This window comes from Nocardia acidivorans NBRC 108247 (genome assembly GCF_001625085.1).
GTDB classification, from domain to species: Bacteria; Actinomycetota; Actinomycetes; order Mycobacteriales; family Mycobacteriaceae; genus Nocardia; species Nocardia acidivorans.
In genome coordinates, this window is the sequence record NZ_BDAW01000036.1 from 1 (window position 1) to 89,829 (window position 89,829).

An 89,829-nucleotide genomic window follows, 5' to 3' on the forward strand; every position below is an offset into this window, starting at 1 on the left:
GAAATTTGATCGGGGTCGACACCCCCGCGCGGGCAGCCAGGCAACGGGTCCCGGACTCGGTGGTGAAGCGATGTTTGACCGCTTCCAATGTGCGGGCGGCCGTTTCGACCATGCGCAGCACTTCGATGAATTCCTCATCGGTGTACGAGATCAGGGATGCGTCCAGGAGACCATCCACCGCCGTGAGCAGCGCTGTCGCGCTGCTCACGAGCGTGGTGGTTTCCCCTGAATTCATAGCTTTATTCTACCGTGATAGAACAGTCCACGGAAGACGAATTCTATTGTGATATAAAGCTATTCAGAAGGAATAGCCTTTCATTAAAGCGCGGAAAGTCTATCCAGTCGTTGCGAATCTCGAACGGCTCCGCGGTCTGCCGAAGTGGCGAGCAGGGCGTAGCTTCGCAGGGCTACGGAGACTGCCCGCTCCCGCGCGATCGGTCGATAGCCGCCCGCGGCCTCCAGCTGACGGCGGCGTTCAGCCAATTCATCATCCTCAACGTGCAATGTCATTGTCCGGGAGGGGATGTCGATCGTGATCCGGTCGCCGTCCTGGACGAGGGCGATTGCGCCGCCTGCTGCGGCCTCGGGGGAGACGTGGCCGATGGAGAGGCCGGATGAACCGCCGGAGAAGCGGCCGTCGGTGACCACGGCGCATTTCCCGGCTAGGCCCCGGCCCTTGAGATATGAAGTCGGGTAGAGCATTTCCTGCATTCCCGGGCCGCCTCGCGGGCCTTCGTAGCGGATGACGAGCACATCGCCGGGTTGCAGGCGGCCGGAGAGGATGGCGTCGACCGCGTCTTCCTGGGACTCCGCCACGACGGCGGGGCCGGTGAAGGTGTGCATGTGCTCCGCAACCCCGGCCGACTTCACCACCGCGCCATCGGGTGTGAGGTTTCCGCGCAGCACCGCCAGTCCGCCGTCGCGCGAATACGCGTGGGCGCGGTCGCGGATGCAGCCCTCGGCGGCATCAACGTCCAGGGAGTTCCAGCGCTCGGATTGGGAGAATGCGGTGGCGGAACGCTTTCCGCCGGGGGCGGCGTGGAACATCTCCATCGCTTCGGCGGAGGCGCGACCGCCGCGCACATCCCATGCGCCCAGCCACTCGTCCAGCGAATCCGAATGCACGGCAAGCACATCGCGATGCAGTAGTCCGGCGCGGTCGAGCTCGCCGAGGATGGCGGGGATGCCGCCCGCGCGATGCACGTCCTCCATGAGGTAGTCGCCGTTCGGGGCGACCTTGCACAGACAGGGCACCTGCAGGGACATCTTCTCGATATCGGTGAGGCCGTAGTCCAGCCCGGCCTCCTGGGCGGCGGCCAGCAGGTGCAGCACGGTGTTGGTGGAGCCGCCCATGGCCAGATCCAGTGCCACCGCATTGTCGAATGCCTTGTGCGAGGCCAGGTTACGCGGAAGCACCCGGTCGTCGTCCTGGTCGTAGTAGCGCCGGGTCACCTCCATGACCGTGCGTCCGGCGGCTTCGTACAGTGCGCGCCGCGCGGTATGCGTCGCCAGCACGGTCCCATTGCCGGGCAATGCCAGCCCGAGCGCCTCGGTGAGGCAGTTCATCGAATTGGCGGTGAACATGCCCGCGCACGAACCGCAAGTGGGGCAGGCGTTTTCCTCGATGAGTGCCATATCCTCATCGGACACCAGCGGTGACACCGCCTCGGACATGGTGACGATCAGGTCCAGTCGTGAGCGCACGGTGCCGTCGACCAGCACCGCCTTGCCGCTCTCCATCGGTCCGCCGGAGACGAAGACCGTCGGAATGTTCAGCCGCATCGCCGCCATGAGCATGCCGGGAGTTATCTTGTCGCAGTTCGAGATACACACCAGCGCGTCCGCGCAGTGCGCGTTCACCATGTATTCGATCGAGTCCGCGATCAGGTCACGAGAGGGCAGTGAATAGAGCATTCCGCCGTGGCCCATGGCGATTCCGTCGTCGACGGCGATGGTGTTGAACTCGCGGGCGATGCCACCGGCGGCCCGCACCGCCTCGGAGACGATGCGGCCTACCGGCTGGAGGTGGGTGTGCCCGGGCACGAACTCGGTGAAGCTGTTGGCGATCGCGATGACCGGCTTGCGGCCGATATCCGCGGACGGGACGCCGCTGGCTCGCATGAGCGCGCGGGCTCCCGCCATATTCCGGCCGTGCGTGACCGTACGTGAACGCAAGTGCGGCACGTTGCCACCTCCTTCAGAAACTGCAACCGTGTGGTTGGAGTCTGGCACACGACGCGGGGCAACTGCAACCGTGCGGTTGGAAATGGTTGGATGGAACACATGGCGTGGGATACCGAGGGAACCAAGCAGCGGCTGCTCGACGCCGCGGTGCACGAATTCGCCGAGCGCGGGCCGGACGGCGCTCGCGTCGCGGCCATCGCCGCCCGCGCCTGCGTCAACAAGGAACGCATCTACCAGTACTTCGGCGATAAGCAGGGCCTGTTCGAAGCCGTCCTCACCGATCAGCTGGCCCAGCTCGCGGCCTCCAGCCCGCTCGATGCCGACAAGGCGGGGGACCTGGCCGAATACGCGGGCCGCGTCTTCGACTACCACCGCACCCACCCGCAATTCCTGCGCCTGCTGCACTGGGAGGGCTTGCAGACCAGCGGCGGTGAACTACCCGCCGAATCCGCCCGCGCGTCGCACTACGCCGACAAGGTCGCGGCCCTCGCCGAGGCCCAGCGCGCGGGCAAACTCACCGATGACGTCGGCCCCGGATACCTCATGTACGCCGTGGCCTCCCTCGCCGCCTGGTGGTTCGCCGTCCCCCAGGTCGTGCGCATGCTGCTGGTCGACGACATCGACAACCCGGAAGCCATGCGGGCGGGGCTCATCGGCCTGGTGCGCCGACTGGAGATTCGCGAGTAGGGCCCGGTGCGGCGCGGAACTTTCGTCGCAACCTCACGTGGGGATCCGCGCCCTGGCTGGCATTCATCGAAACCCGTTGAGCCGTAACCTGTGTGGATCCCGGCCGAATGCGCGCCGGGAGGACGGGGGCGGCATCACGGATCGGAGCTCGGTAGCCGGTTCGCCAATTCGGTGAGCACTGTGGAACAGCTCGCATTGATCGTGAGTGTGGCCAGGTCGTCGCCGCGCGTCTCGCCGCGGTTCACGATCACCACGTCGCGGCCGGTTTTGGCGGCTCGGCGCGCGAAGCGCAGGCCGGACATGACCCTCAGTGAGGATCCGGCCACCAGCAGTACTTCCGCGGCCTCGACCATCGAAAACGCTTCGGCCACACGCTGTTCGGGAACGCTCTCGCCGAAGTAGACGATATCGGGTTTGAGCATGCCGCCGCATCGAGCACAGTCGACCATGTGAAAACTGCTGGAGTCGGCGACGACGGCGTCCGCGTCGGGGGCGACCTCCAGGCCGGTGATGCGCATGGTCTCGGCGAAGCCGGGATTGGCGGCCTCGAGCTGTTCGGCCAGCGTCATGCGGGACAGGAGTGCCTGGCAGCCCAGGCAGCGCACCCGGGCGTACACCCCGTGCAGGTCGATGACCGCGCGGTGGCGGGCTTTGGTGTGCAGCAGGTCCACGTTCTGGGTGATCACTCCGGTCACCACCCCGGCCCGCTCCAGCCGAGCCAGCGCGCGATGGCCGGCATTGGGGCGCGCCGCGTCCATGTATCGCCAGCCGATGTGGTTGCGCGCCCAATACCGTTGCCGGAAAACGGGATCGCCGACGAACTGCTGATAGGTCATGGGATTGCGCGGGGGTGAATCCGGGCCGCGGTAATCGGGGATGCCGCTGTCGGTGGAGATGCCCGCGCCGGTCAGCACCGCAACGCGGCGGCCGGTGAGCAGGTCGATCAGCTGCTCCAGCGAGGAATCGGACATGCTCGACAGCTTACGAGCCGCGTCCTGCTGTGTGCCCGGTCACAGGCTGTCACACCTGTGCTCGCGGCTCCGTCGTATTGGCAGGAGCGTCACCGACGGGGACGCCGAGCACACTACGGAGGAGTTGTCATGGCGAAGACGGTTCTGGTCACCGGCGGCACCGGCACCCTGGGCAAGCTGGTCACGCCGCTGCTGGTGCGGGCGGGTGTGCGGGTGCGGGTGTTGAGCCGCACGGCCCGCGAAGGCGCGGACGGTTTCGAGTACGTGACGGGGGATCTCCAGACCGGGGAAGGGGTCGACGCGGCGGTGGCCGGGGTGGACACCATCCTGCACCTGGCGGGCACCCAGAAGGGTGACGGCGACAAGGCCCGGAATTTGGTCGCGGCCGCGCAGGCGGCGGCGGTGACTCCGCATCTGGTGTACATCTCGGTGGTCGGAGCCGATCGTGTGGTCGTCGAAAGTGGTTTGGACAAAGCCATGTTCAGCTATATGGCCGCCAAGCGCGAGGCCGAGATCGTGGTGGAGGAGTCGGGTCTGCCGTGGACCACCCTGCGCGCCACCCAGTTCCACGAATTGCTGTTCACCATGGTGCGGGCATTGGGCAAACTGCCCATCGCGCCGGCCTTCGACTTCAAGTTCCAGCCCATCGCCGCCGCCGAGGTGGCCGCGGAGCTGGTGCGCCTGACCCTGGGCGAGCCCGCCGGACTGGTGCCGGAGCTGGCCGGGCCCAAGATCCACACGATGAAGGAGGTGGTGCGCGCCTACCAGGACGCGATCGGCAAGCACCGCCCCATCCTGAGCCTGAAGGCTCCGGGAAAGGCCGCCAAGATCTACAAGGCGGGCGGCAATCTGAATCCGGAGCGCGCGGTGGGCAAGCAGACCTGGGAAGAGTTCCTGGCCGTCAACCTCGCCGCGCCGGTCTCGGCCTGAACCGCCAAAGCGCTTGTCAGCGTGGACCGTTGGTATTGAGGAAGATAACGGGGCCGCGGCCGAAGCGGCCCTGTCCATTCATATCCAGCAGTGCGGCCATGGCCTTGGCGGTGTAGACCGGCTCCAGGGTCAAATGCTCCAGCGCCGCCGAAAGGGTCTGTGCGGTGCCGGCTTCCGGGGTGGGATAGCCGTAGCCGGAGCCGAGATAATCGGTGACGATATCGAGATTGCCGGCGGGCGTGATGTTTTCCGGCAGCCGCGCCCCGCGATCCCGCAGTAGCTGGGCCGAGCGCGCCGCCAACTTGGCCAGGGTGGGTTCGTCCAATCGCAGCGTGTCATTGACCACGACGCCGACCACCCGGGTGGACAGTCCGGCCAGCCGCATGCCGAGCGACAGTCCGGCCACCGTGCCACCGGAGCCGACCGGGGTGACGATATGCGTCGGCTCGGGCAGCTCACCCGCTCGGACCTGGGCCGCGATCTCCAGCGCGGCTTCCACATAACCCAGTGCGCCCACCGCCGAGGAACCGCCCGCGGGCAGGAAGTACGGCGGCCGCCGACCGGAGAAACTCCGGGCCAGAATGTACGGGGCGGAGAGAACCGTCCGCCCCTTGGTCTTGGTGAAGTACAGCTTCGCACCCGAGGCGCGTAGTCGTTCCAGCTGTGCGCGCACATGGTCGTCGACCGGCTGATCGATAAGCGCCAGAACGGTTTTCAACCCGTTCTCGCGTCCGTACAACGCGGTCGCCAGCCCCCAATTGGTGCCCAGCCCGCCCACGGTGACGATGGTGTGCCTGCGTTGCCGCAGCGCATCGGGCAGTAGCCACTCCAGTTTGCGGACCTTGTTACCGCCCCAGCCGCCGTCGCCGAATTCGCTGTCGTCCTTGACCCACAGATCGGCCGCGACCGAATCGAGGGAGGTCAGTCGTCGCACCGATGTCGGACTTTTGCCCAGTGACAGGTGCGGCAGGGTGTGCTCGAGCTCGGGGTACAGCTGATGCAGATGCGGCGTCACCTGACCAACGTATCGACTGCCTAATCCTTATACGAGCGTGGCGAGGCGCACATGAGGCATGCTGGAGCATGACCACCAATTCAGAGCCGCCCCGGGGCCGCTCCCGCTTGCCGCTCGCGCTGGTGGTGGTCGGGTTGGCCCTCGTGCTCGCCATTGCCGCCACCGTGTATTTCGCCATGAATAGCAGCGACGACGGCGGAGGTTCGCCGACCCACAAATCCGCGACACTGCTACCCAGCACCGGTATGACCACGGTCGCGAACACGACCTCGACCTCGGCCACCGCGCCGCCGGTCACCGGTCCGACCGCGGCCACGCGGATGGCGCTGTGGCCGTTCGCCGATGAGGCGGCCGCGGCGACCTGGCAGCAGTCCTATCGGGACGGCGGTCATCAGCCCTGGCACCTCGATCCCGGCATGGTCGCGATGAATTTCACCCGCGGGTATCTGGGCTACACCGATCTCGACAAGGTCGTGCTGACCACCACCGTCGGTGAAGAGTCCTGGGTGACAGTACGTTACGACAATCCGAACGGTGTCGCGGTGCCCGCCGCGGTGTTGCACCTGGTGCGGTTGGGCACGGGTACCGATGCGCCCTGGGAGGTGGCGGGCACCGATGATCGCACCCTCACCCTCAGCGCGCCGGAGTACGGTGCGAAGGTGAATTCGCCGGTGCCGGTGGGTGGTCACGTCACCGGTGTCGACGAGAGCCTCCAGGTCCAGATCCGGCAATTGGATAAAGAGCAACCGGTCGGTCAGATTCCCGGGATTCCCGCGGGCGGGCAGAACGCGCCGTGGTCCGGCAGCGTCCCGTTCACGGCCACCTGCCCGGGCACCCTCACCATCGCGGTCGCCACCGGCGGACACACCGAGGCGGTGGAGCGTTTCGCAATTACCGGAGTGCACTGCTGATCCGGGTAGACTGATAACGGCGGGCAGCGGGGACCGCGAAGGGGGCGAACACGATTCGGGTGGGTCGCCTATCGCTCACCTAGGGAGCATCATGCCTGGTGTCATCGACCGAGTTCTCATTGTCACCGGCGCGGGCGGTGGTCTGGGGCGTGAATACGCGCGATTGCTCGCGCGCGAGGGCGCACTGGTGGTGGTCAACGATCTGGGCGCCAGCCGCGACGGCACAGGCTCGGGTACCGAGATGGCCGATGCCGTGGTCGCCGAGATTCGCGCGAATGGCGGTACGGCCGTTGCCAATTACGACAGCGTGAGCACCCAGGACGGCGCGCGCTCGCTGATCGACACCGCTGTGCGCGAGTTCGGCGCGGTGCACGGCATCGTCAACAACGCGGGCATCCTGCGCGATACCAGCTTCGCGAATATGGGCCCGGACGACTGGGAAGCGGTACTGCGCGTACACCTGTTCGGCGCTTACCACGTCACCCATGCCGCCTGGGGGCACTTCCGCGAGCAGGGTTTCGGGCGCGTCGTCATGGCCACCTCCACCTCCGGGCTCTTCGGCAATTTCGGCCAAGCCAATTACGGCGCAGCCAAACTCGGAATCGTCGGTCTGCTCAATACCCTGGCCATCGAGGGCAGCAAGTACGACATCACCGTGAACGCGGTCGCACCCATGGCCGCCACCCGCATGACCACCGATATCGCTCCCGCCGATCTGCTGCAACGACTTCCGCCCGCGCACGTCGCCCCGGTGGTCGGCCATCTGCTCAGTGACGAGTGCGAGGACACCGGCATGGTGCTCATCGTCGGCGGCGGTTCGGTGCAGCGCGTACAGCTTTTCAGCAATAAGCCCGTGTTGTTCCCGGACGTCCCGAGCATTGACGAGGTGCGCGACAATTGGGGTCGTATCACCGATATGGCCGACGCTCAACCCGGGACCAATCCCGTGGGCTGAGCCCTCCCAGAAGGAGCCTCGCCATGAGCGGGAACCATTGGGACGCATTGGTTGTCGGAGCCGGGGCGGGTGGGCTCTGTGCCGCCGCCCGGCTGTCGCACCGAGGCTACCGAACGCTGGTGGTGGAGTGTCTGGACCGGGTCGGCGGGCGTGCCTCGACCACCGATATCGATGGCTTCAAGGTGAATACCGGGGCCATCGGCGTCGAACTGGGCGGTATCACCGAACAGACCTTCACCGAGGTGGGCGCGAAATTCGAAGTGCGCCCGGCCAATCCGCCGATCCTGTACCGAATCGGCGGGCGCACGGTGGATATCACCGTCGGCGGCTGGGAACTGTTGATCTCCCAGCTGATCCGGCAGGGCGCGCCGCTGCTGAAGGATGCCGCCGTGCGGGTCAACGGGGCCATGCCCGAACGTGAGCTCTGCACCGCGGATTGGGTGCGGCAGCACACCTCGAACGCGGCGGTGCACGGCATCTTCCGCGCCATGTGCGGCACCGCCTTCGAGGTCGGCCCGGAGGAGCTGCCCGCGCGCGTCTTCCTGACGCACTTCTCCAATGCCGCGGCCTTCGAGAATTTCGGCTTCTGCCCGGAGGGCACCATCGGGCTGTGGAAGGCGCTCGCGGAAGTGGTCGAGCGCAATGGGGGACAGGTGCTGCTCAATACCGAGGCGCAGCGGCTGCACGTCCAGGACGGCCGCATCACCGGCGCACGGTTGCGACAGGACGGCGAAATCCTGGACATCACTTGTGATTTCGCGGTCAGTGATATCGGACCTTCGGCGACCCTGGACCTGGTGGGCCCCGAGCATTTTCCGGCGGAGTACATCGGCACCGTGTTGCAGGGCGATCTGCCCAGCGGCATGATCTCTGTGCACTTCGCCAGTCGCGAGCGCCTGCTGGACGCACCCGGACTGCTCAGCTTCGTCAATACCCGAAGGCTCTGCTACGCAGCGGAATTCACCGCCACGTGCCCGGAGGTCGCGCCCGAGGGCTGGCATCTGTACGTCGGCATCGGCGTGCCGAAACCGTCCGTGGGGGACTTCGACGCCGATGCCGAGGTCGCGCTGGTCCTGCACGATCTGCGCTGTGAGATAGCCGGTTTCGAGCATGCCCGGTTGCTGTCGATCGATGTCACCCGTGACGACTGGCCGCCGCAGCGCACCGTCGCGGGCTACGATCTGCCGCACGATACGCCGATCCCCAATCTCTGGAATGTCGGTGACGCGGTGAAGGAGTACGCGCACGGCGGCACCACCGCCTGCGCCGAGACCGCCAAGATCGTGGTGGACAAGATCGTGCTCAGCGGAGTTTCTCGGCGGTCCCCGGTAGTCGATCCACCATAGCCACCACATAGTCGGCCACGATCTCGATCAGCATGGGCCGCTCCACCCGCAGGCCGCCGTTCAGCCAGACCAGAATGAGTTCGGCGGCCCCGCCGGTGATGAATTGCGCCAGCGCGGTCAGCGCGGTGTCGTCGCCCTCCGGAATGTCGAGCAGTATGCGGGCCTGCTCGATGATCGTCTCGGCGACCCGGCGCATGCCCTCGAAGCGCATGCGCATGAGCGCCTCGCTGCCGTACGCCTGCGCGAAGGCGATCTGCGCGCGCCGCGGATCATCGGTGACGGCGATGATGAGTGCCGCGACACCGGCGCGAATCTTGACCTCGGGTGCGCCCGGCGTCTCGATCATGGTGGCACGGGCCGTGTCCAGTGCCGCGGTCTGCACCTCGTCCAGCAGCGCCGCTGCCAAAGCGTCCAGATCACTGAAGGATTCGTAGAAGAAGCGCGGCCCCACCCGCGCCTGTTCGCAGACCCCGCGCACGGTCAGCGCGGCCAGGCCCTGGGTGCCGACGATATCCAGCGCGGCGTCCAGCAGGCGCCGCCGCCGCTGATCCCTGCGCTCATCGGTGGAGGTTCCGCGATAGGTCCCGCTGAAAGTTCGCGTCACCTTCACAGCTTGGCACAGATATCGGGAAACGACCGTTTACGGAAACAGGCGTTTCCGCTACCGTGGATACATGGTGCCTCGTAGAGCCGTTCTGAACCATCGAATTCAGTGCCGGGCGGCCGGGGTGCTGGAGCGCTACCCCTCCGCGCCGCGCGCCCTGGCCACCCCGCCGCCGGGCAGCGGGCTCAAACCGGTGATGGGTGATTTCGGCCCGCCCGGCATCGGCCATATCGTGGGTCAGCTCGCCGATCCGATCGGGTTCTCGCGCAAGCGCATGCGACAGTTCGGCCCGGTGCAGTGGAGCGGCGGTTTCGGCCGGCGGATCGTGGGGCTGCTGAGTCCGGAGGCGGTCGAGGAACTGGTGCTGGATCGGCAGCACGTGTGGTCGGCCGAACAGGGCTACGACTTCCTCATCGGACCGTTCTTCCGGGGCGGAATCCTGTTGCGGGACTTCGACGAACACGCCTTCCATCGCCGTATTCTGCAGCAGGCGTTCACGCGCTCGCGGCTGATCGGATATCTCGATCTGACCACCCCGCGCATTGCCCGGGGCGTTGACGGCTGGCGGCCCGGCCCGCGCTTCCCGCTCTATGATCACGTCAAGGCCATGCTGCTCGAGCAGGCCACCGTGGTCTTCGCCGGGGCTGAACTCGGGCCGGAGGCAACGCGTTTGGGGCACGCCTTCGAAGACGCGGTGCGCGGCGGACAGGCCATGATGCGCTTCAATGTGCCCGGCGGGACCTGGAGCCGGGGGCTGCGCGGGCGGCAACTGCTGCTGGAGTACTTCCGCCGGGAACTGCCCGCCAGGCGCACGGGCGACGGTGACGATCTGTTCAGCGTGCTCTGCCATGCCGAGACCGAGGACGGGGAATCCTTCTCCGATACCGACATCGTCGATCATATGATCTTCGTGATGATGGCCGCGCACGACACCAGCACCAACGCCATCTCCATGATGAGCTATGAGCTGGCCCGGAATCCGTGGTGGCAGGAGCGATTACGCGCCGAGTCGCAGGCGCTGGGCAAGCCGACCCTGGACTACGCCGATCTCGACCGGCTCACCGGGCTGGAGCTGGCGTTCAAGGAGACGCTGCGCATGTACGCGCCGGTCGGGCAGCTGGTGCGCGAATCCATTGCCGATACCGAGATCTCGGGCTACTACATCCCCAAGGGCACGCTGACCATCAGCGGTCCGTACGCCATGATGCGCGCAGCGGAGTACTGGAAGAATCCGGACGTCTTCGATCCCGAACGCTTCGGACCCGAACGCGCGGAAGACAAATCCCATCGCTTCGCCTGGCCGCCGTTCGGCGGCGGCGCGCACAAATGCATCGGCCGGTACTTCGGCGGAATGACGGTCAAGGCGACCATGCATCGCATGCTGTTGAACTACCGCTGGAGTGTGCCGCGGGACTATCGGGTGCCGCTGGTGGCGGGCACCGGCCCGCAACCGGCGGACGGGCTGCCCATCACCCTCGAGAAGCTCTAGCGCACATCCCGCGGCACGCCGAGTTCCATATCGAGATAACGCAATTCGGGATCGCGGCGCTTTCCGTTGCGGAACGCCCGGAACACCAGATCCTGCGGATGCCGCACCGCGAACACCTCGCGGAAGGTGGTCACCGTGCGCCGGGGCGTATCGAACAGTCGCGGGTTGTATCCGGTCTGGGCGACCGGCCCCTCCCAGATGAGCGCCGCCCCGCCGGGCACGCTGTGCGGGGCGAAGCTCCAGCCCAATTCCCGCATGCGCCGGTCGAATTCGCTCGCGCCGAGCCCGGCCACATCCCAGCCGCTGGCCTCGTTGAACAGTTGCCGCCCGTGCAGGAATTGCACGAAGCAGGGATCCGGGCCGGGATGCGGGGTGCTGAGATTGATCACGCCGTCCCAGGGCAGTGTGGTGAGCGCCCAGGCCAGCCGGGTCTCGAAATCCTCCCAGTCGGCGCACAGGACGGGCGCGTCACGCTCACTGGGTCGCTCGGGGGCCAGGCCGTAGTCGCCGACGGTATCGGGCGCGTCCAGGCTCCAGGCGGTGAAGCGCAGCCTTTCCGGGCGCATGCCCAGGCCGCGGCGCAATACCGTCACAATCGATTCCGCGATGCGCTTGCGCTGTTCGATACTCGCCCCGTGTCGCCAGCCGGTGCTCCACTCGCGGGCGGTGCGCGGTTGTTCACGGACCCGCTGTACCGCGCGCCACTGCGCATCCGGTGTGGCGGAGTCGGTTTCGAGCGGCAGCGGGCACGGATCCCAGATGCCCTCGGGCTGGATGCGCAGCACCGAGACGAGCCGGTCGGCGTCTGCGGGCTCGGGCGGCACCGCGACGACGGCCTCGATATCGCTGCCCTGTTTGGCGAAATGTATGTGCCGCCCGGTGCTTTCATCGCGTACTTGGATGAATCGCGGATTCCACTCCAGTCCGAACTGATCGGCCTCCTCGTCCTCCTCCTCCAGGAAGAACGGCAGCCACTTCAGTAGTACATCCCAACCCTCTGTACCCATATTCGCCTCCCTCCAGGCCGTCCGCCAACCTACCGGGCGGTACAGCGCGACGCCCGGCCATGGGTACCGGACAGTATGCCCGGCGTGGTAGAACCTGTTCTAGTTTTTCGACGAAGGACCCTGAATGAACTGGTACACCGGTAACACCGTTTATGACACCGTCTTGACGATTGCGTTCGGATTCTCCGCGTTCGTGCTGGTGGGAGGTTTGTTCGGGCAGAGCCCGTACGGCCGCTTCGCCACCGCCAAACTCGGGCTCAACCTCAATCCGAAGCTGGGCTGGTGGCTGATGGAGATTCCGGCCACCGTGGTCTTCGCGGTCGCCTACCTCAGCGGTCCGAACCGATTCGAGCCGACTTCCCTGGTGCTGGCGGCCATCTGGATTCTGCACTACGCCAATCGCGGCTGGTTCTTCCCCCTCTCGATTCGCCAGGTGCCCGGTAAGACGAGCAGTTTCAATGTCTCGGTGCTCGGTATGGGCATGTTCGTCACCGCCCTGCACGGCTACCTCAATGGTGCGCTTTTCAGCCACGACTATCTGGGGCGGTACGGCACCGACTGGCTGACCGATCCGCGTTTCCTGATCGGGCTCGTCATCTATCTGAGCGGATTCGCGCTGCTGACCAGCTCGGAGTGGATCGTTCGCAATCTTCGCGACAAAAATGATCCGGGCGCGACGGAGTACAAGATCCCATTCGGCCTGGGCTTCCGATTCGTCACCAGCCCGACCTATCTGGGCGAGCTGCTGGCCTGGGCGGGCTTCGCGATCCTGACGTGGGCGCTGCCCGGCGTGGTCATCTTCCTGATCACCTTCGGCAATCTGGTGCCGCGCGCCTTCGCCACGCATACCTGGTACCGGGAGAAGTTCGCCGACTATCCGGCGGAGCGAAAAGCGCTGGTGCCCTTCGTGATCTGAGCGCGACACGCTAGCGCCCCTGGCGCGCCGCCTTATCGCGATACATGGCGGAGTCCACGGCGTGCATGAGCTCATCGATGGCGGTGGAATGCGTATCCACCAGTGCGGTACCGATACTCGCGCCCACCGTCACCGAAAGCCCTGCCACGTCGAAGGGTTCGCGCAGCGCCGCCAGGATCTTGTTCGATACCGCGGTCAATTCCGCTCTGCCCGTGCACTCCTCGACCAGCACGATGAACTCGTCCCCGCCCAGGCGGGCCGCCACCGCGTTCTCCGGCAGGGCCGCGCGCAGGCGCTGCGCCACATCGCAGAGCACCCGGTCACCGGCGGTGTGGCCGCGCCGGTCGTTGATCTCCTTGAACCCGTCCAGATCCAGATAGATCACGCCCACCTGGCCGTCGGCCGCGGCGAGCCGATCGAAGAAGAGCAGTCGATTCGGCAGACCGGTCAGCGAATCGTGGTGCGCGTCGTACCAGAGTTGATCGGCGAGCTGTTTGCGCTCGGTGACATCGACGGTCACGCCGATCAGGAAGCGCGGCTTGCCCGCACTGTCGCGGATCACCGACATGGACAGGTCGACAATGGTCACCGAACCATCGGGCCGGGTGTGCACGGTCTCGGTGCGGAAACTCTCCACCTGCCCGGTGAGCAACTGCTGGAAACGCTCGAAGGCGCTGCCGATATTGATCGGGCCGAGGATATCGGCGACCGACCGGCCCGGCATCAAATGTGCTGGGACGCCCAGGGTTTCGGCCATGGCGCTGTTCACGTCCACCACCAGGCCGGTAGTGATGTCGATGGTGCCGATACCGACGGACGCGCCGTCGAAGATGGCCTGGAAGCGGGCCTCGGACAACTGCCGTTTGGCCTCGGCCTCGCGGGCCGCGTCCAGGACCGCCGCCATGGTGCTTTCCTGTTCGGTCAGTGCGGCATTGCGCAATCCGGCCGTGAACGCGGCGGCGAATTCGGCGGCCACATCGACGGCGCGATCGCGCACCACATCACCGTCGGGCGCGTCCGGACCGGCGCAGACCGCCCGCACCAGATCCTTGCAGAGCACCAGCACCGAACGGTGCACGGCGAGCGGGTCCCGGTAATTCGCCGCGACCAGCGCCTCGGCGGCCTCGCGGGCCACCTTGGTATCGACCGTACCGCGCACCGCGTCGATCAGACCGGCGGCATAGGGGTCCAGGAGCCGCTCGACCTGGGCGCGGGTGAGCGTCGGCGCGACCGCGCCGTCGAGCATGGCCGCCCACCGTACCGCCAGATCGTGTGCTGCTCCCACCTGAGACCCCCTGCCTCGAAACCCCTACTCCCGCTCAGGATTTGCGGCCGACACCAGCCAAACCCAGAGAGCGCCCGGGTGTTTCGTGTTGATCGAGATCGGACTCCGGTCGCCACAGCGGTAATTCGACCACGCCGGGCTCCACCAGTTCCCAGCCCTCGAAGAAGGCGGTGATCTCCTCGCGGGACCGGAAGTGGATACCGACCTTGCTCTGGTCGGCGGCGTTCGCACCCAGCTTGGCCGCGTCCTCGGGGCGGGTCGCGGTGGTGAGGTGCGAGATGGCCACATAGCTGCCCGCGGGCACCGCGGCATGCAGAGCGGCGACCGTTTCACCCGGACGATCGTCGGCGCCGAGCAGGTGCAGGACCGCGAAGAGCAGGACGCCGACCGGACGCTCGAAATCGATAATGCCGGTCTCCTGGGCGGCGGCCAGCAGTTCGGCCGGTTTACGCAGGTCCGCCTCGATGGCGGTGGCACCCGGATTTCCCCGCAGGATCGCGCGCGCGTGCGCGACGGCCACCGGATCGATGTCGACGTACAACACGCGGGAGTTCGGATCGATCTCCTGCGCCACCTCGTGCACATTGCCCGCGGTCGGAATGCCGGAGCCGATATCGAAGAATTGGGTCACGCCCTGATCCATCAGGAAGCGGACCGCGCGGCGCAGGAACGCGCGATTGCTCAGTGCCACCCGAGGCAGGTCCGGAACGAGAGCTTTGCCCATTTCCGCGGCGCGCCGGTCGATCTCGAAGTTGTGCGAGCCACCCAGCAGTGCGTCATACATGCGAGCAGGGCTCGCCTGCGCCATGTCCACACCCTCCGGGGCCCATGCCGGTCTTTCCATCCTGCACCCTCCCGCAATCGATCGAACCCGGCCGGAAGAACCCGTTTTCGGATCACCCGGACAGTCACCGCGATGTTAGCCCGGGTTCTCCAGAAATCCTGTAGCGGCATCGATCTCAGGGCAGGGGCACTCCGGCCAACAGCAACCGCGCGCCCAGCACCAGCGAGCCCAATGCCACCAATGCGAACACCACCACCCACACTAGTCCGGGGATGTGCGTGAGGTGTGCCAGCTGATCGGCGTCGGAGTTCGGCTCATGGCGGCGATTGCGCTGCAACTCGATCACCGGGCGCACCGCGGCCAGCAGCAGGAACCAGGCGGCGAAGTAGGCGAGTCCGGCCTGGGTCTGATCGGTGCCGAACCAGGACACCGCGAAGAGGATGCCGCCGACCACGAAGATGGAGAGCAGACCATACCAATTGCGCACCTTCACCAGCAGGACCAGCAGTAATGCGATGGTCAGCCAGAGCATCAGCGTGATGCGGTGCGCGCCCAGGAGTCCGGCATAGGCCAGGCCCAGCAGGGCGGGGGCGGGATATCCGGCGGCGCTGGTCAGGATCATGCCCAGGCCGTACGGTTTTCCGCTGGAGACGGTGAGTCCGGAAGTGTCCGAGTGCAAACGGATGCTGTTGAGTCGCCGGCCGGTCAGCAGCGCGGTGAAGGCGTGCCCGCCCTCGTGCGCGATGGTCACCACATTGCGCACCAGCCGCCAGGTCGGCCGGAACGCCACCAGTAGCAGGGCGATCACTCCGGTCACGATCACCAATTGCCACGGCGGTGCGGACTGGGTGGTGGTCAGTCGATCCACGATCGAGCTGCCGTGTTCGACGAACTCTGCGCTGTGCATCGCCGAACCATAGCGAGTGCGGCTGATCGGGGCCACAGAGCCGGACAGGCGGTCATTCGCGGGGGTTTACGAGCCGCTGCGAATGCGCGAGCGCGGCAACGGTATTCGGCATGTTGCCGGGGCCGATGGCGGTATTCGCCGGACGCGGGCGGGCGTCGACGCGATAATCGGTGCGGGCCCGGTGCCGGGTTCGGCCGCCGAGAGGAGACCAACGTGTCGGACTCGCAGCATCGCAAGACATTCGCGGTGGGCACGCTCACCGGGGTCAATCCGCTCCTGGCCGCGGCGCGGTCGGTGGTGCGGATGGCGCGGCTCGGGCGATTGGATTCGATCCTCGCGCCGGATCATCTGATCAGCGTGTTCCCCCGGTCGATCTGGGATCCTGATTTCACGGTGCAGGCCAAGACGGTCGAGAGTCCGGACGCGCAGGTCGACTTCGCGCCGCTGCTCGCGCACCTGGCGGCGGGGGCCGGGCGGGTGCAATTGGGGGTCGGGGTCACCGATCCGCATCGGCGGCATCCGGTGCTGTTGGCGCAGACCTTCCTCACGCTCGCGCATATGACCAAGGTGCCGCCCATTCTGGGGATCGGTTCGGGGGAGCGGGAGAATCTCGATCCGTACGGATTCACCTGGAATCGTCCGGTCGATCGGTTGGAGGAGGCGCTACAGGTGCTGCGCGCCGCGCTGTCCTCGACCGAGCCGATCGAATTCTCCGGGCGTTACTATCAAATCGACAAAGCGCCAATGGATTTGACCTGTCCGCCGCATCGCATGCCGCAGGTGTGGATCGGCGCGCACGGCCCGCGCATGCTCGAACTCACCGGGCGGTACGCCGACGGCTGGTATCCCTGGGAATCGCTGTCGCCGGACGAATACGAGCGGCGGCTGAGAGTGGTTCGCAAATCCGCGGTCACCGCGGGCCGCGATCCGGACGCCATCGTGCCCGCCGCCATGCTCCAGTTCCTCACCGCGCGCACCGAATCCGGCATCAGCCGACTGCTGCGCACCCCGTCGATGCGCTACGTGGGCCTGTTCGCCTCGGCTGAGGTGTGGGCGCGCTCGGGCGCGAAACATCCTCTGGGCGAAGACTTCCGCGGCCTCATCGACCTGATGCCGCACCGCCTGAGCAAAACCGAGGTCCGCGAAGCCATTGCCGAAGTCCCCGAAGAGGTCCTGCGCAACTGGCTCATCGTCGGCACCCCGAACCAGGTCCTGTCCCGCATCCGCGCCCTCGCCGACGCGGGCCTGCGCCACGCCGTAATCCTGCCCTCCGCGGCCCTGGTCTCCCACGCCGACGCGGCCTTCGGCTACGCCGTCCTGCTCTGGCTGGCAGCCAAACTCCGCCGCCCCGCACCTCAGCCGGAATCCGATCCGAAGTAAAGACCTTTTGAATTCTTCATGACCCGAGTTCAATGGGACTTCATGGACGACAAGGGGATTCAGCGCATCGCGATACGCCTGTATCGGGGGTGGCTGTGGGACGACGGGCATCCACTGCTGGAGCATGTTCGTCGGGTCGCCGACCATGCCGGTGCCCTGAGCGGAGTCGGTGGAAGCACGATCAGGTGGGCGGCTCTGCTGTCGGCCGCGCCCACGACCGGAATTCGGGACACCGAGTTGCTGCGCCTGGGCGTCCCACCCCGCGTCGTCTCGATTGTGGATTGGCTGCGACCGCGGTCCGATGAGACTCCGATGGCGCATGTCGAGCGGGTTTCCACGCGCCGCCAGGCGGCGGTAATCCTTTACGTGCAGTTATCGGAGATCGCCGATGCCGAACTCCATCGATACCACCTCTGGCGGGACGCTCATCGGCGACTCGGCGACAGTCTGGGGCTGCCGACCCCTGCGGATCCGGGATGCGCGCCGGACCGGTCCGCGCGCGAACCGGCGTTCGCGCCCATCGAATCGACCGAGCACTGGGATGATTTCGCCAACGCGGTAGTGACCGACGGAGATCCGAAAGGATTGGACCGGTTGCTCCTCGGCTACGCGAACGAATCCCGAGAGTGCTGCCGTCGCGCGATTCAGCGTGCCATCTACGCGGTCAGCGGCACCTCGGATGCCGCGAGACTGGTAGAGAAATGGTGGGATTCGACCGACTCATGGGAGGCGATGATCGCCACGCGGGCGACTCGCGATACCGACCGCCTCCGCAGCCGTCTCGATGACGAGCGACCCCAGGTAACGGGAGCGGCTGTCGCCGCATTGCCCGAAGGCACGGCGGATCCCGCCGTTGTCGCCGCTCTAGGCCGGATACTACGGCGTGCGGACCCGTACTGGCGCTGGTGCCGGACCGCGGCGGCGCGCAGGCTGCTGAGAATAGGTGGGCCCGCCGCCGAGGAGGCATTGCGGCACCGAGTCCTCGCACCGCTCGACCCGCCGTGGCGTGATGATCCGCGGTGGTTGGCTGCCCACGGCGCGGAGCATATTCCCGAACTCATCGCCAATCTCGAGGACGACGCCTGGTGGTACGAAGCGCCTTACGCGCTGGGGAGACTCGGCGCTGCCGAGGCTGTGCCGGCGATCTGCCGACGACTCCGTGCGCACCCGAATTGGTCCGAGGGCGTCGACGCGCTGGGCAGGATCGGTTCGGCTGATGCGGTCGAGACATTGCTGGAGACGGCCGTTACCGGTTCGGCCAAGGTCCGTGAGCACAGTCTGTGCGCGTTGACTCGAATCAGTACCGATGCGGCTGTGTCGGCCGCGATACGCGCCATGGATGATTTCGACCCGACGGTACGTGAACGGGCTGCCCGCATTATCGCGCGGTACGGTGACCGGCGGGCCTTGATCACGCTGATCAAGTTGTGCGACAGCGCTTTTGCGGGAGACGCCGCGCGCACCCTCGGCCGTATCGCGGACCCGCGCGCCGAGCCGACGCTATGGAAGCTCTTCGTCACCGGTACGCCGCGGGTACGGAGCGCGGCCGGGCGCGCCCTCGCCGAAATGCCCGGCCCGCAAAGGTATCTGGAGTATTCGGTCAGGGTCGATCCCGGCCTGCGCCGCGCCTTCGTCCGACTCCTGGGCCATCGGCGCGACTGGCCCAACTCCCTCGAATATTGGACGGCGGACCCCGACCCGAGAGTGCGGTCGGTCACGGCATATGCGATAGCCACGCGCGGGCTTCACGAGCAACGCGAAGTACTGGACCGGATGCTCGCGGATCCGGATGAGCGGGTGCGCAAGGCGGCCGGTAATGCCCTTGGGCGACTCGACAATTCGGTGCCGGGTGACTGAGGTCGGTTCTTCCATGAGCCGGACTCAGCTCGTGGGCGGAACAGGCTCCGAACCCGTGAATGTCCGCACATTGCGCGAGACCACCAGCGGGAGCAATTCACCTGCGCCAACCTTTCGGAAATGTTCCGAATCCCGATGCGCCGCGAACGCGCCCGCATCGACGTAGGTTTCGATGCTCACGAATCGTTCCGCCTGCTCAACCGATCGGAAGACGTCGTAGCTCAGGCAGCCCGGCTCGGTCCGGCAGATTTCCGCGAACTTCCGCAATATCGAACCCAGTTGGTCGGCATTCTCCGGATCGGCGGTCACGTCGGCGATCACGCAAATATTCGAATCCATCAACCGAGCCTATCGACGGCGTCACGGAAGTGCGGGGCCAGATCGAGGGCGGCGGCTTCGGCCGGTGTCGCCCAGGTGTGGTCGTCGTGTTCTGCGGGTTGAGGGTCGGGGGTGCCCGGGCGGGTTCGACCGTGTTGTAGATGTGCGCGTGAATTCGCAGGGGCCGGCCCGTGATATCCATCCAGGAGTGGCTGGAGTGCGGGTCTGGCCTGGCTCGACGCCTCGACGACCCCCGAGGTGCGGCGCATCGCCCTGCTGGACGCGCCCGCGGTGCTCGGTTGGCGTCGGTGGCGGGAGATCGGACTGCGGCACACCATCGGGTTGGTGGAGAACGCCCTGGCCGGAGCCATTGCCGCCGGGCGCATTCGGGCACAGCCGGTGCGACCGCTGGCATTGATCATCGTGGGCGCGCTGGACGAGGCGGCTCAGCTGCTGGCCGAGGCCGACGACCAGAATGCCGCCGCGATTCGCTCGGCCATCGAGTAGCTCATTGCCGGTTTGACGATCGAATAGCGTAATCAGCCGGGGGACAGGCGGGTTCGGGCCTTCTCCGCACGCCGCTCCAATGCTTGCAGGTGCTGATCCGCGCGGCGCAATGCCTCCCGGGCCGATCGCTCGGTGGCGGCGGTGAAGCGCCGTTGTTCCTCTGCGTGGGTCAATTCGGCCCGCAGGTCGGTGATGCGGGATTCGAGTCGAGACAGGTCGGCGGCGGCGCGATCATGGTCGGCCTGTGCGGAAGCCGTTGCGGCGCGCGCTGATTCGAGTTCGGCGAGGATCTCGTCGAGCTCGCGGCGTGCCTCGGCGTGTGGATCGGGGTGGGTGGTGCGGGCGGGTTTGCGCGGGGCGGCCGCCTGTTCGGCGGGTTTCTCGGCCGGAGCCGCCGGAACCGAAACCAGGGCGGCGGGACCGAATCCCGCATAGGTCGCGGCCGCCGCCAGGGTGCCGGATCGCACCTGATCGCCTACCTCGGGATCGGCCAGTGCCGCCTGCAACGTATTTCCCACATCCCGCAGCACCGATTCACTCAATCGCTGCCCATGCTCGGCCGCCAACCCCGCCGCCTTGCGGGTCAGCCCGTTGACCACCTGCTGCCGTTGCGTCGACAACGTCCGCAACTGCTCACCCGAGAGCCGCCGCTGCGCCTCCCGCAACGCATCCCCGACCTCCAGCAGCGCCAGCACATCCGCCCGCGCCTCCCGGGCCAGCAGATTCACCGCCCACGCCGCCACGGTAGGTCGCCGCAGCTTGCCGATCGCCGTGGCCAGCGCCTTGTCCCCGCCATCCCGCGCCACCCGCGCCCGCTCGTCCCGTGCGGTCACGAACTCCCCGGGCGGCAACCCATACAGCTCACCCGCGACCTCGTCGAGTGTCATGGCGCAAGCCTACGAGTCGCCGGGACGTATGCGGTGTTCACACTCTCGTGGCGGCGTTCGCGATCACGCGGTGGGGTCGAGCACGATCTTCACCGCGCCATCGGATTTGTGCTGGAACATGCGGTACGCGTCCGGGGCGGAATCCAGCGGAAGGTGATGGGTGGCAAAGCTTTCCACTCCGAGCGGATCGTCGTCACCGAGCAGCGGCAGCAGATCGCCCACCCAGCGTTTGACATTGGCCTGTCCCATGCGCAGCTGAATCTGCTTGTCGAACAGCACCCGCATCGGAATGGGGTCGACCATGCCGCCGTACACCCCGGCCAGGGAGATGGTGCCGCCGCGCCGGACGATATCGATCGCACTGTGCAGGGCGGCGAGCCGATCGATTCCGGCGGTGTCGATCACCTTCTGCGCCACCATATCCGGGAGGAAGGCCGCCGATCGCTGGGCGACCGCGGCTACCGGCACATGTTCGACGGCCACCTTGCGATGGCCCTGCCACGTTACGGCTTTCATCGCTCCTCCTCCCGGCCGATCGGATACCGGCCGCATCTCGCGCTTACCCGGCGGTCGCGCTCCGAATCCCGAAGAGCGCCAGACTGCCGATACCCGCCACCAGGCAGTAGACCGCGAAGGGGGTCAGCGTTTTGGTCTCGAAATAGGCGACCAGGAATTTGATGGAGAGGTAGGAGAGCACGCCCGCGACAATCGAACCCGCCAGCGCCGGGCCGAGAATGTCGTGGTGCTCGGGCTTGAACAGCTCCGGCACCTTGAGCACGCCCGCGGCGAAGATGACCGGCGTGGCCAGCAGGAAGGCGAATCGCGCCGCGTCCTCGTGGTTCAAGCCCTTGAACAAGCCCGCCACAATGGTGCTGCCCGAGCGGCTGATACCCGGGAAAAGCGCGGCGATCTGGGCGGATCCGATGAGCAGCGCATCCTTGATGCCGAGCTGGGACAGGCGCAGATCCGAATGCAGTTCGGGGTTCACGACCGGCAGTACGACCGTGTCGTCGAACCGCAGGTCGGTGCGGTGCCCGGTCGGCGTCGCAATCCGTTCGGGCACAGCGCGTTTGCGCATCAACTCGGCCGAGAGCAGCACGAATCCATTGAGGATCAGGAAGATCGACGTCGGGACGGGGGTGCCGAGGTAGTTCCGCACCGCCTTCTCCAGCAGCAGCCCGGCCAACCCGACCGGAATGGTCGCGACAATCAGCAGGACACCCAATCTGGCTTCGGCCGTGCGGATCTCGCGTATCCGCACCGCCTCCCACAGCCCGCCGACAATGCGAATCCAGTCCCGCCGGAAGAAGATCACCAGTGCCAGCGCGGTCGCCACGTGCATGGCCACCAGCAGTGCCAGGTACGGCGAATTCGGTGCGGACATATCCAGATCCCGCGACCACTGCCCGCCGATCCAGGCGGGCAGCAGAATGCTGTGGCCGAGGCTGGAGACCGGGAAGAGCTCACTCACCCCCTGCAACGCGCCGACGACTATCGATTCCGGATAAGAGATGGCCATGGGCGGTGAAGATACGCGTCACTGCCTGTGACGGTGCTGAGAAGCGTTCCCGGGCGGGGTTTCGAGGCGCGGGTCGCGGGCATCGCCGGGGCGACGGAACCGCACACCACGAAGGGAGTTCGATCATGGGTTTTCCGGAACAACGACAGGACATTCCCGGTACTCAGGCACAGATGATCCCGCCGCCGGACTGCGGGGAGCACAGCTATCGGGGCAGCGGAAAGCTCGCGGGCAAGGCCGCGGTGATCACCGGCGGGGACAGCGGCATCGGGCGGGCGGTGGCGATCGCCTTCGCGCGGGAGGGAGCCGACGTGCTCATCTCGTATCTGGATGAGCACAAGGACGCCGAGGAGGTCGCGGATCTGGTGCGCGAGGCGGGGCGCAAGGCCGTCCTGGTGCCGGGGGATCTCTCCGATCCGGCGCACTGCCGCAAGGTGATCGATGCCGCGGTGGCCGCCTTCGAGCGGATCGATGTGCTGGTCAGCAATGCGGCGTATCAGATGACCCATGAGACGCTGGAGGAGATCAGCGATGAGGAGTTCGACTACACCTTCCGATTGAATGTCGGGGCGTACTTCCATCTGGTGCGGGCCGCGCTGCCGTATATGCCCGCCGGATCCTCGATCATCGGCAGCTCCTCGGTGAACTCGGATATGCCCTCGCCCACCCTGGCCCCCTATGCCGCGACCAAGGCGGCCATCGCCAATCTCTCCGCGAGCCTGGCACAGCTGCTGGGCCCCAAGGGTATTCGCGTCAACAGCGTCGCACCCGGCCCGATCTGGACCCCGCTCATCCCCTCGACCATGCCCATGGAGAAGGTGGCGGGCTTCGGCGACGACGTACCGCTGGGCCGCGCCGGTCAACCCGCCGAACTCGCCGCCGCCTACGTTCTGCTCGCCGCCGAGGACGGCAGCTACATCTCGGGCGCGCGGCTCGCCGTCACCGGCGCCCGGCCCATCCTCTAGGAGTTCGCATGTCCGATTCCGCAGCGGCGGAAGTCGATTCGCCCGAGACGCCCGCGGACCTGCGCGGGCGGTCGTGGTGGTGGGTGGTCCGCCGGACCGTGCGGCGCGTGGTCGACGGCGAACTCACCGACTCGGCCGCGGCACTCACCTACTACAGCGTGCTGTCGCTGTTCCCGGGCCTGCTGGTGCTGACCGCACTGCTCGGACTGCTCGGCCACCGGGCCACCCGATCGCTGATCGAGACGATCCAGGGCATCGGCCCGGGCAGCGGAACCGCACTGCTGGTGGACGCGATCGAACAGCTCGACGCCGCGCGCTCGCTGGCCGGAGCGGCCGCGATCATCGGCCTGATCACCGCATTGTGGACGGCCTCGGGGTATATCGGTGCGTTCATCCGTGCGGTCAACACCATCTACGGCACCGAGGAGGGCCGCCCCATCTGGCAGACCGTACCGCTGCGCCTCGGCCTGACCGCCGCGGTCATGCTGCTGGTCGGCCTGTGCGGTATCGGTGTGGTGGCCAGCGGCGATATCGCCGCGCGCCTGGGCGATTGGCTGGGTGTGGGCACGGCGGGCGTCACCGCCTGGAATATCGCGAAATGGCCGGTGCTCGCGATCCTGGTCAGTCTGGTGCTGGCGCTGCTGTATTGGCTCGCACCCAATGCCCGGCAGCTCGGCTTCCGCTGGCTGACCCCCGGCAGCATTCTCGCGGTACTGCTCTGGATCGCGGCGTCCACCGGATTCGCCGTCTACGTGGCGGATTTCGGCTCGTACAACAAGGTGTACGGCTCGCTCGCCGGGGCCGTCATCTTCCTGATCTGGTTGTGGCTCACCAATGTCGCGGTGCTGCTCGGCGCGCAATTCGACGCCGATCTCGCACGTGGTCGGCGGATGGAACGGGGCGGGTCCCCGGAACACGATCCGGTGCTCCCGCCCCGTGAGCCGCCCGATTAGCGCGCCCGGAACACGGTCACGCCGGACTGGTTTCGCCGCGCCCGGCCAGCACCTCGGTGGCGGCGTCCACGAAGTCGGGCAGATCCGCCGGGGAGCGGGAAGTGATCAGCAGCCAGCCGCGATGGTCGCAGCGCACCACCGGCTCGTCCACCCACGCGCCGCCCGCATTGCTGATATCGGTGTGCACCGAGTGGTAGGAGGTGAGGGTTTTGCCCGCCACCAGGCCCGCGTCGATCAGCAGCCAGGGGCCGTGGCAGATGGCGGCGATGGGGCGGCCGGCCGATGCCATGGCGCGCGCCAGTTGTTGTGCGGCGGTATCGGTTCGGAGCTTGTCGGCATTGACCGTGCCGCCGGGCACGACCAGCAGATCGAATTCGCTCGGATCGATATCGTCGAGGGCGGCATCGGGCTGGACCGCCTCGGCGGGTTCCAGATCATGCCGATAGGTATGCACGGCCTCGTTCTTCGGCGCGGCGTGCGTGACGTCGGCGCCACGAGCGCGCAGTTCATCGCGCGGAACAATGAGCTCGTCATGCTCCACCCCCGAGTTCGAGGTGAGGATCAGAACGCGAGCCCCGGAGACTGATTCGGGCATGTGCTCTCCTTTCATCGTCGCTGTGGGCGCACTACCCGCCGAGGGCGCGCGGAAACCGGCGGGCGAATCGGCGAAGATTTCACAATCTCCGCTGGACAATCCACTTTTCGAGGAGTAGTTGAGTGGGTATGGCTACCGTTGTAGCAGGTAGTCGCGGCGCTGTGCAGGAGGTGGTCCTGGTGTCGGAGGGTGCTTCCGCGTCATTGCGGCTGTGGCGGGTGCGGCCGTGGAATCCCAGTCCGCTCATGCGTGTTTCGGATCGGGTCGAGATCGTGGTGCGGGCGCTGGCCGTGGTGGCTGTGGCGGTGGCCGTACCGGTCTCCGGTGCGATCGGCACGGTGAGTTACACCGGGGCGGTGGCGCGCATCGCCGCGCAGGACGCCGGCAAGGAGCATGTCGATGCCACGCTCACCGGGGATGTGCAGCGACTACCCGCGGCGGATCGGTATGGGGTGCATCAGGATCGGTACCAGGCGCCCGCGGCCTGGAGTCATGACGGGCACACCGTGACCGCCACCATCGACGTGCCCGGACCGCAGGCGGCGGGCGCGACCGTGCCGCTGTGGATCGGCGGGGACGGCAATCCGAGCGCCGCACCGGCGCGACCGGGCGCGGCCGCAGCCGAGGGGATCGGCACCGGACTGGCGGTACTGGTCGAAAGCTGGTGTGCGGCAGCGGCATCGGTGTGGATCACCGGAACCGCGCTGGAGGCGCGGCGCAACTCCAAACTCGAACGCGAATGGCTGCTGCTGAACCGGCCGATCGGCAAGGACACCCTCTAGTCGCGGTGAAATGCGCTGCGGAGGATCAGTATTCGCCGCGCACCAGATTCTCCGGAGTCGCGCCCGAGACGTACCGGCGAATCTGTTCGGTGGCAATGGCCCAGCCGCGCTGCTGACTGCCCCGGCTGCTGCCACCCACGTGCGGGGTGATCAGCACGCCCGGCGCATCCCAGAGCGGATGCCCGGCGGGCAGCGGCTCGGGGTCGGTGACATCGAGAATCGCACGCAGACGGCCCTTTCGGAGTTCTGCGAGCAGCGCATCGGTGCGCACCACCGGCCCGCGCGCGGCATTCACCAGAATCGCGCCATCGGCCATGCGGGACAGGAATTCGGCATCGACCATGCCGGTGGTCGCCGCGGTCACCGGCACCATCATCACCACGGCATCGAAATCGCCCAGCAGCGAGGGCAATTCGTCCACACCGCGAATACCTTCGCGCGCGTGCGTGCCGACCAGCACGGACTCGGCGTCGAACGCGGTCAGCTTGCGCTCCAATTCCCGCGCCAGATCACCCGCGCCGACGATCAGCACCCGCTTACCGGACAATGTATCGGTCTGATGCTGGGTCCAGCGATGCTCGCGCTGGGCCCGCGTGAATTCGACGAATTCCCGGTATACCGTGAGCAATCCGGTCATCGTCCACTCGGCGGTACTGGCTCCGTGCGCACCCCGGGCAATGGACAGCGACACCCCCTGCGGCACCTTCCCCGCCCATGCCTCCGCCCCCGCGGTCAACAGCTGCACCAGCCGCAATTTCGGCAGCTCCCAGGTCATATGCACCGCCTCGGGACCCACCAGGAACCCGGGCACCAGCACCTCGGTCTCCTGGGCCCCGGCGGGCAGCGGCTCCCCGAGCCGGAACCGCAGTCCCCGCACCCCCTCCAGACGCGAGACCGCCGCGAGGCCGTAATCATCGGGAACCAGCACAGTCACCGTCATGCAGGTGACGCTAGCCGATGGGCCGCGCGGCGGTCTCGGGCTGTCTAGTCGAGGGCGTCAGTAATACCAGCGCCTACCGCCGACCGGGCGGCCCACCGAGCCGAGTGCCCAGAGCACGAGCCCGGCGACCAGCACGATGATGCCGAGGGTGGTCAGCAGCGGGATACCCACCAGCCAACCGATGACGAGCAGAACGAGTCCGAGAATGATCATGATGATTCCTATTTCGAGGTGACTGCGGGATTGGCCGGCTCATCGGCCGACGGTCGGCGCAGGAAGCGGTTCAGTGACCACTGCGGCTGCTGTTGTGCGGCCGGAGCGGGTTTCGCCGCCTGCTTCGCCATGACCGGTGTGGTCGCGGCCGGTGCGGGCGCGGGTTGAGCCGCGGGCGGTGCGAGCCGCCCGGCGGGTGCCGCGGGAGTAACTGGCTTGCCGAGTTCCTTTCGCGCGGCCGCCATTTCGCGCCGCGACTGTCTCAGGTCACGGCGGGCGGCAAGGCCGCGCCGCGACGTGGTCCAGGTGCCCGCCAGCAGCATGATGAGCCCGCTGACGCCGATGGCCCCGATCAGAATTCCGTAGGCGAACAGCAGCCCGGCGGAGCCGACGTAGGTGTGACCGAAGACGGTGAATCCGCCCTGGAGCATATGGCTTTCGCCGCTGTTGGCCACGATGCCCGCGACTCCCACGGCCACGGCCGCGACCAGCGCGATGAGCCCGATGATGGTGAACATGTCTTCGCTATTCCCGCACTTCGGCACAAATAACCCGCAGGACGCCGGGTTGTCCGGATTTGGCGGGTTCGGCGCGGGGTTTCACCCGCGGCACGCCGGTCATTGCGGGGGTATCCGCGAAATCCGAACGAGAGGCAGGCACCATGAGCGCCTACACATTTGCGCTCCCCCACTTCGCCAGCGATGCCGATCAGGCCGAACGAACGTTGCGGGGGATGGATTCGACCACCGCGGTCAACACCGACCGGGCCTCGGAGACGTTGACGGTGGACTCCTCGCTCAGCTACGGCGAGGTGCTGGACGTGCTGCGCCAGCAGGGGATATCCGCACAGTAGGGCGGTAACGAAGCGATCGCTCACGGCGAGCCGCCGACTCAGATCGGCAATCTTTCGGCAAACTCCGGGACATGTCCCTATTGCCCGACTGTCGGCACGGGTAGCGGCGCGCCGGTGGCGTGGCCCCTGCGCGGTGTCCCGGCCCCCATGCTCGCCATCGGCGGTGCGCCGCCGGACGAGCCGGGCTGGGCCCTGGAGATGAAGTGGGACGGGGTGCGGGTCATCGCGGTGTGCGGGGCGGGGGAGTGCGTGCTCTACAGCCGCAACGGCAATCAGGTGGGCGGCTCCTATCCGGAGCTGGTGTCGGCGCTGAAGGGCTTGGCGGGTAGGCGATCTCTGATTCTCGACGGTGAGGTCGTGGCGCAGGAGGCCGACGGCGCACCGTCGTTCGGCCGATTGCAGCGGCGCATGCATGTGGTCCGGCCCGGTGAGCAGCTGATGGCCGAGGTTCCGGTGCGGCTGTTCGCCTTCGACATCCTCGCGCTGGACGATCGCGACACCATGCCCGAGACCTATCTGATTCGCCGTGAGATCCTCGCCGAACTCGCCTTCACCGCACCGCTTTCCGCGCCCCCGCATTGGGCGGAAATGGATGCCATGAAGTTGCTGAATGTGGCTCGGGAACACCGCCTCGAGGGCATCGTCTCCAAGCGCGTCGATTCGGTCTACCTTCCGGGCCGTCGTTCGCCCGCCTGGATCAAAACTCCGCTGCGGCAGAACACCGAGGTGGTGGTTGCCGGATGGACGCCGGGCACCGGTGCGATGGCTCCCACCTTCGGTTCGCTGGTGCTCGGCGCACACGATGAAACCGGTCAATTGACCTACATCGGCAATGTGGGCACCGGCTTCACCCAGACCGCCCGGCGCGTAATTCGCCGCACCCTCGACGAAATCGCGCTCTCGGCAAGCCCTTTCGATCCGGCGCCGCCGGAAGGCGCCGCGGGCGGCTGGCACTGGGTGGAGCCGATCCTGGTCGCCGACGTCGAGTATCGCGAATTCGCCGGCGCCCGACTGCGCATGCCGAGTTGGAAGGGATTGCGCACCGACAAGGCTCCGGCGCAGGTCGAAGTGCCTCCGGTGCGGTAAGGCTTTGCTACGAACCTCGCGTTGCGACAACGTAATTGGCGAAATTCCCGAGAGTGGACCACAATCGGAGGAATGGGCGGCGAAGGGCATCGAAAGCTGCGCGAGCTCTCGGTTGGCGATTCCCTGAAACGGTTGGCGAGTGCGCAATACGGCCGAATCGTTTTCTCGCGCCGCGGAGTTCCGATCATCAGGCCCGTGAACCATATTGTCGAGGCGGACGCCGTGGTGGTGCGGGCGCATCTCGGCGCAAGTCTGCTGCGAGGTGACGGGCAGATCGTGGCCTACGAGGCCGACGACTTCGACGAACACACCCGGCGCGGCTGGAGCGTCATCGTCACCGGGGTGGCGCGGGTGGTGATGGATCCCGAACAGGTGCAGCGCTATGAGACGCTGCTGGACTCGTGGATCAATATGCCGATGGACCATGTGATTCGAATTGAGACCGAGATCGTCACCGGCCTGGAACTGGTCGACGAGAATCCGCGGTGACATTACCCACGGGTAGTTTCCCGGCACCGGGGACTGTGACGGTCGATACCTCTCCGGTAGCCTGACACGCCGTTGGACCGAGCGCGGCAACCCGCACGCAAGCTCGGCGCGGCCCAGGGGAATCGGTGTTCACAATGCCGAAGCGTTGCGGCCGCACGCACGTGGAAGGAACATCATGACAGCATCGGACAGGCAGGCGGTCAACGAGACCGGGGCGACCACCGCCGACGAGGGCTATGCGCGCGGACTGTCCCCGCGCACCATTCAGATGATCGCCATCGGCGGAGCCATCGGCACCGGCCTGTTCTACGGCGCGGGCGGCGCCATAGAACAGGCGGGCCCCGCGCTCATCCTGGCCTACCTGGCGGCGGGCCTGGCCATCTTCGTCATCATGCGGGCGCTGGGTGAACTGCTCACCTATCGCCCCGTCACCGGCAGCTTCGCCGAATACGCGAATGAATTCCTGGGCCGCTTCGCGGGCTTCGCCACCGGCTGGACCTACTGGGCGGTCTGGGTCAGCACGTGTATGGCCGAGATCACCGTGGCCGGCAAGTATGTGCGGTACTGGTTCGACATCCCGCAGTGGGTGACCGCGCTGGTGGTGCTCGGCATCATGTTCGGGCTGAACCTGGTGTCGGTCAAGCTCTTCGGTGAGGGCGAATTCTGGTTCTCCATCATCAAGGTCACCGCCATTATCGCCATGATCGGCATCGGTATCGGCGTGCTCGTCTTCGGCTTCGGCCATGCCGCGGACCCGACCGTCACCAACCTGTGGAATGACGGCGGCGTCTTCCCGAACGGTTTCAACCAGGCGCTGCTGGCCTTGCAGATCGTGGTCTTCGCCTATGTCGGTGTGGAGCTGGTCGGCGTCACCGCCGGGGAGGCCCGCGATCCGAAGAAGACCCTGCGCAAGGCGATCAACACGCTGCCGTTCCGGATCGGCCTGTTCTACGTCGGCGCGCTCGTGGTGATCATGTCGGTCTCCAGCTGGCGCACCTTCCACGCCGGGCGCAGTCCCTTCGTGGAGGTCTTCGAGCAGATCGGCATTCCGGGCGCGGCCGCGATCATCAATTTCGTACTGCTGACCGCCGCGCTGTCCTCCTGTAATTCGGGCATCTACTCCACCGGACGCATGCTGCGCAGTCTGGCCCAGCGCGATGAGGCCCCGGCCGGGCTCGGCGCGCTGAGCCCGCGATCGGTGCCCGCCACCGGTATCGCGGTCTCGGCGGCGGTCATGGTGATCGGCGTCGGGGTGAATTACTTCTCGCCGGAGAAGGCGTTCGGCTACGTCACCTCGGTCTCGACCATGGGCATCATCTTCGTCTGGGGCGTCATCCTGGTCTGCCACCTGATCTACCGCATGCGGGTGAAGGCCGGACTGCTGCCCGCCAGTGACTACCGGCTGCCGGGCGCGCCCGTCACCTCGGTGCTGGCGCTGGCCTTCCTGGCGCTGGTGGTGGTGCTGTTGTTCTTCACCGAATCGGGTCGTACCGCGCTGGTGGTCGGCGTGGTCTGGGGCATTCTGGTGTGCGCGGCCTACCCGCTGCTCTCGGGTCGCGGCGCACGGCGCGAAAGCCTCTGAACAGCAACACGTTTCAACCGAACGCGGCACATGCGCGCTCCCGGAGGACTACCTTGCCAGCAGAAGGCAATGGCTCTGGGAGCGCGTATGAACGATCCGCGACAGTATGTGGTGATCGGGGGCGGCCTCGCGGGTCTGGCCTCCGCGGTCTGGCTGGCCGAGGCAGGTAAACAGGTGACGCTGCTGGAGCGGCGCGGGCGGCTCGGCGGCCGCACCCACGCCCTGGAAGTGCCCGCGCTGCACGATATTCCGGACAACGGCCAGCATGTCATCGCCAGCGGCTACGACCATCTGTTCCGCTATCTGACCAGCGTCGGCACCCGCGACTTGGTGACATTCCCGCATCAGGGCGTGCTGCGCTGGCCCGGCGGGCGCACCACCGTCATGGGCACCAAGGGGATTCGGGCGCTGCGCTCACTGCTGGGCGCGCATCCCGACGCGAGCCCGGCCGATCGGGCACGCGCCGCGTTGGCCACCGTGCGGATGGGCTGGCAGTGCCTGCGCCAACCCGCCGATCTGGCGGATCTGACCACCGATCAATGGTTTCGGCGACTCGGAATGCCCGAGACCGCGCGGGAGGCGCTGTGGGATTGGCTGGCGCTCGGCATCGCTGCGGAACCGGTGCGGCAGGAGTCGGCCAAGGTCTTCGCCGACGTACTGGCGACCGGAATCCGCCTGGGCGTCAAGCATCGTCAGCCCGTCAGCATCGGCTATCCGACCACCGATCTGGACACCCTCTTGGTGACCGGGGCGCAGCGGGTATTCGACCGGCACGGGGTGCGGGTGCGCCATCGCGCGGTGGCGCGGCGCATTCGGATCCAGGACGGCATCGTGACCGGGGTGATGCTGGCCGACGGTGAGGTGGTGCCGGCCGACGCGGTGGTCTGCGCGGTGCCCAACTCCTATCTCGGCGGCCTCCTGGACGACCTCCCCGAACATGACGAAATCTACTCGGCCGCCGATAAATTGGGCTTCACGCCGATTGTGAGCACCAACCTGTACCTGGATCGCCCGCTCGGCACCGAGGGCGCTATGGAGGCGCTGATCGGCGGGGCCGATGTCATCGATCAGGTCTTCGACCGCCAGCGCATGCACGGGCGCGGCACCGAACACGGCTGGCTGTACTGCTTGACCACCAGCGGGGCCTACGCGCAGATCCACAAGCCCCACGACGAAGTGGTCGAGGAGCAGGTGGCACTGCTGCGGCGCTACTACCCGGCCGCCGAACAAGCCGAAGTCCTGCACGCGCAAGTGGTTCCGATGCCCCGCGCCACCTTCTCGCAGGTGGTCGGTACCGACGGTCTGCGCCCCGGCCAGCGCACCTCGGTTCCCACCCTGGTGCTCGCGGGCGATTGGACCCGGACCGATTGGTCGGCGACCATGGAAAGCGCGGCGCAGAGCGCCGCACGCGCGGTGGAACTGCTCCTCGCGCTGCCCTACTCGCATTCGGCTCGTGGCTTGGGATCGCGGAAGTAATTGAGCACCAGGCGGGTGATGTCGGTCAGGAAGCGCTCGCGCGGGATGGGCGGATCGTCCAGCAGGTAGCGGATGGTCAGATGTTCTACCGCGCGGACCAGCATCCAGGCCGCCGCGTCGAAGTCCACATCGGCCGGGACGTCCCGGGCGCGCATGGACAATCCGAGCCGCGCGAGTTCGCCGATCTGCTGTTCGAAGGCGAGCACCGTGGCACCCGAGGACAGGCGCGGGGTCTGCTCCACCACCGCGCGCAGCAGCTCCCGATGGGTGCCGAGCGCCTCCAGCAGCTCGGAAATGGTCTCCGGCACCGCCACTTCCGGCGCGCGGGTCATATTCGCCAGCACCCGGGCACGCACCCGTTCGGCGACCGCGCCGGTATAGCGCTCGATGACCGCCGCCACCACGGCGTCCTTGTTCGGGAAGTACTGGTACAGCGATCCCGGGCTGATACCCGCCGCCTCGGCGATGCGATTGGTGGACGCGCCGTCGTACCCGTGCGCGATGAGCACCCGCTCACCCGCGTCGACAATTCGCCCGACCATGGCGCGGGAGCGCTCCTGTCGCGGTGATTTACGCGGCGTGGCAGGGGTTTTCGGGGCCTGGCGTTTCGGTGGCATGTCATTTCCACTGCGGTTCGGAATGCGAATTGAATGCGAGTATTTATTCGTGTCAGCCTGTGGTCATGGTGTCACAAGCCGAGGTCACAGGCGACCCGCGTCCCGAACCGATGCCCCTGGGCCCGGAGTCGCTGACCTGGAAGATCTTCGGATCACTGTTCTACGGGCCGACCGGATTCTTCATGGGCATGGTGCAGAACATGCACCCGGGACTCGGGGCGGGGGTGGAATTCCACTCCGAGATCGCAGGGGAGCCGTATCAGCGCGTATTGCGTTCGGCCTACCCGATTCTCGGCGTCGTCTTCGACGGGCCGCACGCCCGGCGCACGGCGCGGGAGATCGTCGGATATCACCGCGAGATCAAAGGCGTCGACGCACAGGGCCGCCGGTATCACGCACTCGACCCCGGCACCTTCTACTGGGCGCACGCGGTGTTCTTCGTGCAGACCCTGCGCACGGCCGAACTCTTCATGGGCGGGTTGAGCGCCGCTGAGCGCGAACAACTCTGGCGTGAGCACTACCGGTGGTACGAGCTGTACGGCATGAGCATGCGGGTGGTGCCGGAGTCCTGGCCCGCGTTCCAGCGCTACTGGCGCGATATGTGCCGGGACACCCTCGAGCCCACCCGGGCGGCTTGGGATGTCTACAATCTCATCGACACCGCCCCGGTACCGCCGTTCCCGGTGCTGCGGCGCCTGCCGGAACCGGTGTGGGAGAAGTTGATTCGTCCCGGCGGCGGTCGACTGGTCAAATTCGTCACCGTCGGGCTGTGCGATCCGGCGATCCGCCGCACCATGGGCTTCACCTGGACCGCGCGCGACCAGTGGCTCTTCGATCGACTGTGCCGCGGGCTCTCGGCCGCGAACCGGGTGACACCGGCCGAGCTGAAGTACTCGTTCCCGCGAGTGCGCGCCGCGCGCCGCCGCGCGGCGGGAAAGCGGCCGCACACCATGCCGCCTCCGGAAGCCCCCGAATTGCTCTGGCCCGCACCGGAACACCGCGGCGACCCCAAGCACTACTGTCCCGTCCACGCCGATCCCGGCGCGGATTCGATTACCAAATTCCGTCAGCTGACAGGGTTTTAGCGATGCGACCACAGACCGACGCGCAGCCCGAGACCACCGGCGGGCATCCGTACGACTACTACTATCGGCCCGGAATGCCCTTGCGCCCGCCGCCGCCCCGCGCGGTGGCCTCCGAACTCTGGTACGAACCGCGCAAGGCCATGCTGTCCCCGTGGATGGCGGTGCGCCGGGAACCCCGGGACACCCCCCGCACCCGATTGATGGCCGATCACCTGTGGCAGGGCGATGAGCCCATGGACGAAGTGATCGCGGCCTTTCGCGGGCTCGGCACCGCCGGTGGTCGCCGGATGCTGAACCGGGCGCTGGAACACGGTATCGACAGTGTCGAGGATCCGCCGATCGAACTGGTGAATCTCTTTGCGCGCATTGATAATCCGCCGGACTGGTACGACCCCGACCTGTGGGAGTACGGACGCCGGCTCTGGATCAATGTCTCCACCGCCGGGAAGATGGCCATGGGCGTGCAGGATTTCATGGGCACCTTCGTCGGCGCGGAAGTCGCCTCCGCGGTGGGGGAGACCGGGCGCTTCGTCAAAGACCCGTACCGCCGCAATCTCGAATCCGCCGTCTGGTTCGGCAGTGTCACCGCACCCGCAGCGCTGGAGCGGCGCTCACCGATCCTGCACGACACCGTCCGGGTGCGGCTCATGCACGCCCAGGTGCGCGCCATGCTGCGCCGGCGCTGGGGTGACGAGCATTTCGCCCGGCACGGGAATCCGATCTCCAATGCCACCACCATGGGGGCCGCCGTCACCTTCGGGCTGACTCCGATCTGTTTCGATCACGTGCACGGAAGACGCTGTACCGCAGCGCAACTCGATGCGGTGATGCACTACTGGGCCTATATCGCCCACTGTTTCGGAGTCGCCGACGAGCTGATTCCGCGCTCGGCCGCCGAGGGGATGGAGATGGTCGACTATATGGTCGCCACCGCGGGAGTCGCACCGGAGCGGACCGCGGGTATGGCCGGTGCGGCCACCCGCGCCTTCGCCGACCGATCCCCGCTGGGGCGGGCGCGGATCGCCGCCACCGCACCGGTAGTGGGCGCGGTCGCGTTTTACAGCAGCGCACCGCTCGTTCGAACCCTGTTGGCGGACACCCCACTTCGCGATGTTCCCGTCGAACCGTGGTCCACCGCGACGGCGCTGGTCAGCACGGCGTCGGTACGCCTGCGGGCGCTCGACGACCGCCTGCCGGGTGCGCGCGGTCGCATGGTGCGGCGCACCGCGCGGTCGGATCCGTTCTGGAATCGCAATATCAAATTGGCGCGATTCCTGGCCGCCCGCGTGGGAATCCGCGGCACGCCATTCGATCATCACGATGGGTCGGCTTGCCCGATGTGAATCAGGTGGATCCGCCCGCGATGGTCAGATAAACGATCATCAATGTGAAGAGAAACCACCCGGCACCTTGCCAAATAGGCCAGTTGCGCCCCGCCCGCCACTCCCGAAAGGTAATAACGAACGCGCCGATACCGCCGAACAGCAAAACCAGCGCGGGCCCCAGCCCCACCATCAGTTTCGAGGCGGTATCGCAGAGCACCACATCGGAGTTCGAACACTGCTGCCGCGATGCCGCCCACACCAGGGCCAACGCCGCGACAATGGCGGTGAGTATCAGCACCACAACCACATAGCGGGCCGCCCGCCGAAAAGTCGGCGGGTTCCGCCATCGCTTCTCCACATCGTCAACCATCGCGCACCTCCTCGCCGACGCAATTGCCCACCGCGGGCCGAGACAAACAATTCAGCGCGCGTCGGCGGCCAGACCCAGACCGAGTCCTATAAGGATCGCCGCGAGCGCCCGCTCGACCCGCTGCCGGATCTCGGTTCGCCGCAACCAGGCCCCGGCCCGATCGGCGGCGAGCACGACGCCCACACACCAGAGCGTATCGATGACGAGTTGGATGGCGGCCAGAATGATCACCGTCGGCAATACCGGGCCGTGGCTCGGCAGGAATTGCGGCAGGATGGTCAATCCGAATACCGCCGCCTTGGGATTGGCGGCAATGGAGATGAGCGAGGCGCGAAACGCGGCTGCGGGCGTCTTGCCACCCGGCAGGACCGAGGTCAGGGCCGCACCGAAGGCATCCTCGCCGGTGGAGCGCACCCCCCCGGGTACTGCGCCAGGCTTGGATCCCGAGCCAGATCAGCACGACCGCCCCGAGCAGGTGGATCCCCACACTCAATATCCGGTTGGCGACCAGCAGGGCGGACAGCCCGGCGCCGCCCGCCAGCGTCCAGCCGAACACCCCGATCTCGTTTCCGGCCACCGCCGCCAATCCGGCCCGGCGGCCGTCGCGGACCGAGCGCTGGAGAAACAATGCCGTCGCCGGGCCCGGCAGCGCGGCCAGAATCAGACAGGCGAGAGTGAAGGCGGGGAGGACGTGAACCCAATGCGGCATCACGCGATGCTGGCATGCGATTCGGTCCGCCGCCAGCGGTTTTCCACCTGGTGTGCGGCGGCGAAGTCCGCCCCGCCCACGTGGATCGTATGGCCGGGCTCGGCGGTGACCGTGGTCGCGTCGGCCACGGCGGTGGCGAACTCCTCGACGGTCGGCAGCTGCCCGTGTGCGCGGCGGCCGGTCACCGCCTCGGGATCGCGGCGTTCGAGCAGTCGGACGATAATGGTGCCGTCGATCATGTCTCCGGACACGACGGTGAAATCGATTCCGGATGAGGTGAATTCGGGGATCATGGCGCGCAGTGCGTCCTCGCCCGCGCGCTTGCTCGCGGCGATGGGCTCATAGCCCGCGGGGACCGGGCGGGTACGGGAGAAGTGCGCCTGATGGCTGGTGACGAAGACGATCCGGCCACCGGGTGGCAGGTGGGGTACGGCCAATCGGGCCAGGCGAGTTTGGGCATCGCGGTTGAGTCGCATGGCGTAATCGGGCGCGGCATCGCGCTCCAGGCCGCCGGAGGCGTTGAGGATCAGCACGTCCAAGCGGCCGAAATCGGCGATGACGGCGGCCATCAAACCCGCCGCGCTGTCCGGATCGGCGATATCCGCACCCGCGACCGATGCGCTGCCCCCGGCCGCCACGATCTGCGCGGCAATGGTCTCGGCGCGTTTGCGCTTCTCGCGGTAGTTGACGATCACATGATCGCCGCGCTGTCCGAGCACCCGGGCGGTTTCCGCGCCGATGCCGCGAGACGCGCCGGTGATCAACACAATTCGTTTCATATCCACTCCTCCGGCCCCGACCGACGCTTCTAATTCAGAACCAATATGGTAGTTCTGAATGAGAAGCGCAAGCCGACCCCCCGACCCGCACCTGGCCGCCATGGAACTGCTCGGTCAGCGCTGGATGCTGCGCGTGATCTGGGAGCTCGAACCCGGTCCGCTCGGATTCCTCGCGCTGCGCCGCCGCATGGGCAACTGCTCGTCGAGCATGCTCTCGGTGCGCATGCAGCGCCTACAGGAGACCGGTGTGGTGCTGAAGAAGTCGGATAAGTCGTATGAATTGACCACCGCCGGACGGGAACTGGCGGTGGCTCTGAAACCGTTGTGGCAGTGGTCGGATCGCTGGGGCCAGAACCTCGAGCGCGCCGTCGACGACAACGGATAGGGATTTCCCGCTATCCCGTCGTCACGATCTCGGATCTTGTGCAGTTGTCCGACTGAACACATACACTGTCTGGGACGTGAATCAGATGTGGAGAGGTGACACGATGGGAGACCGGACGGTCGTCGCTGACGTCGCCGACGAATTGGCGCGCCGCGTGGCATCGGGACAGTACGCACCCGGTGGGCTCATGCCGTCCGTTCGACAGGTGGCAGACGAGTTCGATCTGAATCGTGCGACGGCGCAGCTGATTCTGGGACGGCTCGAGTCGTATGGATTCGTGGATGCGCACCGCGGCAAGGGATTTGTGATCCGCGATGTGCGCGCCGCGGGCGGGGTGGATGTGTACCGGCGACTGTTTCGGCTCTCCATGCCCGAGCCCGAGGTGGCCGCGGAGATGTTCGGCAATATCGTCGAGGAGGAGCGCGGTATCGCCCTGGAGGCGTTGCTGGCCTACACCGCCAGCGACCGCACGGTCGATCCGATCGATCTCAAGGCCGATATCGACGAGCTGGAAACCCTTGCGCGCGGGACGGATCCGGATCCGCACCGCATGCTGCGCATCGAGTTGAACCTGCTGCGCCGGCTGCTCACCGCGCTCGGGCACGGTATGCAGCGCGCGGTGCTCAACTCCATCGGCGAGATGATTCTCGAAGTGCCCGAGGCGGTCGACGCCTACTTCGCGGTCTCCCCGGATCTGCATGTGCTGGTCTGGCGCGCACTGGTCGCGGTGTGGGATTCCGAGGGCGGGCCGAGCGCGGCGCAGCTCGCGCTGTTCGAGGATCTCTTCGGGCTCTACCACCAGAAGGTGGTGGCGCGCTTCGAGGAATTGGTCGGCACCGCCGACGAGGCGCGGGAGCCGGTGCACGCGGCCACCGCGTAATTCGCCCGTTTTCACGCCGCCGGGCCGGTCTTGTCTGAGACGACAGGACCGGCCCGGCGGCGTTCTCGCTTTTACCCGGCCTGCGTCAGGTGCCGATGACGGCATTCATGATTGTGCCTGCGCTGGTGGCGATTACACCGCCGACCAGGGCTCCGGCGATCTGCTTCGGTGCGGTGAGCGCGCCACCGCTCCATTTCTCCCAGGCGAAGCGGCCGCCGGCGTAGATGATGGCGAGCAGTCCGGATAGCAGCACGAACCAGGTGAAGTACCGGACCAGCTTCAACAGCTTGTCCGCCACCGGCGGCGTTTCCGGTGTGGGATTGAATATTTGGGCGAGAACGTCTTGGCCCAGCAGATCGTGGGCGGCAGTCAGAATCATCTCGGCGCTCTTCCACGTGACGGCGGTTTCCTCTACGGAGTACCCGCCGGACGGTGTTTTGCGCAAGGACCCGATTGCCGCGCAAGCGGTTTCAGTCGACGTCGTTGTCCGCGGAGAGATACGCGATGGCCGCTAGATACTGTCGGCACGCGAAGTGCTGATCGTGCGCACGCAGAATGGTGCGGGCCCGGCGGTAATTCAAACCGCGCGGTTCTATTTCGCAGTCGTCACCGGAGAGATCGGTGCTGTGGGCGAGCATCTGTGTCATGGGATGCCTCTGGCCGAGGGGAATTGGTGCACCGAGTGTATGAGGCTGCAAGTCGCAGATGCAAGTACATCTGTACGTTCGACGACACGTGTCGAATGTAGTTGGTCCGGTTCGGTGTCATTGGGGCGTATGGGATTTCGCGCCTTGCGCCACAGTGACGAAATGTCCGGAATGCTGAAGCTCCCTCCGAATCACCCTGCCACATTCGGGGCGGTCGGTCGAATCGGCTCGGCAACCGTTTGCCATTCGGCCCGTCAGGGCCTCGGTCGGCATTTCGCGATGGCCCGCTTTGCGTGACTCGAGGGCCGGCCGGGTTGTTCGCCAGATATTGCCCTGCTCGACTCTGAAGTAGTCACGTCCCCGAACTGGCCAGACCGTCTGGTGTGAAATGTCTTAATTTCTTCACAACTTCGCATCGCCACGCCGGGCTTCAAGATCAAAGCTGTTGTGTTGCAAAGGATGTGCCCGAATCGAGGGATCGATAGCGGGCTACTCGCGTGCTATCGTTCATGTTGCGGTTGCAACTGTAAGAACATTTGACCGAACATCTGCAAGTACTGGGACACCACCCGAGGGTGGTACTGGCAAGGAGTCTGAAATGATGGACAACCCGGCAACCCGTATCGACATCGACGGCACCCAACTCGCTTGGCGCAAGAGCACTTTCAGCAACCCGAGCGGTAACTGCGTGGAACTCGCGAAACTGGCGAACGGCGAGGTGGCCATGCGGAACTCTCGTGACCCGGAAGGATCGGTACTGGTCTACACCCGCCCGGAGATCGAATGCTTCCTGTTGGGCGCCAAGAGTGGAGAGTTCGACGATCTCGCTCTCTGAGCGGTAGCATTGGCAACTGGCGCGGTGGTACGCGACGTTGCGGTTGCGGTTGCGGCCCACTGCCGGCAAATCCGAGCATCGGAGTGGACCCCATGATCGCAGAACCCGTTCCTCACGGTCGGGCGAATTCCGCTGTCGTAGACCGTGGTCCGACCGCATTGCGTATTGCAGTGGGCGGGCAGCTACGAAAGTTGAGGGAAGAGAACGGCATTACCCGGGAAGCCGCCGGTGAACACATCCGCGGCTCCCATGCCAAGATCAGTCGCCTGGAACTCGGGCGAACCGGATTCAAGGAGCGCGATATCCGGGATCTGTTGACCCTTTACAAGGTTGACGATCCCGGAGAGCGTGAGCAGTTCCTGGATCTGGTCCGGAAGGCCAATGAGCCCGGTTGGTGGCATCGCTACAGCGATCTGCTCCCGCAGTGGTTCGAGACCTATCTCGGCCTGGAGTACGCGGCCAAGTCCATCAGGACCTATGAGGGCCAACTGGTTCCGGGCCTGCTGCAGACCCCCGATTACGCCCGCTCGATCGTCGCACTCGGCCATGACGAGGACGGCGAGCGGCGCGTATCGCTGCGTCGAACCCGTCAGGAGCTACTCACGCGTCCGAGTGCGCCGAGCTTCTGGGCGGTGCTGGACGAGGCGGTGCTGCATCGCCCGGTGGGCGGCGCGGCCGTGCTGCGCGATCAGATCCTGCAGTTGATCGAATTGTCGAAGCTGCCCAATGTCACCATTCAGGTGCTGCCCTACACGGCGGGTGGGCATGCGGCCGCGGGGAGTTCGTTCACCATGCTGCGCTTCGCGGAGAATGAGCTGCCCGATATCGTCTATCTGGAGCAGCTGACGAGCGCGCTGTACCTGGATCGTCGCCAGGATTTGGAGCTGTACCGCCAGGTCATGGATCAGTTGAGTGTGCAGGCGGAGCCGCCGGAACGGTCCCGCAAACTCCTGGCGGAGGTTGCCGAGTCACTCGTCTGACAGTTCGAACTACCGTGTGACAGAAGAGCGATCACCGGTTCGACTTCGTGACACACAGGCTGTGGGGCCCCATACGGGGCCCCTATCAGCGTGGGTCGGGCAGAAAACTATTGCGCTGATCTATTGCCTGATAAAGCTGGAAGCGATTCGCCAGAACGCTTCGGGCTGCATCATGTGCAGATCCCAGTCGTTCACCATCGCGTGCGCGGTGGTGACTATTCGCTCGATATCAAAATCATACCGAGTGGCCGCTCCAGTCGATTCGACCTGATGAATGACGAAAGCGGTTGCCGTCTCATGCGAGCATGATTGCTCGGGCTGGGTTCTTTCGGCAAACCCGAGTCGGCTGAGGTTGATTGGCTGATTCATTAGAACGCCCCTGATGCCAAGCCGAGGGTTAAACCTATGGCGCGGAATCGCCGGTGATCCACCGCTCGGCTCCCTGGTTGTCCCCTACGGTGCCTTGCATGTTGAGTCTATGACCGTGCTCCGCACAGATGCAAGTACATCTGTAACCTCGAATATGTAGGGCGAGCAGGCATTTGGGGATGCTGCGAGTTTGCGAGCCAACTTTTATGGCAGGCTCCGCCGACGTCCACTCGTATCGTTCGGACCGCCCCCACGCCGTTGTTCAGCGAGTTCGATGGATATACCGAACCACAGCAGTAGCGCGCTGGCCAGACCGCTCAGAATCGCCCAGCCCGAAAAACCGTATCCGGCGATCGTGATGGTGATCGCCACCGCGATGAGTCCGAGAGTGGCCAGGGGCAAACCGATGTCATTCCGGGCACTTTCGGCGGAATTCTCCGGCTCCGCGGCCATCGCCACACACCCTCCCGGATCGCAGATACACAACCGATATCGGCGGGGTACCCGCGCGGACCCGCCCCAATCACCTCCGGCGGCGTGATGCTCCGCACGAGACATGTTGGCGCACGCGGCGTTTCGGCCCGGAAGGCACGGGTATCGCCGCTTTGTCAGGCAATACCGAGACTGTGGAGGTGAATCTCTTGTCCGAGCACGAAAAGGGCGGGTTCCGCGAAGGCTTCGAAGGCACCGTGGAAGGTGCCAAGGGCAAAATCAAGGAGGCCGCCGGCACCGTCGTCGGCAATGATGAGCTCCGTGAAGAGGGCCGGGCCCAGCAGAGCAAGGCGGAGTCCCAGCGCGAGGCGGCCGCTCGTGAGGCCGAGGCCGAGAAGGCCCGCGCCGAAGCCGAGATCGACAAGCAGCGTCAGCGCGCGTATCAGCAGAACGACTAACGGCTGATCGTGCTCTGAACTGATCGAGCACAACCGGATCGCCCGGCGGGAACACCCGCCGGGCGATTCCCGTGCGCGGGTGCTGTGGGAAATGCCACCGACCGGCACCGGGGCGGCATATTGAAACCTGTTCCAACCGTATGTTAGGTCTGGGAGCAGTGGTTTGATCAACTGAACTGGACAGGTGGACCCGTGGTGGATGTGCCCGCGTATTTCGATGAGGTGGACGGTGGCTTCGTGCCCACCGGGTACGCCGCCAGTCAGTGGTCCGCGGCGCAGGTGGTCGGACCCGCGCTCTGCGGGCTGATGGCGCGGGAGCTGGAGCGCGCGCACGCCACCGACGGTTTCGTCCCCGTACGCCTCACCGTCGACATGTTCAGCGCGGCCCGCTTCGAGCACACCACCACGCCGATGGTCCGGGTGCGCGACGGTAAACGCATTCGCGTCGCGGATGTGACGGTGGTGCAGGGCGGCAAGGTGGCCGCACGGGCCTCGGCGGTACTGCTGCAACCCTCGGAACAGCCGCCAGGGGCGCTGTGGCGGCGCGAATTCGAGCCGTCCCCGCCCGCACTCGATATCGCGTCCCCGTCACCGCTGCCGCAGATTCCGCTCTTCAACAGCGACGGCAATCCGAACCAGTGGTCCTCGGTGCCCACCGAACATGAGAACGCCACCCGCAAGCGCACCTGGCAGAACCCGATCCGGGTGATCGCGGGGGAGGAGCTGTCCCCGTTCACCCGCGCCGCGGTGGTCGGCGAGGCCACCAGCATGATGACCAACTGGGGTGACGCGGGCATCGGATTCATCAATACCGATATGACACTTGCCCTTTCGCGCATGCCGGAGGGCTATGAGATCGGTGTGCAGGCGGACAGCCACTTCAGCGAACGCGGTATGGCGGTCGGGGTGGCGACGCTGTTCGATCGGCGCGGATCCTTCGGCAGCGCCATGGTCACCTCGGTCTCCAACGCCGCGCGCCAGATCAGCAGCGCCCAGCTCGACGCGGTGATGATCGCGCGCAGCTGAGCGGGGCGAACCCTATGACAGACGTCCCGGGCCGTGTCAGAATATGACGAGGTTGAGACTACAGCCGCTCCGGTTCGTGCACGGAGCCGTCCCCCGGGGGTAAACCGAGGGGGACAGTAGTATTCGCCTGCGCCACAGGCGACAACTCGTCATGTGCTCCGTGCGCGTAACTGGAATTCCCTGTTTCGGGAGGTCTAGTCATGTCAGCAATCGCTGTGTTGCAGCGCGATGTCCGCCCCGACGCCGGATCGAGCCATCCACCCCCGCCGCCGGACCGGCGTTGCGTCATCGTGCGCGTCGATGGTGAAATCGACGCCGCCGTGCTCGCGGAGTTCACCGCGGCGCTCGATGAGGCCGTGGCCGCGAGCACGCGCGCCGTGGTCGTCGATCTACGCCGGGCGCGGTTCCTGAGCATCGGTGGCGCGCTCGCGCTGGCCACAGCGAAGGTGTCCGCGTCGGCGCGCGGAGTCGATCTGCGCGTGATCGCCGTCCGCCGGGAGATCGAGCGCGTGCTCGAGGTGACCGGGGTGCGGCCGCTGTTCTACTGGTATCAGTCGGTTCAGGCGGCTTTGGAAGCTTAGTTGCCGACGCAGATAGGATGGGGCCGAGCGGATTTCGGCCCCACCGATCCGCTCCCGGAAGCTCATTCCGCAGCGGATAATCATGAGGTGATACCCAGCGGGGAACTCTCCAACGATGCGCAGGCGCTCGATCAGGTGATCGGGGTTGGCCGTCCCCACAGTGTCGGCAGCTTCCGATTCTGGTCCGCCGACCAGCGGTGGGAATGGTCCGACGAGGTGGCCGTCATGCACGGCTACGCCCCCGGAACCGTGGAACCGACCACCGATTTGCTGCTCATGCACAAGCATCCGGAGGACCGCGCCCAGGTCGCCACCTCCCTTGCCCGGGCTGTCGAGAACGGGGAGCCGTTCTGCAGCCGCCACCGCATCGCCGATACCGGCGGTGTGGTGCACCATGTGATCGTGGTGGGTGACCATATGGTCGACGACGCCAACAGGGTGGTCGGCACCACCGGCTACTACATCGACGTAACCGACACACTGGCCGAACATCGGCAGGAGACCTTGGACGGCACGCTGCCCGAGCTCTACCGGGCCCGCGCCGTCATCGAACAGGCCAAGGGGGCGTTGATGCTGGTCTACGGCATCAGCGCCGAACAGGCTTTTCGGGTGCTGACCTGGCGATCTCAGGAAACCAACACCAAACTTCGGACCCTCTCCCAGCATCTGGTCGCCGAGGCGGTCGATATGGGCGGCGCGGCGGTCGAGCTGCGCACCCGCTTCGATCACCTGCTGTTGACGGTGCACGAACGGCTCGAACCGGATTAATCTGCCTCGCAGACGTTTCGACACATAACGCCCGGGTATCGCATCGAGTAACGAGCCGGATGCCGCTATCTGGCGTAAAAACCTCATGCGATCGACATCCGAGAAACCAGTGAATGCTCGAAGATGATGCATCGGACGAATGGATCGGACAACGGCCGGGCGCGGCGTATTCCGTCTCTGTGGCTCGGCGACCCGGGGACGGAGTTACGCATGAGTGAGTGGACATCACAGCCGATGACGGACACCAGTGTGGTCGGTATCCGCATACCAGCGGAGCTGGGGCAGTTGACGATGCTGCGCGCACTGGCCGAAACCGTGGCCCTGATAGGCGATTTCGCCCTGGACGAGGTGACCGATATCCGGGTGGCCGTCGATGAGGTGGCGACGGCGCTGATCGTGGCCTCGGTGCCCGGCAGTGGCATCGACTGCGAGTTCGACTACGACGGGCTGCGCATGCGGGTCCGGGTCTCGGGGGTGGCGGCCCAGAGCGGCAGTCTGGACGAGGGCGGATTCGGCTGGCATGTGCTCCGGACGCTGACCGAAAGCATTTCCGCGCAGTCGGGTCCGTACGACGCGATGACGGGGGGATTTCCGACAACAGTGGAATTCTGCCGATCACGAGGTGAAAGCGATGGCGGATGAGCGCAGCCCCCGCCGTGCCCGCTCCGGGGCCGATTCACACAGCCGCGGCGACAGTTACGACAATATCGAGCCCATGTTCCAGGATCTGGCCGCGCTCGATCGGTCCGATCCGCAATGGGAGGTCATGCGCGAGAAGGTGATCGGCCGCTGTATGCCGCTGGCCGACCATATCGCGCGCCGCTTCGCCGGGCGCGGGGAGACCTTCGACGATCTGCTCCAGGTCGCGCGCGTGGGCCTGGTGCAGGCCGTGGACCGTTTCGACGTCACGCGCGGCACCTCATTCCTGGCCTTCGCGGTGCCCACGGTGATGGGGGAGGTGCGCAGGCATTTCCGCGACAACACCTGGGCGGTGCGAGTTCCGCGGCGCACCAAGGAGATTCAGCTCGAAATGACCGGTGTCATCGAGCGATTGGCGCAGCGCACCGGCCGGATGCCCAAGGCCCGCGAGATCGCCGCGGAAATGGATGTGGATCTCATCGAGGTCACCCAGGCGCTGATCGCGGGCAATGCCTATCAGCTCTCCTCGATCGACGCGGTCACCAGCGATGACGGGGAGAACGCGCCGCTGTCGCTGCGGGAGGTGCTCGGTGAACCCGAACCCCGCTATGACCGGGTGGACGAATATCTCGCGGTTCGCCCGCTCATCGCCGAGCTGCCCGAACGGGAGAAGCGCATCCTGGTGATGCGCTTCTTCGACGCCAGAACCCAGCAGGACATCGCCGCCGAACTGGGCATCTCGCAGATGCACGTCTCGCGCATCCTCACCAGGACCCTGACCTGGCTCCGCGAGCAGGCCCTGGCCGATTGAGGCCCGGGCGGGCCCGGTCGCGGAGTCGACTCGCGGCCGGCGCTCAGATGACATCCGGCGGACCGGGCGGCGGCTGCGGAATCGGCGGCACCGGCTCGGGCCGCGGATACGGGGGAATCGGTTCCGGCGCGGGATCCGGGACCGGAGTGGGCGTCGGGGTGGGTATCGGGTCGGGGGTGGGTGTCGGGGGGACGGGTTCGGGGGCGGGTGGCACGGGCTGGGTCATCGTTCCTCCTGATTGTTTCGCGGTCATTCGGGTGGGCGCAGCAGCGCTCCCACGCCTTCGGGCAGCGCGAGTTCGCCTGTGACGGGCACTATTTCGCTGCCGGCGGCGAGCGCGGCCGCGGGGATGGCCTCATCGGCGCGGCGGATGACGGCGTGGCCGGAGAGTTCGGCCGCCGCGATGCCGACCTCGGTGTGGTGCGCGCCGCGCAGGATTCGGGTGTGCGCGAGCGCCGCGCCGTCGATGAGCAGATGTGCGACGTTGTGTGCGCGCAGGGCGGCGGTGGTGTCGACCAGACCGCCGGTGGTCAGTCCCGGCCGCCCGCGCGTGGCGCGGAATCGATCGCAGACGGTGCGCTGACGGGCCTCGCCGCACTCGGTCACGATCTTGTCGATCTGCGCGGCGGCACAGCGGCGATCGCCGTCCACCTCCACAATCCGCCGGGGCGTGGCGAGTTCGGGCGGCCACGGATTCGCCGTTGCCGCGCCGCCGCCGCGCGATTCGGCCCGGCCGGATTCGATCGCGGCGCGGACGGCGGCGCGGGCGGCGGGTTCGCCGGTCAGCACGACCAGGGTCGCCTGCACCTGATCGGCCAGCGCGCCGGTCTCGTCGGCAATGCGATGCACCCCGTGCCGCACCAGATCCAGGGCCTGTCGACGCGCAGCCCGCGGCGGGCGGCCGCGACCGCGCCGATTCGGCAGCCGACCCGCCGTGCTGTCGACGGTGCGGGTCACGGTGTCGCCATTGTGGTCGGTGCCGACAATGCGCGCACCCAGGTGTGCCACGGCGGCCACCACGTGCGGGACCCGCGGTAACCGCTGTTCGAGCAGTGGCAGGAGATACGGCAGCGGTGAGACGCGGACCTCCTCGCGGGACGGTGGCGCCCGGAGCTGTTCATCCACCAGCACGGTGCTGTGATCGGTGATGAGGGCGCGGCCCGAGCGACCGGGATGCGTCGGTCCCGCGGCGATGGCGATGCCGAGCGCACCGATCATCTGCTCGGACGCCCCTGCCGCGGTGAGCTTTTCGGCGATCTCGCGATAGCGCGGCTCCGGACCGCGACGGGCGTCCGCGGTCGAGTCGGTGCTGTCGAAGTACACCGAGGCGAACGGTCCCGCCCGGTCGATCAGTTCTCGGAGACTTGTTCTGGTCACTCTCGTCGCATACCCCCGCATCCAGTCGGCAATCATGACGGCCCGGCGACACGCAAGACGCGATCGGCACAGTGTGGTCTCGATGCGGACTCGAACATGGCACGGCGGAGTGTCGCCACCTACCTCGGGTTTACGCTCGCCAGGACCGCCGAGCCACTGAAACGTGTTGGGAGTGTCTTGTTCTTTGTCCGGCGAATTCTTGCCGCCGTCTTGCTGATCGGCGGATTCGCGGGAGTCGCGCACGCTCAACCCGCCGATCCGCAACCTTCCGGCACACCAATCTCTGGAATGCTGCCAGCCTTTCAGCGGTGGATCGACGCGGTGGTGCCGCCTCCCGCGTTCCCCATCGCGCCCGCCACGCCGCTGGTGGACGCCGGCGGGCTGTCCCCGGATCTGGCCGCCCTGCGCGCGGCCACGCTGCCGACCCCGATCGGGGATGCGTTCGTGGACGAATGGCCCGCGCGGCTGGAGGATTTCAGCGCAGGTCAGCTCATTGCCTGGCGTGATGTGACGGCCACGGCCGGACCCGCGCTGATCGCGCCGGTGAAGCAGGTGGTGCAGCTCAAATATCGCACCACCGATTCCCATGGCGCGGCCTCGTACGCCATCGCCTCACTGGCCCTGCCTGCGGGGGAGTGGACCGGCGGGGACGAGCGGCCGGTGGTGGTACACAATCTGCCGATCAATTCGCTCGGCCGCGATTGCAATCCGAGTTACACACTGGCACATGGTTTTTCGACCAGCACCAATCTGGCGGAGTATCTGCCGCCGACCACCCAGCTGGCGCTGCTGCGCGGCTACGCGGTGCTGATCACGGACCACGAGGGTCCGCGCATGGCCTATGCCGAACCGTTCGTGGCCGGGCACGCGGTGCTGGATTCCATTCGCGCCGTGCGCGGTTCGATGCCCCATGAGTTCGGCGACAGTCGCTTCGGGATCATCGGATACTCGGGCGGGGCCATCGCCACCAAGGGTGCGGTCAAGCTCATGGCCGACTACGCCCCGGAACTGGTGGATGTGGTGGTCGGGGCGGCTATGGGCGGGGTGCCCGCCGATTACGAGCTGCTCTCGCGCAGTATGAACGCCAATCTGGCCTCCGGGGTGTTCATGGCCGCCACCTTCGCCATCGGGCGGGAGCGGCCGGAGATCCTGGCGCATATGAACAATCTGGCGCAGTGGGCCGCCCTGGTCATGAAGGACACCTGTATGAATTCATACGGGCTGCCCGGAATCCTGCAGCTGCCCATGGATATCGCCGCCAACTTCCCGGATCCGCTGCACAGCGCGCTGGCACAGGACATCTACCGGGTGACCCGGATGGATGGGATGAAATCGCCTGTGCCGCTGTATATCTACAACGGCGGTCAGGAGTTCTGGATCCCGTCCGAGGGTGCGCGGAACCTCTACAACGAGCAGTGCGCGCTGGGTGTACCGGCGCTGTATCGCAGTGTGCCGGGTGAGCACATCATCGCCGCGTTCACCGGTTTCCCGGAGTCGCTGGAGTGGCTCGGCGAACGGCTCGGCGGCGTCCCCGCACCCGACGAATGTCGAACCGGCCCAACGGTTCACCCGGCGAGCTGAACTGCCCCCGGCCACGCGGCCGGGGGCGGTGACGTCGCTACCTCACATCGGGAAGAGGTTGTGCTTGCGCGGGTTGTGCTTGCGCACCGCACCCTTGTCGCGCAGCAACTGCAGGGCCTTGCGGATCTCCAGGCGGGTCGCCGAGGGCTCGATGACCGCGTCGATATAGCCGCGCTCGGCCGCGGTCCACGGGGTGGCGACGGTGGCGTTGTAGAAGTCGATCATGCCCTGCCGCACCGCCTCCCGCTCCTCCGGCGGGGTGGCCTCGAGCTGGCGCTTGCCCACGATCGGGATCATGGACTCCGCGCCCATGACCGCCAGTCGCGCGGTCGGCCAGGCCAGCGAGATATCCGCGCCGAGTTGCTTGCAGCCCATGACCGCGTAGCCGCCGCCGTACGCCTTGCGGGTCACGACGGTGACGATCGGAACGGTCGCCTCGATGAGCGCGCGGAACATGCGCCCGCCGCGCTTGATGACGTGGTTGCGCTCCTCGTCCACGCCCGGCAACACGCCCGGGGTGTCGACCACGTAGACCAGCGGCATATTGAAGGCGTCGCAGAGCCGGATGAAATGCGCGGCCTTGTCCGAGCAGGCGGCATCGAGCGCGCCGCCGAGCACCAGCGGCTGATTGGCGATCACACCGACCGGCCGGCCGTCGACACGCGCGAACCCGGTAATGAGATTCGCGGAGGTCTTCTCGCTGATCTCGTGGAATTCACCGTCGTCGAAGATGCGCAGCAGGATCTCGTGCATGTCGTAGCCGACCTTGTCGGCATCGGGCATGAACCTGTCCAGTTCGCGATCGGTATCGGTGAGTTCGGGCTCGAGGCCAGGATTGATCACCGGCGGCTGTTCCAGGCAGCTGGTCGGCAGGTAGCTCAGGTAGTCGCGCACCCACTTGTAGGCGTCGGCCTCGGTCTTGGCGACGTGGTGCACGGTGCCGTTCCGCTCCAGCGCCCGCGCGCCGCCCAACTCCTCGGCGGTGACGATCGACCCGGTCACGGCCCGGATGACCTCCGGACCGGTGACGAACATGTACGAATCCTCGGTCGCCACCAGGACATCCATATTGATGGGCCCGTAGACCGAACCGGCCGCGCACTTGCCGAGCATGACCGCGACCATCGGCACGTAACCGGAGAGGTCTTCCTGCAACCGGCACATGATGGCGTACCAGGCCAGCGACGCGACGCCGTCCTGAATGCGCGCGCCGCCGGAGTCGTTGATGCAGACCACCGGGCACGCGTTGTTGTACGCGAAGTCCATGGCCGCCTTGACGCGGCGACCGAACATCTCGCTGACCGATCCGCCGTACACGGTCTGATCGTGCGAGATGACCACGACCGGGCGGCCGTCGATATAGCCGCGCCCGGTGATCACGCCGTCGCCGTAGTAGGCGTTGGGGTTGCCGGGCTGGCGGATGAGGGCGCCCATCTCGACGAAGGTCCCCGGGTCCAGCAGCATTTGCGCGCGTTCTCGCGCACTCGGGATGCCTTTGGCGCGTCGCTTGGCAATGCCCTTCTCGCCGGATGGTTCTTCGGCGATCTCCAGGAGCTTGCGCAGTTCCGCCAGCTTCTCCGCGGTACCCGTCATTACTTCGGTCTTGCCTTTCGCGTTCATCAGGTGGGCCGGATCGCAGCCCGGTCGAGCCGGATCGGCGGCTCAGCCCGCCACGGTACCTGGCACACCCGGGTCCTAACCACCGAACGCCTCGGTAACCTGTGCCGGGCACCACAGCGGACCAACCGGCTGGGACAGGGATACACTGCGCCCCGTGAGCTCACCGATGACAGTGCGGGCGGGGGCGCCCGAGGTGATCCGGCCGGACCTGGATACGTTCGGGTTCTCCGAGATGCGCCGAACGGCGATCGTGGGTGCGGTACTGGGCGGATCGGTCACCCGCAGCGTGCTACGCGGCGGCCTGCGCAAGGCTACGCGCAAGCGCGCGGTGGCCGAGGGCATGGTGAACGGATTCGAATCGCTGGGCCCGATGTTCGTGAAGCTGGGCCAGTTGATCGCCTCCTCACCGGGGGCCTTCCCGCGCGAACTCGCCGATGCCTGCCTGCGCTGCCTGGACGATATGGCCCCGTTCCCGTCCGCGGACGCGCGGGCCATCATCGAGGGTGATCTCGGCAAGCCCATCTCGGAGCTGTTCTGCTCGTTCGACGACGAACCGCTCTCGGCGGCCTCGATCGCCCAGGTGCACGCCTGCGTGCTGCGCGACGGCCGCCCCGCGGTGGTGAAGGTGCAGCGACCCGAGATCGCCAAGCGCATGATCGTTGATCTGCGCGCGGCCATGAAACTGGCTCGGGCGCTGGAGAAGCGCTCGGAGAACGCGCGGGTGGCCAACGCGCAGGCCGTGGTTCGCGATCTGTACGAGGCGACCGTGGCGGAGTTGAACTTCCTCATCGAGGCCGATAACCAGACCCGCGCCCGGCAGAACCTCGCCGCCTTCGGCGACAACACCAATGTGGTTGTCCCCGAGGTCTACTGGGAGCACTGCGGTCCGCGCGTGCTGTGCATGGAACGCATGCGCGGTATGCCACTGGACCGCTTCGACGATATTCGCGCGGTGCACCCGGATTCGGAGCTGTTGATCCGCCGCCTGGTCAAGGCGTGGATGGAATCGGTTGCGGTGCACGGACTTTTCCACGGCGATGTGCACGCGGGCAATCTCTGGCTGCTCGACGACGGGCGAGTCGCCATGCTGGACTTCGGTATTGTCGGGCGGATGGAGACCGAATGGCGCGAGTTCGTGCGCGCGCTGTTCTACGCCAGCGCCATCGACAACGACTTCCGTCCGGTGGCGCGCGCCCTGCGCAAACTCGACCTGGTCGCCGACGACAGCGGTGATGACGCCACCATCGGCCGCCAGCTCGCGGTGGCGCTGGGGCCGGTGCTCTCGGGCAGCCTCGACAAGCTCGATTTGGGCGTGGTCGCGGCCCGCCTGCTCGAATTCGGTAAGCGCCGTGGCGCTTCCGGTCCCGAACAATTGATCATGATGGGGAAACAACTCGGCTATTTCGAACGATATGCCGTGGCGTTGGCCCCCGGCTGGAAACTCGGCCGAGACCTGTTCCTGTTCCGCAATATCTTCCCAACTGAAGTAGCCGCCAAAATTGCCGAGGAAGGCGCCGAACTCCCCGTCGACTGACGGGGGCGACGGTGTCACTGGATTGGATTTGACTGTTCGATGAAGCTCTCCGCACTACTCCGGACCACCGCCGTAGCTCTCACCGCGGCATTGTCCGTGGCCACGCTCGGCACCTCCGCCGCCTCGGCGGACCCGGACAAGCCCTCCGCGATCAGCTCGATCACCAAGGAGGGCCGCACCTGGCATATGAAGGTGTACTCCGCGTCCATGGGCCGCGATATCACCATCGATGTGCAGCGCCCGCTCGACGAGTCCACTCCCGCGCCGAACCTGTACATGCTCAACGGCCTGGACGGCGGTGAGGGCACCGCGAACTGGAAGGCGCAGACCAAGGCCATCGAATGGCTGGCCGACAAGCCGGTCAATGTCATTCAGCCGATCGGCGGCCTGGGCAGCTACTACACCGACTGGGAGAAGACCGATCCCCGGCTGGGCCTGAACAAGTGGCGCACCTTCTTCACCGAGGAGCTGCCCCCGCTGCTGGACGACGCGCTGCACTCCACCGGTGTGAACGCGCTGACCGGCCTGTCCACCTCGGGCACCTCGGTACTGCAGCTCGCCGAGGCGAAGCCGGGTCTGTGGAAGGCCGTGGCCGCGTACAGCGGTTGCGCCCAGATCGCCGATCCCGCCGGTAAGCAGTTCGTGAAGCTGGCCACCGAGACCTGGGCCGGCGGCAATACCGAGAATATGTACGGCCCGAGCGACAGCCCGCTGTGGGCCGCCAACGATCCGGTCATCAATGCCGAGAAGCTGCGCGGCACACTGCTTTACGTCTCCAGCGGCAGCGGCATCCCGCTCGCCTCGGACGTCCAGTACTACCTGGGCAGCGCCCCCGGCGTCATGGGCGGTGTCAACCTGGGCCTCGGCATGATCATCGAGGGCGCGGTCAACGCCTGCACCATGAACCTCAAGAGCCGCCTCGACGGTCTGAACATCCCCGCCACCTACCAGTTCAACCCGGTAGGCACCCACTACTGGCCCTACTGGGACGAGGCCCTGCACAACTCCTGGCCCATCCTGGCCCAGGGCATGGGCATCCCCGCCTGATTTTCCGACGTGCATGTCATGGCGCGGGCAAACGTCGAGAGACCGCCCGCGGCATGACATGCACGTTTTGTTTGTCGGCTGCGAGGATGGCGGGATGTATGTTGTCGTAGCCAATCGGGGCGAGGTCGCGGTTCGGGTGGTGCGGGGGGCGCGGGAGTGGGGGTATTCCACGCTCGTGTTGCATACCGCGGAGGAGGGCGAGAGCCTGGGGGTGCGGTTGGCCGATGAGGCCGTGCGATTGCCGGGGCAGGGGGCCGCGGCCTATCTCGATATCGATGAGGTGGTGCGGGCGGCGCGTACGGCGGGGGACGGGGCGCTCGTGCATCCGGGGTACGGATTCCTCAGTGAGAGTGCCGAATTCGCCACCGCCTGTGCCGCGGCGGGGCTGGTGTTCGTGGGGCCGTCGCCCGAGGTGCTGCGTTTGTTCGGGGACAAGATCGCGGCGCGGGCGGCAGCCGAAGCGGCTGGGCTGCCGGTGATTCCGGCGACGTCGGGGGTTGTCTCGCCCGAGCCGATCGCGGAATTGCTTGCGGCACATCCGAATGGGGTGATGATCAAGGCCGCGGCGGGCGGTGGTGGTCGCGGGATGCGGGTGGTGCGCGATATCGCCGAGGTGGCCGCGGCGTTCGAGCGGTGCCGGGCGGAGGCCCTGGCCGGGTTCGGCGATGACACCGCGTACGCCGAGGCCTTGATCGGCGCTGCCCGGCATATCGAGGTGCAGATCATCGCCGACGGCGAGCGGGCGATCGCGGTGGGGGATCGCGATTGCAGTGTGCAGCGGCGGCAGCAGAAATTGATCGAGGTCGCGCCCGCGCCGAATCTGGTTGCGGGCCTGCGGGAACGGTTGCATGAGCAGGCCGTGCGGCTGGCCGAGTCGGTGCGGTGCCGGGGTGTGATCACCGTCGAATTCCTGGTCGCCGGTGCGGAATCCTGGTTTCTCGAGGTGAATCCGAGATTGCAGGTCGAGCACACCATCACCGAGGAGGTGACGGGACTGGATCTGGTTGCCGTGCAATGGGAGTTGGCGCGCGGGCGCGGTCTAGACGAGCTCGAACTGGAATCTGTCACACCGCGGGGGTATGCGGTGCAGGTGCGGGTGAATGCCGAAATCGTCACCGCCGGTGGGGAAGTGCTGCCGAGTACCGGGACCCTGACCCAGTTCGCCGCGCCGACGGGCAGCGGGGTGCGGGTGGATACGGCCGCGGGGATCGGTCTGCGGCAGGACGCCCGATTCGATTCGCTGCTGGCGAAGGTCATCGCGCGCGGGCCGTCCTATCCGGCCGCGGTGCGCCGCGCGGCGGATGCGCTGACCGAGACGGTGATCGCCGGTGTCGAGACGAATCTCGCGGTGCAGCGGGCGGTGCTGGACGAGTTGGTCGCCGCGAGCCCGGTATCGACCTCGTGGTACGAGGACCGAGTGGATGCATTCGTCGCCAAGGCAGCGGATTACATTCCGGTGTCCGCCGCGGTCGCGGATTCGGTTGTCGCGGTGGACACCCCGGAGCTGGCGAATGATGAGCAAGCCTTGCGTTCGCCCATGGGCGGTACCGTGGTCTCGCTCGTCGAACCCGGCACGGTGGTGCCCGCCGGTGCCGAGGTCATGGTGCTGGAGGCGATGAAGATGCAGCATGTGCTGCGCGCCGACCAGCCGCTGCGGGTGCTGCGCCATCTCGTCGCCCCGGGCGATGTGATCGATCCGCACGCACCCCTGCTGGTGTGGATCGAGGCGGACCACGACGGCACCGCGCACGAGAGCGCCGAGGTGAACCTGGATGCCCTCCGCCCCGATCTCGCCGAGGTGCTCGCGCGTCACCAGGTCGGGCAGGACGCGTCCCGCCCCGAGGCCGTGGCCAAGCGACATCGCCTGGGCCGCCGCACCGCTCGCGAGAACATCGCCGATCTGGTGGATCCGGACAGCTTCCTCGAATACGGCGCATTGGCCGTCGCCGCCCAGCGCTTGCGTCGCAGCCCGGAGGATTTGATCGCCAACACCCCCGCCGACGGTCTCATCGCCGGTGTCGCGACCATCAACGCCGAGCGTTTCGGCCGGGATCGGACCCGGGCCGTGGTCATGTCCTACGACTACACCGTCCTGGCGGGCACCCAGGGCATGCGCAATCACGCCAAGACCGATCGCATGCTGGAACTCGCGCACGCACAGCGGCTTCCGGTCGTCTTCTTCACCGAAGGCGGCGGCGGTCGGCCCGGCGATACCGACTATCCCGGAATCTCCGGCCTGGATGTGACCACCTTCCGGGCCATGGGCGCACTCTCGGGTCATGTCCCGCTCATCGGCATCGTCTCCGGCCGCTGCTTCGCCGGAAACGCCGCGCTGCTCGGCATGTGCGATGTGGTCATCGCCACCCTCGACGCCAATATCGGTATGGGCGGACCCGCCATGATCGAGGGCGGCGGCCTGGGTGTGTACGCGCCCGAGGAGGTCGGCCCGATCCAAGTGCAGCGCCGAAACGGAGTGGTGCACATGGTCGCCGCCGATGAGGCCGACGCCGTGGCCATCGCCCGCGACTACCTCGCCTACTTCCAGGGTGACCGATCCGACTGGACCGCACCGGATCCCCGCTTGGCTCGCCATGTCATTCCCGAGGACCGCCTGCGCGCCTTCGATATTCGCGCCGCAGTCGAATCGGTCGCCGATGTGGACTCGATCCTGGAACTCCGGCGGGACTGGGCCACCGGCATCGTCACCGCGCTGATCCGCGTCGAGGGCCGGCCGTACGGCCTCATCGCCAACAACTGCCACTACCTCGGCGGTGCCATCGACGCTCCCGCCGCCGATAAACTCAGCGCCTTTCTGCGACTCTGCGACGCCCACCGGCTGCCGGTCGTATCACTGTGCGATACACCGGGTTTCATGGTCGGACCGGAGGCCGAAACGCATGCCACGGTGACGAAGTTCAGCCGTCTGTTCATCGACGCGGCTGCCCTGACCGTCCCCTGGGGCACCGTCATCCTGCGCAAGGGTTACGGTCTCGGCGCACAGGCCATGGCGGCGGGCTCATTCCGCGCGCCGACCTTCGTGATCGCCTGGCCCACCGGGGAAATCGGCGGTATGGGCCTGGAAGGCGCGGTCCGCCTGGGCTTCGCCAAGGAACTCGCCGCCATCGAGTACCCCGCCGCCCGGCAGAGCGCCTTCGACAATCTCGTCCAACTCGCCTACGCCAATGGCAAAGCCCTCACCGCCGCCACCGTCCTGGAACTCGACGATGTCATCGATCCCGCCGATACCCGCCGCTGGATCACGACCCTGCGGTGAGGGCGGGCGCGATCACCGCGACAATCTGATCGACCGCGCGGTCGATCGGTCCGGTCGGCTGGAAGAGATGGCTCAGGGCAAGGCGGACAAGGGTTTCGGTCAGTGAGCTCAGTTCGGTCTCCGAGAGCGCGCTCAGCGCGTACTGCGCGCGGATCATGGCCGTGACCGCTTCGATGGCGCGGCCCAGTACCGGTTCCGGTTCGGTCATCAGGACCGGGAGCAGTGCGGTGTCGGGGGCGGTTCGGCCCGCGAGCACCGCCTTCAGCAGCGTGTTGTCCGCGCCGGTGCGCAGGGTGTAGTCGATCGCCTGGCGCAGACCCCCGACCACATCGTCCGGCGCGGCGGCGAGCGCGGCGGCAATGCCGACCAGGAAGGTGTCGACCTCCTGGCGGATGACGACCTCGGCGAGGTCGTGCTTATTGGCGAACTCCTTGTACATGACCGGTCGGCTGACGCCGACGTCCTTGGCGAGCCGGGACATATTCACCGCACCCCAGCCCTCGGCGACGACGATGCCGCGGGCGGTGTCGATGATCCGCTCGCGCAGGAGTTGGCGCATTTCGGTCTGGAAGTTCGGCGCGTCTGCCACGACCCGATGGTACATGGGCTCGCCTTTCGTCTCTCTCGTTGACATTCGGGCCACAAGTGTATCTACTGAATACACTTCTTCGAGAAGTGTAAACGCGGTACATGCAAGGAGATCGACAATGACGACGTCTCGAACCGACGAGTCGACGCCCGTGGCCCCGCCGCCGCAGTGGCGCGACCGCAAGCGCTACCTGTGGCTGTTCGGCCTGGTCGCGCCCACCGCGCTATTCCTGACCACGGGTCTGGTGGCGGCGTTCAACCAGCTCGGCTGGCGGGCGGTCGCACCGGTGTGGTGGTGGATCGGCCCGCTGCTGGTCTACGTGCTGCTGCCGATCCTGGATCGATTCTTCGGTCCGGACGGCCAGAACCCACCCGATGAGGTGATGGAGTGGCTGGAGAACGATCGCTACTACCGCTACTGCGTCTACGCCTACATCCCGTTCCAACTGCTGAGCCTGGTGTACGCCTGCTACCTGTGGACCGCGACGGATCTGTCCTGGCTCGGCATCGACGGCGGCCTGAGCCTGATCTCCAAGATCGGCCTGGCGCTGAGCATCGGCGTGGTCGGCGGCGTCGGCATCAATACCGCGCACGAACTCGGCCATAAGAAGGCCGAATTGGAGCGCTGGCTCTCCAAGATCACACTGGCCCAGACGTTCTACGGGCATTTCTACATCGAGCACAACCGCGGCCATCACGTGCGGGTGGCGACACCGGAGGATCCGGCCAGCTCACGCTTCGGCGAATCCTTCTGGACCTTCCTGCCGCGCAGTGTCTGGGGGAGTCTGCGCTCGTCGTGGGAGCTGGAGGCCGCGCGATTGCGGCGACTCGGCAAGCGCCCGTGGACGATTCACAATGACGTGCTGAACGCCTGGCTCATGTCGGTGGTGCTCTGGGGTGCGCTGGCCGCGGTCTTCGGCCCGATCGTGCTGCCGTTCCTGGTCTTGCAGGCGGTGTACGGCTTCGCCCTGCTGGAGACGGTGAACTATCTCGAGCACTACGGACTGCTGCGCCAGCGCACCGCGAGCGGCCGCTACGAGCGCTGCACGCCCGAGCACAGCTGGAACTCCGATCACATTGTCACCAATATCTTCCTGTACCACCTGCAGCGGCACAGCGACCATCACGCGAATCCGACTCGGCGCTACCAGATCCTGCGCAGTATGGACGGCGCGCCGAATCTACCCAGCGGCTACGCGAGCATGATCACCCTGGCTTACTTCCCGCCACTGTGGCGGTGGGTGATGGATCGCCGGGTGCTCGATCACTACGACGGCGATATCACCCTGGTGAATATCCAGCCCGGTAAGCGCGATCGCGTGCTCGCCCGGTACGGGGTGCGCTGATGGCCGCCTACCGTTGCCCCGTCTGCGATTACGTCTACGACGAGGCCAAAGGTGCTCCCCGCGAAGGCTTTCCGCCCGGCACCGCATGGTCGGCCGTACCCGACGACTGGTGCTGCCCGGATTGCGGTGTGCGCGAGAAGCTCGACTTCGAATCCTGCGAGAGGCACGACCGTGAACACTGATTTCAAACTCTTCCGCTGCCTGGTCTGCGGCTTCGAATACGACGAGGCGCTGGGCTGGCCCGAAGACGGTATCGAACCGGGCACCCGCTGGGCCGATATCCCGCAGGACTGGTCCTGCCCGGATTGCGGTGCGGCCAAGGCGGATTTCGAGATGGTCGAGGTCAGCCGGTCGTGACCGAACGAATCGTGATCGTCGGCGCGGGCGTCGCGGGCGCCACCGCCGCCAAGACCCTGCGGAGTTCGGGATACGACGGCGAGGTCGTGCTGCTGAGCGCGGAGCGAAGTCTGCCGTATCGGCGGCCCATGGTCTCCAAGGAACTGCTGGCCGGGACCGCGGTGGAACGGCGCACGCTGCTCGAGATCGCGGAATTCTGGCCCGAGCGCGGGATCGAATTGCGCACCGGGGTCACCGTCGAGAGCATCGACGCCGATCGCGCGGTGGTGCGCATGCTGTACGGCGGTGAGATCGGTTATGACGCACTGCTTCTCGCCACCGGGGCGCGTCCGCGGGCACTGCCCGGTGTGCGGCACGGCCTGCCCGTGCTGCGTGGTCGCGACGATATCGAGGCGCTGCGCCGGGCCATCGACGGCGGCTCGCTGCTCATCGCCGGAGCCGGGCTGATCGGGTGTGAGGTCGCCGCCACCGCGGCGAAACTCGGTGCGCGCGTGACGGTTCTGCACGCCGGGGTCACCCCGCTGGACCGGATCGCTCCGCCGATCATCGGCGAGTACATTCGGAAACTGCACGCGGACAATGGCGTCGACATCCACGGCGAGGTGCTGCTGGCCGAGGTGGAGCAGATCGGGAATGCCGTCCGCGCGACCAGTACCGACGGCCGGGAGTGGCGTGCCGGCGCCGCCCTGGTCGCCATCGGCGCGGTCGCCGATACCGCGGTCGCGGAAACCGCGGGTGTGAAGGTCGACGACGGCATCCTGGTGGACGAGGCGTATCGCACCTCGGTGCCGGGCATCTTCGCCGCCGGAGACGCCGCCGCCCGCTTCGATTCGGGTCTCAATGCGTATGTGCGCGAAGAGCATTGGAACAGCGCCCAAGCCCAGGGGGCGGCCGCCGCGCAATCGATGCTCGGTCTGCCGCCCACCCCGGCCGGTGTCTGCTGGGGTTGGTCGACCCAGTACGGGATCACTGTCCAATTCGCGGGACGCATCCGGCTCGATGACGATCTGGAGGTGTGGGGTACGCCGGGCACCCCGGATATCACCGTGCGGGCCATGCGGGACGGCTGTCTCAGAGGCGTGGTGTCCGTCGGCCGTCCGGCCGAGTTCCGGGCCGTTCGCGACGAGCTGGCCGCGCAGAGCTAATCACGCGCAAAAAGTGAAATGCCGCCGCATCAATTCGGGTGATGCGGCGGTTTCCCGGTTTGCCGGGGCATTGCTGAAATTACTTCTGACCTGGCCTCTTTCGGCATCGCGCGCGCATTTTTCACCGGTACCGCCCGGTTGGTCAACCCCTGTGGCCAATCCAGTGAAGACTGACACGTCAGTCCGAAGTCTGTATTACTGTCCGTCTGGGTCGGTACGGACCCGTTGGGGCAGTGGGGTGGTAGGCATTGGTCGACAAGGTCATTCGGGGGCCTGAACCGTTCATTCGGCAGGGCGTCGAGTTCGTTCTCTCCGGGTTGCGCACCTTCGGGCGCACCATTCAGCTCGCGGTGGCGGCGTTCCGCTACCTGGTCACCGATATCGTGGCCCTCAAACACCCGTGGCGCGACACCCTCCAACAGGGCTGGTTCATTGTCAGCGTCACCGCCATTCCCGCTGTGCTGGTATCGATTCCGTTCGGTGTCATCGTCGCGGTGCAGGTCGGCAGCCTTACCCAGCAGGTCGGCGCGAGTTCGGTCTCCGGTGCGGCGGGTGGGCTCGGTGTCATTCGGCAGGGCGCGCCCATGGTGACCGCGTTGCTGCTGGGCGGCGCGGCGGGCTCGGCCATCGCCGCCGATCTCGGCGCGCGCACCATTCGCGATGAGGTCGATGCCCTGCGCACCATGGGCATCGATCCGGTGCGCCGCCTGGTCGCCCCGCGGCTGGCCGCCATGATCGCGCTCACGCCGCTGCTGTGCATGCTCATCATCTTCATGGGTGTGTTCACCGGATACGTGATCGCCGTGGGCTTTCAGGGCGTCACGCCCGGCAGTTATCTATCCGCCTTCGCGGCCTTCGCCAAGATGAGCGATCTGGTGGTGGCCATCGTGAAGTCGGTCATCTTCGGAGTCATCGTGCTGATCGTCTCCTGTCAGCGCGGCCTGGAGGCCACGCACGGGCCCAAGGGGGTGGCCAATGCCGTGAACGCGGCCGTGGTGATCGGGGTGATCGCCGCCTTCGGTGTGAATCTGGTTGTGACGCAGCTGGTTTCCATGTTCATTCCGACGCAGGTGGGCTGATGACCCAGGTTCCCGCCCGCTATCAACCGCTCGGCGCGGTCGGCCGGATCGCCGAGCGCGGCGCACAGGCTCCGCTGGGTGTCTTCGAATCCCTGGGGCACCAGGCGACTTTCGTCTACGAGGTACTGGCCGCGATACCGCATACGCTGCGGGTCTATCGCCGCCAGACCATGCTCATCCTCTCCGATATCACCTGGGGTTCCGGGGCGATCATCGTCGGCGGCGGCACCGTGGCGGTGCTGGCCTTCCTCGGAATCGCGGTCGGCGGCTCGATCGGCGTGGAGGGTTTCACCGCGCTGAACATGGTCGGCATGGGTCCGCTCACCGGTTTCGTCTCGGCGTACGCCAATACCCGGGAGATGGCTCCCATGGTGGCGGCCATCGGTTTCGCCGCGCAGGCCGGCTGCCGCATGACCGCCGAGATCGGGGCCATGCGCATCTCCGAGGAGATAGATGCCTTGGAGGCCATCGGAATTCGGCCCATGCCTTTCGTGGTGACAACCCGGGTGATCGCGGGGGTGATCACCATCGTCCCGCTGCATCTGCTCACCCTGATCCTGTCGTACCTGTCCTGCGCGACGGTGGTGAATGTGCTGCACGGGCAGTCCTCGGGCACCTACTACCACTACTTCAACGCGTTCCTGCAACCCGGTGATGTGATCGCATCCCTCATCAAGGCAACGATTTTCGTCATCACCATTATTCTCATCCACGGCTACCAGGGCTTCTACGCCTCGGGCGGTCCGGAGGGCGTGGGGCGGGCCTCGGGCCGGGCCATTCGCGCCAGCCTGGTGCTGGTGGTCATCCTGGACATGATCCTCACCATTGTGATCTGGGGCTTGGACGTCGGCATCAGGATCTCGGGGTGAGGGCATGAGCGTGTTCAAGGATCACTCCGGTCGCAGTGCCGGACCGTGGATGCTGCGCCTGCGCGGTGTGGTCACGGCGATCGTCATCGTCACCGTCGCGGTGCTCGTAAGCTCCTATGCGCGTGGCTCGTTCGCCGATCGGTTCGGTCTGACCATCGACGCCGCCACCCTCGGTGAGGGGCTGGCACCGGGCGCGGAGGTGAAGTTCCGCGGCTATGCCATCGGCACCGTGCGCGAGGTCGAGACGGTCGGTTACGGTCATCAGCGCATTGCGGTGCAGATCGATCGGAATCAGGCGGCCGCGCTCACCGACGCGGTGACCGCGCGCTTCACCTCCTCGAATGTCTTCGGCTCCAGCGCGATCGAATTGGTGCCCGGCAATGGCGGTGCGCCACTGCGGGAGAACGCCACCCTGCAGATCGCCGAGAACGCCACCAATGCCACCGTCGCGGGCGTCTTCCGGCGCGCGGCCCGGCTCACCACGGTGCTCGACTCCGATACCGTGCGCAGGCTTTTCGATCTGTTGCTGGACAATGCGGACAGCCTCGGCCCGGTGTTGCAGTCGTTCTTCGAGACCGCGCGCATGCTGGCCGACGGGCAGCAGGCCCCGCTCGGGCACTACATCGAGATCGGCCGGGATATGACCGGCGCCTTCGCGACGCTGACGCCGTCGGTCGGGCACGCCATCCTCGCGGTGCTCGAACAGTCGGCCTACTTCGGTGACCCCGCCAATCGCGCGCGGACCGACAAGGCCACCGATGGCGTGGATCAGGCGGTCCTGATCGGTATCTCGGAGTTGCTGCGGCGCAACAACCCGGAGCTGGAGAAGGTGCTCAGCGGTGTGCTGGATGTCGCGGTCCCGGTCAGCGTCTCGCTCGGCACGGTGGCCCCGGCCTACAACCGGATTCCGAATCTGTTGCGCGCCATGAACGAAGCCTTCCCGGAGGTGGACGGCAAGGTGCAGCTGCAATTGGAGCTGATCGTGAAAACCATGCCGTATCTGGCCGATTCGCTGGGGGGTGCGCCGCGATGAACGATATCGCCAGATCCTCGATCAAACTCGTGGTGTTCCTGCTCATCGTCTCGGCCTGCTCGGTCTTCATCGTGACCGCGCTGCGCACGCCCATTCCGGGTGACAAGGTCGGCTACGACGCCGTATTCACCGATGTGTCAGGGCTTTTCGCGGGTGACTCGGTGCGCATGTCCGGTGTGGCGGTCGGCAAGGTGGAGACGGTGGCGCTGGACGGCGCGCAGGCGCGGGTGCATTTCACCGTGGCCACCGACCGCCCGATCTACGACAGCACCAAGGCCGCAGTGCGCTATCAGAATCTCATCGGCCAGCGCTATGTGGAGCTGCTCACCGGGGGCACGGCCGGTGTGAAACTGAAAGCGGGAGCGACCATTCCGGTGCAGCGCACCATCGCCAGCTTCGACGTCTCCAAACTCTTCAACGGTTTCAAACCGCTCTTCGACACCCTCGACCCCGGCCAGCTCAACCAGTTCGGCGACAATCTGCTGCGCGTCATCCAGGGTGACGGTTCCGGGATCGGCCCGGTGCTCTCGGATCTGGATACCCTCACCAAGCACGCCCGCAACAGCGAGGCGGTGATCGTGCTGCTCATTCGCAATCTGGGTCTGGTCTCGGACGAGATCGGCGGCAAATCCCAGGCGGTCGGTGATCTGGTGGCACAGCTGGCCGGGATTCTGCGCCAGTTCACCAGTAAGACCCAGACCATTCTGTCGGCCATCGATTCGGCGAAAGCCGCTCTGGGACCGCTGGTTCCGCTGCTGGAGGAGACCCGCGACGCCTATGACGTGGCCTACGGCCCGGTCGACGGGCTGCTGCGGCGACTGGTGCCGCAGACCGATCAGCTCACCCGGATCCTGGCCATCACCCCGCAGCTGGTCACCGGATTGAACGAGTCCGTACCGGGAAACGGGGTGAAGCCGCGGATCACCTGCTCCAACGGTGAGGCCGCCATGCCCGCCCTGGCCGATGTCATCCTGTCCACGCAGAACCTGGTGGTGTGCAAATGAGGGGATTGATCCGGTACCTCGGCGAGCTGATTCGCGACACCCTGACCGGGCGCGGTGATCAGCAGGTCCAATTGCGCTGGGGCATAGCCGGTGTCGCGGTCTGCGCGGTGGCGCTGCTGGTGGCGGGCGCGGTGTACGTCATCCCGTTCGGGCAGCGCACCTATATCGCCGATTTCAAGATCTCCGGGGGTGCGCGCTCGGGTGACGAGGTTCGGGTGGCGGGAATCAAGGTCGGCAAGATACGCTCGGTGGACCTGGTCGGCGATCACGTCGAGGTCGCCTTCACCGTGAAATCCGATGTGCGGGTGGGGGATAGAGCTGCGGTCGAGGTGAAGATGCTGACCCCGATCGGCGGGCACTACCTGGCCCTCACCCCCACCGGAGACAAGGAGCTCGGGTCCCGGCACATTCCGCCCGAGCGCACCGGAACGCCCTTTGAACTCAGCGATATCCTCGACAAGGGCACGCCCATCTTCAGCAAGGTCGACGCGGGCACCATGCGCGATACCGTCGGCGAGCTGAACAAGGCGCTGGCCGGACAACCCGACGCGCTGCGCGGGGTGATCGACAATGCCGATGAGCTGACCGGACTGCTGGCCGATCGGACCCGGCAACTCGATGCCGCGCTACAGGTCTCGGACGAATACATTGCCGCCATCGCCGATGACAAGGCGCTGCTGGCCGATTTCGTCCGTCAGCTCGGCACGGTCGCCGATCAGCTGGGCAATCGCAAGGACGATATCGTCGGCGTCTTCAATCTGGTGAAGCGGGTGCTGGTCATCCTGCACCGGCCGATCATGGCGTACGGCGATTCCATCGAACCCTCGGTGACCCAATTCGAGCAGTTGTTCTCCAAGGTGTTCGCCGACCCGGATCGACTCGACACCGTGGTGAACGGATTACGCGATGTGATCGCCAAACTCAATGGGCTGCTCGGAAATCAGGTGCACGCGGACGCACCCGCCGATGGTGTGCGGATCTGTATTCCCTACGAAGGCAAGGCGTGCTGATGAGGTGGAAGGGAATCGGCAAAAGCCGAACCGCACTCGTCGCGGGTGCGGCCGTGCTGGTGGCGATCGTCGTGGCGGCGGGCATCACCTGGGCGGGGACGGTGCGCGATTCGGCACAGAGCGTATGCGCCGAATTCGCCGATACCGTCGGGCTCTATCGGGGCAACAGCGTGACCATGCTCGGGGTGGAAGTCGGCACGGTATCGAAGATCGAATCCCTCGGTGATCGTATGCGCGTCACCATGAGCGTGGGCGAGAAGGTGAAACTGCCCGCCGATATCGAAGCCGTCACCATGTCGAGTTCGATTGTGACCGACCGGCATGTGGAACTGACCAAGCCCTATACCGCCGGACCGCGTTTCGACGCCTCGAAATGCATTGCGCTGGACCACACCCGGACGCCGATCGGCATCAGCGAGGCACTGGACGCCATGGGCGGGCTGGCCGGTGACCTCACCGGCGGCAAACCGGGCGACACCCTGTTGAACGACACGCTCACCGCCGCGGACAACGCCATCAGCGGCACCGGGCCGCAGTGGAATCAGCTGCTGCAACGGCTTTCCACGGTGGTCGGTGACCCGTCCCAGCGCGATGTGGTCTTTCGGCGGCTGGTCGACAATCTCGATCAACTCACCACCATGTTCGTCACCAATTGGCCGGATATGAAACTGGTGCTGGACAATCTTCGCGCCGGACTCCAACTCATCGGCGACTTCTCCACCGAATTCGCGGGCGCGGTGGATCTGGCGGTGGAGTTCCTGCCGGTCCTGGCGCGCAATATCGGCAAATACGATCAGCAGGCGTACGCCTTCCTGGACCTGTATCTGCCGCAGGCACACGACTTCCTGCAACAGCATCAGGGCGATATCGAGAGTCTGCTCGCCCAATTGCCGCCGCTGGCGGCGCAGCTACCGCGGGCAGGTGGGCGATGAGACGTCTCGCGCCGCGGGTGATTCCGGCCGTCACCGCGCTCACCCTGCTGCTCAGCGGATGCGGGGTGCGGGCCACCGACATCCCCATTCCCGGCACCTATCCCAGCGGTGACACCTATTCCGTGCGAATCGAATTCGGTTCGGTGTTGAACCTGCCCGATCGCGCCAAGGTGATCGCCGACGGCGTGGAGATCGGCATGCTGGATCACATCGATCTGATCGGCAATACCGCCGTCGCCACCGTCAAGGTGCACGCCGATGCCAAACTGCCCAGAACCACCACGGCGGAGTTGCGGCAGAGCACCATTCTCGGCGATATTCATATCGCGCTGGAGGCTCCGAAGAACGCGCCGAACACCTTCCTGCGCGACGGTGATGTCATCCCGATGTCGCAGACCGTGCCCGCCACCAATGTGGAGGATATTCTGCGGGCGCTGTCCAATATCATCACCGGCGGCCGGTGGGCGGATCTGCAACGGCTGGTCACCGATGTGAACGCGGCCTTCCCGAGTGATCCGGCCGAACTGGACCGGATCAATAACGCCGGGCGGGCGGCGTTGCGCGATATGGCCTCGCACAGCGCCGATATCGACCGCATTCTCATTTCGGCGCAGCAGATCACCGGGAAGCTGGAGTCCGGGCGCGATGCGGTGGATCGCATTCTCACCTACGGCCCGGAGCGGGCGGCCGGGTTGTCGGCGGTGCTGTTCAATGTGGTCAAGCTGATCATCAGCGGGGGCACGCTGGCGGGCAATGTGGGTGAGCTGGTGCTGCCGCACGTGGGTGATCTGCAATCGATCGTCTCGATTCTCGCGCCCACGGCGGTGACCGTCGGCTACTCCGACATCACCCTGGGCTCGAATCTGGAGATCTTCCACAATCTGTTGCGGGACAAGCTGATTCCCTTCCTGGAGTCCCCGGATGTGCGGGTGGACCGGGTTTCGGCGGATGTGCGGGCCGACGAGCTGGTTCCGATCATGCGAGCGATGGGGCTGGTGCCGTGAAACTCTCACTCTCCGGGCCGGTTTCGCTGGTCCTGCTGATGGTGCTGACGCTGATCTGCGGCAGCTATATGGCCGTGGGCGTGCTGAATCTGGACCCGCGCCGCGAGAACAACACCGTCACCGTGCTGCTGGACTCCTCCGGTGGGCTCATGAAGACCTCCGAGGTGACGCTGCGCGGTATGCCGATCGGGCGGGTGCGCGATATCGGCGCGACGGTCCGCGGTTTGGCGGTGACGCTGGAATACGATGCCAAATACCGGATTCCGGTGGACAGCGCGGTGCGGATCGCCAATCTCTCGGCGGCGGGCGAGCAATTCATCGACTTCCGGCCCACCGGCACCGCCGGGCCGTTCCTGCACGACGGCAGTGTGGTGCCGCCCCGGCAGGTGAAGATCGCCAGCAGCGTCGGCGACGCCCTGGCCAAGATGGATGCCCTTACCGCGCAATTGGATCCGGTCAAACTGGAGCATCTGGCCACCACCGTGGCGGCCGGATTCGAGGGCCGCGACGCCGATGTCGCGAACCTCACCAGGGCACTGGTCGGCACCGCGAATCTGTTGCGGGACAAGCGCGCCGCCATCGCACGGCTGTACTCGAATGTGCAGACCCTCGGTGATCGGTTCGACGGCCGTGCGCCCTCGCTCGGTGCCGCGGCCGGTGATCTGGATTCGGCGCTGCCCGAACTGCTGCACATCATCGCCGCGTTCCAGAACTACTCGTATGTCGGGGAGAACATCTTCGACGATCCGATCGGGCCGCTGGTCACCCGAATCGATCAGTACCTGTCCCTGATCGGGCCGGATCTGGGGTTCATCGCGACCGCGCTGGCGCCCTCGACCGGTGCGATCAAACCGCTGCGGGTGGATGCCGGATCGATTGTGGATCTACTGGCCACGGTGTTCCCCGGCGATGGCAAGGCCCATGTCGGCGTCGAGTTTCCGCGATAGGAAGGCGAATCATGAGTGAGAACGAGCAGGAACGATCCGAATCCGCCGTGGTGCTGGAGAAGTCGGAGCCCAAGGCCGATCCGGTGCCGGAGCCGGAGCCGGAGGGGGAACCGGTGCGGTTGCGGGTGTTTCGTGATCGCCGCCAGGCGATCCCGCTCGCCGCCGCGGCGGTGCTGGCGGTCGTCGCGCTGGTGCTCGGCGTCTGCTGGCACACTGCCTCCGGGGATCTGAATGCCCTGCGCGCCGATAATTCCGATCGTGATCGCGCGGCCGAGGTGGCGACCGATTACGCCCTGCGCTCGCTCAGCTACGACTACCAGAACCTGCCAGCCTTCTTCGACGGTGTGCAGCGCGATGCCTCGACCGCGTTGCGGGACAAGTTCACTCAGACGCACGATGCCCTCACCAAGATCATGACCGGCGCGCAGGTGGTGGCCACCGGTCAGGTCGTCGGCACCTCGGTGCGGGCCCAGGGCAACGATCAGTACGCGGTCACCGTCTACGCGATTCAGCGCACCCGGAATCTGCAACAGCCCGAGCCCGCCGCCAAGCCGAATCTGCTGGTGGTCACGGTCGCCAAGCGCGACGGTGACTGGCTGGTGGTCGATTACGGGCCCAAGGAGGGGATGAGCACCGACGGTGTGACCAAGGACGGGGCCACCAAGGACGGGGCCGCGAAATAGCCCCGCGCACTCCGCGGCCGCCTCGGTCCGAGCTTCCACTGCGGCGGCGCCGGCAGATTATCGAAGCCGCCTACGAGGTGTTCACCGCCGCCGGGTACGAGGCCGCCGCCATCTCCGCGGTCGCCACCCGGGCCGGGGTCGGCCAGGGCACCATCTACCGGTACTTCGGCAGTAAGCGCGAAATCCTGGACCACGTCATCGATTTCGGTGTGGACAAGGTGATGGACTCGGTGCGACCGGACGAACTCTTCGGCACCGCAGCCAGTCTCGACGAACTGCTGGAAACGGTGCGGGCGGCGGTGGGCCGGGTGTACGACCTGCTCGAGCGCGAGCCACGGGTCCTGCGTTTAATACTGGTGGAAGCCGGTGCCATCGATCCCGAACTGGCACAGCGACTGCTGGGCCTGGAGGCGGTGCTGGCCTCGCTGGTGGCCGGTGAACTCGCGCGCGGAGTGGACGCGGGCTGGATTCGCGCCGATATCGATCCCGAGGTGACCGGGCATGCGGTGCTGACGCTGGTGGGTCCGGCGCTCATGCGCGAGTTGCACGGCACACCCGATCCGCGTGCTCGCGAGCGCAGTACGGCCACGGTGTTGCGGTTGCTGGGCAAGGCGTTGCGGGTGCGGAAGGCGGCGTCGTGAGAGACCCCGGACGCGATGCCCGGCGGGCGGCGCGCGCGGAACTGCGGCGCGTCGAATTGGTCCGGGCCGCCTACGATCTGGTGATGGCGCGGGGTTTTCGCACCATCGGCGTCGACGATATCGCCGTCGCCGCGGGGGTCTCGCACGGCACCTTCTACAACTACTTCGAGAACAAGCGAGACATTCTCGACGCCGTCATCGACCACTGTTTCGAACATATTCGTGAGCGCCTGCTCGGTCCGGAGGCCGATGCCGCGCCCGACACCCTGGCCGAGTTCGGCGCGCGGTACGAACGGGTGATCGACCGGTGTTACGACCTGGTCGCCACCGAACCCGGGCTGGTGAATTTCCTGCTGCTGGAGGCGTCTTCGATCGATGATCGGGTGATCGAGCGCTGTCTGCGCAATGCCCGGCGTTACGGGGTCCAAGCGGTCGAACAGGTGCGGCAGGGGATGGCGCACGGCTTTCTCGATGCCCGCCTCGATGCCGATATCGCGGCCGAGGTGCTGCTGTCGGTGCTGGTGTCCGCGCTCTTCTCGGCTCTGCGGGCGGGCGCGGATGGACTCACCCAGGAGCGAGTTCGCGTGCAGCTCACCGCATTTCTCGCTACCGCCCTCGGGGCGGGGGACTAGTGCACCGAGAATCCGCCGTCGACGTGGATGGCCTGACCGGTGATATACGCCGAGGCTTGGCTCGCGAGAAAGACCGCCGCACCGGCGAAGTCGTCGGCCAGTCCATTGCGGCCGATCATGGTGCGCGCGGCCAAGGCTCGCACGCGTTCGGGATCATCCTGTAGCCGCTGGTTGAGCGGGGTCAACACGAATCCGGGCACCAGGGTGTTGCAGGTGACCCCGGACGGCGACCACGTCTCGGCCTGCGAGCGCGCCAGCGACTCCAGCGCCCCCTTGGACACCCCGTACGCTCCACTGTTCACGAACGCCCGATGCGCCTGCTGTGACGTGATGTGAATGATCCGCCCGAAACCGCGCGCGGCCATCCCCGGCCCGAACCGCTGCCCCAGCAGGAACGGCGCGTCCAGATTCACCGCCATGGTCTGATCCCACACCCGCTCATCGAGTTCCTCGAACGGCGGCCGCAGATTGATCCCCGCGCAATTGACCAGAATATCCGGCTCACCGAAGACCTCAACCGCCTTCTCGGCGGCCACTCGCACCCCCGCCCGAGTGCCGAGATCCGCACTCACCCAACCCATTTCACACCCGTCCCCGGCGAACTCCGCAACGGTCTCGGCCAGCTTCTCCTGCCCGCGCGCCACGATCACCACCCGCGCTCCCGCCTGTGCCAGCGCCCCCGCGATGGCCCGTCCGATCCCCGAACTGCCCCCGGTGACGAGCGCAACCTGCCCCCGCAGCGAGAACAATCCGGAGAGGTAGTCCTGTGTAGTCACGGCCGACACCCTAGAGGGTTCGGAAAACGAAGCCGCGCAGTGCCAGGAAACGCATCCCGCCGACCGCGGCCATGATGACGATGACGGCGCCCGACTGGGCGAGGGAGGTCAGGCCGGGGGCCCAGAATTGGAGGGCGGCCAGGGCCGCTGTGCTGATCAGGAGTCCGATCAGGGCGAGGCCGCCGCCTTCGAGTTGGGCGTTGAACCAGCCGACGCGGGCGGCCGCCTGGAAGGTGAGCCGGCGATGCAGTTCGTTGGCGATGATCGTGCTGACGATCGATCCGGCGACATTGGCGATCAGGGTGCCGAATCCGTTCATGGCCATGAACAGCAGGACGTAGGCGATATTGCTGGAGCCGCCGACCAGGGCGAAGCGGATGAGCTGGGCCAGGGCGTGATCACCGCGCAGGAATCGGGCCGCCCGGGCGACCCACTCCGCCGCGATCCCCATATCGAGGTGCTCGAAGAGTGTCGTATCCGCGTAGAGGTTCCGGGGTGCGGAGGCGGCGAGGGCTGTGCTGTTCACGGGACAACCATCGCCAACCCCGCTGACAGCGCGCTTACATCGGACTTACGCTGCCCTGACACGTGCCCGACAGCGCCTCGATCACGCGGCGACGCGCTCATGACGCAGCAGCACGATGTGATCGTCCAGGACCCGCGATTCGGTCAATCGCAGTGCGGCACTTATGTTGACCTCGCTGAACGCGGTTCTGCCGCCGCCGAGCAGGACCGGGTGCACGAAGATGTGGAACTCGTCGATCAATCCGGCGCGGGTCAGCGACGAGGCCAGTTCGGACCCGCCGCACAGTAGAAACGTCCCCGGATCGTGCGCCGCGGCGGACGCCAGGGATTCGATATCGCCGAATACGCGCACATTCGGCGGTGTATCGGTCAGCGTGCGCGAGACCACGGCCTTGGACTTGGCACGCCATATCGGCGCGAACTCCCGATCGCCGGGGTGGAAGGCGAGCTGTTCGGCGCGCGGCCAGTAATCGGACATGAAATCCCAGGTGACTCGGCCGTAGAGCAGCGTGCCCGCCGCCTCGGTCAGCTCCCGCAGATACCCCGAGACGCCCATATCGTCCGCGGGCCAATAGAACTCACCGTTCGGCCCTTCGATATAACCGTCCGTCGACTGATGAACGAGATAGATGATCTTCCCCATGAGGGCCGCTTTCCTGACTACTCTGCGTCACTAGCTACTGCTATACAGTAACACTGAGTACCGGAGCCGCAAGAGTGCTCGCGGGGATGATGCCCGGGTGGTCGACGGCAATTACCACGGCCGTGCGGCTGCGCTCGCATCGCGAAGCCGCCCGGTTTCGGCCGGGGTGAGTTAGACCAGCTCGACCTCGTCGAATCCGACGGTCAAGCCGTGGCGGCGCTCGTGCAGCACATTGCCCTCGCGGTGGACGGTGCCCTCGCCGAACTCGATCCGCAGTGTCGCGCGCGGGAGGTCGACCTCGTGCACGACCCCGCAGATTCCGCTGAACGGGCCCTGCGGGAAGTAGACGACATCGCCCGGACCGTACTCGGTGGCAGCCATGCCGACACAGTAATCGACTGGGATGCTGGGTTATTGGAACCAGTGCAGTGCCGAGACCTCGCGTACGTGGATGAGCACGTCGAACGCGGCGGGCAGGTCCGCGACCGTGAAGTACGCGGCGGTGTCCCGCGCCGGATCGTAGATACCGCTGATCACCCGCATCTTGACCGGACCGAACGGCTTCGCCGAGCGCAGATCCAGCCAATTCGTCTCGGGCTCAGCCGAACCCAGCACCGCGTCGAGGAAATCCGGTGCGGGAGCAGGGATATCGGCGATGCCGACATCGCCGTGATGGAATCCGATGGCGATGGAGGCGTAATCGTCCCCGTAATGCTGGCGCAGCACGCTGCCCACGGTCGGTGGAGTCCGGTCGGTCGGATCGGCTCCGAGCGGGGTCGCCGCACTGTGGGCGATCCCGTCCCAGTACACGATGCGCGCACCCGTGCGGGTCTGGTGTTCGATGATGCGGGCCGCCCAGCGTTCGTCATCGCCGATGAAGCTGCCGCGCCCGGCGACGCTGTTCTCGTGGAAGTCGAGGATCGACCGCATACGGGTCAGCGCCTCGGGCGAGACGGGCAGTGAATTCACCAGTGCTGCCGCATCATTCGCGTGTTCGCGGAAGGGTCGTCCCGGATGGCTGCCCTGTGCGCGCTGCACGTGTTCATCGATGGTGTGCGCGGTGCGGATCGGATCGAGGTGTGCCGCGGCCTCGCCGAGGCGCTCGGGAGCGACCGCCCGCACCGCGTCTAGCACCACGTCGTAGTCCGCCGATTTTGCCTGTGCCGGTTTGACCGCGATGATCCGCACCGGATCGTCGCCCTGCTCACGATTGAAATCGCGAATCCACTCCAGCGCGGTCGCCATCTCCCGATGTCGCCAGGGCCGCCACGCGGTATCCAGCGCCGTGGTGGCCGACCCCGCGCCGGTCACCACATAGTCGTCGAGAACGGCCGCGACATCCGCACTGTCCTGGAGTGCGACCACCCGAAACCCGTACTGCCGCACCAGCAGATGGAACAGTGAATCCCGCAGTGCGAAGGTCTCCGGCGCGAACCGGGTCGATTCCCCTATCCCCACGACCTTGGCCGCGGCCACCGATCGTGCGATCTCGGCGAGCCCCGCCGCATCCAGCGCCTGCGGTGCGGACGGCAGATCGGCGAGACGCGGGCCGGTGGAAGTGCTTGCCGGAGTGGAGGTCGTGTTCATACCGCCCACTCTGGTACCTGAACAACTGTTGAGGTCAAGCGGCCGGCGACCGGACTATCTCAGGTCGGATCCCTTGGCCACCACCACGGCGTACACATCCCCGATGGTCGCCAGCGCACTCCGATGCAGTTGTTCGGCCGACACTTCGGCGACCACGGTGGCCAGCGGCCGGGTGGCGCAGGCATCGGCGACCACGGTGGGCGCGTTGCCGCGCAGGAACGCGCCTTCGGCGGTGAACTGCACGCACATATGGGTCATGAATCCGGCGAGGATGAGGTTCGTACTGCCCGCCGCGTCGACGCGCTCACCGAGATCGGTCCCGACGAAACTGTTCGGCGCGGTCTTCACCACCACGGCCTCGCCCTCGAGAGGTGCGACTTTCGAGTGGATCTGCCCGATTTCGGCGGTGATGTCGTAGGGCGTACCCGCACCGCCGTCATTGATGACGTGGATGACGGTCGTTCCGGCCCGCCGGGCCCGGGCGAGCAATTCGGCCGCAGCATCGAGCGCGGCCTCCCAGCCGGTCAACTCCATCACGCCGCGCGTATAGGTGTTCTGGTAGTCGATGAGCACCAGCGTGGCATCGGCGAGCGAGGCCGGGGTGGGGTCGAGACCGTCGGGTTCGCGCAGGGTAGTGGCAGCCATTTGTCTGTCCTTCCAGGAGTTGAATGTCTTCACGCTACGGCCGATCGGGCATGTCGGAAATGTCATGTAACCTGCAAATCCGGACATCACCGCCCATGCCCCCGGAGTCGCCCATGCGCACCATCGAACGCCTGATGGTCATCGTCCTCTTCGAAGGCGTCGACCTGCTCGACGTCACCGGACCGCCCGAGGTCTTCGCGCTGTTGCAGCGCGAAATGGATTCCCCCACCGGATATCAGGTGGTGCTGGCCGCCGAATCGCTGGACCCGATCATCACCTCGGCGGGGGTGCGGGTACTGCCCGATATCACCTTCGAGGAGCTCGCGGCCCGTGCCATCGATACGCTGATCGTTCCCGGCGCGGTCGAGGTCGATGCCGATCGCCGGGTGCGTGCGGTCAGCGATCCGATGGTCGTGCATTGGGTGCGCGCCTTGTCCGCCAATGCGCGCCGTATCGCCTCGGTCTGTGTGGGCGCGCATATTCTCGCCGATGCCGGACTCCTGGACGGCCGCCGCGCCACCACGCACTGGTCGACCGCGGCGCAGCTCGCCGCGGATCACCCGGCCGTGGAGGTCGACGCCGACCCCATCTACATCCGCTCGGGCGAGGTCTGGACCGGTGCGGGCCTGACCGCCTGCCTGGATCTGGCGCTCGCGCTGGTGGCCGACGATTTCGGTGACGCCCCCGCATTACGGGTCGCCCGGCAATTGGTCATGTATCTCAAAAGGCCGAGCGGGCAAAGTCAATTCAGCGTTTCGCTGGAACCGCTCTCGACCACCCGCCGAATAGAAGAACTACGGCTGTACATCGCCCAGCACATCGCCGAACCGCTCACCGTCACCGATCTCGCGGCGCAGGCGCACGTGAGTGAGCGGCAACTCAGCCGGGTCTTCAAAACCGATCTCGGAATGACGCCCGCCGCATACATCGAATCGGCGCGGGTGGAGGTGGCGCGCAATCATCTGGAAACCACCGATCACACCCTCGAGCGCATCGCCGCCCTGTCCGGTTTCAACACCACCGATACGCTCACCCGCGCCTTCCGCCGCAAACTCGACATCACCCCGACCGAGTACCGGAACCGCTTCCGTATCGAACCCGCTATTTGACCAGGGTGAATTGCATGACGTCGAGGTGCCCGGCGTGGAAGTAGTGCGCGCAGCCGGTGAGATATTTGAGGTATCGGGCGTAGACCTCCTCGGAGGTGAGCCGCACCGCCTCCTCCCGATGTGATCGCAACGCCTGCGCCCAGATCTCCAGCGTGCGCGCGTAATGCGGTCGCAGCGAATGGATTCGCCGGGTGTGGAATCCGGCGGCTTCGGCCAATCCGGTCACCAGCTCCGGTTGCGGCAACTGCCCGCCCGGGAAGATCTCGCGCTTCATGAAGATGTGGAAGAGCGCATCCGCACGCGTGACGGCGATATCGCGCGCCCGCAATTCGGCCAGGGTGAGCCCGATAATGCTGTGCAACAGCATGCTTCCGTCGGCGGGCAGCATCGCGTGGCACCGTGCGAAGAATTCCGGATAGCGTTCCTTGCGGAAATGCTCGAACGCCCCGATGCTGACAATGCGATCGGCCCGGCCGGTGTACTCCTCCCAACCCTGTAGCCGCACTTCGGCATTGGCGAGTCCGAGTCGATCGATATCGGCGCGCGCGTACTCGTACTGATTGCGGCTGAGTGTGAGCCCGACGACTCGCACGCCATACTGCTGGACGGCGCGAATCATGGTTGCGCCCCAACCGCATCCGATATCGAGCAGTGTCATATCGGGTTGCAGTTTCAGCTTGCGGAGCGCGAGGTCGATCTTGGCGGTCTGCGCCTGCTCCAGCGTCATCGCGGGATCGGCGAAGTAGGCGCAGCTGTAGGTCATGGAGGGGTCGAGGAACAGCGCGTAGAAATCGTCGGAGAGGTCGTAGTGGGCCTGCACCTGCTGGTAGAACGGGGCGAGATCGGCGGACATGAGGGGTGCTCCTGACGTCGGTGGACCCTAGGGGATACGGATCCGGGGCGTCTCCCGTTCTAGATTCATGACACACCGGCGACACACCGGCTTCTTCCCTCCGAGTTTCTGATTCGAACCCTGTACGACCGGCCAGGCTGCTTTCCTGAAGGGGATTCAGCATCGTCTCAGCAAACACAATTCGGAGGTTGGGGAACAGCCATGCACCGCACAGGACACGAAGAGGTTCGGTCCGGCAGACCGTGGCTGTGGACCTCGCTCGCGGCAGTGGTGGTGGTCGGGACGGCGACCTGGGTCATGCGCCCGGAACCGGTGGCCTGCCGCACCGCCGCGCCCGTCACCACGGTGGTCACCGTGCCGCCCGGTACGATATCGAGTTCGGTTACCACGCAGCAGCTTCCGGCCCCGCAACCGCCCGCGCCCGAGACCGCCGAAGCCCGCTACTACGCCTTCGGCCCCGGCGTGGCCTGCTCGCTGCCGGACCTGCCCCTGGGCGGGTACTACGTGGGCGTCTCGACCAGTGAGTACGAGGACTCCGCCCCCTGCGGCTCCTATGTCGATATCGACGGCCCGCTCGGCAGTGTCCGCGCCCAGATCGTGGACCGCTGTCCCGGCTGCGCCCCGCACCAATACGACCTCAGCAGACCGGCTTTCGAGGCCATCGCGCACAGCACCGACGGTGTCGCGCCGATTCGCATCAGCCGCGTCCGCGACCCCAATCCGGCCCCCGAACTCTTCTATCGCGTGCAGCAGGGCGCATCGCCGTCCTGGATCGGCCTGCTCTTTTCCGGCGGCGGAAACCCGCTGCGCGAGGTGGCTTTACGCCCGGAGTCCGGTGGTGATTTCAAGGTCCTGCGCCGCGGCTACGACAACTACTGGTCCCTCTCCGGTGCGGGCCCCGGCCCCTTCGTCGCGCGGATCACCGATATCTACGACCATGTGGCCGAGGTGCCCGGTGTGGTGATCGATCCGGGTCGATTGCGCTACACCGGGATTCGCCTCTATGACATCCCCAACCCGATTCCCTTCGTCACCACCACCCCACCGGCCCCGCCTCCGGTGGTCGTCACGACGGTGATTGCCGCGCCCTCGCACTGCGCGACCTGATCCGCGCTGCGCGATCGGTTATGCGGATCGGCAATAGGTCCCCGATCGTGCCCCGACATTGCGGCGGGATTATGGCATCATCAAGTGAAACGTGTTTCATTTTTGCCTGTTGACGCAGCTCGCCGGGAGGCCCTTCGATGTCGAACCCCAGCTCTGACCGAATCGCGGAGACCACGGCACAGGACAAGCCCCGCCGCAGACGGCTGTCGCCGCGTATCGCCAGGTTGACGGCGGTGCCGGAGGGTTCGATGGTGGAGCTGCCCGGTCGCGGCAGCACCTATGTGGTGGATCTGGCCGGGCCCGCACCGGATGCGCCGACCGTGCTGCTGCTGCACGGAATGGCCACCACCGCCATGCTGAACTGGTTCCCGTCGCTGCGGGAACTCAATGAGCGGTATCGCGTGGTGCTCTTCGACCAGCGCTGGCACGGGCACGGAATCCGTTCCGAGCGTTTCGATCTCGATGATCTCGCCGACGACGCCGTCGCGCTCGCCGAGGTGCTCGGTATCGACCGCCCGATTCTGGTGGGCTACTCCATGGGCGGTGTGGTGGCACAGCTTGCCGCGCATCGGCATCCGGACAAGGTCGGCGGAATCGTGCTGGCCGCCACCACCTATCGCTTCCAGGAAACCAGGCGCGAGCGCGCCTTCCACAAGGCCTGGAGCCTGCTGGCCGCCTCGATGGCCGAATACGCCACGCGCAGAACGGAAGTGCATCTGCGCAAACTCCCCGTGCTGCCGCAGTCCTCCTGGCCGGTGGGCCGGATGGACCGCTGGGCCATGTCGGAGATGCGCAGCACCAGTGGCTGGGCGCTGGCGCAGGCACTGGCGGTGCTGGGGCGGTTCGATGCCTCGGAATGGCTCTCGACGCTGAAGGTGCCGACGGCGGTGGTGATCACCACGCGGGATCGGGCGCTGCCGGTGTATCGGCAATTGGAGATGGCCAAGGCTATTCCGGGATCGGAGATCTTCCTGGCCAAGGCGGGGCACGCGGCCTGCGCACTCGAGGCGGACGTCTTTGTCCCGGTATTCCTCGAGGCCGTGCAATCGGTGGCCGATCGGCTGTAGAGCCGTTGCGGCTCAGCTCTTTTCGCGGGCTGCCTTGAGCAGCTCGGTGATCACCTCGGGGACGGCGTCGGCGATCTTCTCGATATCGGGCACGAGTTCCTGGGCCGCGATGAAGCCGAAGTCCAGATTGCCGTTATTGGAGATGACGGTGGCGGTGAGCCCGGCACCGTGGAACACCGGTCCGAACGGGTACATCGAGGCCACCCGCACACCCAGGAAGTACATCGGGAAGTTGGGTCCGGGCACATTCGAGACCACGAGATTGTGCACCACCGGATGACGCTCGGCCAGTTTCAGTGACGAGTAGGCGCGCGCGGCGAGCTGAAAGGTGTTGGGCGGGGCGTACTTCGCCCAGTCCATCAGGAAATCCGCGCCGATCAGGCTGTGTTCCTCCTTGGCCGCCGTATTGTCCACGGCGATGGCCGCCATCCGCGCCACCGGATCCTCGATATCGGTGTGGAGCCGGGAGAAGAGGGTGGACACCTTATTGGTTCCCTCCTCGTGCCGGGAGGTTTCGTGCACCGAGACCGGAACCGAGGCGATGAGCGAGGTTTCGGGCAGTTCGTCATGCAGTTCGAGATAACTGCGCAGCGCACCGGCGACCACCGTGAGCACCACATCATTGACCTTGACCCCGAACGCGCTCTTGATCTCCTTGATATCGGCCAGATCCGACTGCACGAAGGAGACCGAGCGATGCGGGGTGATCGCTCGATTGAACGGGGTGCGCGGTGCGGTGAACGGCAGTGGCATACCGCGGTTTCCGTCGCCGGTGCGCCGGCGCTCCACCAGACCGCCCAGCACTCCGACGGTCTGCCGCACCATACCCACCATGCCGAGTTTGCCGGGGAACTTCGCCAGCGCCTCGGCGGCGAGCAGGAGATCATTGGGTTCGGGCTCGGGGGCCGGTGTTTCGGCGGGCGGGGTATAGGAGACGCCGGGCTCGATATCGCAGAGGTGCATCATCATATTGGTGCCGGTGATGCCGTCCACGATGGCGTGGTGGTACTTGGAGACCACCGCGACCTTCCCGCCGGGGAGCCCCTCCACCACCCACATCTCCCACAGCGGCCGGCTACGGTCCAGGGCTCGACCCGCGATATCGGCGGCGACCACGGCCAATTCGCGTTTTCCGCCCGGCGCGGGCAGGCGCGCTGGGCGCACGTGGTAGTCGAGATCGAAATGGGAATCGTGCACCCACACCGGATGATCGAGATTGAACGGCACCGCGTGCAGGCGGCGCGTCATGGCGGGGATGAGGTGCAGGCGTCTGCCGAGTTCGGCTTTGAATGCGTCGTACTCGAATTCGACGCCGTCGGCGGCCGGATCAAGTATGAGCATTGCGCAGACGTGCAGGAGTTGGGTGTCGGTTTCGAGATAGAGGAAGCTGGCATCGAGCCCGGTAAGTCGTTCCATACCAACACCCTATGAGAACTGGTTTCATTTTGCGCGCCGTTCGCGGTGGTCCCCAGGTCCCGTCCGATACCGCTTCGTTGCTTCAAAGTAGCTTGTAGATAACAGGTTTCGTAGTGATACGGTTGAGAACCGATTGGGTATCTCTCCAGTGCAACGCGTTGCGGCCTCTTGAACCCCTCCCTACCTTGGGTCACATAGCCCGGTGAAATGTCACTTGTCACTGACAAGAGTCACCGGGCTACTCACAATGGCGTGAGAGGGTGAGAACAATGGCCGACCGGAAGGTTCTGCTGGCGCAAAAGTGGCGTATCGCTTGGGTTTTCGCCGCCATGCTGGTGGTGGCGAGCATCTTTTTCCCGATACCGAAGGCTCATGCGGAGTGGTGTTCGGATGTGGATGTGGTGGTGGCGCGGGGGACCGGTGAACCCGGCTGGCTCGGCGATGTGGTCGGTAATCAGCTGTACGGCATGCTGCAGGACCGGTTACCCGTCTCGACCACGGCGTACCCCGTCGCCTATCCCGCGGACTATTCGTTCGATGTCGGTGCGGGCACCGCGGATCTGGTGGGGCACTTGGCAGCTCAGGCCGCCTCCTGCCCGGCACAGCGGTTCGTCCTGGTCGGTTACTCACAGGGCGCGGCGGTCGTGCACGCGGCGCTGGGCACCGGCGCGGTTACCTGGTATCCGGGCCGGGTGCAGCTGCCCGGCGATCTCGGTTCCCGGGTCGTGGCGGTCCTGCTGTTCGGCGATCCGATGCGGGCCATCGGCTGGACCGTGCCGGATTGGTTCAGCGGTCGCACCGGAGATTGGTGCACCGGAGGCGATCCCGTCTGCGGGGCCGGTATGAACGCGCCCTCGCATGTCTCCTACCGCGACAGTCTGGTCGCCGCGGCGAACTTCGCGGCCGTGCGCATCTGAAGCCCGGGGGATGAGGTTCGGCCCGGTGAGAGCTGCTCTCGCCGGGCCGAATCATACTGTCCTACCGTTGATTACCAGTGCAGCCCGGGAATCGTATTGGCGATCCGCGCGGCCGGACCGGGCAGACCCATGAGCGGCTGCACAATCGGCGCGAGGGCCAGCAGCGGACTCCTGGATTCCGGCTTGGCGGCGGCGGTTTCGTCCTCTGCCGCGCGATCGGGCTTGGCCGCCTTGGACTCCCCGAACATCCGGAAGCCCTGCGAGAGGATGGCCCGCTTCACCGACGGCATCACCGTATCCACCAGCTGCGCGAAAGTGCCGATGGGCGTATCGATCCGGTTGGGCCGGTGTTCGAGCGCCCGCACCACGATATCGGCGGCCTGCTCCGGCGAGTGCACCGGAATCGACTTGTACAGATCGGTCGGGGCGATCATCGGGGTGCGCACGAGCGGCATCCGCACCGAGGTGAAAGTGATTCCGGCATCGGCGTTCTCGACCGCGGCGATCTCACTGAAGTTGTCCAGGGCCGACTTGCTCGCCACGTAGGCGGCGAAGCGCGGCAGCTTGGTCTGCACCGCGATGGAGGAGATATTCACGAAGTGCCCGAACCGGCGCTCGCGCATGGAGGGCAGCAGCGCGAGAATCAGCCGCACCGCACCGAAGTAGTTGACCGCCATGGTCCGTTCGAAGTCGTGCATGCGATCGGTGGAGTTGAGCACCGAGCGGCGGATGGAGCGCCCGGCGTTGTTCACCACGAAGTCGACATGCCCGTGATCGGCGAGCATCTGCTTGACCAGCAGCTCCACCGACTTCTCGTCGGTGATATCGCACGTGTATGCCTGTGCCGCACCGCTGTGCGCGCGCACCTGCGCGGCGGCGGCCTCGATATCCTCCGGGGTGCGCGCCACCATCAGCACGGTGGCCCCGCGCTGGGCGACCGCGTGCGCGGTGGCCAGGCCGATGCCCGAGGAGGCTCCGGTGACCAGCACGATGCGCCCGGCCAGCTTCTCCCGGCCGCGCCGCGCGCGATCGGGATCCAGGTTGGCCTCCCAGAATTTCCACAGCTTCTCGGCGTAGGTCTCGAACGCGGGCACCTCGATACCGCTGCCGCGCAACTGCGCCCGGGTGAAGTCCGAGGAGAACGCGGATTCGAACGCGGTATGCGGTGCGACCTCGGCGGGAATCCCCAAGCGCTCCAGTAGGAAATCGCGGACCGCCGGAACGCCGGGCAGTCCGCCCAGCGCCGCGAGCGCGGTATGGCTGCCCGGCAGCGGGCCGAAGCCGGTCGGTGCGCCCGCGGCCCGGGCCAGTGCGGCGTAGACCTGGCCGAACGGCTGCGGTTCGGGATTGGTGAGGTGGAAGGTGCGCCCTATCAAACCGGGCTTGGTGATCAGCTCGACCATGGCGGCGGCCACATAATCCACCGGCACGATATTGGTGCTGCCCAGATCCGGCAGCGGCATCGGCAGTTCCGACGGCAGCGCCGCGAGTCCGGCGATGGCGGGGAAGAAGTAGTACGGACCGTCGATCTTATCCATTTCACCGGTGCGCGAATCGCCGACCACAATGGCCGGGCGGTACACCCGCCAGCGCAGGTCGCGGCTTTCCCGGACCAGTTTCTCGGCCTCGAATTTGGTGCGGTGATACGGCGAATCGAGGCGCTGGCCCAGATCGAAGTCGTCCTCGAAGAACTTGCCCTTGTGATCGCCCGCGACCGCGACCGAGGAGACATGGTGCAGGACCGCGCCGAGGGTGGTGGCGAGTGCGACCACCGCGCGGGTGCCTTGCACATTGGCGGCGTAGGTGCTGTCCTCGTCGGCGGTCATGTCGTAGACCGCGCCGAGGTGGATCACGTGATCGGCGCGCGGGGCATCGAATTCGCCGTCCGCGTCCAGCAGTCCGAGCCCGGCTGCGGTGAGGTCACCGACCAGTGGAAACAGTCGATCCACGGCCTCGAGGTCCTGTGCCATCTCGACCAGTTTGGCGACCGAGGCCTCGCGGACCAGTGCGTGGATCACGGCCTGCGGGTCGCGTTCGAGCAGCCCGGCAATCACACGGCGGCCGAGAAATCCGGTGCCGCCCGTCACGATGTAGGAAACCATCGCCCCTCCTCATTACGAACTTGTTGGCGCTCAACGTTGTTCGTCCGACATGCGTCGGTGGATGTGGACGAGAGAATACGGCCCCTTAGCAGAATGTCGGGCCGAGGTAGGAACACCATCGTGCCTAACTGGTGGGTAACTTTACCGGCCCGCTCATAAAGCCTTCAACCACATTGACGGTTTCCGCCGTGTGGGACTGGTCACCCGGCGTCAATTCGAGTTTTTGCCTGTGTCAACGAGTTTGGTGTAACCGCCGGATGCAGTTGTCGACGTTACTTTCCCGAATTGCCCAGTCGATAGGTGTCGAAGGCGTTTGTCCGGTAGAAGAATTCGGCCTCCTGATCGGTGGCGTCGATGCCGACCAGGTGATCGACGGTGGCGAGCAGATCGGCGTAGCTGCCCGCCATGGTGTCGATGGGCATATTCGAGCCGAACATGAGCCGCCGCCAGCCCCACAGCTGCACGCTGGATTCGAGCCAGTATTCGAGGGTCTCCCAGGACAGGTCCGGGCAGATCATGCCGAGGCCGGAGAGTTTGCACAGCCACTGGGTTTCCTTGGCCGCCAGGGAGAGTGCGTTATGCCAGGCGGTGCGCTCATCGGGGGCGGTGCCCTGCGGCAGACCCAGGTGTTCGAGCACCACTCGCAGGTCGGGGTAGCCGGCCAGGAAGTCGATCCAGTCGAGCATGTCGTGCGGGTGGGCCACCAGGTCGAAGACACCGTCGCGCTCCTGGAGCCAGGCGGCGATGGTCTCGGCGGCGGGAGTGGCGGGGGACAGGCCCGCGAACACCCGCAGTCCGCGGAAGCGCGGGCTGACCGCCTGATGTTCCAGATGGGCTATCAGGTCATCCTTGGGCAGCGACGGATCCACGGTGCCGACGATGGCCACCGGCCGCCGCGCGGTCTCGGCGATCCCGTCGATCCAGCGACCCTCGGCCAGGTACATGTGGGGCGCGGTGGTGGCCGAGATGTGCACCAGCCCTGCCACTTTTGCCCCCGCCGCCCTGTCGTAGTCCGCGAGTAGGAAATCGTCGGCCAGTTCGGGCCGTCCGCCCGCCGCGCCGAATTCGCGCAGCCGCGGATACCAGTCGTGCGCGCTGGTCTGCCACAGGTGCAGGTGCGCGTCGACTATCGGGATGGTGGGCATGGTGGCGTCTCCTTCACTGCATGGTGATGCCGCCGCTGACGCTGATCAGCTGGCCGGTGAGGTAACTGGCTTCCGGGCTCGCCAGCCAGGCGATGAGGCTCGCGACCTCGTCCGGTCGGCCCAGGCGTTTCATGGGGATGGCCTTGCGCAGGGCCTCGAGATTGCCGCTGTGGTGTGCCATGGTGCGGGTGACCATCCGACCCTCGATGGGACCCGGGCAGACGACATTCACGGTGACCTCGTGCCGGGCCACTTCGCGGGCGAGGGATTTGGCGAAGCCGAAGAGCCCGGATTTGGAGGCGGCATAGGCGGATTCACCCGCCGCGCCCGCCCGCGCGCCGTCCGAGGAGACGAATACGATGCGCGCGTGCTCGGCCTCCTGGAGCGCCGGGAGCAGTTGCTGGGTGAGCTGCATCGGTCCGCGCAGGTTCACCTGGTGCATGAGATCCCAGTGCGCGACGGTGCTGTCCAGGAACGGCTCCACAATGGCCGCGCCCGCGCACTGCATCAGCGCGGAGATGCTCCCGCGCACGGACCCCGCCGCGGCCTCGATACTCGCAGGATCGGTCAGATCCAGATGCAGCGCAGTCACTTTCGGCCCGAGTTCGGCCGCGAGTTCGGCGGCGGCATCGAGATCGACATCCGCGATCACCACTTCGCGCCCGGTCGCCGCGAGCCGCCGCACCACCGCGCCGCCGATATCGCCCGCGCCGCCCGTCACGAGAGCGCCTGTCGCTCCGACGTTCTCACCCAATGCCGCCGTCACCCACTCACCCGTCATCCATGAATCCTTCGCAATCCATGAATAGTCGTTCAGCGCGGGATTTGCGATACAAGCTCCGCAATTCGAGCGAAATACGGCGGCTGAGAACCTACCGACGCGTTGGTATGTCAGGAAGTCGGCGCGGTGCGGCATTGCGCCGCAGTGCCGGAGCCACGGGACGGCCGCTCAGGAAACCGTCGACGGAGCCGTGCTCCAACGCCTTTCGATAGATGAGGGCGGCCTCCCGGCAGGCCGCGACGGTGTGGTCGATATCGGCATCGGTATGCGCGGCCGAGGTGACGAACGACTGGCCGAGCACACCGCGCTCGAGCAGCTCCTGAAGGAAGAGCGTGCGATAGGGCTGGGACGGGTTCCCGTCCGGATCCTTGGTGAGGAACACCAGGCAGGACGCTCGCCCGCGCACCTGAAGGTGGTCGGCGATACCCATCTCGGCGGCGACGGCGTTGACGCCCTCGGCGAGGCGGCGGCCGGCGTGCTCCATCCGCCCGATGGGGTCGACACTGCGGTACGCCTCGACGACCGCGCGAAAAGCCGCCAGGGAGGCCGTTTCCGGGCCGTGTGTGGTCGAGAGCAGGAAGACCCGATCGGCGTCGGTGCGCAGCCCACCGAGCTCCATGTACTCGCGCTTGCCCGCGAGCGCGGAGAGTGGGAAGCCATTGCCCATGGCCTTGCCCCAGCAGGACAGGTCGGGCCGAACGCCGTAGAGCTGTTGTGCGCCACCGAGAGACCAGCGGAAGCCGGTGATCATCTCATCGAAGATGAGCAGCGCGCCGTGCCGATCACAGAGTGCGCGAACACCTTCCAGGAATCCCAGCGCCGGTTCGGCCAGCGCCGTGGCCTGCTCCATGACCACGCAGGCGACCTGCTCGGATTCCAGGATCTCCGCCAGTGAGCCGAGATCGTTGTAGCGGAAGGTGAAGGTGGGCGAGGTCGGTATGCCCGCGTTCATCGCGGTGAGCCCGATGAACCAGTCGTCCACGGAGAAGAACGGCTGATCACAGACCACCACCGTCTCGCGTCCGGTGGCCGCGCGCGCCAATCGCACCGCGGCGGTGGTGGCGTCGGAACCGTTCTTGGCGAACTTCACCATGTCGGCATGCGGCACCAGGCTCAGGAAATCCTGCGCCGCAAGCAATTCCAGTTCGGTCGGCCGGGAGAAGTTGACACCGTCGGCAATGGTTCGCGCCACCGCCTCGACCACCGGCGGATACCCGTGCCCCAGGGTCACCGAGCGCAACCCCATGCCGTACTCGACGTACTCGTTCCCGTCGCAGTCCCAGACGTGAGCGCCGTACCCGCGCACCAGAATCGGCGCTCTGGACTCCGGATATTGATCCGATCCCCGAGCGTAGGTATGCGCTCCGCCCGGTACCAGCTGATGTAGGCGGTCCTGTATCTCGTTGCTGCGAGTGAATTCAGGCATACATTCCTCCTGCTGCGCGCCAACGGTTTTCGCTCAGTGTGGGCGGGTACAGGGTGGGTTCGCCGATGGATTGGGTGATCTCGAAGTCGGCGGCGCGAATCCGGGCGGCCGCGGCGAACTTGGTACGCAGCTCCTGATCAGTGATGAGAGTGTCCAGGGCCCGGGTCAATTGGGCGCGATGACCCGGGTCGACAAGCAGCCCGTTGCTCCCCGGTTCGATGATCTCCTCGCCGCCGGTCGGGCGGGTGGCGATCACCGCACAACCGGCCCGCATGCCCTCCCAGACGACGCGGCGGAACGGCGCGGGTCGCAGTGAGCACTGCACGAGGATATCGGCATGGCGCAGATAGGGTTCCAGATCCTCCACCCGGCCGGTGAAGGTGACCGGCAGATCCAGCGCGGTGGTGTGCAGTTCGAGTTCGGCGAGATAATTCTCGTCACCCGGATGGAGGCCGCCGATGAGGAAGACCTCCCGCGGCAGTATTCGTGCGCCCGCGAGCGCGCGCAGGAACACGTCCTGACCCTTCTCCGGTGCGAGCCGCCCCACCACCGCGATCACGCTCTGCGCCGCCGGCCGCTGTTCACTGCTGAAAGACTCATCCATGGTCGTCACCCCCGGGCTGTCCACCGAATTCTCGCGGTCCAGGCCCCGACGCCCGTGCAGCGCAAGTCTAGAGGCTGTTGGCGCGGAGCGCGTCCCACGCGTGGGTTACGGTGGGCGGCAGTACGTAGCCGGTCGGAGGTAGTGGGTCGTGGCGAGGACACTCGCGCAGGGGCAGACATTCGCGGGCTATCGGATCGAGCGGCTGCTCGGGGTCGGCGGAATGGGTGAGGTGTACCTCGCCCGCGACCGCGACCTGCCGCGCCTGGTCGCCCTGAAACTGCTGAGCACCGCCGTCGCCGACGATTCCGAGGTCCGCGCCCGCTTCCTGCGCGAAGCCGATACCGCTGCCCGCCTGGCACATCCGAATATCGTCGCGGTGTACGCGCGCGGCCGCACCGACGACCGGCTGTGGATGGCCATGCAGTACATCGAGGGCACCGATGTGGCGGCGGTCCTGCGCGACGGACCGCTGCGCCCGGATCACGCGGTGCGCATTCTCGGCGAGACCGCCAAGGCGCTGGACCACGCGCACCGGGCCGGAGTCCTGCACCGCGATGTGAAGCCCGCCAATATCCTGCTGGCCTGGGGACCGGACCAGCGGGTCTTCCTGGCGGACTTCGGGATTGCGAAGGCGCTCGACCAGACGAGCGCGCTGACCCGCACCGGGGAGATGTACGCCAGCTTCCAGTACGCGTCCCCCGAACAATTCGAGCTGCGCACCGATATGGACCAGCGGTCGGACGTGTACGCCCTCGGCTGCACGCTGTATCACATGCTCACCGGCGAGCTGCCGTATCCGGGCGGGAGCACCGCGCAGCTGGTCAACGGGCATCTCAATGGGCGGATTCCACAACCGAGCGAACGTAATCCGGCGGTTTCTCCGGCATTCGACGCGGTGATCGCGCGCGCCCTGGCCAAGGATCGGACGCACCGATTCGGCAGCTGCGGTGAATTCGCCTCGGCCGCCGCAGCCGCATTGAACGGTACGAATCACGAGGGAGCGCCATGGACCCCGCCCGTGCGGGGGTCACGGCCGCAGGCGTATCCGACGGCCAGCGCCGGAACGACCCGGACGAGCGCACCCACCCGACTTCGCGACGCGACCGCGCCTCCCCTCGCCGCTCACGCCGGGCCTCCACATCGTCGAGGCCGCAGGCGACTGATCGCCGCCGCGGCCGTAGCCGCGATCATCGTCACGGGAGTCGGGGCCGGATTCGGCAGCGGCGCACTGAAATTCACCTTCGGCGCGGGATCCCCGCCTATGACCTCCACGCCCGGCGACGTACAGACCGACGCCTCGCGCGATGGTGCGACCAAAGCGGCCTGCGACTACGGGATCCTGATGACGACCTACGACTACGGCGACGGCGACGGCTGGCAGGCGAAGGTCGTCAACGGCGCCACCGGGACCTGGAAAACTCAAGCCCAGCAACTGCTCCCCGCGATCCGACTGCTTTTGGAATCGGACTCCGAACACACCCGTGGAACTGATGCCAAGTGCACCATCACGTCCGGGAACACCACGCACTATGAGCTCGATGTCGATGTGACCCAGGTCAATTCGACCAAGGGTAAAGCCGATACCACGGACCATCAGAAGGTCACGATGTCGATGGATTACGTGGATGGGAAATGGCTGTGCGGTAAATGGGTCAGCCCATTGTTTCCGGCTTGAGATCGTATTTGAAACACCCTACATCACAATGGAATAGGGCTTTTGCGGTCTGTTCTATCACGGTAGAATAAAGCTATGATTCCGAGGGGTGAAACCGATATTGTGAACGGCGCGCACGCGCTGGTCGCGTCGGTGCGCACCCTGATCGAGGAGCCCTTCTACCCCCTCACCGATACAGAGTTCGTCGAGGTGATGTCGGAGGTGGAAACCTCACTGCGGCAGCTGGAAACGGTGAAGCATCGTCTGATCGCCGAGACCGAACGCCGCTCGCTGGCCGATCGCAACGGCTTCAAGAAGACCTCGATCTATTTGGAACGCACCCTGCGTTTGAGCCACGCCGACGCATTGGCCCGGGTCCGCGCGGCGGAGAAGCTCAGCCCACAAATCACCGCGCAGGGCCAGGACGTAGGTCCGCAGTTGCCGTATGTGGCGCTGGCACAGGAGGAGGGCGCGATCTCGGCGGATCACGCTCGCCGTATCGCGTGGATCATCAACCGGCTGCCGGAGATCACGACCGACCCGGAGCGGGAAAACGCCGAACGCGTCCTCACCGACTACGCCCGGGAAGGCTCACCCGATGTGCTGCCCGGCCTCGGTGAGGAGATCATGGCGCGCATCGACCCGGACGGCACCCTCACCCGGGATAAAGACCGCCAACGTCGCCGCGGCCTCACCTTGGGTAAACAGCGCGTGGATGGGATGTCCCAGCTGACCGGTGAGATCACTCCCGAGCTGCGCGCTTTACTGGATCCGTTGCTGGCCAAGTTCGCCCGGCCCGGCATGTGCAACCCGGAAGACCCGGATAGCCCATGCTCCGGCGTTGTGGTCGACCCCGACCCCGGCACTCGCGGTGTCGTCGGCACCGACTCTGCTATCGGCTCCACGAACGACGTGGACGCCCTCAGGGCCGCCGCCGCTCGCGATACACGGACCGCCGCGCAACGCAATCACGATGCGCTGCTGACCATCCTGGGGTTCGGGGTCGACCTCAGCGAGCTCGGCACCCATCGTGGAGTGCCTGTGGCGGTGATCATCACCATGACCTTGGCCGAGGTCGAAGAAGCCGCAGGTGTGGCGACCACCGCCAGCGGCGGTACCGTCTCGATCTCCGAGGCGTTGAAGCTGGCCCAGGGTTCGCGGCCGTGGCTGGCGATCTTCGACGGTGCGGAGATGCCCCTGCGCTTGGGCCGAGGCCGCCGCTTGGCCAGCCCCGCACAGCGTTTGGCCTTGATCGCCGCCGAGAAGGGGTGCACCCGCCCGGGGTGCAGTGCCCCGGCGTCGATGGCGGCCGTACATCACGTCACCGAGTACGCCAAGGACGGCCGTGCCGATATCGAGAACCTGACCTTGGCGTGCGATTCCTGCCATGCCCTGATTCACGACGGTCCCGGGGGTTGGAAGACAGTGAAACTGCCCTCGGACCACAAGTTCGCGGGTCGTACCGGGTGGATCGCGCCGCCGACGGTGGACCCGTCGGGGGTGCCGAAGGTGAATCGACGTCATGATCTGCGTGGGCAGCTGCTGAGCGGGTTGGCGAAGATCCATGCGCGTAATGATGTTGCCGCGCAACGGCACCGCTCGCGGTGGGGTCCGTTGGCGGTCTCGGTTTCCTCTGCGGGGGAGTAGGTTGGCGGCCCGGGGCCTTCGTAGCCGACGTCC

At 66.4% G+C, this 89,829-nt stretch carries 95 protein-coding genes and 3 pseudogenes; 55 read left to right on the forward strand and 43 right to left on the reverse strand.

From position 1 onward, the window contains the following. Nucleotides 1–235 (reverse strand): annotated as a pseudogene (locus NA10_RS20300) (hypothetical protein); the annotation flags it as partial. 83 nt (nt 236–318) lie between these two features. After that, on the reverse strand, nt 319–2,184 hold the full coding sequence (gene ilvD, locus NA10_RS20305) for a dihydroxy-acid dehydratase (protein WP_084515034.1): 1,866 nt from the start codon (nt 2,182–2,184) through the stop codon (nt 319–321). Between the two features lie 99 nt (nt 2,185–2,283). Between ilvD and NA10_RS20310 the strand changes: the two genes are divergently transcribed. Beyond that, nucleotides 2,284–2,871: a TetR family transcriptional regulator gene (locus NA10_RS20310; RefSeq protein ID WP_067570461.1), complete on the forward strand. Its 588-nt coding sequence runs from the start codon at nt 2,284–2,286 to the stop codon at nt 2,869–2,871. 134 nt (nt 2,872–3,005) lie between these two features. Here NA10_RS20310 and NA10_RS20315 read toward each other — a convergent pair whose 3' ends face one another. Then, complete coding sequence (locus tag NA10_RS20315) at nt 3,006–3,842, reverse strand: Sir2 family NAD-dependent protein deacetylase (protein ID WP_067570324.1); 837 nt, start codon at nt 3,840–3,842, stop codon at nt 3,006–3,008. 129 nt (nt 3,843–3,971) lie between these two features. On the opposite strand from NA10_RS20315, the gene NA10_RS20320 reads away from it, so the two are divergent. Next, nucleotides 3,972–4,772, forward strand: coding sequence for an SDR family oxidoreductase (locus NA10_RS20320; protein ID WP_067570326.1), 801 nt, complete (start codon nt 3,972–3,974; stop codon nt 4,770–4,772). 16 nt (nt 4,773–4,788) lie between these two features. On the opposite strand, the gene NA10_RS20325 is transcribed toward NA10_RS20320, so the two are convergent. Continuing rightward, complete coding sequence (locus NA10_RS20325) at nt 4,789–5,787, reverse strand: 1-aminocyclopropane-1-carboxylate deaminase/D-cysteine desulfhydrase (protein WP_067570328.1); 999 nt, start codon at nt 5,785–5,787, stop codon at nt 4,789–4,791. 68 nt (nt 5,788–5,855) lie between these two features. On the opposite strand from NA10_RS20325, the gene NA10_RS20330 reads away from it, so the two are divergent. The 3 genes from NA10_RS20330 to NA10_RS20340 all read left to right on the forward strand — a co-directional run bounded on the left by NA10_RS20330 (nt 5,856) and on the right by NA10_RS20340 (nt 8,999). Then, a complete protein-coding gene (locus tag NA10_RS20330; protein ID WP_245677616.1) occupies nt 5,856–6,698 on the forward strand; it encodes a hypothetical protein in 843 nt (280 codons plus the stop codon). Between the two features lie 91 nt (nt 6,699–6,789). Continuing rightward, the gene (locus NA10_RS20335; protein ID WP_067570330.1) at nt 6,790–7,653 is read left to right on the forward strand and encodes an SDR family oxidoreductase; all 864 of its coding nucleotides are present in this window, start codon (nt 6,790–6,792) and stop codon (nt 7,651–7,653) included. 23 nt (nt 7,654–7,676) lie between these two features. Next, a complete protein-coding gene (locus NA10_RS20340; protein WP_067570332.1) occupies nt 7,677–8,999 on the forward strand; it encodes a phytoene desaturase family protein in 1,323 nt (440 codons plus the stop codon). Here NA10_RS20340 and NA10_RS20345 read toward each other — a convergent pair. After that, nucleotides 8,956–9,603, reverse strand: a complete 648-nt coding sequence (locus NA10_RS20345) for a TetR family transcriptional regulator (protein WP_067570465.1) — start codon at nt 9,601–9,603, stop codon at nt 8,956–8,958. The genes NA10_RS20340 and NA10_RS20345 overlap by 44 nt on opposite strands. A gap of 70 nt (nt 9,604–9,673) precedes the next feature. Here NA10_RS20345 and NA10_RS20350 point away from each other — a divergent pair, with 70 nt between their 5' ends. Further along, nucleotides 9,674–11,092, forward strand: coding sequence for a cytochrome P450 (locus tag NA10_RS20350; RefSeq protein ID WP_067570334.1), 1,419 nt, complete (start codon nt 9,674–9,676; stop codon nt 11,090–11,092). Here the strand turns inward: NA10_RS20350 and NA10_RS20355 are convergent. Beyond that, a complete protein-coding gene (locus NA10_RS20355; protein WP_067570336.1) occupies nt 11,089–12,099 on the reverse strand; it encodes a TY-Chap domain-containing protein in 1,011 nt (336 codons plus the stop codon). The two genes, NA10_RS20350 and NA10_RS20355, sit on opposite strands and share 4 nt — an antisense overlap. A gap of 124 nt (nt 12,100–12,223) precedes the next feature. On the opposite strand from NA10_RS20355, the gene NA10_RS20360 reads away from it, so the two are divergent. Next, entirely contained in the window at nt 12,224–13,015 is a 792-nt protein-coding gene (locus NA10_RS20360; RefSeq protein ID WP_067570338.1) for a phosphatidylethanolamine N-methyltransferase family domain-containing protein, read from the forward strand. A 10-nt stretch (nt 13,016–13,025) separates the two neighbouring features. Here NA10_RS20360 and NA10_RS20365 read toward each other — a convergent pair whose 3' ends face one another. From NA10_RS20365 to NA10_RS20375, 3 genes are all read right to left on the reverse strand, one after another. Next, nucleotides 13,026–14,300 (reverse strand): sensor domain-containing diguanylate cyclase, encoded by a 1,275-nt coding sequence (locus NA10_RS20365; protein ID WP_245677617.1) that lies wholly within the window; start codon nt 14,298–14,300, stop codon nt 13,026–13,028. A gap of 34 nt (nt 14,301–14,334) precedes the next feature. Beyond that, nucleotides 14,335–15,144: an SAM-dependent methyltransferase gene (locus NA10_RS20370; protein ID WP_067570340.1), complete on the reverse strand. Its 810-nt coding sequence runs from the start codon at nt 15,142–15,144 to the stop codon at nt 14,335–14,337. Between the two features lie 115 nt (nt 15,145–15,259). Continuing rightward, entirely contained in the window at nt 15,260–15,991 is a 732-nt protein-coding gene (locus NA10_RS20375; RefSeq protein ID WP_067570342.1) for a M50 family metallopeptidase, read from the reverse strand. 213 nt (nt 15,992–16,204) lie between these two features. Between NA10_RS20375 and NA10_RS20380 the strand changes: the two genes are divergently transcribed. Next, nucleotides 16,205–17,371: an LLM class flavin-dependent oxidoreductase gene (locus tag NA10_RS20380; RefSeq protein ID WP_084515035.1), complete on the forward strand. Its 1,167-nt coding sequence runs from the start codon at nt 16,205–16,207 to the stop codon at nt 17,369–17,371. 18 nt (nt 17,372–17,389) lie between these two features. Then, nucleotides 17,390–19,228 (forward strand): HEAT repeat domain-containing protein, encoded by a 1,839-nt coding sequence (locus NA10_RS20385; protein ID WP_157556638.1) that lies wholly within the window; start codon nt 17,390–17,392, stop codon nt 19,226–19,228. A gap of 24 nt (nt 19,229–19,252) precedes the next feature. Here the strand turns inward: NA10_RS20385 and NA10_RS20390 are convergent, their stop codons facing one another. Then, nucleotides 19,253–19,567 (reverse strand): putative quinol monooxygenase, encoded by a 315-nt coding sequence (locus NA10_RS20390; protein ID WP_067570346.1) that lies wholly within the window; start codon nt 19,565–19,567, stop codon nt 19,253–19,255. A gap of 204 nt (nt 19,568–19,771) precedes the next feature. Between NA10_RS20390 and NA10_RS20395 the strand changes: the two genes are divergently transcribed. Further along, on the forward strand, nt 19,772–20,053 hold the full coding sequence (locus NA10_RS20395) for a TetR family C-terminal domain-containing protein (protein ID WP_373862394.1): 282 nt from the start codon (nt 19,772–19,774) through the stop codon (nt 20,051–20,053). 32 nt (nt 20,054–20,085) lie between these two features. Here NA10_RS20395 and NA10_RS20400 read toward each other — a convergent pair whose 3' ends face one another. From NA10_RS20400 to NA10_RS20410, 3 genes and pseudogenes are all read right to left on the reverse strand, one after another. Beyond that, nucleotides 20,086–20,940: a hypothetical protein gene (locus NA10_RS20400; protein WP_067570348.1), complete on the reverse strand. Its 855-nt coding sequence runs from the start codon at nt 20,938–20,940 to the stop codon at nt 20,086–20,088. Between the two features lie 63 nt (nt 20,941–21,003). After that, nucleotides 21,004–21,378 (reverse strand): annotated as a pseudogene (locus NA10_RS20405) (glutathione-dependent formaldehyde dehydrogenase); the annotation flags it as partial. Between the two features lie 121 nt (nt 21,379–21,499). Then, complete coding sequence (locus tag NA10_RS20410; protein ID WP_067570350.1) at nt 21,500–22,459, reverse strand: undecaprenyl-diphosphate phosphatase; 960 nt, start codon at nt 22,457–22,459, stop codon at nt 21,500–21,502. 125 nt (nt 22,460–22,584) lie between these two features. On the opposite strand from NA10_RS20410, the gene NA10_RS20415 reads away from it, so the two are divergent. Further along, on the forward strand, nt 22,585–23,424 hold the full coding sequence (locus NA10_RS20415; protein WP_067570352.1) for an SDR family oxidoreductase: 840 nt from the start codon (nt 22,585–22,587) through the stop codon (nt 23,422–23,424). A gap of 8 nt (nt 23,425–23,432) precedes the next feature. Continuing rightward, on the forward strand, nt 23,433–24,377 hold the full coding sequence (locus NA10_RS20420) for a YihY/virulence factor BrkB family protein (protein ID WP_067570354.1): 945 nt from the start codon (nt 23,433–23,435) through the stop codon (nt 24,375–24,377). A 16-nt stretch (nt 24,378–24,393) separates the two neighbouring features. Here NA10_RS20420 and NA10_RS20425 read toward each other — a convergent pair whose 3' ends face one another. Further along, nucleotides 24,394–24,972 carry a type 1 glutamine amidotransferase domain-containing protein gene (locus NA10_RS20425; RefSeq protein WP_067570356.1) on the reverse strand — a complete coding sequence of 193 codons (579 nt, stop codon included), beginning with the start codon at nt 24,970–24,972 and terminating at the stop codon, nt 24,394–24,396. Nucleotides 24,973–25,100: 128 nt separating this feature from the next. On the opposite strand from NA10_RS20425, the gene NA10_RS20430 reads away from it, so the two are divergent. Then, a complete protein-coding gene (locus NA10_RS20430) occupies nt 25,101–25,754 on the forward strand; it encodes an Rv1733c family protein (protein ID WP_157556639.1) in 654 nt (217 codons plus the stop codon). 25 nt (nt 25,755–25,779) lie between these two features. Here the strand turns inward: NA10_RS20430 and NA10_RS20435 are convergent, their stop codons facing one another. From NA10_RS20435 to NA10_RS20440, 3 genes are read right to left on the reverse strand one after another with little or no spacing between them, the layout of a single operon-like run. Beyond that, complete coding sequence (locus NA10_RS20435) at nt 25,780–26,694, reverse strand: 2-hydroxyacid dehydrogenase (RefSeq protein ID WP_067570360.1); 915 nt, start codon at nt 26,692–26,694, stop codon at nt 25,780–25,782. 57 nt (nt 26,695–26,751) lie between these two features. Next, nucleotides 26,752–26,907, reverse strand: a complete 156-nt coding sequence (locus NA10_RS37610; RefSeq protein WP_169812617.1) for a DUF6131 family protein — start codon at nt 26,905–26,907, stop codon at nt 26,752–26,754. Between the two features lie 8 nt (nt 26,908–26,915). Further along, nucleotides 26,916–27,425: a LapA family protein gene (locus tag NA10_RS20440; protein ID WP_067570362.1), complete on the reverse strand. Its 510-nt coding sequence runs from the start codon at nt 27,423–27,425 to the stop codon at nt 26,916–26,918. 143 nt (nt 27,426–27,568) lie between these two features. Between NA10_RS20440 and NA10_RS20445 the strand changes: the two genes are divergently transcribed. The 5 genes from NA10_RS20445 to hpnE all read left to right on the forward strand — a co-directional run bounded on the left by NA10_RS20445 (nt 27,569) and on the right by hpnE (nt 32,393). After that, nucleotides 27,569–27,760 (forward strand): hypothetical protein, encoded by a 192-nt coding sequence (locus tag NA10_RS20445; RefSeq protein ID WP_157556640.1) that lies wholly within the window; start codon nt 27,569–27,571, stop codon nt 27,758–27,760. 114 nt (nt 27,761–27,874) lie between these two features. After that, entirely contained in the window at nt 27,875–28,846 is a 972-nt protein-coding gene (ligD, locus tag NA10_RS20450) for a non-homologous end-joining DNA ligase (protein ID WP_307188405.1), read from the forward strand. Between the two features lie 72 nt (nt 28,847–28,918). Further along, entirely contained in the window at nt 28,919–29,335 is a 417-nt protein-coding gene (locus NA10_RS20455; RefSeq protein WP_067570368.1) for a pyridoxamine 5'-phosphate oxidase family protein, read from the forward strand. Nucleotides 29,336–29,510: 175 nt separating this feature from the next. Then, on the forward strand, nt 29,511–30,917 hold the full coding sequence (locus NA10_RS20460; protein WP_067570370.1) for an amino acid permease: 1,407 nt from the start codon (nt 29,511–29,513) through the stop codon (nt 30,915–30,917). A gap of 87 nt (nt 30,918–31,004) precedes the next feature. Next, entirely contained in the window at nt 31,005–32,393 is a 1,389-nt protein-coding gene (hpnE, locus tag NA10_RS20465; protein ID WP_067570471.1) for a hydroxysqualene dehydroxylase HpnE, read from the forward strand. On the opposite strand, the gene NA10_RS20470 is transcribed toward hpnE, so the two are convergent. After that, the gene (locus NA10_RS20470) at nt 32,354–33,010 is read right to left on the reverse strand and encodes a TetR/AcrR family transcriptional regulator (RefSeq protein WP_245677619.1); all 657 of its coding nucleotides are present in this window, start codon (nt 33,008–33,010) and stop codon (nt 32,354–32,356) included. The genes hpnE and NA10_RS20470 overlap by 40 nt on opposite strands. A 65-nt stretch (nt 33,011–33,075) precedes the next feature. Between NA10_RS20470 and NA10_RS20475 the strand changes: the two genes are divergently transcribed. Together NA10_RS20475 and NA10_RS20480 are read left to right on the forward strand one after the other, a co-directional pair. After that, the gene (locus tag NA10_RS20475; RefSeq protein WP_067570473.1) at nt 33,076–34,095 is read left to right on the forward strand and encodes an oxygenase MpaB family protein; all 1,020 of its coding nucleotides are present in this window, start codon (nt 33,076–33,078) and stop codon (nt 34,093–34,095) included. Nucleotides 34,096–34,097: 2 nt separating this feature from the next. Continuing rightward, nucleotides 34,098–35,438, forward strand: a complete 1,341-nt coding sequence (locus NA10_RS20480) for an oxygenase MpaB family protein (protein WP_067570374.1) — start codon at nt 34,098–34,100, stop codon at nt 35,436–35,438. Nucleotide 35,439: 1 nt separating this feature from the next. Here the strand turns inward: NA10_RS20480 and NA10_RS20485 are convergent, their stop codons facing one another. From NA10_RS20485 to NA10_RS20495, 4 genes and pseudogenes are all read right to left on the reverse strand, one after another. Continuing rightward, entirely contained in the window at nt 35,440–35,790 is a 351-nt protein-coding gene (locus tag NA10_RS20485) for a hypothetical protein (protein ID WP_067570376.1), read from the reverse strand. A 51-nt stretch (nt 35,791–35,841) separates the two neighbouring features. Further along, nucleotides 35,842–36,204, reverse strand: a complete 363-nt coding sequence (locus NA10_RS39190) for a LysE family translocator (RefSeq protein ID WP_281180211.1) — start codon at nt 36,202–36,204, stop codon at nt 35,842–35,844. A 64-nt stretch (nt 36,205–36,268) separates the two neighbouring features. Then, a pseudogene (locus tag NA10_RS39195) lies at nt 36,269–36,499 on the reverse strand (LysE family transporter); the annotation flags it as partial. Next, complete coding sequence (locus NA10_RS20495) at nt 36,499–37,278, reverse strand: SDR family oxidoreductase (protein ID WP_067570475.1); 780 nt, start codon at nt 37,276–37,278, stop codon at nt 36,499–36,501. The pseudogene NA10_RS39195 and the gene NA10_RS20495, both read right to left, overlap by 1 nt. Before the next feature lie 58 nt (nt 37,279–37,336). On the opposite strand from NA10_RS20495, the gene NA10_RS20500 reads away from it, so the two are divergent. Further along, complete coding sequence (locus NA10_RS20500; protein WP_067570378.1) at nt 37,337–37,663, forward strand: winged helix-turn-helix transcriptional regulator; 327 nt, start codon at nt 37,337–37,339, stop codon at nt 37,661–37,663. Between the two features lie 103 nt (nt 37,664–37,766). Next, entirely contained in the window at nt 37,767–38,543 is a 777-nt protein-coding gene (locus NA10_RS20505; RefSeq protein ID WP_067570477.1) for a GntR family transcriptional regulator, read from the forward strand. Between the two features lie 85 nt (nt 38,544–38,628). On the opposite strand, the gene NA10_RS20510 is transcribed toward NA10_RS20505, so the two are convergent. Both NA10_RS20510 and NA10_RS36920 read right to left on the reverse strand, forming a co-directional pair. Then, nucleotides 38,629–38,922, reverse strand: coding sequence for a hypothetical protein (locus NA10_RS20510; RefSeq protein ID WP_067570479.1), 294 nt, complete (start codon nt 38,920–38,922; stop codon nt 38,629–38,631). A gap of 91 nt (nt 38,923–39,013) precedes the next feature. After that, nucleotides 39,014–39,181 (reverse strand): hypothetical protein, encoded by a 168-nt coding sequence (locus NA10_RS36920; RefSeq protein ID WP_169812618.1) that lies wholly within the window; start codon nt 39,179–39,181, stop codon nt 39,014–39,016. A 607-nt stretch (nt 39,182–39,788) separates the two neighbouring features. Between NA10_RS36920 and NA10_RS20515 the strand changes: the two genes are divergently transcribed. Both NA10_RS20515 and NA10_RS20520 read left to right on the forward strand, forming a co-directional pair. Continuing rightward, the gene (locus NA10_RS20515) at nt 39,789–40,025 is read left to right on the forward strand and encodes a DUF397 domain-containing protein (RefSeq protein WP_157556642.1); all 237 of its coding nucleotides are present in this window, start codon (nt 39,789–39,791) and stop codon (nt 40,023–40,025) included. Nucleotides 40,026–40,117: 92 nt separating this feature from the next. After that, nucleotides 40,118–41,005 carry a Sco1979 family transcriptional regulator gene (locus NA10_RS20520; RefSeq protein ID WP_067570380.1) on the forward strand — a complete coding sequence of 296 codons (888 nt, stop codon included), beginning with the start codon at nt 40,118–40,120 and terminating at the stop codon, nt 41,003–41,005. Nucleotides 41,006–41,125: 120 nt separating this feature from the next. On the opposite strand, the gene NA10_RS20525 is transcribed toward NA10_RS20520, so the two are convergent. Together NA10_RS20525 and NA10_RS20530 are read right to left on the reverse strand one after the other, a co-directional pair. Then, nucleotides 41,126–41,374: a hypothetical protein gene (locus NA10_RS20525; protein WP_067570383.1), complete on the reverse strand. Its 249-nt coding sequence runs from the start codon at nt 41,372–41,374 to the stop codon at nt 41,126–41,128. Nucleotides 41,375–41,578: 204 nt separating this feature from the next. Continuing rightward, nucleotides 41,579–41,827 (reverse strand): hypothetical protein, encoded by a 249-nt coding sequence (locus NA10_RS20530; protein ID WP_067570385.1) that lies wholly within the window; start codon nt 41,825–41,827, stop codon nt 41,579–41,581. A gap of 188 nt (nt 41,828–42,015) precedes the next feature. Between NA10_RS20530 and mbp1 the strand changes: the two genes are divergently transcribed. The 6 genes from mbp1 (at nt 42,016) to NA10_RS20560 (ending at nt 46,089) form a co-directional block, all read left to right on the forward strand. After that, nucleotides 42,016–42,264: a microaggregate-binding protein 1 gene (gene mbp1, locus NA10_RS20535; RefSeq protein WP_067570483.1), complete on the forward strand. Its 249-nt coding sequence runs from the start codon at nt 42,016–42,018 to the stop codon at nt 42,262–42,264. Between the two features lie 192 nt (nt 42,265–42,456). Further along, nucleotides 42,457–43,290 carry an acyl-CoA thioesterase domain-containing protein gene (locus tag NA10_RS20540; protein WP_067570387.1) on the forward strand — a complete coding sequence of 278 codons (834 nt, stop codon included), beginning with the start codon at nt 42,457–42,459 and terminating at the stop codon, nt 43,288–43,290. Nucleotides 43,291–43,490: 200 nt separating this feature from the next. Beyond that, nucleotides 43,491–43,871 carry an STAS domain-containing protein gene (locus tag NA10_RS20545; protein ID WP_084515038.1) on the forward strand — a complete coding sequence of 127 codons (381 nt, stop codon included), beginning with the start codon at nt 43,491–43,493 and terminating at the stop codon, nt 43,869–43,871. An 87-nt stretch (nt 43,872–43,958) separates the two neighbouring features. Next, nucleotides 43,959–44,639 (forward strand): PAS and ANTAR domain-containing protein, encoded by a 681-nt coding sequence (locus NA10_RS20550; RefSeq protein ID WP_067570485.1) that lies wholly within the window; start codon nt 43,959–43,961, stop codon nt 44,637–44,639. A 210-nt stretch (nt 44,640–44,849) separates the two neighbouring features. After that, nucleotides 44,850–45,281, forward strand: coding sequence for an ATP-binding protein (locus NA10_RS20555; RefSeq protein WP_067570391.1), 432 nt, complete (start codon nt 44,850–44,852; stop codon nt 45,279–45,281). Further along, the gene (locus NA10_RS20560) at nt 45,271–46,089 is read left to right on the forward strand and encodes an RNA polymerase sigma factor SigF (RefSeq protein WP_067570393.1); all 819 of its coding nucleotides are present in this window, start codon (nt 45,271–45,273) and stop codon (nt 46,087–46,089) included. Before NA10_RS20555 ends, NA10_RS20560 begins: the two co-directional genes overlap by 11 nt. A 43-nt stretch (nt 46,090–46,132) precedes the next feature. On the opposite strand, the gene NA10_RS36925 is transcribed toward NA10_RS20560, so the two are convergent. Both NA10_RS36925 and NA10_RS20570 read right to left on the reverse strand, forming a co-directional pair. Then, on the reverse strand, nt 46,133–46,315 hold the full coding sequence (locus NA10_RS36925; RefSeq protein WP_067570395.1) for a hypothetical protein: 183 nt from the start codon (nt 46,313–46,315) through the stop codon (nt 46,133–46,135). Nucleotides 46,316–46,338: 23 nt separating this feature from the next. After that, entirely contained in the window at nt 46,339–47,466 is a 1,128-nt protein-coding gene (locus NA10_RS20570) for a baeRF2 domain-containing protein (protein WP_157556644.1), read from the reverse strand. A gap of 288 nt (nt 47,467–47,754) precedes the next feature. On the opposite strand from NA10_RS20570, the gene NA10_RS20575 reads away from it, so the two are divergent. Beyond that, nucleotides 47,755–49,047 carry a lipase family protein gene (locus NA10_RS20575; protein WP_245677620.1) on the forward strand — a complete coding sequence of 431 codons (1,293 nt, stop codon included), beginning with the start codon at nt 47,755–47,757 and terminating at the stop codon, nt 49,045–49,047. A gap of 42 nt (nt 49,048–49,089) precedes the next feature. Here NA10_RS20575 and NA10_RS20580 read toward each other — a convergent pair whose 3' ends face one another. Further along, the gene (locus NA10_RS20580) at nt 49,090–50,640 is read right to left on the reverse strand and encodes an acyl-CoA carboxylase subunit beta (protein ID WP_067570400.1); all 1,551 of its coding nucleotides are present in this window, start codon (nt 50,638–50,640) and stop codon (nt 49,090–49,092) included. Between the two features lie 193 nt (nt 50,641–50,833). Between NA10_RS20580 and NA10_RS20585 the strand changes: the two genes are divergently transcribed. The 3 genes from NA10_RS20585 to NA10_RS20595 all read left to right on the forward strand — a co-directional run bounded on the left by NA10_RS20585 (nt 50,834) and on the right by NA10_RS20595 (nt 56,522). After that, a complete protein-coding gene (locus tag NA10_RS20585; protein WP_067570402.1) occupies nt 50,834–52,201 on the forward strand; it encodes an ABC1 kinase family protein in 1,368 nt (455 codons plus the stop codon). A gap of 39 nt (nt 52,202–52,240) precedes the next feature. Then, nucleotides 52,241–53,248, forward strand: coding sequence for an alpha/beta hydrolase (locus NA10_RS20590; protein WP_067570404.1), 1,008 nt, complete (start codon nt 52,241–52,243; stop codon nt 53,246–53,248). 94 nt (nt 53,249–53,342) lie between these two features. Further along, complete coding sequence (locus NA10_RS20595; RefSeq protein ID WP_067570406.1) at nt 53,343–56,522, forward strand: acetyl-CoA carboxylase family protein; 3,180 nt, start codon at nt 53,343–53,345, stop codon at nt 56,520–56,522. Here the strand turns inward: NA10_RS20595 and NA10_RS20600 are convergent. Then, entirely contained in the window at nt 56,506–57,111 is a 606-nt protein-coding gene (locus tag NA10_RS20600) for a TetR/AcrR family transcriptional regulator (RefSeq protein ID WP_067570489.1), read from the reverse strand. The genes NA10_RS20595 and NA10_RS20600 overlap by 17 nt on opposite strands. Nucleotides 57,112–57,229: 118 nt before the next feature. Between NA10_RS20600 and NA10_RS20605 the strand changes: the two genes are divergently transcribed. The 15 genes from NA10_RS20605 to NA10_RS20670 all read left to right on the forward strand — a co-directional run bounded on the left by NA10_RS20605 (nt 57,230) and on the right by NA10_RS20670 (nt 69,792). Then, nucleotides 57,230–58,456 (forward strand): alkane 1-monooxygenase, encoded by a 1,227-nt coding sequence (locus NA10_RS20605; RefSeq protein WP_067570408.1) that lies wholly within the window; start codon nt 57,230–57,232, stop codon nt 58,454–58,456. Next, nucleotides 58,456–58,638 (forward strand): rubredoxin, encoded by a 183-nt coding sequence (locus NA10_RS35800; protein WP_084515040.1) that lies wholly within the window; start codon nt 58,456–58,458, stop codon nt 58,636–58,638. The genes NA10_RS20605 and NA10_RS35800 overlap by 1 nt, the downstream gene beginning before the upstream one ends. Then, a complete protein-coding gene (locus tag NA10_RS20610) occupies nt 58,628–58,813 on the forward strand; it encodes a rubredoxin (protein ID WP_067570410.1) in 186 nt (61 codons plus the stop codon). Before NA10_RS35800 ends, NA10_RS20610 begins: the two co-directional genes overlap by 11 nt. Continuing rightward, nucleotides 58,810–59,958, forward strand: coding sequence for an NAD(P)/FAD-dependent oxidoreductase (locus NA10_RS20615; protein WP_067570412.1), 1,149 nt, complete (start codon nt 58,810–58,812; stop codon nt 59,956–59,958). The genes NA10_RS20610 and NA10_RS20615 overlap by 4 nt, the downstream gene beginning before the upstream one ends. A 248-nt stretch (nt 59,959–60,206) precedes the next feature. Then, entirely contained in the window at nt 60,207–61,037 is an 831-nt protein-coding gene (locus NA10_RS20620) for an MlaE family ABC transporter permease (RefSeq protein ID WP_084515042.1), read from the forward strand. Further along, nucleotides 61,037–61,906 carry an MlaE family ABC transporter permease gene (locus tag NA10_RS20625; RefSeq protein ID WP_067570414.1) on the forward strand — a complete coding sequence of 290 codons (870 nt, stop codon included), beginning with the start codon at nt 61,037–61,039 and terminating at the stop codon, nt 61,904–61,906. The genes NA10_RS20620 and NA10_RS20625 overlap by 1 nt, the downstream gene beginning before the upstream one ends. Before the next feature lie 4 nt (nt 61,907–61,910). After that, complete coding sequence (locus NA10_RS20630) at nt 61,911–62,939, forward strand: MlaD family protein (protein WP_067570416.1); 1,029 nt, start codon at nt 61,911–61,913, stop codon at nt 62,937–62,939. After that, nucleotides 62,936–63,943: an MCE family protein gene (locus NA10_RS20635; protein ID WP_067570418.1), complete on the forward strand. Its 1,008-nt coding sequence runs from the start codon at nt 62,936–62,938 to the stop codon at nt 63,941–63,943. The genes NA10_RS20630 and NA10_RS20635 overlap by 4 nt, the downstream gene beginning before the upstream one ends. Further along, entirely contained in the window at nt 63,940–64,953 is a 1,014-nt protein-coding gene (locus tag NA10_RS20640; RefSeq protein WP_067570493.1) for an MlaD family protein, read from the forward strand. Before NA10_RS20635 ends, NA10_RS20640 begins: the two co-directional genes overlap by 4 nt. Continuing rightward, a complete protein-coding gene (locus NA10_RS20645) occupies nt 64,953–65,885 on the forward strand; it encodes an MCE family protein (RefSeq protein ID WP_067570420.1) in 933 nt (310 codons plus the stop codon). The genes NA10_RS20640 and NA10_RS20645 overlap by 1 nt, the downstream gene beginning before the upstream one ends. Continuing rightward, nucleotides 65,882–66,889 carry an MlaD family protein gene (locus NA10_RS20650; RefSeq protein WP_067570422.1) on the forward strand — a complete coding sequence of 336 codons (1,008 nt, stop codon included), beginning with the start codon at nt 65,882–65,884 and terminating at the stop codon, nt 66,887–66,889. Before NA10_RS20645 ends, NA10_RS20650 begins: the two co-directional genes overlap by 4 nt. After that, a complete protein-coding gene (locus tag NA10_RS20655; protein WP_084515044.1) occupies nt 66,886–67,836 on the forward strand; it encodes an MlaD family protein in 951 nt (316 codons plus the stop codon). The genes NA10_RS20650 and NA10_RS20655 overlap by 4 nt, the downstream gene beginning before the upstream one ends. 11 nt (nt 67,837–67,847) lie before the next feature. After that, the gene (locus NA10_RS20660; RefSeq protein WP_084515046.1) at nt 67,848–68,519 is read left to right on the forward strand and encodes a hypothetical protein; all 672 of its coding nucleotides are present in this window, start codon (nt 67,848–67,850) and stop codon (nt 68,517–68,519) included. A gap of 59 nt (nt 68,520–68,578) precedes the next feature. Next, nucleotides 68,579–69,160: a TetR/AcrR family transcriptional regulator gene (locus NA10_RS20665; protein WP_281180215.1), complete on the forward strand. Its 582-nt coding sequence runs from the start codon at nt 68,579–68,581 to the stop codon at nt 69,158–69,160. Then, nucleotides 69,157–69,792, forward strand: coding sequence for a TetR/AcrR family transcriptional regulator (locus NA10_RS20670; protein ID WP_067570427.1), 636 nt, complete (start codon nt 69,157–69,159; stop codon nt 69,790–69,792). The genes NA10_RS20665 and NA10_RS20670 overlap by 4 nt, the downstream gene beginning before the upstream one ends. Here NA10_RS20670 and NA10_RS20675 read toward each other — a convergent pair. From NA10_RS20675 to NA10_RS20700, 6 genes are all read right to left on the reverse strand, one after another. Next, nucleotides 69,789–70,568, reverse strand: coding sequence for an SDR family NAD(P)-dependent oxidoreductase (locus tag NA10_RS20675; protein WP_067570500.1), 780 nt, complete (start codon nt 70,566–70,568; stop codon nt 69,789–69,791). The two genes, NA10_RS20670 and NA10_RS20675, sit on opposite strands and share 4 nt — an antisense overlap. Before the next feature lie 10 nt (nt 70,569–70,578). Continuing rightward, nucleotides 70,579–71,019, reverse strand: coding sequence for a GtrA family protein (locus tag NA10_RS20680; RefSeq protein WP_067570502.1), 441 nt, complete (start codon nt 71,017–71,019; stop codon nt 70,579–70,581). Nucleotides 71,020–71,175: 156 nt separating this feature from the next. Beyond that, nucleotides 71,176–71,736 carry a dihydrofolate reductase family protein gene (locus NA10_RS20685; protein ID WP_067570429.1) on the reverse strand — a complete coding sequence of 187 codons (561 nt, stop codon included), beginning with the start codon at nt 71,734–71,736 and terminating at the stop codon, nt 71,176–71,178. A 171-nt stretch (nt 71,737–71,907) separates the two neighbouring features. Continuing rightward, complete coding sequence (locus tag NA10_RS20690) at nt 71,908–72,117, reverse strand: hypothetical protein (RefSeq protein WP_067570431.1); 210 nt, start codon at nt 72,115–72,117, stop codon at nt 71,908–71,910. Between the two features lie 30 nt (nt 72,118–72,147). Beyond that, nucleotides 72,148–73,323 (reverse strand): erythromycin esterase family protein, encoded by a 1,176-nt coding sequence (locus NA10_RS20695; protein ID WP_067570433.1) that lies wholly within the window; start codon nt 73,321–73,323, stop codon nt 72,148–72,150. A gap of 54 nt (nt 73,324–73,377) precedes the next feature. Beyond that, nucleotides 73,378–73,968, reverse strand: coding sequence for an isochorismatase family protein (locus NA10_RS20700; protein WP_067570504.1), 591 nt, complete (start codon nt 73,966–73,968; stop codon nt 73,378–73,380). Nucleotides 73,969–74,081: 113 nt separating this feature from the next. Here NA10_RS20700 and NA10_RS20705 point away from each other — a divergent pair, with 113 nt between their 5' ends. Next, complete coding sequence (locus NA10_RS20705) at nt 74,082–75,077, forward strand: GlxA family transcriptional regulator (protein WP_067570435.1); 996 nt, start codon at nt 74,082–74,084, stop codon at nt 75,075–75,077. On the opposite strand, the gene NA10_RS20710 is transcribed toward NA10_RS20705, so the two are convergent. Further along, entirely contained in the window at nt 75,070–75,930 is an 861-nt protein-coding gene (locus tag NA10_RS20710; protein ID WP_067570437.1) for a cyclopropane mycolic acid synthase family methyltransferase, read from the reverse strand. The two genes, NA10_RS20705 and NA10_RS20710, sit on opposite strands and share 8 nt — an antisense overlap. Before the next feature lie 201 nt (nt 75,931–76,131). On the opposite strand from NA10_RS20710, the gene NA10_RS20715 reads away from it, so the two are divergent. After that, nucleotides 76,132–77,037, forward strand: a complete 906-nt coding sequence (locus NA10_RS20715) for an expansin EXLX1 family cellulose-binding protein (protein WP_067570439.1) — start codon at nt 76,132–76,134, stop codon at nt 77,035–77,037. Between the two features lie 137 nt (nt 77,038–77,174). Continuing rightward, the gene (locus tag NA10_RS20720; protein WP_067570441.1) at nt 77,175–78,104 is read left to right on the forward strand and encodes an alpha/beta fold hydrolase; all 930 of its coding nucleotides are present in this window, start codon (nt 77,175–77,177) and stop codon (nt 78,102–78,104) included. Nucleotides 78,105–78,116: 12 nt separating this feature from the next. Here NA10_RS20720 and NA10_RS20725 read toward each other — a convergent pair whose 3' ends face one another. Continuing rightward, nucleotides 78,117–79,520: a WS/DGAT/MGAT family O-acyltransferase gene (locus NA10_RS20725; protein ID WP_067570443.1), complete on the reverse strand. Its 1,404-nt coding sequence runs from the start codon at nt 79,518–79,520 to the stop codon at nt 78,117–78,119. A 269-nt stretch (nt 79,521–79,789) separates the two neighbouring features. On the opposite strand from NA10_RS20725, the gene NA10_RS20730 reads away from it, so the two are divergent. Then, nucleotides 79,790–80,437: a cutinase family protein gene (locus NA10_RS20730; protein ID WP_067570445.1), complete on the forward strand. Its 648-nt coding sequence runs from the start codon at nt 79,790–79,792 to the stop codon at nt 80,435–80,437. A 71-nt stretch (nt 80,438–80,508) separates the two neighbouring features. Here NA10_RS20730 and NA10_RS20735 read toward each other — a convergent pair whose 3' ends face one another. The 5 genes from NA10_RS20735 to NA10_RS20755 form a co-directional block, all read right to left on the reverse strand. Next, nucleotides 80,509–82,539, reverse strand: coding sequence for an SDR family oxidoreductase (locus NA10_RS20735; protein ID WP_067570447.1), 2,031 nt, complete (start codon nt 82,537–82,539; stop codon nt 80,509–80,511). Nucleotides 82,540–82,811: 272 nt separating this feature from the next. Then, nucleotides 82,812–83,684 (reverse strand): amidohydrolase family protein, encoded by an 873-nt coding sequence (locus NA10_RS20740; RefSeq protein WP_067570449.1) that lies wholly within the window; start codon nt 83,682–83,684, stop codon nt 82,812–82,814. Between the two features lie 13 nt (nt 83,685–83,697). Beyond that, complete coding sequence (locus NA10_RS20745) at nt 83,698–84,465, reverse strand: SDR family NAD(P)-dependent oxidoreductase (protein WP_067570451.1); 768 nt, start codon at nt 84,463–84,465, stop codon at nt 83,698–83,700. Between the two features lie 91 nt (nt 84,466–84,556). Further along, a complete protein-coding gene (locus NA10_RS20750) occupies nt 84,557–85,891 on the reverse strand; it encodes a glutamate-1-semialdehyde 2,1-aminomutase (RefSeq protein ID WP_067570453.1) in 1,335 nt (444 codons plus the stop codon). Beyond that, nucleotides 85,884–86,495, reverse strand: a complete 612-nt coding sequence (locus NA10_RS20755; protein ID WP_067570455.1) for a glycosyltransferase family 4 protein — start codon at nt 86,493–86,495, stop codon at nt 85,884–85,886. The genes NA10_RS20750 and NA10_RS20755 overlap by 8 nt, the downstream gene beginning before the upstream one ends. A 148-nt stretch (nt 86,496–86,643) precedes the next feature. On the opposite strand from NA10_RS20755, the gene NA10_RS20760 reads away from it, so the two are divergent. Together NA10_RS20760 and NA10_RS20765 are read left to right on the forward strand one after the other, a co-directional pair. Next, a complete protein-coding gene (locus NA10_RS20760) occupies nt 86,644–88,170 on the forward strand; it encodes a serine/threonine-protein kinase (RefSeq protein WP_067570457.1) in 1,527 nt (508 codons plus the stop codon). A 75-nt stretch (nt 88,171–88,245) separates the two neighbouring features. After that, nucleotides 88,246–89,796: an HNH endonuclease signature motif containing protein gene (locus NA10_RS20765; protein ID WP_067570459.1), complete on the forward strand. Its 1,551-nt coding sequence runs from the start codon at nt 88,246–88,248 to the stop codon at nt 89,794–89,796. Nucleotides 89,797–89,829 lie beyond the last annotated feature (33 nt).

Coding starts and splice junctions, on each gene's coding strand:
- NA10_RS20505 (WP_067570477.1), top strand. CDS start 37,767: ATGGGAGACCGGACGGTCGTCGCTGACGTCGCCGACGAATTGGCGCGC.
- NA10_RS20545 (WP_084515038.1), top strand. CDS start 43,491: ATGTCAGCAATCGCTGTGTTGCAGCGCGATGTCCGCCCCGACGCCGGA.
- NA10_RS20560 (WP_067570393.1), top strand. CDS start 45,271: ATGGCGGATGAGCGCAGCCCCCGCCGTGCCCGCTCCGGGGCCGATTCA.
- NA10_RS20500 (WP_067570378.1), top strand. CDS start 37,337: ATGAGAAGCGCAAGCCGACCCCCCGACCCGCACCTGGCCGCCATGGAA.
- NA10_RS20390 (WP_067570346.1), bottom strand. CDS start 19,567: ATGGATTCGAATATTTGCGTGATCGCCGACGTGACCGCCGATCCGGAG.
- NA10_RS20440 (WP_067570362.1), bottom strand. CDS start 27,425: ATGTTCACCATCATCGGGCTCATCGCGCTGGTCGCGGCCGTGGCCGTG.
- hpnE (WP_067570471.1), top strand. CDS start 31,005: ATGAACGATCCGCGACAGTATGTGGTGATCGGGGGCGGCCTCGCGGGT.
- NA10_RS20695 (WP_067570433.1), bottom strand. CDS start 73,323: ATGAACACGACCTCCACTCCGGCAAGCACTTCCACCGGCCCGCGTCTC.
- NA10_RS20445 (WP_157556640.1), top strand. CDS start 27,569: ATGAGCGCCTACACATTTGCGCTCCCCCACTTCGCCAGCGATGCCGAT.
- NA10_RS20375 (WP_067570342.1), bottom strand. CDS start 15,991: ATGCACAGCGCAGAGTTCGTCGAACACGGCAGCTCGATCGTGGATCGA.
- NA10_RS20310 (WP_067570461.1), top strand. CDS start 2,284: ATGGCGTGGGATACCGAGGGAACCAAGCAGCGGCTGCTCGACGCCGCG.
- NA10_RS20765 (WP_067570459.1), top strand. CDS start 88,246: ATGATTCCGAGGGGTGAAACCGATATTGTGAACGGCGCGCACGCGCTG.
- NA10_RS20555 (WP_067570391.1), top strand. CDS start 44,850: ATGAGTGAGTGGACATCACAGCCGATGACGGACACCAGTGTGGTCGGT.
- NA10_RS20420 (WP_067570354.1), top strand. CDS start 23,433: ATGTCCGATTCCGCAGCGGCGGAAGTCGATTCGCCCGAGACGCCCGCG.
- NA10_RS20510 (WP_067570479.1), bottom strand. CDS start 38,922: ATGATTCTGACTGCCGCCCACGATCTGCTGGGCCAAGACGTTCTCGCC.
- NA10_RS20710 (WP_067570437.1), bottom strand. CDS start 75,930: ATGTCCGCCGATCTCGCCCCGTTCTACCAGCAGGTGCAGGCCCACTAC.
- NA10_RS20575 (WP_245677620.1), top strand. CDS start 47,755: ATGCTGCCAGCCTTTCAGCGGTGGATCGACGCGGTGGTGCCGCCTCCC.
- NA10_RS20340 (WP_067570332.1), top strand. CDS start 7,677: ATGAGCGGGAACCATTGGGACGCATTGGTTGTCGGAGCCGGGGCGGGT.
- NA10_RS20320 (WP_067570326.1), top strand. CDS start 3,972: ATGGCGAAGACGGTTCTGGTCACCGGCGGCACCGGCACCCTGGGCAAG.
- NA10_RS20360 (WP_067570338.1), top strand. CDS start 12,224: ATGAACTGGTACACCGGTAACACCGTTTATGACACCGTCTTGACGATT.
- NA10_RS20700 (WP_067570504.1), bottom strand. CDS start 73,968: ATGGCTGCCACTACCCTGCGCGAACCCGACGGTCTCGACCCCACCCCG.
- NA10_RS20660 (WP_084515046.1), top strand. CDS start 67,848: ATGAGTGAGAACGAGCAGGAACGATCCGAATCCGCCGTGGTGCTGGAG.
- NA10_RS20605 (WP_067570408.1), top strand. CDS start 57,230: ATGACGACGTCTCGAACCGACGAGTCGACGCCCGTGGCCCCGCCGCCG.
- NA10_RS20645 (WP_067570420.1), top strand. CDS start 64,953: ATGAGGTGGAAGGGAATCGGCAAAAGCCGAACCGCACTCGTCGCGGGT.
- NA10_RS20480 (WP_067570374.1), top strand. CDS start 34,098: ATGCGACCACAGACCGACGCGCAGCCCGAGACCACCGGCGGGCATCCG.
- NA10_RS37610 (WP_169812617.1), bottom strand. CDS start 26,907: ATGATCATTCTCGGACTCGTTCTGCTCGTCATCGGTTGGCTGGTGGGT.
- NA10_RS35800 (WP_084515040.1), top strand. CDS start 58,456: ATGGCCGCCTACCGTTGCCCCGTCTGCGATTACGTCTACGACGAGGCC.
- NA10_RS36925 (WP_067570395.1), bottom strand. CDS start 46,315: ATGACCCAGCCCGTGCCACCCGCCCCCGAACCCGTCCCCCCGACACCC.
- NA10_RS20735 (WP_067570447.1), bottom strand. CDS start 82,539: ATGGTTTCCTACATCGTGACGGGCGGCACCGGATTTCTCGGCCGCCGT.
- NA10_RS20435 (WP_067570360.1), bottom strand. CDS start 26,694: ATGACGGTGACTGTGCTGGTTCCCGATGATTACGGCCTCGCGGCGGTC.
- NA10_RS20315 (WP_067570324.1), bottom strand. CDS start 3,842: ATGTCCGATTCCTCGCTGGAGCAGCTGATCGACCTGCTCACCGGCCGC.
- NA10_RS20595 (WP_067570406.1), top strand. CDS start 53,343: ATGTATGTTGTCGTAGCCAATCGGGGCGAGGTCGCGGTTCGGGTGGTG.
- NA10_RS20640 (WP_067570493.1), top strand. CDS start 63,940: ATGAGGGGATTGATCCGGTACCTCGGCGAGCTGATTCGCGACACCCTG.
- NA10_RS20460 (WP_067570370.1), top strand. CDS start 29,511: ATGACAGCATCGGACAGGCAGGCGGTCAACGAGACCGGGGCGACCACC.
- NA10_RS20530 (WP_067570385.1), bottom strand. CDS start 41,827: ATGGCCGCGGAGCCGGAGAATTCCGCCGAAAGTGCCCGGAATGACATC.
- NA10_RS20525 (WP_067570383.1), bottom strand. CDS start 41,374: ATGAATCAGCCAATCAACCTCAGCCGACTCGGGTTTGCCGAAAGAACC.
- NA10_RS20520 (WP_067570380.1), top strand. CDS start 40,118: ATGATCGCAGAACCCGTTCCTCACGGTCGGGCGAATTCCGCTGTCGTA.
- NA10_RS20585 (WP_067570402.1), top strand. CDS start 50,834: ATGACAGTGCGGGCGGGGGCGCCCGAGGTGATCCGGCCGGACCTGGAT.
- NA10_RS36920 (WP_169812618.1), bottom strand. CDS start 39,181: ATGCTCGCCCACAGCACCGATCTCTCCGGTGACGACTGCGAAATAGAA.
- NA10_RS20745 (WP_067570451.1), bottom strand. CDS start 84,465: ATGACGGGTGAGTGGGTGACGGCGGCATTGGGTGAGAACGTCGGAGCG.
- NA10_RS20430 (WP_157556639.1), top strand. CDS start 25,101: ATGGCTACCGTTGTAGCAGGTAGTCGCGGCGCTGTGCAGGAGGTGGTC.
- NA10_RS20425 (WP_067570356.1), bottom strand. CDS start 24,972: ATGCCCGAATCAGTCTCCGGGGCTCGCGTTCTGATCCTCACCTCGAAC.
- NA10_RS20690 (WP_067570431.1), bottom strand. CDS start 72,117: ATGGCTGCCACCGAGTACGGTCCGGGCGATGTCGTCTACTTCCCGCAG.
- NA10_RS20685 (WP_067570429.1), bottom strand. CDS start 71,736: ATGGGGAAGATCATCTATCTCGTTCATCAGTCGACGGACGGTTATATC.
- NA10_RS20335 (WP_067570330.1), top strand. CDS start 6,790: ATGCCTGGTGTCATCGACCGAGTTCTCATTGTCACCGGCGCGGGCGGT.
- NA10_RS20410 (WP_067570350.1), bottom strand. CDS start 22,459: ATGGCCATCTCTTATCCGGAATCGATAGTCGTCGGCGCGTTGCAGGGG.
- NA10_RS20485 (WP_067570376.1), bottom strand. CDS start 35,790: ATGGTTGACGATGTGGAGAAGCGATGGCGGAACCCGCCGACTTTTCGG.
- NA10_RS20715 (WP_067570439.1), top strand. CDS start 76,132: ATGCACCGCACAGGACACGAAGAGGTTCGGTCCGGCAGACCGTGGCTG.
- NA10_RS20455 (WP_067570368.1), top strand. CDS start 28,919: ATGGGCGGCGAAGGGCATCGAAAGCTGCGCGAGCTCTCGGTTGGCGAT.
- NA10_RS20720 (WP_067570441.1), top strand. CDS start 77,175: ATGTCGAACCCCAGCTCTGACCGAATCGCGGAGACCACGGCACAGGAC.
- NA10_RS20400 (WP_067570348.1), bottom strand. CDS start 20,940: ATGACACTCGACGAGGTCGCGGGTGAGCTGTATGGGTTGCCGCCCGGG.
- NA10_RS20725 (WP_067570443.1), bottom strand. CDS start 79,520: ATGGAACGACTTACCGGGCTCGATGCCAGCTTCCTCTATCTCGAAACC.
- NA10_RS20355 (WP_067570336.1), bottom strand. CDS start 12,099: ATGGGTACAGAGGGTTGGGATGTACTACTGAAGTGGCTGCCGTTCTTC.
- NA10_RS20750 (WP_067570453.1), bottom strand. CDS start 85,891: ATGCCTGAATTCACTCGCAGCAACGAGATACAGGACCGCCTACATCAG.
- NA10_RS20370 (WP_067570340.1), bottom strand. CDS start 15,144: ATGGAAAGACCGGCATGGGCCCCGGAGGGTGTGGACATGGCGCAGGCG.
- NA10_RS20740 (WP_067570449.1), bottom strand. CDS start 83,684: ATGCCCACCATCCCGATAGTCGACGCGCACCTGCACCTGTGGCAGACC.
- NA10_RS20475 (WP_067570473.1), top strand. CDS start 33,076: ATGGTGTCACAAGCCGAGGTCACAGGCGACCCGCGTCCCGAACCGATG.
- NA10_RS20635 (WP_067570418.1), top strand. CDS start 62,936: ATGAACGATATCGCCAGATCCTCGATCAAACTCGTGGTGTTCCTGCTC.
- NA10_RS20470 (WP_245677619.1), bottom strand. CDS start 33,010: ATGCCACCGAAACGCCAGGCCCCGAAAACCCCTGCCACGCCGCGTAAA.
- NA10_RS20580 (WP_067570400.1), bottom strand. CDS start 50,640: ATGACGGGTACCGCGGAGAAGCTGGCGGAACTGCGCAAGCTCCTGGAG.
- NA10_RS20680 (WP_067570502.1), bottom strand. CDS start 71,019: ATGGGGATCGCGGCGGAGTGGGTCGCCCGGGCGGCCCGATTCCTGCGC.
- NA10_RS20625 (WP_067570414.1), top strand. CDS start 61,037: ATGACCCAGGTTCCCGCCCGCTATCAACCGCTCGGCGCGGTCGGCCGG.
- NA10_RS20330 (WP_245677616.1), top strand. CDS start 5,856: ATGACCACCAATTCAGAGCCGCCCCGGGGCCGCTCCCGCTTGCCGCTC.
- NA10_RS20755 (WP_067570455.1), bottom strand. CDS start 86,495: ATGGATGAGTCTTTCAGCAGTGAACAGCGGCCGGCGGCGCAGAGCGTG.
- NA10_RS20730 (WP_067570445.1), top strand. CDS start 79,790: ATGGCCGACCGGAAGGTTCTGCTGGCGCAAAAGTGGCGTATCGCTTGG.
- NA10_RS20415 (WP_067570352.1), top strand. CDS start 22,585: ATGGGTTTTCCGGAACAACGACAGGACATTCCCGGTACTCAGGCACAG.
- NA10_RS20385 (WP_157556638.1), top strand. CDS start 17,390: ATGACCCGAGTTCAATGGGACTTCATGGACGACAAGGGGATTCAGCGC.
- NA10_RS20350 (WP_067570334.1), top strand. CDS start 9,674: ATGGTGCCTCGTAGAGCCGTTCTGAACCATCGAATTCAGTGCCGGGCG.
- NA10_RS20590 (WP_067570404.1), top strand. CDS start 52,241: ATGAAGCTCTCCGCACTACTCCGGACCACCGCCGTAGCTCTCACCGCG.
- NA10_RS20630 (WP_067570416.1), top strand. CDS start 61,911: ATGAGCGTGTTCAAGGATCACTCCGGTCGCAGTGCCGGACCGTGGATG.
- NA10_RS20705 (WP_067570435.1), top strand. CDS start 74,082: ATGCGCACCATCGAACGCCTGATGGTCATCGTCCTCTTCGAAGGCGTC.
- NA10_RS20650 (WP_067570422.1), top strand. CDS start 65,882: ATGAGACGTCTCGCGCCGCGGGTGATTCCGGCCGTCACCGCGCTCACC.
- NA10_RS20515 (WP_157556642.1), top strand. CDS start 39,789: ATGATGGACAACCCGGCAACCCGTATCGACATCGACGGCACCCAACTC.
- NA10_RS20495 (WP_067570475.1), bottom strand. CDS start 37,278: ATGAAACGAATTGTGTTGATCACCGGCGCGTCTCGCGGCATCGGCGCG.